General features: G+C 37.5%; 93 protein-coding genes (1 of these 93 only partly in view). 18 read left to right on the top strand and 75 right to left on the bottom strand.

Features of this window, described 5'->3' with window-relative positions; genetic code table 11:
• From ABFX33_RS01270 to ABFX33_RS01425, 32 genes are all read right to left on the bottom strand, one after another.
• Window positions 1-195: the start of a polysaccharide biosynthesis/export family protein gene (locus ABFX33_RS01270; protein ID WP_346083771.1), read on the bottom strand. 600 nt of this gene lie to the left of the window's left edge; only the first 195 of its 795 coding nucleotides appear in the window; it begins with the start codon at window positions 193-195; the stop codon falls past the left edge of the window.
• A 10-nt stretch (window positions 196-205) separates the two neighbouring features.
• A complete protein-coding gene (locus tag ABFX33_RS01275) occupies window positions 206-1,126 on the bottom strand; it encodes a hypothetical protein (RefSeq protein WP_346083772.1) in 921 nt (306 codons plus the stop codon).
• A 55-nt stretch (window positions 1,127-1,181) separates the two neighbouring features.
• Window positions 1,182-2,303 carry a nucleotidyltransferase family protein gene (locus ABFX33_RS01280; protein ID WP_346083773.1) on the bottom strand — a complete coding sequence of 374 codons (1,122 nt, stop codon included), beginning with the start codon at window positions 2,301-2,303 and terminating at the stop codon, window positions 1,182-1,184.
• A gap of 2 nt (window positions 2,304-2,305) precedes the next feature.
• Window positions 2,306-2,587, bottom strand: a complete 282-nt coding sequence (locus ABFX33_RS01285) for a PqqD family protein (protein WP_346083774.1) — start codon at window positions 2,585-2,587, stop codon at window positions 2,306-2,308.
• Window positions 2,584-3,744, bottom strand: a complete 1,161-nt coding sequence (locus ABFX33_RS01290; RefSeq protein WP_346083775.1) for a glycosyltransferase — start codon at window positions 3,742-3,744, stop codon at window positions 2,584-2,586. Before ABFX33_RS01290 ends, ABFX33_RS01285 begins: the two co-directional genes overlap by 4 nt.
• A 2-nt stretch (window positions 3,745-3,746) precedes the next feature.
• Window positions 3,747-4,883: a glycosyltransferase family 4 protein gene (locus ABFX33_RS01295; RefSeq protein ID WP_346083777.1), complete on the bottom strand. Its 1,137-nt coding sequence runs from the start codon at window positions 4,881-4,883 to the stop codon at window positions 3,747-3,749.
• Entirely contained in the window at window positions 4,880-6,004 is a 1,125-nt protein-coding gene (locus tag ABFX33_RS01300) for a glycosyltransferase family 4 protein (protein ID WP_346083778.1), read from the bottom strand. The genes ABFX33_RS01295 and ABFX33_RS01300 overlap by 4 nt, the downstream gene beginning before the upstream one ends.
• The gene (locus tag ABFX33_RS01305; protein ID WP_346083780.1) at window positions 5,988-7,319 is read right to left on the bottom strand and encodes a hypothetical protein; all 1,332 of its coding nucleotides are present in this window, start codon (window positions 7,317-7,319) and stop codon (window positions 5,988-5,990) included. Before ABFX33_RS01305 ends, ABFX33_RS01300 begins: the two co-directional genes overlap by 17 nt.
• Window positions 7,300-8,286, bottom strand: a complete 987-nt coding sequence (locus ABFX33_RS01310; protein WP_346083782.1) for a glycosyltransferase family 2 protein — start codon at window positions 8,284-8,286, stop codon at window positions 7,300-7,302. Before ABFX33_RS01310 ends, ABFX33_RS01305 begins: the two co-directional genes overlap by 20 nt.
• Complete coding sequence (locus ABFX33_RS01315) at window positions 8,287-9,216, bottom strand: glycosyltransferase family 8 protein (protein WP_346083784.1); 930 nt, start codon at window positions 9,214-9,216, stop codon at window positions 8,287-8,289.
• A complete protein-coding gene (locus tag ABFX33_RS01320) occupies window positions 9,209-10,090 on the bottom strand; it encodes a LicD family protein (protein WP_346083786.1) in 882 nt (293 codons plus the stop codon). The genes ABFX33_RS01315 and ABFX33_RS01320 overlap by 8 nt, the downstream gene beginning before the upstream one ends.
• 6 nt (window positions 10,091-10,096) lie before the next feature.
• Window positions 10,097-10,822, bottom strand: coding sequence for an SDR family NAD(P)-dependent oxidoreductase (locus ABFX33_RS01325; RefSeq protein WP_346083788.1), 726 nt, complete (start codon window positions 10,820-10,822; stop codon window positions 10,097-10,099).
• Complete coding sequence (locus tag ABFX33_RS01330) at window positions 10,819-12,168, bottom strand: Gfo/Idh/MocA family oxidoreductase (RefSeq protein ID WP_346083790.1); 1,350 nt, start codon at window positions 12,166-12,168, stop codon at window positions 10,819-10,821. Before ABFX33_RS01330 ends, ABFX33_RS01325 begins: the two co-directional genes overlap by 4 nt.
• A gap of 3 nt (window positions 12,169-12,171) precedes the next feature.
• Window positions 12,172-13,137: an NAD-dependent epimerase/dehydratase family protein gene (locus tag ABFX33_RS01335; RefSeq protein ID WP_346083792.1), complete on the bottom strand. Its 966-nt coding sequence runs from the start codon at window positions 13,135-13,137 to the stop codon at window positions 12,172-12,174.
• Window positions 13,134-14,270: an MraY family glycosyltransferase gene (locus ABFX33_RS01340; RefSeq protein WP_346083794.1), complete on the bottom strand. Its 1,137-nt coding sequence runs from the start codon at window positions 14,268-14,270 to the stop codon at window positions 13,134-13,136. Before ABFX33_RS01340 ends, ABFX33_RS01335 begins: the two co-directional genes overlap by 4 nt.
• Before the next feature lie 700 nt (window positions 14,271-14,970).
• A complete protein-coding gene (locus tag ABFX33_RS01345) occupies window positions 14,971-15,702 on the bottom strand; it encodes a helix-turn-helix transcriptional regulator (RefSeq protein ID WP_346083796.1) in 732 nt (243 codons plus the stop codon).
• Window positions 15,703-16,139: 437 nt separating this feature from the next.
• A complete protein-coding gene (locus ABFX33_RS01350; protein ID WP_346083797.1) occupies window positions 16,140-16,727 on the bottom strand; it encodes a helix-turn-helix domain-containing protein in 588 nt (195 codons plus the stop codon).
• 298 nt (window positions 16,728-17,025) lie between these two features.
• Window positions 17,026-18,525 carry a fibrobacter succinogenes major paralogous domain-containing protein gene (locus tag ABFX33_RS01355; RefSeq protein ID WP_346083799.1) on the bottom strand — a complete coding sequence of 500 codons (1,500 nt, stop codon included), beginning with the start codon at window positions 18,523-18,525 and terminating at the stop codon, window positions 17,026-17,028.
• Between the two features lie 91 nt (window positions 18,526-18,616).
• Window positions 18,617-18,817 (bottom strand): hypothetical protein, encoded by a 201-nt coding sequence (locus ABFX33_RS01360; RefSeq protein WP_346083801.1) that lies wholly within the window; start codon window positions 18,815-18,817, stop codon window positions 18,617-18,619.
• Between the two features lie 326 nt (window positions 18,818-19,143).
• Window positions 19,144-20,583, bottom strand: coding sequence for a tetratricopeptide repeat protein (locus tag ABFX33_RS01365; protein WP_346083803.1), 1,440 nt, complete (start codon window positions 20,581-20,583; stop codon window positions 19,144-19,146).
• 1,180 nt (window positions 20,584-21,763) lie between these two features.
• A complete protein-coding gene (locus ABFX33_RS01370) occupies window positions 21,764-22,210 on the bottom strand; it encodes a nuclear transport factor 2 family protein (protein ID WP_346083805.1) in 447 nt (148 codons plus the stop codon).
• 141 nt (window positions 22,211-22,351) lie between these two features.
• Window positions 22,352-22,999, bottom strand: coding sequence for a DUF4279 domain-containing protein (locus ABFX33_RS01375; protein WP_346083807.1), 648 nt, complete (start codon window positions 22,997-22,999; stop codon window positions 22,352-22,354).
• Window positions 23,000-23,015: 16 nt separating this feature from the next.
• Window positions 23,016-23,546, bottom strand: a complete 531-nt coding sequence (locus tag ABFX33_RS01380; RefSeq protein WP_346083809.1) for a hypothetical protein — start codon at window positions 23,544-23,546, stop codon at window positions 23,016-23,018.
• 282 nt (window positions 23,547-23,828) lie between these two features.
• Window positions 23,829-24,131: a hypothetical protein gene (locus tag ABFX33_RS01385; RefSeq protein WP_346083811.1), complete on the bottom strand. Its 303-nt coding sequence runs from the start codon at window positions 24,129-24,131 to the stop codon at window positions 23,829-23,831.
• Between the two features lie 59 nt (window positions 24,132-24,190).
• Entirely contained in the window at window positions 24,191-24,901 is a 711-nt protein-coding gene (locus ABFX33_RS01390) for a hypothetical protein (RefSeq protein WP_346083813.1), read from the bottom strand.
• A 184-nt stretch (window positions 24,902-25,085) separates the two neighbouring features.
• Window positions 25,086-25,772 (bottom strand): hypothetical protein, encoded by a 687-nt coding sequence (locus tag ABFX33_RS01395; protein WP_346083814.1) that lies wholly within the window; start codon window positions 25,770-25,772, stop codon window positions 25,086-25,088.
• 92 nt (window positions 25,773-25,864) lie between these two features.
• Window positions 25,865-32,620, bottom strand: coding sequence for an RHS repeat-associated core domain-containing protein (locus ABFX33_RS01400; RefSeq protein WP_346083816.1), 6,756 nt, complete (start codon window positions 32,618-32,620; stop codon window positions 25,865-25,867).
• A gap of 129 nt (window positions 32,621-32,749) precedes the next feature.
• Window positions 32,750-32,998, bottom strand: coding sequence for a hypothetical protein (locus ABFX33_RS01405; protein WP_346083818.1), 249 nt, complete (start codon window positions 32,996-32,998; stop codon window positions 32,750-32,752).
• Between the two features lie 26 nt (window positions 32,999-33,024).
• Entirely contained in the window at window positions 33,025-34,968 is a 1,944-nt protein-coding gene (locus ABFX33_RS01410; protein WP_346083819.1) for a PEGA domain-containing protein, read from the bottom strand.
• Window positions 34,969-35,602: 634 nt separating this feature from the next.
• Window positions 35,603-35,890 (bottom strand): DUF3892 domain-containing protein, encoded by a 288-nt coding sequence (locus ABFX33_RS01415; protein WP_346083821.1) that lies wholly within the window; start codon window positions 35,888-35,890, stop codon window positions 35,603-35,605.
• 32 nt (window positions 35,891-35,922) lie between these two features.
• Window positions 35,923-36,363 carry a hypothetical protein gene (locus ABFX33_RS01420; protein ID WP_346083823.1) on the bottom strand — a complete coding sequence of 147 codons (441 nt, stop codon included), beginning with the start codon at window positions 36,361-36,363 and terminating at the stop codon, window positions 35,923-35,925.
• Between the two features lie 11 nt (window positions 36,364-36,374).
• Window positions 36,375-37,424, bottom strand: a complete 1,050-nt coding sequence (locus ABFX33_RS01425; protein WP_346083824.1) for a type I restriction endonuclease — start codon at window positions 37,422-37,424, stop codon at window positions 36,375-36,377.
• Between the two features lie 374 nt (window positions 37,425-37,798).
• On the opposite strand from ABFX33_RS01425, the gene ABFX33_RS01430 reads away from it, so the two are divergent.
• Both ABFX33_RS01430 and ABFX33_RS01435 read left to right on the top strand, forming a co-directional pair.
• Window positions 37,799-38,368 (top strand): thermonuclease family protein, encoded by a 570-nt coding sequence (locus ABFX33_RS01430; RefSeq protein ID WP_346083825.1) that lies wholly within the window; start codon window positions 37,799-37,801, stop codon window positions 38,366-38,368.
• The gene (locus ABFX33_RS01435; protein ID WP_346083827.1) at window positions 38,365-38,682 is read left to right on the top strand and encodes a DUF6804 family protein; all 318 of its coding nucleotides are present in this window, start codon (window positions 38,365-38,367) and stop codon (window positions 38,680-38,682) included. The genes ABFX33_RS01430 and ABFX33_RS01435 overlap by 4 nt, the downstream gene beginning before the upstream one ends.
• Before the next feature lie 34 nt (window positions 38,683-38,716).
• On the opposite strand, the gene ABFX33_RS01440 is transcribed toward ABFX33_RS01435, so the two are convergent.
• From ABFX33_RS01440 to ABFX33_RS01470, 7 genes are all read right to left on the bottom strand, one after another.
• The gene (locus ABFX33_RS01440; protein WP_346083828.1) at window positions 38,717-39,406 is read right to left on the bottom strand and encodes a flagellar motor protein MotB; all 690 of its coding nucleotides are present in this window, start codon (window positions 39,404-39,406) and stop codon (window positions 38,717-38,719) included.
• A 3-nt stretch (window positions 39,407-39,409) separates the two neighbouring features.
• A complete protein-coding gene (locus ABFX33_RS01445) occupies window positions 39,410-41,038 on the bottom strand; it encodes a hypothetical protein (RefSeq protein ID WP_346083829.1) in 1,629 nt (542 codons plus the stop codon).
• Window positions 41,039-41,044: 6 nt separating this feature from the next.
• Entirely contained in the window at window positions 41,045-41,899 is an 855-nt protein-coding gene (locus ABFX33_RS01450; protein ID WP_346083831.1) for a hypothetical protein, read from the bottom strand.
• A complete protein-coding gene (locus tag ABFX33_RS01455) occupies window positions 41,889-45,290 on the bottom strand; it encodes a hypothetical protein (protein ID WP_346083832.1) in 3,402 nt (1,133 codons plus the stop codon). The genes ABFX33_RS01450 and ABFX33_RS01455 overlap by 11 nt, the downstream gene beginning before the upstream one ends.
• A gap of 5 nt (window positions 45,291-45,295) precedes the next feature.
• Window positions 45,296-46,747: a hypothetical protein gene (locus ABFX33_RS01460; protein WP_346083833.1), complete on the bottom strand. Its 1,452-nt coding sequence runs from the start codon at window positions 46,745-46,747 to the stop codon at window positions 45,296-45,298.
• Between the two features lie 65 nt (window positions 46,748-46,812).
• Complete coding sequence (locus ABFX33_RS01465) at window positions 46,813-47,205, bottom strand: hypothetical protein (protein ID WP_346083834.1); 393 nt, start codon at window positions 47,203-47,205, stop codon at window positions 46,813-46,815.
• 2 nt (window positions 47,206-47,207) lie between these two features.
• A complete protein-coding gene (locus ABFX33_RS01470; RefSeq protein ID WP_346083835.1) occupies window positions 47,208-48,674 on the bottom strand; it encodes a hypothetical protein in 1,467 nt (488 codons plus the stop codon).
• A gap of 213 nt (window positions 48,675-48,887) precedes the next feature.
• On the opposite strand from ABFX33_RS01470, the gene ABFX33_RS01475 reads away from it, so the two are divergent.
• Entirely contained in the window at window positions 48,888-49,385 is a 498-nt protein-coding gene (locus ABFX33_RS01475; protein WP_346083836.1) for a tetratricopeptide repeat protein, read from the top strand.
• A gap of 50 nt (window positions 49,386-49,435) precedes the next feature.
• Here ABFX33_RS01475 and ABFX33_RS01480 read toward each other — a convergent pair whose 3' ends face one another.
• From ABFX33_RS01480 to ABFX33_RS01495, 4 genes are all read right to left on the bottom strand, one after another.
• Entirely contained in the window at window positions 49,436-50,371 is a 936-nt protein-coding gene (locus tag ABFX33_RS01480) for a hypothetical protein (RefSeq protein ID WP_346083837.1), read from the bottom strand.
• Between the two features lie 307 nt (window positions 50,372-50,678).
• The gene (locus ABFX33_RS01485; protein ID WP_346083839.1) at window positions 50,679-51,344 is read right to left on the bottom strand and encodes a response regulator; all 666 of its coding nucleotides are present in this window, start codon (window positions 51,342-51,344) and stop codon (window positions 50,679-50,681) included.
• Window positions 51,345-51,361: 17 nt separating this feature from the next.
• On the bottom strand, window positions 51,362-52,972 hold the full coding sequence (locus tag ABFX33_RS01490; RefSeq protein ID WP_346083840.1) for a tetratricopeptide repeat-containing sensor histidine kinase: 1,611 nt from the start codon (window positions 52,970-52,972) through the stop codon (window positions 51,362-51,364).
• Between the two features lie 175 nt (window positions 52,973-53,147).
• Window positions 53,148-53,333 (bottom strand): hypothetical protein, encoded by a 186-nt coding sequence (locus ABFX33_RS01495; RefSeq protein WP_346083842.1) that lies wholly within the window; start codon window positions 53,331-53,333, stop codon window positions 53,148-53,150.
• 461 nt (window positions 53,334-53,794) lie between these two features.
• On the opposite strand from ABFX33_RS01495, the gene ABFX33_RS01500 reads away from it, so the two are divergent.
• Complete coding sequence (locus ABFX33_RS01500; protein WP_346083843.1) at window positions 53,795-54,757, top strand: hypothetical protein; 963 nt, start codon at window positions 53,795-53,797, stop codon at window positions 54,755-54,757.
• A gap of 110 nt (window positions 54,758-54,867) precedes the next feature.
• Here ABFX33_RS01500 and ABFX33_RS01505 read toward each other — a convergent pair whose 3' ends face one another.
• The 6 genes from ABFX33_RS01505 to ABFX33_RS01530 all read right to left on the bottom strand — a co-directional run bounded on the left by ABFX33_RS01505 (window position 54,868) and on the right by ABFX33_RS01530 (window position 60,881).
• Window positions 54,868-55,314, bottom strand: coding sequence for a nuclear transport factor 2 family protein (locus tag ABFX33_RS01505; protein WP_346083844.1), 447 nt, complete (start codon window positions 55,312-55,314; stop codon window positions 54,868-54,870).
• A 193-nt stretch (window positions 55,315-55,507) separates the two neighbouring features.
• The gene (locus ABFX33_RS01510) at window positions 55,508-57,862 is read right to left on the bottom strand and encodes a hypothetical protein (protein ID WP_346083845.1); all 2,355 of its coding nucleotides are present in this window, start codon (window positions 57,860-57,862) and stop codon (window positions 55,508-55,510) included.
• A 219-nt stretch (window positions 57,863-58,081) separates the two neighbouring features.
• Window positions 58,082-58,468, bottom strand: a complete 387-nt coding sequence (locus ABFX33_RS01515) for a nuclear transport factor 2 family protein (protein ID WP_346083847.1) — start codon at window positions 58,466-58,468, stop codon at window positions 58,082-58,084.
• 603 nt (window positions 58,469-59,071) lie between these two features.
• The gene (locus ABFX33_RS01520; RefSeq protein ID WP_346083849.1) at window positions 59,072-59,806 is read right to left on the bottom strand and encodes a hypothetical protein; all 735 of its coding nucleotides are present in this window, start codon (window positions 59,804-59,806) and stop codon (window positions 59,072-59,074) included.
• A gap of 10 nt (window positions 59,807-59,816) precedes the next feature.
• Entirely contained in the window at window positions 59,817-60,197 is a 381-nt protein-coding gene (locus ABFX33_RS01525; protein ID WP_346083850.1) for a hypothetical protein, read from the bottom strand.
• Between the two features lie 120 nt (window positions 60,198-60,317).
• The gene (locus tag ABFX33_RS01530; protein WP_346083851.1) at window positions 60,318-60,881 is read right to left on the bottom strand and encodes a suppressor of fused domain protein; all 564 of its coding nucleotides are present in this window, start codon (window positions 60,879-60,881) and stop codon (window positions 60,318-60,320) included.
• Between the two features lie 455 nt (window positions 60,882-61,336).
• Here ABFX33_RS01530 and ABFX33_RS01535 point away from each other — a divergent pair, with 455 nt between their 5' ends.
• Both ABFX33_RS01535 and ABFX33_RS01540 read left to right on the top strand, forming a co-directional pair.
• Window positions 61,337-62,332 (top strand): glycosyltransferase, encoded by a 996-nt coding sequence (locus tag ABFX33_RS01535; RefSeq protein WP_346083852.1) that lies wholly within the window; start codon window positions 61,337-61,339, stop codon window positions 62,330-62,332.
• 52 nt (window positions 62,333-62,384) lie between these two features.
• Window positions 62,385-63,020 (top strand): glycosyltransferase family 32 protein, encoded by a 636-nt coding sequence (locus tag ABFX33_RS01540; RefSeq protein WP_346083853.1) that lies wholly within the window; start codon window positions 62,385-62,387, stop codon window positions 63,018-63,020.
• A gap of 71 nt (window positions 63,021-63,091) precedes the next feature.
• On the opposite strand, the gene ABFX33_RS01545 is transcribed toward ABFX33_RS01540, so the two are convergent.
• The 15 genes from ABFX33_RS01545 to ABFX33_RS01615 form a co-directional block, all read right to left on the bottom strand.
• A complete protein-coding gene (locus ABFX33_RS01545) occupies window positions 63,092-63,724 on the bottom strand; it encodes a TetR/AcrR family transcriptional regulator (protein ID WP_346083855.1) in 633 nt (210 codons plus the stop codon).
• Between the two features lie 402 nt (window positions 63,725-64,126).
• The gene (locus ABFX33_RS01550) at window positions 64,127-64,861 is read right to left on the bottom strand and encodes a glycosyltransferase family 2 protein (protein WP_346083857.1); all 735 of its coding nucleotides are present in this window, start codon (window positions 64,859-64,861) and stop codon (window positions 64,127-64,129) included.
• Window positions 64,862-64,933: 72 nt separating this feature from the next.
• On the bottom strand, window positions 64,934-66,676 hold the full coding sequence (locus ABFX33_RS01555) for a lanthionine synthetase LanC family protein (protein WP_346083859.1): 1,743 nt from the start codon (window positions 66,674-66,676) through the stop codon (window positions 64,934-64,936).
• 58 nt (window positions 66,677-66,734) lie between these two features.
• The gene (locus ABFX33_RS01560; RefSeq protein WP_120259753.1) at window positions 66,735-67,490 is read right to left on the bottom strand and encodes a glycosyltransferase family A protein; all 756 of its coding nucleotides are present in this window, start codon (window positions 67,488-67,490) and stop codon (window positions 66,735-66,737) included.
• Between the two features lie 3 nt (window positions 67,491-67,493).
• Complete coding sequence (locus ABFX33_RS01565; protein ID WP_346083860.1) at window positions 67,494-69,680, bottom strand: peptidase domain-containing ABC transporter; 2,187 nt, start codon at window positions 69,678-69,680, stop codon at window positions 67,494-67,496.
• Window positions 69,681-69,683: 3 nt separating this feature from the next.
• Window positions 69,684-70,664, bottom strand: a complete 981-nt coding sequence (locus ABFX33_RS01570) for a hypothetical protein (protein WP_346083862.1) — start codon at window positions 70,662-70,664, stop codon at window positions 69,684-69,686.
• Window positions 70,665-70,711: 47 nt separating this feature from the next.
• Window positions 70,712-72,316 (bottom strand): hypothetical protein, encoded by a 1,605-nt coding sequence (locus ABFX33_RS01575; protein WP_346083864.1) that lies wholly within the window; start codon window positions 72,314-72,316, stop codon window positions 70,712-70,714.
• A complete protein-coding gene (locus ABFX33_RS01580) occupies window positions 72,313-73,233 on the bottom strand; it encodes an HlyD family secretion protein (RefSeq protein ID WP_346083865.1) in 921 nt (306 codons plus the stop codon). Before ABFX33_RS01580 ends, ABFX33_RS01575 begins: the two co-directional genes overlap by 4 nt.
• Window positions 73,224-74,078, bottom strand: coding sequence for a thiopeptide-type bacteriocin biosynthesis protein (locus tag ABFX33_RS01585; RefSeq protein WP_346083867.1), 855 nt, complete (start codon window positions 74,076-74,078; stop codon window positions 73,224-73,226). The genes ABFX33_RS01580 and ABFX33_RS01585 overlap by 10 nt, the downstream gene beginning before the upstream one ends.
• Window positions 74,079-74,086: 8 nt before the next feature.
• Complete coding sequence (locus ABFX33_RS01590; RefSeq protein WP_346083868.1) at window positions 74,087-76,693, bottom strand: lantibiotic dehydratase; 2,607 nt, start codon at window positions 76,691-76,693, stop codon at window positions 74,087-74,089.
• Window positions 76,694-76,696: 3 nt separating this feature from the next.
• Window positions 76,697-77,755, bottom strand: a complete 1,059-nt coding sequence (locus ABFX33_RS01595) for an alcohol dehydrogenase catalytic domain-containing protein (protein ID WP_346083870.1) — start codon at window positions 77,753-77,755, stop codon at window positions 76,697-76,699.
• A 63-nt stretch (window positions 77,756-77,818) separates the two neighbouring features.
• Window positions 77,819-78,064 carry a pinensin family lanthipeptide gene (locus ABFX33_RS01600; protein ID WP_120259745.1) on the bottom strand — a complete coding sequence of 82 codons (246 nt, stop codon included), beginning with the start codon at window positions 78,062-78,064 and terminating at the stop codon, window positions 77,819-77,821.
• 344 nt (window positions 78,065-78,408) lie between these two features.
• Window positions 78,409-81,180, bottom strand: a complete 2,772-nt coding sequence (locus tag ABFX33_RS01605; protein ID WP_346083872.1) for a hypothetical protein — start codon at window positions 81,178-81,180, stop codon at window positions 78,409-78,411.
• 41 nt (window positions 81,181-81,221) lie between these two features.
• The gene (locus ABFX33_RS01610; protein ID WP_346083874.1) at window positions 81,222-82,397 is read right to left on the bottom strand and encodes a 6-bladed beta-propeller; all 1,176 of its coding nucleotides are present in this window, start codon (window positions 82,395-82,397) and stop codon (window positions 81,222-81,224) included.
• Window positions 82,398-83,023: 626 nt separating this feature from the next.
• The gene (locus ABFX33_RS01615; RefSeq protein ID WP_346085462.1) at window positions 83,024-83,389 is read right to left on the bottom strand and encodes a nuclear transport factor 2 family protein; all 366 of its coding nucleotides are present in this window, start codon (window positions 83,387-83,389) and stop codon (window positions 83,024-83,026) included.
• Between the two features lie 117 nt (window positions 83,390-83,506).
• Here ABFX33_RS01615 and ABFX33_RS01620 point away from each other — a divergent pair, with 117 nt between their 5' ends.
• On the top strand, window positions 83,507-84,664 hold the full coding sequence (locus ABFX33_RS01620) for a hypothetical protein (protein WP_346083875.1): 1,158 nt from the start codon (window positions 83,507-83,509) through the stop codon (window positions 84,662-84,664).
• Between the two features lie 3 nt (window positions 84,665-84,667).
• Window positions 84,668-87,439 (top strand): TonB-dependent receptor, encoded by a 2,772-nt coding sequence (locus ABFX33_RS01625; protein ID WP_346083876.1) that lies wholly within the window; start codon window positions 84,668-84,670, stop codon window positions 87,437-87,439.
• An 816-nt stretch (window positions 87,440-88,255) separates the two neighbouring features.
• Here the strand turns inward: ABFX33_RS01625 and ABFX33_RS01630 are convergent.
• Window positions 88,256-88,702: a nuclear transport factor 2 family protein gene (locus ABFX33_RS01630; RefSeq protein ID WP_346083878.1), complete on the bottom strand. Its 447-nt coding sequence runs from the start codon at window positions 88,700-88,702 to the stop codon at window positions 88,256-88,258.
• A gap of 395 nt (window positions 88,703-89,097) precedes the next feature.
• Here ABFX33_RS01630 and ABFX33_RS01635 point away from each other — a divergent pair, with 395 nt between their 5' ends.
• Window positions 89,098-89,841 carry a Crp/Fnr family transcriptional regulator gene (locus ABFX33_RS01635; RefSeq protein WP_346083880.1) on the top strand — a complete coding sequence of 248 codons (744 nt, stop codon included), beginning with the start codon at window positions 89,098-89,100 and terminating at the stop codon, window positions 89,839-89,841.
• Between the two features lie 61 nt (window positions 89,842-89,902).
• Here the strand turns inward: ABFX33_RS01635 and ABFX33_RS01640 are convergent, their stop codons facing one another.
• From ABFX33_RS01640 to nirB, 4 genes are all read right to left on the bottom strand, one after another.
• A complete protein-coding gene (locus ABFX33_RS01640; protein ID WP_346083882.1) occupies window positions 89,903-90,334 on the bottom strand; it encodes a hypothetical protein in 432 nt (143 codons plus the stop codon).
• A 5-nt stretch (window positions 90,335-90,339) separates the two neighbouring features.
• Complete coding sequence (locus tag ABFX33_RS01645; protein ID WP_346083883.1) at window positions 90,340-91,152, bottom strand: formate/nitrite transporter family protein; 813 nt, start codon at window positions 91,150-91,152, stop codon at window positions 90,340-90,342.
• A gap of 46 nt (window positions 91,153-91,198) precedes the next feature.
• Window positions 91,199-91,558, bottom strand: a complete 360-nt coding sequence (gene nirD, locus ABFX33_RS01650; RefSeq protein ID WP_282253057.1) for a nitrite reductase small subunit NirD — start codon at window positions 91,556-91,558, stop codon at window positions 91,199-91,201.
• Between the two features lie 73 nt (window positions 91,559-91,631).
• Window positions 91,632-94,148, bottom strand: a complete 2,517-nt coding sequence (gene nirB, locus ABFX33_RS01655) for a nitrite reductase large subunit NirB (protein ID WP_346083884.1) — start codon at window positions 94,146-94,148, stop codon at window positions 91,632-91,634.
• A 199-nt stretch (window positions 94,149-94,347) separates the two neighbouring features.
• Between nirB and cobA the strand changes: the two genes are divergently transcribed.
• The 4 genes from cobA (at window position 94,348) to ABFX33_RS01675 (ending at window position 101,578) form a co-directional block, all read left to right on the top strand.
• Window positions 94,348-95,109 carry a uroporphyrinogen-III C-methyltransferase gene (cobA, locus tag ABFX33_RS01660; RefSeq protein ID WP_346083885.1) on the top strand — a complete coding sequence of 254 codons (762 nt, stop codon included), beginning with the start codon at window positions 94,348-94,350 and terminating at the stop codon, window positions 95,107-95,109.
• A gap of 165 nt (window positions 95,110-95,274) precedes the next feature.
• Window positions 95,275-96,585 (top strand): MFS transporter, encoded by a 1,311-nt coding sequence (locus tag ABFX33_RS01665; RefSeq protein WP_346083887.1) that lies wholly within the window; start codon window positions 95,275-95,277, stop codon window positions 96,583-96,585.
• A 12-nt stretch (window positions 96,586-96,597) separates the two neighbouring features.
• Window positions 96,598-100,119 carry a molybdopterin-dependent oxidoreductase gene (locus ABFX33_RS01670; protein ID WP_346083889.1) on the top strand — a complete coding sequence of 1,174 codons (3,522 nt, stop codon included), beginning with the start codon at window positions 96,598-96,600 and terminating at the stop codon, window positions 100,117-100,119.
• Window positions 100,109-101,578, top strand: coding sequence for a rubredoxin (locus ABFX33_RS01675; protein ID WP_346083890.1), 1,470 nt, complete (start codon window positions 100,109-100,111; stop codon window positions 101,576-101,578). The genes ABFX33_RS01670 and ABFX33_RS01675 overlap by 11 nt, the downstream gene beginning before the upstream one ends.
• 138 nt (window positions 101,579-101,716) lie before the next feature.
• Here the strand turns inward: ABFX33_RS01675 and ABFX33_RS01680 are convergent, their stop codons facing one another.
• Window positions 101,717-102,163 carry a nuclear transport factor 2 family protein gene (locus tag ABFX33_RS01680; protein WP_346083891.1) on the bottom strand — a complete coding sequence of 149 codons (447 nt, stop codon included), beginning with the start codon at window positions 102,161-102,163 and terminating at the stop codon, window positions 101,717-101,719.
• A gap of 423 nt (window positions 102,164-102,586) precedes the next feature.
• Between ABFX33_RS01680 and ABFX33_RS01685 the strand changes: the two genes are divergently transcribed.
• On the top strand, window positions 102,587-103,852 hold the full coding sequence (locus tag ABFX33_RS01685; protein WP_346083892.1) for a pyridoxal phosphate-dependent decarboxylase family protein: 1,266 nt from the start codon (window positions 102,587-102,589) through the stop codon (window positions 103,850-103,852).
• A gap of 485 nt (window positions 103,853-104,337) precedes the next feature.
• Here ABFX33_RS01685 and ABFX33_RS01690 read toward each other — a convergent pair whose 3' ends face one another.
• From ABFX33_RS01690 to ABFX33_RS01705, 4 genes are all read right to left on the bottom strand, one after another.
• Entirely contained in the window at window positions 104,338-104,628 is a 291-nt protein-coding gene (locus ABFX33_RS01690; protein WP_346083894.1) for a DUF1573 domain-containing protein, read from the bottom strand.
• Between the two features lie 61 nt (window positions 104,629-104,689).
• Complete coding sequence (locus tag ABFX33_RS01695; RefSeq protein WP_346083896.1) at window positions 104,690-105,031, bottom strand: TlpA family protein disulfide reductase; 342 nt, start codon at window positions 105,029-105,031, stop codon at window positions 104,690-104,692.
• A 479-nt stretch (window positions 105,032-105,510) separates the two neighbouring features.
• Window positions 105,511-106,239: a bacteriocin fulvocin C-related protein gene (locus ABFX33_RS01700; RefSeq protein ID WP_346083897.1), complete on the bottom strand. Its 729-nt coding sequence runs from the start codon at window positions 106,237-106,239 to the stop codon at window positions 105,511-105,513.
• Window positions 106,240-107,176: 937 nt separating this feature from the next.
• Window positions 107,177-107,623 carry a nuclear transport factor 2 family protein gene (locus ABFX33_RS01705; RefSeq protein ID WP_346083899.1) on the bottom strand — a complete coding sequence of 149 codons (447 nt, stop codon included), beginning with the start codon at window positions 107,621-107,623 and terminating at the stop codon, window positions 107,177-107,179.
• A gap of 194 nt (window positions 107,624-107,817) precedes the next feature.
• Between ABFX33_RS01705 and ABFX33_RS01710 the strand changes: the two genes are divergently transcribed.
• Genes ABFX33_RS01710 through ABFX33_RS01725 form a run of 4 tightly spaced genes read left to right on the top strand, consistent with a single transcriptional unit; the run spans window position 107,818 to window position 114,693 of the window.
• Window positions 107,818-109,530 carry a hypothetical protein gene (locus tag ABFX33_RS01710; protein ID WP_346083900.1) on the top strand — a complete coding sequence of 571 codons (1,713 nt, stop codon included), beginning with the start codon at window positions 107,818-107,820 and terminating at the stop codon, window positions 109,528-109,530.
• 17 nt (window positions 109,531-109,547) lie between these two features.
• The gene (locus ABFX33_RS01715) at window positions 109,548-111,284 is read left to right on the top strand and encodes a hypothetical protein (RefSeq protein WP_346083901.1); all 1,737 of its coding nucleotides are present in this window, start codon (window positions 109,548-109,550) and stop codon (window positions 111,282-111,284) included.
• 10 nt (window positions 111,285-111,294) lie between these two features.
• Entirely contained in the window at window positions 111,295-113,004 is a 1,710-nt protein-coding gene (locus ABFX33_RS01720; RefSeq protein WP_346083903.1) for an IPT/TIG domain-containing protein, read from the top strand.
• Window positions 113,005-113,013: 9 nt separating this feature from the next.
• Complete coding sequence (locus ABFX33_RS01725; RefSeq protein WP_346083904.1) at window positions 113,014-114,693, top strand: hypothetical protein; 1,680 nt, start codon at window positions 113,014-113,016, stop codon at window positions 114,691-114,693.
• Window positions 114,694-114,842: 149 nt separating this feature from the next.
• Here the strand turns inward: ABFX33_RS01725 and ABFX33_RS01730 are convergent, their stop codons facing one another.
• On the bottom strand, window positions 114,843-115,289 hold the full coding sequence (locus ABFX33_RS01730) for a nuclear transport factor 2 family protein (protein ID WP_346083906.1): 447 nt from the start codon (window positions 115,287-115,289) through the stop codon (window positions 114,843-114,845).
• Window positions 115,290-115,343: the final 54 nt, after the last annotated feature.

Consider the following 115,343-nt stretch of genomic DNA (forward strand, 5'->3'; position numbering starts at 1 on the left):
AGCAAGCTCCGCATTTCTAGCGCTAATGACGATCCGTAACCGATCTCCCGTCTGAGCCAGTAATGGCATGGCCTGTTTTGCCAAATAAATAGAATCGGGCACCATATTGCCAACATATACGCTCTTTTTGGATGAAATACAGGAACTTATTAAAAATAATCCCATAAGGGTAAATAGGTAGATAATACGTTTCATATCATTTATTTTATCTAGTTAATACTTCTTGATAACAGTAATTGGCAGATTCAGCATTGGCCATACAGGTAAATGCGCCAATAGATACAAATTGCACAACCTGTTCTAAGCTGTCTAACATCAGATTATACGCGTCCTTGTTCCAGCGGAACGACAGTACGCTTGGAACCAACGTCAAAAAAGCCTCTTTGCCGGTAATCCAGGTGAGCCGATTGCAATCTCCTTGCTCTAACCTCACAATTGCCTTTAGAGTCTTTTGTTCAGCTACATAGCAAGAGGTCTTACCGCTCCATGGAGTCCCATAAATAGAAACTTCGCCATCTTGATTGACGCGCATCAATGGATTATCATCGTTGAGTAAACGGCTGCCAGCGATCTGTTCCTTCCACTGTTGGCTATGGGTACTTTTGCCCACACCGCTTTTCCCCAGAAAAGCAATACCTATTTCACCCAAAGCAATGACCGAAGCATGTATCAGCATGCCCTTTTTAAAAATAATAGCTTGTCCAAATGCCAGCTTGAGTAACCAGGGGAAAATTGCACTATTATCTACTACTCGAGACATATAAATTGTTGAGCAACTAAAATCTTTAGTACTCGTCATCTGCCATTCTACAGATAAAGTCCGGGAATATACTGTTGTTAAATATGCGTCTGCGTATTCCTCGATTGTAAAACGTCGACCAAATTTGCCCTCCTGATCGACCAGCACTTTCTGATCAGTCAAAACATCCTGAAATTTCCCAATATGAAGAGATATACCAATAGCCTGATCTGCCGCATCCGAACAGTCTTCTATAAAATCAGTAAAAGAGGGTAGCCACACACTCACATCCATACCAAATGGCATAGTAATACGCATTAAATAACCACCTATTCGATAATAGGCAATTTTATGGCCTTGCTCAGGACATGCTTCAATCGTTTTCATTTTATTTTTTTGTTTAGTTAATTTCTTAATATTATCGCTTACGCGCTCCTCAATGTCACGAGTTATGGGGTGGTATTCTACGGTTTGTTAAGCTATTGTATAGATGAACCACAGGAAAACACATCGATTCCATTGGGGCTAGCGGAAAATAGTTTAGAACACGTCCAAACCAGCTTCTATACATACGTCGATTCCCCATATGTGTACCAGAACTATTGTTTTTATCCCGGGGAGCATGAAAACCAAAATTTCCAGATAACAGAATATCCTCCATTATCCAATCTACATCTGCATCTTCATTGATAGCGACCGGCAGGAAGACTTTTGGTAAGCCGATATACTGGACCAATAAAACATGGAGTGCAGTGGTCCACCTGCCAATTCCAAGATAATGATAGAGCCTATCCAATTGACGCCGGTCATATTGGTCATGATAATTTGCATAAAGCATCGCTGAATCACAAACCTGTCTTAACCCGATCCCAAAGGATAGCAGATGACGAAAAATATGGGTATTAACTATGAGCATCTGCTCCATAATAGAGGGCAAAAGAATAGTAGTATCATGCATTTTTATCTGCTGTCTCCTGCGCTTTTCGCTTTTCATGAATGCAAACAGAAAATCTTTGAGAAAGGGATTATAAAGATCAAACATCCGGTTATGAAGATCCATTTCACAGGTCTTCCATTTAAGCAACGCACTACCTGAACTGTCCTTTACAACAGTAAGTCCCTGCATTTTAACCTGATTGATTGCTTTTTCCAAATCCTTTTTATTCAAGAAAACCCAGTCGATATCTCCACAGATCCTACTCTTTGGATTTGTATAACATTTGGCAACTCCCTGGCCTTTAATTAATAAGGGAGACAGTCCTACAGCTTGAAACATTGCAGCTTGCTCTGCAATCTCAGTTTCCATAACCTGATTAAGTTGCTCGATCTTTTCCTTACGCACAAACCATTTAATAAAAAGCCTTCTAGGAGGGAATAATTCGTGCGGTAATTGCAATAAACCGTCAAAGACAATACCATCGACTGCCTGTTCGATAGAGAGTTTGTAGATCGCTCCCCATTCTTGTTCAGAAAGAGGAAAACAGTTTAACTGCGCAAGAGGACTTTTCCATAAACCTGCCCGAAGTAAGTCGAAGAATATCTTTGTCGATCTATGTCTTAACATGATTAGTCTTTTAAAAATTTATGTCCCTCAAGAAAACTCACCAACTTAGCTACGTCTTGCTTAATTATTGCCGAATCAGACTCATATTCCTGGCCCATAGCTTCCTCCAAACACGACACAGTGAACTTTCTACCTCGGAATGTTGTAAATAGAAATGCTGTACTTTCGCTTAGCGTGAAGACCTGTGAAATATCCAATGGTCCATCGCCAGGATCAACAACATAGTAGGTTCCGTTGATGCAACGCACTAAAAAATCTGTCCGGAATTCCATATATTCTTTCATAGTGAATTGATTTTTTGTGGCTGCACTGTTTTTCCTTTTTGCTGTACAAAAGTTCGCGCGTAGATATCCATACACTTCTGTACCATCTTATCCCGTGTGAAATGGTTCTCATATCGATTTCTGCTTCCCCATTTCAGCTGTTCAAACAGCGTTTTATCCGTATAAATTTCATGAAAGGCCTCAGCCAAGGATTGTGGATTTTTTTGGTCAACGACCAAACCTGAGAAACCATGCCGATTTACCCAGCTCACACCTGACCCAGGAATAAAGGAACACACGACCGGTTTTCCACAGGACATGGCTTCGATCTGAACAATGGCAAAGGCTTCGGTTTTCAAAATAGAGCTCAGGCAGAAAATATCGGCTGCCTGGAAATAGTCCCCTACCTCGGCATCAGAAACATATCCCAGCAGCGTCACCTTATCCTCCACTTTCAGTTCGACGATAAGATCTTTCAATTCCGCTTCAAGGGGCCCCTTTCCTCCAATGACAATATGATAATTGTCATCTAAGAAGAGGGCCGAACGAATGAGATATTCGTACCCTTTATATTCGACCAAACGCCCCAGAGAAAAAATCAGGCACTTGTTTGGGTATTTGTCCCGTATTTGTGCCACTTTTTCTTCAGCTGACTGTACGGGCAGTGTTCCGATGGGGATATAATCTATTTTGTGTTTGACATACTGTAAAAATGGAGAATCATCCACATATACCGGAGTGGTCCCGACTATAATATCCGCACGTCGGATAAGCCACGATTGTAAGGGGCTGTACAACTTAAGTAAAGCCTTTTGTTTGAGAATATCCGAGTGCCAATGCAACACAACTTTGCCTTTATAGCCAGAAAGGAACAAAGCTAAAGTAGCCATCGGATCCGGATGGTGGATATGGATAATATCATAACGATGTTTGATGCGACGAAGGGTACTCACCATATCAGGTGCAATCATCGTTGCTGCCATTTTAACCTTGGTATTCAGCACAATTACTTGTCCGTAGTTGTTTAAACGAATCGGCTCTGCCACATGGTCTTCTGTGGAAGCGCACAACATGTCACAATAAATCTCTTTTTCTGACAACCCTAAGGTTAAGTCATACATCACCTTCTCTACCCCGCCCCGAATAGGATAAAATTTCCCCAACTGTAATATCCTCATAATCATTTTATTTTATTCTTTATAGTTATCTTATCATCCAATAGCAACTCAAACATATCCGTCCAGCTCTGCGTAAAGGGATGATTTATCTCATGCTGCGCTATAGGCTTAAATACCGTCGTATTTTTCTGCATACATGCCAACATTAATCGCGCAAGTTGCCTTGCATCATCTGGATCAAAAAATGCAACCTGATTAGCTCCCTGAGCTGTTTCGTGAGCATAAGGGAGATCTGCCAAAATCATATATTTATTGTAGTTCGCAAATTCAGAAATAGGCAAGCCCCAGGACTCAGCCTTGGAAGCAAAAACGAGACAGTGACAACATTCATAGTACTTTGACAATACCGCTTTTGGCAAAAAACCAAGGAAATGGATGTTATCTGATTTTCCCCACTTCTGATAAAGCCACTTGGCGTATTTATTTTCATTCCCCCTGACAGTAATGTATACCTTAAAATTTAGAGGCTCTTTGTTTTGCTCGAGTATTGCAACCGCTTTACATAACACTTCAAAATTCTTATGACTGTTAGGCGAACCAGCATAGATAAATGAAAACGTAGATTCCTTTTTACTTACCGACTGTTTTAACAAGGCTGAATCAGCTGTTGCTGGTCTTGCTACAATCAACTTGTTCGATGGAATTCCAAAAAAGCTTTGCATGGCATCACGCAACCAATTTTGCTGCACCACCACGTAGTTATTACGAAGGATGTTTGTCCTGTATATATATTTGGTAAAAAGTGCAAACATGACAATCTTTGGCGCAAAGACGAGATCATGTAATTGCCAAGCGTAGAAAGGAAAAGCATTGTGACAGTATACAGCCCTCCTATCAGCAATGACACTTGGTGATGTATCGTGCAGGGAAAACCACAGGTATACCGGACCGATAGCTTTGGAAATCTTTTTCATCGACACGTATTCGTACCACAAACGGTTTATCCAGCGCTTTTTCGGCCAGGTAGTTTCTATGTATTCAATACATGGGAAATTCACTTTATCCTTAGTATGAACGATGGCTATCACATGGTATTCACCCTTAGAAGCCAAATCAGATAAATAGGCCAAGCAATCGTGTAATATTGCCAATGGTCCTGCTTCTACGAGGTTTACTGCCGAAATCACAATTTTTCTCATACCAAATTTTTAAAAAGGTTTAACCACAGCTGCATTACTTGATTCTCTGAAAATCGAGCCGACATCGTACGGGCGTTTTCCCCCATAACTTTCCTTAATACATCGTTTTCTATAAGTAAATTGATCTTAGAAGCAAAATCTTCCATTTCACCTTCTGCTATGAGAAAGCCATTTTTTTCTTCAATGATGATATCTCTCGGACCACATTTACAGGCATAGGATACCATCGGGAGGCCACAGCTTTGAGCCTCCAACAAGGCCATTGGTAACCCTTCATAACGGGACGCCATCAGATAAATCGAACTCGCCAAATAGGCTGTTTTGATATCAGGGGTAGCTGAATGAATCTGTACACACCCCGTTAACCCTAAGATCTTAATGAGATCTTCCAAGCGCCGCTTCAGTGGACCATTCCCATAAATGTGTAATGTCCATTCCGGATGCTGCAATTGAATTATCTTCCAGATCTTAATCAAGTTGTCAAAACCTTTTTGATAATCCAGCCGCCCAACAGCGATGGCATTCTTATTGACCAACAGTGCTTGATCTGTCACAGAAAAGCTATTTGCATTGGGAATAACGGCGATATTGGGCAGCTTTCCCCAGTACATCCGATCTTCTTCAGTCAGCACAACAAAACGATCATATTTTCTGGCAATGTTGAGATCCTCTCGATTGCGTAATATATCGACTAACTTCCAAACACCACGACGGCCATACTGGAGTCTTTTATATCTTGAAAAGTGAATTTCAAGAATCTTAAAGCTACCATCGTTCATTTTATGGACAAAAGAAGTGTCATGATCAAACATGGATATCACCACATCGCTTTTCAACTGAAGTAATAGTTGCTTCAGCTTACTTTTATGTTTAACCTGTCTCCATCTATAATTCCATAACTTGGCGAATACCCCCTTATTCTGATCATTGGTATAATTAATGCCCAAATCAATTTGATGAATACGGTCATCTAGGTCAAAATAAGGTTTTCGTCCCTGCTGATCTGTAGTGACTATGGTGATATCATAGCCCTGAGCGACCAAATAATTAGCCTTATTGGTCAAAACACGTTCCATTCCTCCAGAATTGAATGTGCCCAATATATTATAAACGATTTTCACCTTCACTCCTTTCTTGCCTATCAATCATGTACAATAGAGCATAAATCAGAAAAATATCTGTAGCTACCTTAAACCAGATAACAAAGCCGGTAATAAGCAATAAGAATATCGTGATCTGATGTTCGGGAAATTTGCGGACACTTGTCCATGCGTTATGCAAAAAGAACATTGAAAAAGTAACAAGTCCCAGCAAACCGTTATAAAAAATAAAACGACAATAACCGATATCCGTGCCCACGGCATGCCAATCATCAAATTCAGCTTTTCCGATTATCCATGTTTTTATATCATGAACCTCTGGCCAGATCCACATTACGGAATTTAACCGTTCGGTAGAACTTGTTGTCCAGGTTCCCTTCTCAACGAAATTGAAAAAACCCTCAAAACCAAATCGCAATTGTTCTCTAAAATCGTCATTGACTTGATATAAGAATATTGCTATGCTCACTAAAAATGCTGTAACCATGAGGATAATTCGCCAAAGACGTATAGTAGAATCGCTAACTTCAGCGCGTAGCAAATTTGAATAGCAAAGTAGATAACAAAAAGCCATCATCACGCCAACGGTAGTGGTCCGCGAAATCATATTGCCGACAATAGCGATCACCATAAAAGCAGACCAGTATAAAATCATTGTACCATTCGAAAAGTATGTGCGTCGAAGATTGAGAATGACACCGATCAAGCATATCAACACAATTGAAAAACGGGTGCCTGCTACATCCAGAGCGGCTCCGATGCCATAAAGACGTTTGACTTTCGTTAAAAATTCGACATTAGCGACTGTATCCTGAGCTATATATTGGTCGACAAACAACTTGATATTGACATTGCTATCAATTAAAAGAGCCAAAAAGCACTGCACAACGGATATAACGACCAAATAATTTGTCATAATTCTAAAAGTCACCTCCTGGTGTGCTATCTTGAGCCACCGATATACGGCATAACTAGCGCATAACCATGTACCGAATGAAATAAAATATGATGCATAGGAAGCATCATCGGAATTGTTAATCTCCATAGAGAGGAAGCCGAAAATGCTAAAGACCACAGCAAATAGGATGGCTGGCACTAGACCTTCATCGAGCGTAATGGCTCCCGCCCTGACCACATGCTCGCTTAAAAAAAGAATCCCTACTGCGGCCAACATAATCTTTGTGTTCAACCCTTTTGGTAAGAATGTAAGTTCGAAGGGAAAGAAATAACAACTGACCAAAAATGCTAATAGAACATAAGCAATAATCCAAACCCTAGGTTTTACTTCATTCCTGCTGTTGTCTAAAAGAACCTGACTATTTGTAGATAACACCATAAATAAATTTTACGATTAAGACATTATAAATTTTCACAATATTGTACCTCTTCTTCAATGCCGCTTTCTGGATAAATTTGATGCGGGCAGAAAATGCGGGATTAGCATCTATATAATCATTTGCCTCGCGAAACAAAGTCTGCCAGATATCATACATAGCACGATCGGTACTGATCAAAAAGGGGAGCTTCATATTGAGTTTAAAGAAATTCAGTTCCTGTCGTAACTGATCACCATAACATTGTTTCAGATAGGTAATTGTCCTGTTCACGTTGAAAACAATATCCTCAACATGTTTACTCGAAAATGTCTTGGTAAAAGCCCCTGTGTTGACCTGCATATAATGATAATAGGCCTTTGGTAGATGGGCAATAGACCGCGCGTGACAAAAGAGTTGAAACATGGTCATGTCCTCGCCCATAGCCCGCCCTTCAGGAAACCAGATTTTATTGCGTTCATACAATTCACGGCGCACCAACTTGTTCCAGACATTAAACTTCATACTGCCATTTAACATGGCAAGTATGCACTCTTCTCGCCGCTGATAACCTGGCTGCTTCATGTATCGCTCACGCGTCTCAAAGGATAAATAAAAATCACTGTACACAATATCTGCACCCTGGTGCTCGGCTGCGGCAACCATCTCCGAAAACATATTGACGTCAACCCAGTCATCGCTATCGCAATGGAAAATATAAGACCCATGGGCAAACTCAAGCCCAGTATTACGAGCTGCGGGAAGTCCGCGGTTCTGGGAATGGACGATGACACGTACCTGATCACGTCGATCAGGATATTGATCAACTATTTCCATAGCCCTGATTATGCTGCTATCGGGGGAAGCATCATCTACCAAAATATACTCGATATTTGGATAGCACTGCTCCATCAGCGACTGCAGACATCGCCCAATAAATCGCTCAACTTTATAAATCGGAACGATAACCGTGATTAAACTTTCCATCATCTACTTTTTATTGGGTTTGAAAAAACGGAGCAGAATTTTTACACGCTTCCAAAGCGGTAGGCTGTCATATTCATTACGTTTTCCATCGAAAAAATCGAAATAGTACTTCGCATCGTAGAATACCGATTGTCGATAATACATCCACCAGATATCAAAATTGGGACAATAGGCATTCCAAGGCTTAGTACCGTTGTAATGTACAATCCCATCTTTCTGCATGGCCTCTAATTCTGTTATGCTATAGAAAGATTGCTGCTTTCGATAAGCAGCAAAACGGAAGAGTTCAACTGTACCACAGAAGGAGGCAGGTAAAAATTTGATTTTGCCTTTACAGACAATATTCAGTACATCCATATCCTGATAGCGGTATGAATTAGCAGCGACTTGTGTCTTGAATCGGTCCACAAGTCCATCTTGCCGCATCAGATCCAGATTTAAAATAATATCTCCGGCCAGAATATATTGGCTAGAATCAAGCCCTAGGTTCTCACGATAAGTTTTCACCTCTTCGTCAAACCCTCCTGGAGATCGGACACCGGCTACATAACAATCGCGGAGATCTGTCTGATGGAATATCGCAGATAAGTCGGATCGAAAGATCAAGTCTACATCGTGGTACATTACTTTTCCGTATTCGATTACCAGCTCCGGAATCAAAAGCCGATAGTAGGTTGCAATGGTGATCCCCCGAGTTTCGTATGCCCCCGCAAACAGATTAGCTGTATTTTTGTAAGTGAGCTTATAATTGGCAAATTGAGATGAAAGCTGTTCCAAAAATCCAGATCTAGGGAAAGTACTCTTCTCATCATGCAGAATAAAAATATCATAATAAGTATCTGCGGAAGCGTGGCTCAATAACGAGCTGATACAGACTCCTGCGGGTAATAGCATTTTATCATCAAAACTAAATACAATCGGAATCTTATTCATGGTTCCCTCCATATTTAATAGCCTCTATATCCTTACGCTCTTCCAGATTCAGATAAGCTAAATTATGATGTGTAACACGCTCCTCGATTGGTGGCGGAATCATATAATCTCCATAGACAGCTCTCAAATAGGCATCATAGTTTTTTGGCAATCGTACTTTCATGCCTTCAAATTCCATTTCGCAGTAACCATCAAACCATTCCCGTCGGGAGATCTCACGTACACCCCACATACCACCATAGTTAGCAACATAAGGGGCATTTGCATAACTATATTTTCGCATTAAATCTGAGAGTTGTTTCAGTATTTTCGTTCGTGATCTTTTCTTTCCAATTGCATACATTGATTCATTCATTGCTGTCCGCAACTGCCCCTTGAGCAAGTGTTTAACACTAGCTTTCAAATTGCTTAAAGGGTGTTTCGGAATCACCAATAGCTTATTGGCAATGCGCCGAAACCGTTTCATCAACTCAACCTGTTTATTTGAATTGCTTGATATTCCATCCAGCGGAAAGATATCTATTGATACCCCTAGTACACAGGGTGTATCCTGATACTCCACCAGAGAAGTATTTGTATCAATTAATTTCGCAAAAGGCAAATAAAACGAGTGATCGCGCTCAGCAAACACAAGTTCGCAGCCCTGATATCCCTGCGCAGGAAATAATTTCAGAAACTGATCGTAATCAGGCCGTGGCATCAGTACGTCGATATCATCATCCCAAGGGATCATTCCAGCATGTCGAACTGCTCCGATCGCCGTGCCTCCACAACAGAAATAGTTCAGCTGGTGCTCCTCACAGAATTGAATAAACTTTCTGAATACATCGAGCATAATTTCCTTATAACGGGTTTTACTTTTTTCACTTATCATCCTATCTTATTTAAAGCAATATCCACCAGACATCTCGATCATTGCACCATTGACAAATTCATTGTCGATGCAGAACATGCAAGCATTTGTAATTTCGTTCACAGTAGCGAAACGTTTTATCGCTGTCTTTTCCACGATATTTTGCCGCATTTCAATACTTTTATCTTTTTGCCAATCAGTCTCAACAAAACCTGGTACGATCGTGTTGACTGTGGTCTCGGTATCGGAAAATTCTTTGACAAGGTTTTGGGCTAGCGCATGTAATGCCGCTTTACTCACCCCATAAGGTAAACTCTTAGCATGTGGATACAGCCCCATTAAAGATCCAACAAAAACGATCCGAGCATTAGAGGCAATAAGATCAATTAATTCACGAATAATGATGAAATGGGAAGTAAGGGTAACATCCATCACTGTATTCCAATCTGTTAATGAAAGTTCCCTTAAATCTTTTCGAACAGTTTGGCCTGCATTGCAAACAATACAATTTAAATAGGGTACATTCTCTTTAATATATGTTGTCAAACGTAATGTCTGCAGATTGTCGGAATGATCTAATTTTAATAGCAACAGCTGGTCTTCAAAACGCTTAAATTCGACCAGCATACTATCGCGTGCTGTTTCGTCTTTCCTATAGGTCGTTATAACATGATAACCACGTCGGAGCAATTTTTCTACAATACCCTTTCCGATTCCCTTAGTTCCCCCAGTTACAAGTGCATATTTCTTCATGATAAAATGGTTAAGTTTTCCTTTTTCCCGAAACGCTCGATGATATCAGCGATCCAAATAGATTCTTTCGGACTCAGCCTAAAAGATGTAGTTCTCTGCAGCGTTATCATCTCACAGAATTCTTGAATTTCATATCGTAACCCTTCTCCCAAAAAGGGATAGAAAAATTTTCTATTGAGATTTTGGTCTTCAAATCGTAGCTCAAAATATTCGGTTCGCCACCACGGAGCAGGTACATAGATATACCCCTGCGTCCCCGACACAATAAGGTTGCCTTCAGTCTTCATACCTAGTCCTAGAGTCATTGTTGCAATGGCTTTATCATAGAGGAAAACTCCTTTAGTAAAAACATCCAATCCACGGTCCATCATCGTAAAGAAATTGACCTTGCGAAGATGTGGACCAAGTATTTTTAGAATTGTCATTAGGGCAAAGGGGGCCAATTCATTCATTGACCCTCCAGCTTGCCCTGCGCCCGACTCCAGTAAAGATTTAGCCTTCAGAATAGAAAGCGATGCCTGTATATCGATAACTTCTCCAATAACTCCGCTTTTTACCATATTGACCAAATGGGCAAATGCAGGACAAAAGGCTGTTTTACTTGCTTCCAGTAGAACAAGATTCCGTTGCTGAGCCAGCCAAAACAACTCTTCAGCTTCGGCTGCTGCAAGTGTCAATGGAATTTCACATAGCACATGTTTTCCTTCTAGCAAACATTGCTTGACATAAGCATAATGGGTGGAATGTGGTGAAGCAATGTAGACAGCTTCGACTACGTCCATAAAATTATTTAGATCTTCATACGCCAGTGGTACCCCATATTGCTGAGTGAAAACCTCAGCCTCTTTGGCAATCGGGCTAAAGACAGCAACCAGATCTAGGCCTATCACAGCTTTTGCTTCAGCGATGAATTTTTTTGCAATATGTCCACATCCAACTATACCTAACTTTAACACCGTCTGAAGATCGGCCCGCAACATGGTAGAAGAAATACCTTCGGTCCGTTGGAGGTAAACAACCTGGCAATACTCACTGAGGTAGTCAAACTTTCCTTCCCAATCCGAACCGATCGCAAACACATCTACGTCCAGCCGTTGAATATCGCTGATCTTCTGACCGACATATTCTTCAACTATAATTTCATCAGCAAGTCCAGACTTTCGAATTGCTTCCACACGCTGTAAGAGATTTTGTTTGAGGTTTGTCTTCCCTCTATTAGCATCGAAGATATCCGAAGTAACGCCTACGATGAGGTAATCACCCAAAGCCTTAGCACGCTCTAGGACATTCAAATGGCCCTGATGAAGTAGATCAAATGTTCCATATGTAATTACGCGACGAGACATCTACTATGATTTAATTAAGAATTCCTTTTCTAGCATACGTTGTAACCCCTCTTCCATACGATAAGGTGGCTGAAAGCCGCTAGCTAGCATTTTGGATGAATCATATTGGGTAACAGCACAGAACTTCTTTACCCTGACCGAACTGATATTGAGCTTACGCCGACTAAAAAACGCCAGCATGTCAAAACCATATCCCGCCAATATGCCAAACCAGTAAGGGATGTGCATAGTAGGAACTGGGCGTCCGATAATGCGGCTTGTATGCTGGACAATATCATTAGTCGTCAGATCAGGCTTATCGACATAATTAAATACCTCATAACCTGGCTTACCTTCGGCGATCAAATAGGCTATAAAGGCGACAATGTTCTCCACATAAGACATAGACTTTGCATTGTTGCCCTTACCGATCATCATAAATCTTCCAGAAGCAATCTGATTCAATAAATTATACACGTTACCCCGATTGCCTTCACCAAAAATGACAGTAGGACGGATCACATAAATACTTCGGTCAGCATCTTGTTTAAACCATTGCTCAAGTTCTCGTTCGGCCAACAGTTTGCTTTTCCCATAATGATTAAAGGGAGCAACAGGAGCACTTTCATTGGGATTAGGTTTATTCAGGCCATATACAGCAACGGAGCTCGTAAAGATAATCTGCTTAACCTGGTTAGTCTCCATTGCTGCCAGTACATTCGACATGCCCTTAACATTCACCTCGTAATACAGAGAAGTAGGGCTCACATCATCACGATGTTCGGCGGCTAATAAAACAACCACATCCACTCCCTTAAAATGCTTTACTAAACTATCCTTGTCCAATACATCTGTAAGGATGGTTATATTTGGAAACGCGTTACTTTGTCTCTTATCCAAATTTAAAATAGACACTCCCGCTTGCTCCTTGAGCAAATGAATCAATTTGGTACCGACAAATCCGGATCCACCTACTATCGCAATTTTCATATATGTAGTTTGGTTGTTAAATATGATTTTGATTTTATTTTACCTCTTCTTTTCTCCTCCAGATTGAAGCTGAGATGCACCCCTAACCAAAGCAAAATATCACAGCCTACAACAATATTACTATCAACATATTTCACTAAAAAACAATTGATTACAGGAAAAAATAAAGTCAGAAATAGAATGGTAAGTAAGGTTGCTTTTCTGCTCAAACCCATTCGCAGCAACTTATGATGTAAATGGTTTCGATCTGGTTTGAACAACGGCTTTCCAATACGCCATCGTACATATACGACACGAGCAACATCAAAAACCGGAATAATCAGCGTTGAACAAGCTACGGTAATTGCACCTAAGGAAAATGGCTTGATAAAATGATTATTCATCGCAAAACTGATAGCCAAAAAAGACATCGAAAAGCCCAAGGTCATACTTCCGGTATCGCCCATGAAGATCTGTCGCTTCCGGCGGCTTGTTCCAAATACGTTGTAATAAAAGAAAGGAATTAGTACTCCGGTCGTGATAAAAGCAAAAAGCGCGTGCAGCCAGGCTCTTTCAAGAAGGAATAGTGTCCCTAAAAAAAGACAGCCGACACCAACGACACCTGAGCATAGACCATCCAAACCATCCATTAGGTTAATCGCATTAATAATAAGAACAACGATAAAGATGGTTATAGGAAAACCTATCCAGGGGGACAACGATCCAATAAAAAATAATCCATAACAGTCATTGATCCATAAACCTGACAAAGGGAATAAACTTGCCACACAGATCTGTATCAAAAACTTCCACTTATAGTCCACGCCAACCAAATCATCACCCAGACCAACAACATAAAGGATAAATAAACCACAAACCAAAACCATTAGACTAGGTAGGATGGCCCAAGACTCAACATGCAGATTAATACTAGTCAGCTTAAAAATAACGACAAGTGTGAGTACCAAAAGACAGCACTGAATCGGCGCAAAAGCGACTCCTCCAAGACGTGGAATGATACGCTGATGTAATTTGCGCTCATCAATTGGATCAAATAGACGTTTCCGGTAACTTACCAAAAGGATAAACGGAAACATAATCCTTCCGAGAATGATAGCAAAAGCAAATGGAATAAATACTACCAAAAAATTCATAACATATATTTTTCTAAGGGTCGTTCTGACTCAATAGATCAGAATGGCCATGAAGCCATTCAATCTCTACCAATTGCCATTAAATCCGATGTCATTATCTGATTTAGTGCACATTAAATCGACAGTTCAAAATTGGATATAATAAAGAATTCCGGGTAGCTGGCATGGGACAAGTAAACTATCCATTACTTGCATTTTCACTATCGACACATTTCGTCACACATAAATAAGAAGCTAAAAAACAAGTATTTAGCATAAAAAAAAAGCACCCAACGGAAATATAATTTTCACAATGCGAACAGCTTTTTATGCTAAAAAATCAGCCAAAATCTAAACGAAAAACATGGTGTAAAACAGACTGTAGACTAACAACTACAGATTAATAATATTTAGGAGAATCAGCGCTTGGATCCTCTATGCTTCATGGTGTTTCAATTTAATTTCTACAGCTCCTGATAGCAAATAGAGATACAATACATTTGTTTGACCACTGCTGATCTGAAACAACAAAATACCTGGAATCTAACAAGAAAATGATAAAGTGAATCAATACAGATGGCTAGGCTGATTACATTATCACTACGAAAAATAAATGGATAGGATTAAAATAGAAGCAAGACTAATAAATAGAGTGAAGAAATGAAACTCTGCAATGGAACAGAGAAGGGATATCACCTATTTTATTTGGAATTTGATGACACTAATCAGCCTGCGAACTGGCAATTTTGTCCACCCATGTATAAATATCGGCATACGCTGGAATACCGAACTTTTTCTTCATCCTGTTCTTTCGATTACGTACAGCAGAAGGCGTCACAAAAGTATACGCAGCAATGTCCTTGGTTGTAAAATTGAGCTTGAGATATGCACAAAAAGTGAGTTCGGAATTCAATATTCCAGGATATCGTTCGCAGAGATCTTTACAAAATGCTGGATAAACTTCTTTAAATCGACCTAAGAAAGCAGGATCATTATTTTTCGCCAGCTCTACAACCTCCTTAAAGACTTCATTACCACTGACTTTTAAGTGATCTGTCGTGTCATCGTTTGTTACCTTTCGCCGATTCCTCAATAGCAACAATAGCCGGACAAATGCTACTCCAAGTGTACCAATTCCGAGCATTAAGGTCCACCACATATACTGCTTTTGAACTAATATACTCTGATCACGCATAGAATTTATAGCTGTCATGGAAGTGTGTGTTGTACGTTGTTCATTTCTCAACAAACCAAGACTTGGGAGATCAGCCTGATCTTGCGATATAATCTGTTTAATAGGGTAATCGATATTAAAAAATAATCTTGATTTTAACGGGACATTCAAAATAACCTGATCATCTACCTTACTCTTCATTTCATAATTATCAGGAAATACTATTTTTCCAGGAGAATGAGAGACCATACAGGGTAAAAATAAAATTAAAAAGTTCATAAACTATTTCTTTGGTCCTATTGACTATAATAACCTAGACAATCCATAGTGAAGCGTCAATCAACATCTATGGATTGAAACCGTTAATTTTATCGATTTAGCATAATGTAAAACGTCTTCTCAAAATTGGGTAAAATAAAGATCTCTTAATCACAAGCAAATGAAACTAGTGCTGTACATTTCTCGCATTTTTTCTAAGCCTCTCCAAAAAAAATATTATAACAATGATAAACAGCAAATTATAGAAAATAAAAAAACAGATCATACACTATTTTTTCAAGATATATACAGTCTTTTTTGCTGAGTAAAAAGCGGGGTGGAAACTTGGGACAATTGCAGGCAAGGAATTTGTAGGTTTGTAGCTACAGTAGAAAATGAACCCGACTGCCATAAGTGATATGACATAAAGACATTCTTCTAATTTTTTAGGTTAGCATCTATTTTGTATGATTTCGCCTAAAGTATTCGGTCGGGGACATACCTGTTACGGATTTAAAAACAGCCGAAAATTTGCTGTGACTGGCAAAAGCAAACCGATCTGCAAGGATAGAGAACTTCTCAGTCAATAGTTCTGGTTCCTTATCTATACATGAAAGCATATAACTGATGCGAACAAACTGCAGATAAGAATTAAAATCTTGATTTCGATATTTTTTTAATATGTAAGATACATATCGTCTATTGGTATTTAGAGTCTCTGCAAGATCATTCAGATTGATGTTTTTCTGTAAATAAAAATGGTTTTCTTCAGCCTTTTCCAATTCCTTTAATAGACGTAGTTCAGTAGCACTATTTATAAATACAGAATAATTCTCGGCAGCACCGGCGACAACAGGCTTAAGTACGCAGTTATCAATTTGAATATCCTCATTTATTGAGTTGACTTCAATAACTTCCCTTTCCGAACCAGGGTCAGATTTGGATGACCATAAAAGCCTTGAAACAAGATACAGAAGTAATAAAAGATTGATCAAAGAAATAATACCGATCATTGAAATCCAAATAAAACTCTGTTGTAATTCCATAATATAATTTAATATTAACAAGATCATTTTCAAGTATTATCAAGTAAAAAGGTTGATTCTTACTTGCCTATATCCTTTGCGAAGGTGAATAATCTAGTCGTAGAAAAAAGCCCCTGCCCCAACAAGCCAGGACAGGGAACTTAAAAAAATAAAACATATGTAAACCCCGAATATGACATAGCTATCCAAACCGACAAATAGCCAATCTAATCCACAAATTACCATGGTAAATTTGATTTCATTTCGTATACTATTGAACTATAAATTCAATTACTCAATGTTATCATTTCACTTATTACTATTTATTTTTAATACATTTTACAGTCATTCCCGCATCCTTAAGATAATAAACTGTCTGATTACCGACCCCGGTTCCCCCTCTTTCATCAATTTCCAAGGTCCAAGCCCAATTTGTATTATAAGAATCTGAACTCCAATATATTCCATCATCCGTATTCCCCACTATACAGCTATTACTGGTTGTTACCCAACCCGCTTCATGAAAATACACTCTCTCTCCATTATCTGCATCAAAATATACAGCTCCATTGACAGGGTTATTTGCGTGGGCAATATTTAAATTTAGAAAATCAGTTTTTGTTGGAGTTCTCCACGTCCCCTTGGGCAATACCTCACCACAAGGATCCCCTGGATTTGGATTAGCATCCTTTGTTATACTTCTTGGGAGGAGTGAATTCCAATTCCAGTAATAATTACAGTCATGTGTCTGTCCGACCATAAACGGCTCAGAAATTTTATAAGGATTGGCAGGATCCGTGGGATCGTAATATAGGATACCTTGTGCCCACTCACCGTTCTGAATGACTCCTCCTTTATATTTCAAATAGATTACAGCTCTCTTAAGTTTATTCACCTCAGGACCAAAACCACCTACGGCAGCGGTCTTCGGGGCTGAAGAGTTAACCAATTCTACATTAGTACCAGATTTATTAATAGTAATCTCTGTAAACTTTACATCAATGTGGCTCAAAACAGTGGAGGTATACAAAACGTTAGTGGATTTTTGAATTGCCAATGAACCATCATTAGCAAATAGAACACTGCCATTGTAATCTGTGGAGGATAATATAGTAGGATTTAAAGTACCTCCCTTTAAAGAAAATGCGCTTGTGCTTAGCGGCAATTGAACAAAATTGGCAGCCAAGCTAACAAAGTTATTGGCATACACCTGCAGCGCATCCACTTTGACCTCTACCTTTGTAATTTGATGTTCAAACTCGATATCTACCCGATGTTCAGCTGCGGGGCTTGTCGTTACAGTGCCTTGATCAAATAAGAACGGAGCATCTATACGTGTCTCGATCTGCGGATCGCTTGTATTCGTCGGAAGAGGTATACTGCCCGTGTCGTCGTAAGAATAGGCATACCACTTATAGGTTATATTGGGAGCCAGCTTCATTAGATATCTGGAGCTTGAGGCGGTGATTTCTTCAGAGGCTCTGAAGATTTCATTCGCGCCATTCACCTCATAGAATAAAATTCGGTATTTTTTACCGGTTTGCATTGAAACTGCTTTCTTCGATGGCGAAGCCGTAGCTTTGGTAGCTGGACTTGCAATTTCATCCTCACCTGCAGTTAACGACCATGAAAAATTATCAAATTTTTCGATGTGTTCAGCCGTGTTACTAGCACTTGATTTAGCTGAAGCTTTAGTTGTCGGCTGAGAGGATGCTGTTTGAAATAAAGTATTATTAATTCCTGATACGCTAATTTCGACACCGACGGCTTCACCTGTCGATGGGCTATTATCTTCACGTTTACAAGCTATAAAAAACATATAACTCAATAAAAGCAAATAAGTAAAAAAATACTTTCTACAAAAAATTTTCATGTTATAAATATTATTTGATTTTGTAATACTCTTTTTATTAAAAGAATAGATCATTATTCTTTTCGTCTACTTCCTGGTCAACGATCTCCGGCTGACCGCAGCAGGGGCCTCCAACTGAGACAGTAGATCCAGCAGCTATACTTTCCTCCATTTCTATTAATTCAACACTAATCACAGGAGCCACATATCTTCGTTTTTTCACATGGCTACTATGTGCAAATACTTCTCTTTTTTTCATTTGTACATGTATTTAAAATTTAACTCAGCAAAGAAACAGATATCGAATGCTCTTTAAAAAAATAAAGCGAATCATAGATACCACACGAGTAAAAAATGAGCGAATCATAGATACCACATGCATAAAAAAGTGCCTTACAGCATCTTTTGCAGCATACTTAAAGATGAAACGCGAATAATAAGATGGAAATATTTGGCAATAGAAATATTATCAAATGCAAAACGTTGTTGCTAAAACCAATCTGTAAATAGGTTGACAGATTGAAAAAAGATCTATATATTTTGAACCACTGGTAGATCAGATCTCATTGTCTACTGAGAAAAGAACTAACCAGGTATTTTATCTATCCAAGCATAGATATCTGCATGGGCGGGTATACCAAATTTTTTTTTCATTCGGTTTTTTCGATTTCGTACCGCTGATGGTGTAACATAAGTATATGTAGCAATATCTTTAGTTGTAAAATTAAGTTTTAAATAAGCACAAAATAGCAATTCGGAACTAAGCATGTCAGGATAACGTGTAAGCATTTCTTGACAAAATTGGGGATATACCTTTTTGAATCTTGCGAGAAAAGCAGCATCATTAGCTTTAGCTAGATCGATAACTTCGCTAAATGCCTGATTATCGTTAATATGTGACATCCTGAGTTCAAATTTCTTGGCCTTTTTCCTACTTTTTATGTACAAATAGCTACCAATTGCAAAAAAAGGTGTGAGCAAACCAACTGTTAAATAAAGAAAAACCTTTTTATGTTTCTTTTGAATATCACTTTCAAGTTCATGTTTTACGAGTTCAACAGATGCCTGAATAGAGACCTTTCGGGCATTTTGTACACTATCAGCGTTCACTAGTGATTTTTTCTTGTATTCTTCCGCTTTATTGCTGTCCCCTAACTTCCCGTAAACTTCGGACATCAATAAATAAATGGCAGTGATCTCGTCACTCTTACTTTTCTCTTTCGCGTCCTTTAATGCTTTGACTAGGTGAGGTAACGCATTTTTATATTTACCTTGTTTAAAAAGAATCTTACCTATTAATTGATCCGTTTTGTAAGCCATTTCAAAGGCGCTCCCATTTCGTTCTAATCCTTTATTGATGTAGAAATAGGCAGAATCATAATTTTTTGTATGATCAATATAGTAATTGGCGATACTAAATAGAATTGTTGTCTTTCCTAAAGTTGTCGAAGATGGATATAATCTTTCAATTGCATCATCCCAATATTTGGCTTTCATTAGATAATAATACACACTATCACTGTTCTCATTTTTATAACAGGAATAGATTAGGCTATAGCCAGCACGTCTATAGTTGTAAGCCTCACCACTATCTTTTAAATGATAGGTCATAGCAATAAACTTACGTCCAACTGCAATGGCTTCTTTTTTTAAACCCATTGCCACATAATTATTCCCAATAAGGAATAACAACATCGCTTTTATTTTCGGGTCATGATCCACAGAATCTTTATATTGGTTCCAAACCATATTTGCGTGAACAAGACTCCGACCATAATCACCCACCATTCTAAACTCATAGGCCAATAAAGTATTCCCTCGTATAATTCCGCTTGTGTAATTTATCTCATTTGACCTCCTAACAATTTCTGCTCCTACTTTAAGCGCTTGATGAGATTTGTCAGCCAATGAGAGCTCCCGCCCCTTTTTCACTAATAGGTCTATTTCTTTTATTGATTGCTGCGCAAAACCAGAGTTACTGTATAGTGATAATAATCCTAATAAAAAAACAAATACGTTCCCCATAACGAATTTTATTTAGCTCAAATTAATCAGCTGTTTTACCCCAATAAACCAGCAACAATTATTTTTTTTAATGCAAAAGCTGACTGTCAAGAGTCTGTAACATTATATTAAAGATAACATATTAGTAAGTAAAACTTGACAGAATATTTTTGCGAGCAAAATAAAAAGATACTTAAAAAAAGAATCGTATTGATATAACGCAACCATACCCTATTAATAATATGGTGCTCGGTTATAAGAAACTATTCTTAACATAAACAAAACTAGACATTTCAATTGCTTACTACCACTCAAGAATGAGCCAAGGATGAGAACATATACGCCTTTAAAAAGTACACAAAATGGGGCATGCGCTAGAAAGCGCGGTGAAAAATTTAGCTTCAGATGCTTTTATTCAAAGTACAATCGACAATCTTTCAAAAAAAGGGACATGAGATTAATCAACTATTTTCCCATGTCTCTTTTTGTAGCACGATGAATATACCGCTTTCCATCTTTTGCGCCACTCCAGACCTCAGTAACCCTATGTATTTTAAGAAGAATCTCTTTTCCTAAACGGGCCAATTTCCGACAAACTTTCCTAAAAAGTCCTATTCCATCGTCTTTAATCTTGCTTCTCAGACTCTGTAGTAGTAATCCCGAATATTTTAGTTTTTCGAACCGATCTTGACATATGTTTAATATTTAGCACATATAATAGAGCTTTATGTGAAAAATACCAAAAAGTGAGAGGCTTACATAAAATAACTGGGGTATATGCATTCGTTTGGTCAATTAGTTCTCATTACCTTGGTTTAATAGCATCGGATGGATTAAATTCCACAACAAGCTTTCGCATGCGTCCCTTGTCGCTAAAATAACAGCTTAGATTGATTTATAAAAAAATCACTCAAATAAAACTATTTCAAACCGACTATTGTTCTTACTATACAAAACGACTACAAGCTACCTTTCAAATGGAAGGGGCAACATAAAAATTGGCGTCGTACAGTGAAAATCCAATTGTCTTTAAAAACATTGGATGACGAAACAAAAAAGAGCAAACGATAAGAAACATAAAAATTGCTGTACAAGTAAACGCTAAGAGAAAGGGTCTGATGAAGAATCAGACTCTTTTGGAGTAAAAAAGCCGCATCTCTTGACACGGCTCTACAACATTTATATTTATTTAAAATCGCTCTTATTTATACGAATTGATCGATTTGGATACTTTCCAGTTATTACCTTCACGCACCAAAGTCACAAGATCAGTCTTGGTAAAGTTTTCAAATTTCATTGTTACCTTAGCGACCATATAGTCTGCAGACTCTTCGATGATGTCATTAGTTACTGTACAGTTTAACTTCTCTCCTTTTTGTTTTTTCAAAGATTTGATCAACGCGCTTCGGCTATGGGTTTGTGCATTAGAAGCTTGAACTTTTTGGCTGAAATCTTCGGCAAACAGTTGTTCTACACCTGCTGACTCTCCTTCGGTAGTGACCGCAACATAGTGATCAAGTGCCAAGTCTGCTTTGGAAAGGTTAACGTTTGCTTTTGCTGATTTTGAACCTGGTCCTTCAGCGGCCATAGCGAAAGTGGATACTGCGATTAAAGCTGCTGCTGCGAATATTTTTACTAATGCTTTCATAATGTCTTTATTTTATTGTGTTAGTTTATCTGTTCTTATTTGTTGACTCAAAACTACGGCACAATACGCCCCTCGCCTATGGGCTTTAGACTAATGATCAGGAAAACTCGGTGAATAGTAGGAATGGGGAGGTGAAGTGTTTTATGATTTATAAGGATTCCCCGATACATAAAGATCGAAGTCAATTGACAAACCCAAATCGTTGAGATCTCTGATATTTTCTTCATTCAAGTTCGGTCCTCCGATCATTCCATTACCATTGTGGAAATCCATTGCTATCTGTATATATCCGTCTGCGATCTTTGATAAGTTTCGAATTCCAACTTTATCTTTTTTTAGTTCAGAAATTAACTCATTGAATTTAGTTTCAAAATTATTTGGTTTTTTATTGGGTTCAATAATAATACAGCTGAAATTATAAGTAGAGATACCATATGGCTTTTTATCTCCTTGATTCCAACTTTCTGTGATTTCTAGATTTGAATACCTCTTTAACTCAGCCACGCTTAATTCTGTCGAGGTAGCTTTAAAATAGATAGCAACATAAGGCTCTATGGAAATCCCTATAATCTCTTGTTCTTTAGAGTCTATGTATATTACCAAATAAAATCGCTCATTTTGTACCGGAATAAAAACACTTATTTTATCCCCATTGGTCACAATATTATCTATTTGTACCTTATCTCCACATAATATAGGGGAATGAATCTCCAAGAACTGTTCGGTTACCCCCCATTCTATAAATTTCAATTCGAATTCTACCAATTCAATAATTTCCTCTGTAGTCATTTTTACTATACTTAGGTTAGCCTGTTGTGTAAATTATAAAAATAGCCACCAATATTAAAAATGATATCACGACCGGGATCACAGTAGACCGGCTTCTATATTTAAGATCTTTTGGAAACATAAGCCCGCGAATAAGAGATAAGCCGACTGCGCCAACACCTGAAAGAAACAACCTGATATAAAAGCTACTGTCAGTAATATCCATATAGTTCCCACCAATATAATCGATAATAAAAATCTGCAATACCGTGAAGCCCATTGCAAATAACAAAGAGATGACAGCTCCCTTGATGTCTTTTATTTTTACAAAATTTAGCGCTTGCAATATAGCTCCGAAAATAACGCCAAAAAACAGACTAAAAAATAATATTGCGCTATTTTTATATAGCTCGATTGTATTTTCATCATTTGTAGCTCCTTCGTCCCAGGAATTCTCCTCTGCAAACTCAGCCTCTCTTTTCTTATTTATCAGATCTTCGACCTGTTCTGATTCATCTGGGGTAAAATTCCGTCCCCTTTCTTTTAAAATCTCATAAGCATATTGCACCGCATCAGCTACTGATCTACTATCCGGTTTTATATACTTTTCAAGCGCGTTGTCTGAAAGCTTTTTGATTACATTTCTATTTACCGTAAATACAATAAAAAATTCTAATATATCTAATACCCAGGTAGACTTACTACAATATTATCTATTTGTACCTTACCTCGACATAAAGCAGAGGAATAAATCTCCAAGAACTGTTCGGTTCCCCCATCCTTTGAATTTCAATTCGAATTCTACCAATTCAATAATTTCCTTTGCAGTCATTGTTTTTTTCATCCATACTTAACCTAAATCTATATAGCAATGCAATAATGCTACTATGAGCAAAATATTGACAACAATAAAACAATATACTATCCACTTTATTTTAAAAACGTAGAAAAATAGCCCAACTATCCATGGATTACCGAAAAGATAAATTCTAAAAGTTTGAAAGCCATCAGATTTATATCCTAAAATATCTGTCAATAATTGGCTAAAACACCCTTTAATTTCTTGATGCTCTATGGCGATAAAATTAAGCACAATTAGGCAAACATAGGTCACTATGTATGTACCTACAATAGCTTTTTTATTGATTTCCATTACTTAAATATTAACATCCATTACTATCAATAACAGGATAAACAAAGCATTAATATTTTTCATTTTATTTTTTTTTCTTTATACAACTTATATAAGCGTAATCCATTTTTCTTATCTATTAGCTTATACTCATCCATAAATTCATCACCATACTTATCTGTGAGGATCGTCTCATTTTGAACATCTTCTATTAGATACAAATATCTGGCGTGCCACCTATTGATATACAGGTTTTCCTTAGAGTAATCGAATTGATATCCGGTTTTATCTTTATCAAAATCATATTTCCAACAGCTCCAGATATTATTTGCCAATAAAACAGCAACACTTTTTACAAATCTTTTTCTATCATCTACAGTTATATTTTCGAATTCCCTACATGCCAGGATGTTTTTTTCAAAATCACCAAAATCTTTGCCGATTAATCTGTCATTAAGTGTTATAGAACCATCTCTATAACAGTATAGTTTCTTTGAAAGTGGAAATATTTGATCGATCTTAAAATTCTTATGAACTTCCTTTGAAATAGAATCTCTACTCAGAGCTCTACTATTAGTCTGTAATTCATAGTCGATTCCCCGCTGAATCTCAGTTTTTACAATTTCTACTGTATCAAAAGCTGATTTTTCCAACATCTGTTTGACAAACCTCATAGAACTCTCAACTTCTTCGATTTTATCGGCAGGGATTTTTATTTTATTAAAATTACCACAGCTTGAAAAAAAAGGCAATGACGTACAAAGCATTGCACTTAATAATAACGGTTTCATCTATTTAAATTCCCCCATTAAAAACTAGTTTTAATTAATTATTTTTCAAATTGAACGTGGAATATTTTCTTATCAAGAATACAGGTAAAGAGAAGATTTCTTCGAAATCTGGGTAATATTTTTCGTAAGAAACCGTCGTTACTATTGATAAAATTCAAAATTCCGATACCTAAGAAGTTTAATACTAGTTTTTGTTAAATAACTTATATAAAGATATCCCATTTTTTTTGTCTATTAGTCTAAATTCTCTTGTAGCTATGTAGTAATCTCCTGGGCTAACGCTATCTAAATACAACCATCTAGATTTCCAGTCATTTATATATATATTTTCTTCTGAATAATCAAAATAGTACTTCGTTTTACTGTCTGAGTATTTAACTCCCCAACAACTCCAGATATTATTTTTCATTAAAACAGCAACACTTTTTATAAATCTTTTTCTATCATCTAAGCTCATATTTTCAAATTCACGACATGTCATGATATTTTTTTCAAAATCACCGAAATCTTTGCCGATTAATCTCTCATTAAGTGTTATAGAGCCATCTCGATCACAGTATAGATTCTTTGTAAGAGGAACCAATTGATCCATGCTAAAATTCTTGTGAACTTCCTTTGAAATAGAATCTCTACTCAGAGCCCTACTATTAGTTTGTAATTCATAGTCAATCGCACGCTGAATTTCAGTTTTTGCAATTTCTACTGTATCAAAAATCGATTTTTCCAATGTCTGTTTGACAAATCTCATGGAACTTTCAACCTCTTCGATTTTATCGTCTGGAATTTCTATTTTATCAAAATTATTACTGCATGAAAAAAAGGTTAGTGATATACAAAACACCACATTTATCAATAATAGTTTTATTTTCATATATTCAAATTTGTTTTTAACTATGATAAGCTATCGGTTTATTCACACTTTTAGTTGTTGAATAAACCGATAGTCCTGTGTTTAAGTACTTTTTATTTAAAATGTCTATACCCTCTTCCTATCATCCAATAATCCCTGGGATCATCAAAATAGGTAAAAATCCCCTTTAACTCGGAAGTACCGCTATAGATCTGATATGCGCCTGCAGCTTTTCTAACAAAGTCTAAAGAGTAACCATAAGCTTTGGCAGCAACCCCAAAATTATAATTACCAAAATCCGCAACATCGAACATCTCTCCATTGTATATTGCTTGAACATCTTCTAACTTTTTCAAACTAAATGGAGATTTCTTGTTAATCTTCAGGTCATACTCCGCTCCCGTTTTGACCAAGTTAAAAAATTCCATCAGTTGTTCCCGAGCAAGGGCCATAAACTCCTGAGGTTCTGCATTTCTTTCAGCCAAGCTCAGCAATCTATTATCATAATCCCTTTTTCGCGAAGCAAAAAATTCTTTGGTCTTCTTGAGCGTTTTGTTGAATTCTTTGGTCAGATCCTTTTTTGGTTTTTCAGCAATTCTATGCATCACATGATTCAGCCCTGCAACAAATCCACCTGTGATGGCTCCCCTCCAAAAATTACCACCACTCAATTCAGCACCAATACCACCAGATAACGCTCCAAAACCAATTGTACCATAGACACTCTGAGAAAACTGTTCCAAACCAACAGCCTCCACGGCCTTGCCCCAGCCGTAAGCACCCAAGCTTCCCAACAAACCGGACACCGCCGAACTCAAGAAATTCTGTCCCTGCACCAAGCCCAAAACACCTTGTGATAAACCATGTGCCCCTGCCTGCATTAATGCATTCCCAAAGTTGGCAGTGGCATTACTAAAGATGGAACCTATACCAAAAGCGACTGCACCAGATACCGCTCCAAAGAAGGTTGCTTTCATTGCTCCTCCAAGATTCCACATGCCTATATTGCCCGTAACTGCAAGACTAACAGTATAGGCCGCAAGCCCTATTGCCGCACCGATAAATATTGCTTTTATCAACGCCGCCGCTCCCAGAAAAGCAAGAAAAAACTCTCCATTCGGATCATTGTACATCAATGGATTATTGAGCACATACCCATACTTATTATAATTCTGGGTATTGAACATATCCTGGATATGCGCATCTGCATTCAGGAATCTCCTCAAATTGGGATCATAAAGCCTGCCGTTCATATGGATAATGCCGACCATGTCAAAATGTTCGTGGGAGGTATACCCCCGGTCCATGAGTTCCATAACGCCATGAGTCAAATTGCCCCAGGCATCAAAGTGGCGCTCCTCAACCAAAGCCCCCGCAACATCACTGATGGCCAAGATGCTCCCCAGATAATCTTTGTGCAAAAACCGATAAGAACCACTACTCTCCGAATAGTCCTTTAAATATACAATATTGCTCTCATATGGTGAACCTCCGATAAAGAGGATATGCTTCTCTTGCCCAGTTGTATTATTGCGTAAGACCTCAAAACTGCCATCTGCGCTGTAAAACTTGGTAAAACCTGCCTCCTGAGCGGTAGCAGCCTGTTTTTCTTTTTTTGAAATTGTAGCCGTTTTACTATAGAAAACACGCTGACGCATAGGTCCCAGACCATAATCAAATGTGACATTACCCTGTTTCCCTTTGATCTGGAGCGGATCATTATTCTCGTTATAATCAATTTCCTGAATCAGATCATTACTGTATTGCTGCTTACCTGCTGTATTAAGGTTCACCTTTGACGGTCTATACTGTTGTCCGGTATTGTCAAAACGTACTGTTCCTACATTATCTATATCCACAATACGCCCCTGAATATCGTAACTATTAGCCGAAAGTGCCCCAGTTGCTGGATTGGTCCACTCGATAAGACGATTATTGTTATCGTAACTGAAGTTTTCGGTCAACGCGATATTCCCTGTCCGTACCCTATCTTTAAGTTCATTACGAATTGCATCAAAAGTATATTTTTGATGCAAAATCTGCCCGGCATTGGACTGGTGAGATATCTCAGTCAAAAGATTATGCTCATTATACGCATTACTGACCCTTGATGCTCCTAGTCGGCTCCGCAGCACCTGTCCGCTGGCATTACTTTCCTGTATCCGCCAAAGCTCCAGGCCTGTATCAGCGTTGATAATCTTGGATAAGATTCCGCTCCATGCATCGTAAATGTGCTGAATACGCGCCACCGTCTGGACAGCATTAGATTCCAGGCTCTTTGCATAGGATACAACGCGAGATTTATCATCATACTCGATATCCTGCTGCATGTAGATTCGGCCGTAGCTCTCTTCGCGATTTTCGAGCAGTCTACCATAGCTGTCGTATATGAATGTTGTTTTAAACTGCTCGCCACCCGATGTACCAGCCTGTTCAACGAGAAGCCCCTTGCCATCATACCGATAATTGATCGTTTTGTCCGTCAGTCCCTGCTGGATGGATTTTTCGATCTGCTCAACCAACTGCCCTTTGGCATTGTAGCGATATTCCTTATAGCCTTTGGGACTGATCTCTTTGGCGACCTGCCCCAGGCCGTTATATTCATATCGATATACACCATTGGAAGGGTCCTCAAATAGAGACCTCCTTCCCCACACATCGTAATCTGTCCGCACAATATTATCACCGTACTGAGCACTGATCTGATCACTGACAGCATTAAAAGAAAAACTGATGGTTCCGCCTTTGTCCTCTGAAATAATAATATTACCCAGTGGATCAGCGATTTTTTTGCTGCTGCGCAGATAACCGTTTCTTTCCTCAACGATTGTCATCCTGCCTTCTTGCCGCGTTGTGACCTGTTTGCCATTAAATGAAGCAGCGGTTACAATACCCGGAAAGACACTATCATCGTAACTGATCGTATTCCACTTGTCTGGATTTCCATCACGATGGGGTTCAGACTCCCGAATTTTTCTGCCTAAATCATCATAAACAGTCAGGACTGAAATACGGGTATTGGTATCTCCTTCTACTGTTATCTCGATATCATCAACTATGATAACAGATCCCTCCTTATTAAACCCTCTCTGTCTTGTCTTGACCTGTTGTCCCAATTTATTAGTAAACACTGAACTAGCCATTCCATCTGGCTCATACTTACTTACCTTGGTGCCTTTGTCGTCCATTTTTTCGTAGGTATATGTGGTACTACCTTCCAGATTTGTCTCTATAGAGAGCAATTTGCCCCAGCCGTCATATACACTGGTCAGCATATTACCCAATGGATCTATCTGTGTCAGAACCTGCCCCAGATCGTTGTAAGTGATCAGTGTCTCCAAGTCCAAGTTGTCCGTCTTTTTGATGACAAAGCGGCCTTTAGGATCATATTGTGTTCGTTCGGTCTGTGTCATGCTGTCGGAACTATTGGACAGTACCTTTTCGACAATATTGCCAAAAAGATCATAAGTATAGGACTCCTGTACCCAGCCCGAACCGTTCCTGTTGTACGTTTTCCGGAATGCCAATAGATGATTAGTGTAGGCATATTCCTCCTTTTGCTGTTTCGTATCAGCGTAGGCCTGTATGGTTTCTAACTTGCTAATTGGACGTCCGACAAAATAATCTTTGCCTGTACCATTCAGGTTGTGCATGTACGCTAATACTGTAGATGTCGTCGCATAACCATTATTGATCACGGTTGCTGTGCTAGCTGGCAGATAATAGTCTCCATACACGACTGTATGCTCTTCGACAATGTCTTTCAAAAAGTCTTTGGAGACAGTCTTTATAGGAACAATAGCCGTAACACCTAACGATGGGGTCGAACGATCGTAAACAATGGATTTAAATGACAGCAGTTGAGCATTGTCCAATGAAAGATCTTTTGGAAAAATGAGTTCATTATCATCGCTGGTACGGACACTCCATTCTTTGATCGGTAGTCCTTCATTAAGGGGATCCATCTCACTTCCGGTCCATATCTTCGTAGCTAACAACTGATCAGTGTACCATGAAGATCTGGCAGACTGTCTGAAGCCCAACATGCCCTTTCCGAGGACATGGGCAACGAAACCTCGATACCTGAAATCTTGCTTTTTATTGTCCTGCTTTAGTTGTGAAACGACAAAGGTGCGCGACAGACGATCCATTTCAACGTAAGGATATTTTTCCTTTTTGACACTTGCATAAAGTCCCGGATTCACCTTAGGATCCAGCTCGTCATATTGGATTTCAGTAACGATGCCACCCTGGGCTATCGAAGTAATGTAAGTTTCATCCGCAACAGTATAGTGCGAATATTTGATCAAACTGCCCTCACGGAATACCAAAATACTCTCATTAAAATTGTTGATCCTAAAATCACCGATAAGGGGTGAAAAATGCGCTAAGGTTGGTGGATCCTGTTTAATATAGTTTGAAGCATAGGGTTTCACATCGGTCCAGTAAACATCATATTCTGCGGGGTACCAGTCCATTTTATATTTACTCCGACCCCTGAGCTGGCTTCCATCGATATTCCGTTTTTCAAAAACAACATTACCAGTAGCATCCATACCTTTATTTTCATGGTATAGGATCATGAACTTGGTCTGACAGCCCTTATCGCTATAATCATACATGATATGGGAATAAAATGCAATCAGATCAGCTTTGCCATCCTTATTGAGATCCTGAGCAAAATATTGCCGTTTTATGTTCCTGAGATGTGTCTTCCCTCGAAAATCTAGATCTTCCTTATAAAGCTGAAATCCGTCTAGCACCTGTACTCTGAATCCTGAGCCGGTCGATATATAGAGTTTCCACTGTTCACTGTCAACGGCCTGTGGAACCATAATATCTGTTTTACCGTCTCCGGTAAAGTCGCCTACAATCGCCTTATCACGGAGTCCTTCGATCCGTATATTGGGATAATAGGTTGAAGCCGCATAAAATTTGCCTAGGTTATTTTTTTTTATGGCCAGCAAGGAACATTCTCCCAGATCGGTAAATGAAATAAAATCTACACAGCCATCACCATCAAAATCTCCCACAAGTGCTTTGCCGTCAAAAAAGTTATCGAAAGGATAATAAATATTGATGACCTGGGCAAGATTTGAAACTTCGGTTTCATTTGGCTGAACAATCAGATAACGGTACCTGATCTCCTTGGTCCGAATAGGCTCAGAAGAGGAGCCGGTCACCTCGATCCGACCTGATGTATCCCTCAGTATAAATATCAATTCGGAAATACCGTCACCATCAAGATCATGCTCCTTAACATCAAGGATGAAGGTGTCATTCCATTCCTGACTTACATTTGGATCGGAATCATCACGGAGAACAGTTTGGTCATAGAGTTCCGCGGGCACTATTTTTACAAATTCCTCTTTCAGCTGTTTACTGCCTGAAATGGAATCAGTTTCCATGGAGTAGCCTTTAATGATCAAATCCCTTCTGCCCGGTTCCGAGCTCGTAGTAGAAGGCACTGTTTCGTAAATAAAAAAGCCCTGCCTGTTCAGGATCTCACCCTCTGCATTCATTAGATTGAATACCTTGGCATTTTCCAGCTGGGCTTTAGTAATAGCCGAGCCAATGTAAACCTGTTTTGGCTGATTATTGTCCAATACGCTCGAAAAGTGGTAGATCCCCGCTGGATAATCGACCGGTTCAGTACAGTAGGATTCCCAATATCCTGTCTGGAAGTCATCACCGTCGGCTCCATTATCTTCGTGATAGATATTCTCATAATTCAGACAATCCCTAAACGCATCGGCATATTTGATGACATCAATCTTGCCGTCACCGTCAAAATCACCATATAACAGTTTGGCATTTTTGTCATTTGTAATGGAAGTCGTTCTCCATTCACCGGGCTTGGATTTGTTGTAATCAAATACCACTGGATTAGCGGCCTCTCCTAGCGCATTACGCTCAGTAATGGATTTTAAGAACTGATAGCGGTTGTTATGATCGTCTTTTTCATAGACCATTTCATAGGTTTTGAAGATATTGCCATTGGCCCTTACCTCTATATTCAGCAACAGATTATTCTGCTTGAAAAGAATTCCTCTGACATAAGAACTTTCTATCAGCTCGCGCTCCATGTAATTAAATGTAATACTGTTGAAATGGGGAGTACCAACATCCTCGTTACCGCCCCAGTCGATACGGTCTATAGTAGCTACATTGTCCCCCCGGATATAACTATAGGAAATATAGTTGCCATGTGCATCCTGCCAGCTGACAATATTATACTCAATAGCTGTTCGCGCATCTGCGCTGCTACCGTACAATGCCTGAGACCCATCCTCAAAAGTAACTTCGAAATAGGCTGGGCCGTTCTGCTCAGGGTTTGTGCCTATCGACCGTATTTTGGTATTTGAATATTTCTCTGTAACATATTCTGCACCATCTTTTCCATACACCCCTGATTTCAAGATCAGCCGCTGTCCACTGAACATGTAATAATCGGTATAATCAAATTGGATCGTCCGTGTTTCACCGTCTTTATCGATGCTGCGTCCCATTCGGGAAATACCGGTCACTCCGGAAATAGTCCATCCGTAGCCGGCGATCCCATTGCCGGATCCGCTGGTGTAAATCAGATTGACCTGTGGCGCGACACTTTTGATCGCCGGTGGCAATGCGACCGGCAGGTTAAATTGAAGTTGCCCATTGTTATTGACATTGATGGTGCCCTGGGTATCATGAAATGATGTATCGCCGAGGATTTCACTAGGTTCTATACTACTCGCATTGAGCTGGACAAGTGATGCTGTATTTCCAGTTGGCACAATTTCGTCAACGCTATTTTGATCTATTGCTGTCGGTGAAGGCATACCAATAGCCGGTACACCCGCTGATGCAGTTGTATTTAAAGTTTCCATATTTAAAATTTTTACTGTTTTTTACAATTTTTATTCTCGAGACTCCATTAGTTTTTTGTGTGAGAACCGAGCGACTGAAAACCAGGGGACGCTAAACCTGCGCCCCTTGGTTTCAACCTGAGAAGTCTCTTAGCTTATCTTTTTCAATTCTCGACGGATCTGGTTTCCGGCAAGATCATATTGAAATATCAGGTCTGAATCTGTTGGGGGATTCGGGTCTTCTCTTTCAAAGATATAAGCATATCCTATTCTCGTGGCACCGATCCTCATCACACCGTCTTCTGCGGACTGATCTGCAAGCAAACTTGTTTCTACGATGGTTTTAGTGACAGGAGTACTGGGACTCATCGTTGTCCATGTTGTTTGTTGATTGTTCATTTTCTAATTGATTAATGAGATACATATTAATACGGGATAGCATTATTAAAAATCAGACTTGGTAGAGCTGTCTTGTCGCTGATCCTGCTATCTTGATCCAACCGATAGAATACGCCATGACGACCATCATTTTTATCAGACTCAGTACCTCCAGTTTGTCCAAGCATTAATTTTGCATAGGCATCCATACTTCCGGCTTTCGCATTTGGAAATTTTGACAGAAAATCTGCACCACTCATACTTAGATCCAGTTTAGCTACTTGGCCATTCGGCGTATAGTCAATCTGATGCTGGAAGCCCATCGTACTACCTGTTGCCGCCACAGTGAACGCACCAGAAATACAGGTAACATTTGGATAGGAAACATCAGGAAACATCAATCGCAAATCAAAGGTCAGCCCTTTCCCAGCAACTGGAATAGCCGTATAATTTCCATTGTTTTCTGCGAACCGGTAAACTTCAGTCTCGCTGGCCGCAACAGGAACCATTGTTGCCCAACCTACAGGGTGCTGTGTTTGGTTGGTCTGGGTAAATATTCCCCCAAGATAAACCATATTCGGCGCATGCTTCAGAATATTAGGTTCACACAACAACCTGTTACATTTGCCGAAGGCATAGAACGCACTTTGAATGGTACCATTTACATTACCGGCAGTTTTCCCGTTCCAGAACAGTTCTCTTCGGATGACAAAATATGCCAGATAGCCGCTGCTGAGGTTGCCGAACCATCCCTCACCTATATAGTTGAATACGTGGCTGATGTCTTTTAATTTGGGGTTCTTCCAGAATAGTGATACAGGTACAAAATCATTGGATCCCTGTATAGCCATAGTTGGATACTGTCCTGCGTCAACACCACTGTAATATCCCTTTCCAAGTTTTGAATTTTTGAAACATTCAAAAACACTAACAAGTTCAGTCAGGCTATCTAAAAACCCAGGAAGGATCTTCTTAAGCCCCGCCCTGAAAAAAGTTCCCCTTAGAGTGGTCGGTAGACTGATCTGTGAGAGCATATCCGCTGGAAAACTGTCAAATTCCCTTCCAACTCCAAATCCATAAAATGTAGCATTCATGCTGGCCACTTGGGGTGTTTCCAATTTGAAGTTCGGGCCAACATTAGCCTTTGATAATCCGGCGAAAGTATAATCCAGATTGGTCAGTGAATCAGATCTGAATACTGAAATTTCCTGGATATAGTTGTTGATTGTCGGTGCCATATAGCCCGCTGGATCGCTGGTGAGACCTTCACAGAAACGGACATAATTTACATTTGCACCTGCATTAATCGTAATCTCATAATCCCCCGCAACTTCATAAGTATGATAAAATGTATTTCCATTATCTATGTAATGAACATTTCCTTCATTATCGGTCCAAGACTGTGATCCATTATATTGTGATACGGAAACTATAGTAGACTGCCCATCGCCATAAGTGATCTTAGCAAGAGTTTGTGTATCTGAAGTTCGGAGCATTGCAATGGGAACCTGTTGATTTGCTGCTGTTGTGTGTATTTTAAATTTGATCTCAGTATTTGAAAGATCTGGCTCCAAGGCTACATGTATGGTCATATCTTCGGTGACTTTGACCGATGCAGTTTTAGAAAAATACCCCGGTCGTTCAACGGTATAGCTCACATTGGCTCCTTCGTATACATTTAATGTATTGCCGATCACCCCGTTGATCGTCACAACGGCATCAGGTGGTGTTGTAGTAATGGTAAGACTGCGCTGTTGCTTACCATAGAATATGAAATCCAATACCTCTTGTACCGGCATCTGGTCAAATGATGTTCCGATCGGCACTCCTCCTACCTGATAGGAGGTCGGTTGTGTATTGGTGTACAGTGTGGATGTTGCATCAATGGTCTCTTCTTTGTGCCAATAACTGTCCATCCACGCCCAAAATTGTTCTTGTCCGGGTACATCCCCGTTTTCAAAAAATGTTTTTAATTCTGCTTTCGTTGTCATAATAAAAATTTAAGATCCGCTGTCTTTCCGTAATTTTCAGACAGCAATGTTTTTAAAATTAATCTACTGTTGTCTATCGCTCCATGGCGATAGTCTGGCTTTCTTTTCTGATGATGACACAGCTATTATCCCTATAACCGCATCATAGTTTTTTCTGTCAGTATTTCATTGATTTTATCCTCTAATATGTTCGTCCTTTACCGTTGCAGGCGTTACTATAATGCTAAATTATTTAGTATTAAAACAAAAAAAGGTATAATAAATGAGTTTGTAATCGGTAGATGTGATATACCGAAAACTTTGGCTAATAGGGGTTAATAGGTTCGCCAAAATTGAAGCAGGAAACAAGATTTTTTAAAATTATTTTACGACAGCTTTTCCATGACAAATGCCCCAAGTACACTGGAAATTATCATGGTATTGGCCTAATAAAATTCCCTTCGAACAAGGAAATGTAGGCATGTGAATATTTCAAAAATATACTTTAAACGAGTATACATCATTTTATTGGTTGTTAATAAGACATGTTCGGCTATAAAAAAGTTAAAAGGATATACGCCATAAAAAAGCCAAATTGCTCTTTCGACAATTTGGCTAAAACTTGACCTGTAATCTCAAGTATCTTAAAATAGACTTATAAACACTCTGGTAAACTTAGAAGATTATTAGGTTGTTCGCCATCATTTCTTGTTTTAATATACTTGTTACCCAAGGCACTTGTTGCTACGATTACGTCAATAGGAGATCCTCCCCTATTAACATAAAAACTCCATCGACCGTCTTCAATACCCGCAATAGCCTCTTCCTGTGCTATTTGCCATGATTGGCCATCAGGATTTTTTCCGCCGATTTTTTCAATTCTATCATGTGCGCTTTGACGGTTTGTCTTCTTGATACACTTAATTTCATGTCTTGTTGCCATATTTATAAATTTAAAAGTTAATAAAAATTCAATTATTTGTGTTGCCAGCACCTTCCTCCACCTGATACTTTTCGCTGGCATGATCCTCCTTTTTGGGTTGGAGCACCACAGATGCTCGAAACAGGTTTAGATGATCCCGAGCTTTTTACAGTATGTCTAACGGTAATACTGGAATTGCCTGACTGCGAGACCAGCCGCCTACCGTTTTTTGTAATATGAGCAGACACAGTATTCGAACTAGATTGTCGCGCAGTGACGGTTACTCTCATCTCCGTGAATACCGAGCGGGGAAAATCTTTCTTCCATGCACCTTTATGACCATTCACATAAAACGTAGTCCCTAGATCATCAACATAGTTAATATCACACTGATCACATTCAGTTTCATAACCATATGTATTGTCTTCCGATTCGGCCTTTTTACAGGCTATGGATAAAAATGGAATGAGAAATAACAATAGATACTTTTTCATAACATACCTGATTAGTAGTTGATAACCGTCTCAACGATCTGCTCTGAATATTTGTAGATATCATCTAAGGAGTCTAGATCATATTTAGCTTCTTTTTTGTCTTTGTCAAACAATCCGATACGCAAGCGATTGGGCGTAAAATAGAATCGACAGATCGGCTTGCGATTGTTATCATCTAGTAAGATACCACAGTAGGACTGATTATCGCGCATAAATATGCGGCCAACCTCAATCTCTTTGCGCAAGATGGATTTGACAATTAAATAACCATCGATCTCCTCCTCTGTCGTCACGATCACCGCATCGGGTTCAATCGGGGTAATTGTTGCATTTTTTTCCTCTGCTTCGGTTTCTTTTTTAAGTGCGCTTTTTAGTCGCTCAGCAATCTGATCATTGACAATCTGTGTAAAAACACGTTTGACCAATGGTGTAAACTGCTCCAAAACCTTTGCTGTAACAACACTTGGATAGGCTTGCTTCGCAAAAAAACGAACGAAATCGTCACTCGGATTCTGCATTTCTGCCATAGCTAAAATCGTCAGCTCATTAAAGTATTTTAATTCGCTCGCAACGCTGGAGATGCTCTCAAGATCAAATTCTGTCTTATGAAACTTGCGCAATTCGGATACTTCATTGTCTTTGATATCCATAATCTTGAACTCGAAAAATGGCTTTTCGTCCATCTTATTCGGCGTAACCAGGTCGGTGTAAAAGCGATATTCCACACCATTGGTCAGCAAACCAAACTTAGCTTCCGTCGTATGGAAATAACGGAACAGCTGTGAATTGTGCGGATCAAGCCCATCCGCGTAATGCTTGCATTCAATTAAGATAACAGGTTTGTCTTCACGTAATATAGCATAGTCAACCTTCTCGCCTTTTTTAATACCGATGTCGGCTATAAACTCTGGTTGTACCTCAAACGGGTCAAACACATCGTAACCTAATATCTTCAAAAATGGCATCACTAAGGATGTCTTTGTAGCTTCTTCTGTTTTGATCTGTGGTAAAAGTCGGTCAACGCGCTTGGCAAATTGACGAATCTCATCTTTAAAATCCATAGTTTTTAATTTTTAATAAATGGCTTATTTGATTTTGTTATACAGCGTTTATATTATTTATTTATGATAGTCCAAAAGTAGCCACTCATTATGAGGGCTCTTTACGGGAAACCATAAATCCAGGAAAATGTAAATCCTAATTTTGAGCCATATTATTCACCCTATTATTCACCCTTAAATAATTAAAACATGTATGATCCATGCGCATGGTGCAACAAAGAAATTAAGTCTGGAAAAGAAAAAAAGAGTTATAAAGGAAAAGGTTTCGCTATGAAGGTACTCACGTTTATGTTCGGTAAATCCTATTGCTCTGAACGATGCCGCAATTCGGCAGAAAAAAGAAAAGGTAGAAGAAGGTAAATAAAAAACGTCCTATGAAAAGTACTTATCGAAAATGGAGCTTCGTATTCGGCTCTCTTCTCCTGATATCATCACCACTGGTCGGCTGCCAGTCCAAATCAGAAGATTACAAACAGAAAATGTTAGGGTTCTCATCCAGTGAAATCACCGACAATAAAAGTCTCCCAAAGGGCATATACCGCGTTACAAAGGTATCTGATGGGGATACCTTTTGGTGTAAAGACGACAGAGAGCAACGAATCAAAATACGGCTCATCGGAATAGATGCGCCGGAGCCCCGCAATTATTTTCGCAAAAAAGAACAGGCATTTGGTAAGGAAGCTTCGAAATATGCTACAGATCTACTACTGCATAAAACCATCAAACTGGAATTTGATGTAGATTCATTGGATCAATACGGAAGAACCCTAGCTTATGTCTATCTAATAGATGGTACATTTATCAATGAAAAAATCGTCAAAGATGGCTATGCCATCTTGATGACGATTGCCCCCAATGTAAAATATGAACAGCGCTTTCAGGAGGCTCAGCAATATGCACGGGAAAAAGGTCTGGGACTCTGGTCTAAAAATATCACTGAATGAATCTAAAATCACTAAAAATTATCTTAATCTGCGGCCTCATATTGGCCCTTTTACCCTTACCATATGGCTACTTTATCATTCTTCGCGTATTTGGCTGCTTGGTTTTTATCTTACAGCTTATTAATATCCCGAAAACCAAGCGGCATTCCTGGAACAGTGAATTTGTAATCTGTATCGTACTGATTATTTTATTTCAACCTCTCCTTCGGTTACCATTGGGAAGATTGATTTGGAACATCGTTGATGTCGCAACAGCAATCTGGCTATTGCTCAACTTAAATCGACGAACAAGAAAGACTAAAAAAATAGCTTAAGTGTTTTACTTAAGCTATTTTTTTCTGACCGTTTTTAGAGGTTTCGATTGGATATTTTTGGTACGATCTGAATAATAAAGCGTTGGTTATTATCCTCATTAGCTTGATCTCGTCCCACTCCGCCCCAACCATTTCCGGACAACTGGAGATCAATCAATTCGCCGTAAGCTTTCTCCTCAAAATCTATTCCCTGAGCTTTCCAGAATTTAGACAATGCATAGGCCCGATTATAGCTCAGCTCATACTCTTTTTTTCGTCCCATCGGTGAGATATCCGCATTGTATAATTTGGAGGCATAACCGGAGATTATAACAAGATAAGATACCTTTTCTCCATCAACACGGTTCTGCTCCTTTGCGGATCTGACGACTGCATCAAGTACCTCCTTAAGCTTTTTGCCGGCATCAATGACTTTCGCGCGCGTGACTGCATAGTTTTCCAGATTGCCCTCCTGAATCTCAAAGGCAGAGGGTTTGAATTTAACTTCAAAATTGAGCAGGAATCGCTTGTACTTATCTTCATACCGAAAAGAGCTGTTATTTTTCAACGGCATCAATGAGTCCTCTACTTCTTTGTATACCTGTAACTGTTCATCCTGGGCAATAATTGTATTGCGGTTGTTTACATAGGTTACTACAAATAGAACCAGTACAATAAAAAATAGACTCGTCATCAGATCGGAAAAACTGACCCAGAAAATATTATTTCCTTCTTTTTTTGCCATGACCTATTTTTTTCCGAAAATGCGTTTAAAAATACTCTCGTTGCTTTTCTCAACTTCTTCTTTCAATTTACTGAGCACCGTAGATATAGTATTTAGCTTATTCATCTCATCCCTTCTATCGGAAGCGTCCGAAACCTTGACATTGACTTCCTTCAGTGTCTTTTCGATATTACTGATCTGCTCCTTATTGATCTTAACTTCGGCCCCCAACTGGCTCACGGTATTGATGTGGTTGATCTGTCCGGAAAGCATCTCATTCTGGTGCTGATCAAAACCATATTTGATCTCAGGTAGGACGGTCAGATTTTCAAGCAAGTCCAACTTATCGAACTTGGTCACGTTTTCAGTATAAGCCTTTTCCAGAAGATCATGCTGCTCGGTAATCAGATTGGTCAATCCCTCCCGTTTCATGATCACATGATTCTCAAAAACCTTGAGTGTCTCGTCCAAGTTATCGTCTACGCGCAGAATCATCTCCTTATATCTTGAAGACATATCGTCCAGGCTTGAAAACTGCTGTTTCAAAAATGAAATAATCGCATTGGTGTCGTCCACTCTAGCGTCGATCTTCTGCGCAATACTATCAAAATTGTTTGCGCGGTCAAGTAACTTCGCTATGCTATCGCTCAGTACACGCGTTTCTGACAGCCTGCTGTTGAGACTTTCCATAAAAACGTTAAACTTGTCAAAACTATTGGTTGCTTTTTCAAGGCGCAACAGTACATTAGCGTTCATCTTAACGAAATCATTAGCATTCAATTGTTCTAGACGACCTAAAACTGTATCCTGAACTTTTAAGGTATCGTAATTCTTCTGAAACAGATGGTTCAGGGTATTGATATTAGCTGTAAATTCCAAGTTGAACGCATTCATGGTATTGGTCAGTTTGGTAATGGATGAACCAAAGTCCTGGCTTACCACGGGTAGCAAGTCTGTCTGTACGAAATTGTAAAATTCATTCTTATTCTGCTCCACTGCCCGTTTTGCTTTTTTAAAGGAATTTAAACCGACAAATGAAGTAATCGCAAGACCAAGAAAACTGGAAACCATCGCAATACACACAGCTAGAAGAAAATCATTCAGGTCAAGCTGTTTGACCAAACCTGATGTCGCTGAATCATCCGTGTTCCAAAGCTTAATCAACATGGTAAATAGCCCAAAAATAATCCCGACGATGGTCGCCATCAGCCCCAAATAAAGGGGCTTGTTAATGGTTTCTTTAATCTCATCTTCCTCCACATTCACATTACGTTCGACGAGATCTTTGACAATATTAAAATCGGCTATACCGCCATTATTTTTTAATAAATAGATATTCAATGACTCGATAATGCGGTCAAAGTAGGTCCCTGATTTATCCTTTGGATTGATAAGCGTAACCTGTACCGAACCTTTTTGGGGTATCGAATCGGTATGTTCATCGTTTTTTATTGTTTCGAAAATTTCGACGACCCGACCTTCCTGTAAAAGAGTCTTGGAAACCGTAATGCTTTCGGTCTTAAAATAAGCCTTGGATGGAATAAAGCGTCCAAACCGAAGGATGGCTCCTCGAAGCTGCGCCCCTGTCTTCAGTTGCTGTGAAATAAAATAACCAACAACCGCTAATTCTAAAATAATATGTATCCAGTCCATGCGCCGTTAGATATATTTGATCTTGATTTTTTCAATTACTTTAAATCTGTTCTCTTGCTTTTGAAGTTTTCCCAACTCCGATAACTGCGTAAATGTTCTTGCCTCAGGAAAGTAATTATTCAGTGGTTCGCAGAAACCATCGATATAACTATCACGGTGTTGCAGAGAATTCATAATAGCATCATGATTACTTTCATCTAGACGAAAAAAATATTCATTTTCTTTATTCACGATAATATAAGGAGTACGACGGTCCTTTTTGCTGACAGGTTCCAAATCTTTAAATGCTCCTCCAGTTAAACAACTCGCTACAAACTCTTGTCTCGTCGGTACGGATAATGTGATCGGTTCTGAAGGCATGTCAACATGCTGATGTATTTGAGTGTTATTGACCTGATCGATAGATTTATTTTCCGTCTTATTTTCTTCAGCTACGCGAGCAGTACAATTTCCATTAAGTTCACTAACTGTTTTACTTAGCTCGCCCACGGTACTTTTCAGTATGTCAAGTTCACTTTTTAGGCTCTCATAATACGTTTCATCATGGCGAACTTGATTCGGAGAATTTTGCCTCGTATTCAATTGTTGTTGATTGGAATTAAGTTTAAATTCCAGACCTCGAACATTATTTTCCAAGGTAGCGATGGCTCTCCTTCGAGCAATTATTTGAACAATCATTAAGACAAAAAGGAATAAAACTGCAGTCCCCAATGCTATCACTATTCGTTGAAATAAAACATCTGACATTATCGTTGTTTGGTTTTCAATATGCTGTTGTTGGATGGTAGCAAAACCTGGTTTTAAACCAGATAAGAACAGTATCCCTAACATCAATTTTTTATATGTATTATTAATCTTCATCTTCCTGTAATATATTAAACATTTCACCTAGCATACCGCGAACAATGTAAAAAGACAAATTATCAGATACTTCATCTGTAGCGGTTATCTGCTTACTACGCTGAGCAATCCCTGCCTCCAAAAATTCAATTGCGATTTTTTTATCCAAGAGTATGTCTTCAAATTTTTTCTTGAGATCATAGTCTATACCAAAGTCATCCTTATAATTTACACCTGGCAATTGAAGAAATAAATTGACAAATTCTGTATAAGCTTGGTAGACACTTTCATTAAACTGTCCTCCTAATTTTTCATAAGATAAAGGATTATCTTTAGACACTATGGTACCCTCCAAATCACCTATATAACTTTTGAATTTGTCATTCATAAGACTATTGATAGATAGATCCGCAAGAACTTCTTCAGCTTCATCCAACAGATTAATGGCCCCTTTAGCGGTTAATTCCTTAGGATTATCTTGCAATAACACTCGTATTCGAGATGTCTCCGCTAAACCTTCATTGCTATATACAGCATTAATAATTGCACTCCCATATCGGATGATACTTTCCTTTGAGTTTGACTTATCAATAATTGACAAAAATTTAGAACCGGTACCAGAGAACGTCAAATAACTAGGTTTGGACATTCCCATTATCTTAACGGCTTTAACGCTATTAAAAATTACGGAAGCTAAATAAAAGAGGAAAACAACCCTTTCACTAGTATGCATAGCCAAGAAAATGTTGAAACTTTTATTGTTTACATGCTGTAATTCCTTTTTCTTGTCCAATGAAAAATAATAGGCAATAATATCTTCAATCTTACCAGATTGTTGAATTTTTGATTCAATTTCTTGTAGATTATGGAAGTTATCTAAATTGGAGAGACCAGAAAAAAACTTCTTACCTAGGTGATAGAAACCATTTGACTGCAATTCCGTTCTGTATCCAGCTTGATAGAGAAAATTTGCTCCAAAAAGTACAGATGAAATACTCACAACTCTTTGATTTTGATAAACAACACTGTCGATGGTTCCACCACCGATATCCAATGATAAAATTGTATCTGTTGTACCTAAAATCTCTCCTGTTTTTGCGATAGAATAGAATGGAGCAATGGATTCAGATAGTTTCCTGATCTCAATGCCTTGCCCAAAATGAAGAGCAATCAATTCTTCCATTATCTCTGCTACTGAATTAATTTTAAATTTCCCATAACTTATTGGGTAAGTCCATGTAAATCTTGTTTTTGAGAGATCGCCTCTTTCTACAAGCACTTTGGTTTTACACATTATAATCAGTTGCTCCAAAAACGAACGCATCCAAGCTAAGCCTTCCTCATCCTCATATCCAGTCACCCACTTGATATTTGTCCTAGGTGTTAGATTATTAAAATTTGGCATCTCATTCTTTTCGTAGGTAAAACCAATATTATAGTCTAAGATGGACTGATAATGAGATGCATTAAAGTTATTATAGTCGAAAAGTACCGTTCGAATAGGAAAGCCATAGTTAGATTCCTGAGAAATATTTTCGGCAACAAATTCAAGATCTTTGAGATTTTGGATTTCATTTAGACTACTTACGCTTGTGTCCAACTTATTAAAGGATGTCGCGAAACCATTTTTCATGAATGGTAAATCCAACGGCAACGGTTTGCTTTTATTGACAGAATACTCCACATGGGTATTTGAAGTGCCAAAATCAATAGCAAACGTAAATTTTCCACCCGTATTTCGTTCGGTCTGCCAAAGTGGAATTAGATAATTATTGCTAACACTATCCTCCTCTTGAAAGTGTATCGATTTGAAGTTCTCTCTATTTCTAAAATAGTAAGTGTTGTAAAAAGAACCATTTCGATTATCACGTCTTACTTTCATACTACGGTCCGAAGCCGCCTTACCATCACAGTTCAATTGAAAAACATGTTGGTAATCATTTAACCCTTCGTCTATAACTTGAATGTAATAATTTGGATTTACATCTGTTTTCTGAATTGGAAATAGCTGAAAATATTTAGCACAAGGTATAATCTTCCCTTTCTGAGGATTAATATCCGTCTTTTCATATTTCTTTTCCAATTCAATAACATGCTGCCCACCATTAATAGGAATTCGTAACTTGACATTTACCGAACCCTTTTTTTTGATTATCTCCATCATATTTCTCCCAGATCGCAACTTAACCAAATCTTCTTCAGTGAAATAAGTAAAAAAGGCTGCTTTCAATGGTAAGAGATAGCCTACATTTTTCTCATCGGATTCATTAGAAAAATTTCCATTAAAAAATGAATTTTTGTTAATTTCGTAGGGAGTTTCATAAATTTCAGCTTCCAAAAAGTCATCAACCGTCAAAAATGGGTATCTAACATCTTTTCCAGGGAGCACCCGAGAGTCCAAAAATTGATCATCTGGCCGATTTACCTTGGTATTTACATCCCATTTTACGCCTTGATACAAGTAATCTAACACACCTAAATTCCCATTGGTAGCAAGTACCATAGGTTTGAGTCCATCAATTGCTTTCGAAGCATGAATCAAAAACTGTGATTCGTTTCCTATACGTTCTTGAATATTTTTTGCGCTCTTAGTACGAAAAGGAATATCAAACACCTCAACGAAATAATCGTCACCTTCTATTGTCTTTTTGTAATCCAGGAATTGACTAAGGTTCTGTGTTTGGATATTACTAGAAAAAGACCTGTCCACATCTCCCCTTTCTTTGATACTTCTTCTCACATACTCATTAAATTCCGGCATTAGCTGAGTTAATAGGGGCTGTTCCTGAAAAAGAGCTCTTAAATACAGAATGAAGTCTTCATCTCTATTCTTAAGTGAGGCAGGCTCAGTAAATAATTTTCTATCATGCAAGGTGATTTGTGCAAATTCTAAATCATTAGCAGAGGTAAAAACCATCGTTTTTGGTGAAGTTGCGCCAATAATTTTGTAATTATAATAGAAAATATAAATGCGGTTTAATTTATCAAAACTAAACTCCTGTTGGTCTTGCCTAAGAAAAAGGTTCAATGTACGACCAAGCAATTGATGTTTAGAATAATTTGATTCAATCAGTTTAACTAAATCTCTTTGCTTATCCCACACCTTAATAGTTAACTCACCATTTATAGAATCCTTATTATAAAGTAACTCCAATAAATCTAGACAATCACTCACCAACTTATGATTATTGGTATAACCATCTAATTTATTGTCAATATCTTTAAAATAGGAAAATGCACCATTAAATAAATCTAGTCGGGCAAAGGGAGATGGTATGGATGTTGGAAGTACAGAACTCTGATCGCCGTCTGGGCTTTTTATTTTCTTTATTGTACCTTCACCATAATCTGTTCCACTCGATTGCCAATGTGTCATTGGTGTACCATCAAAAAGTCTAAAAACTTTTGCCATATTGATTAAAATAAATATTTGGTTATAACTTTTGCTGTTGCATCGTGAAATTGAGTCATCAACTTATTCTCGACGGTAGCATATTTTTCCTTTCGGCTCTCGTTTAATGTTGAGGTCATCAGATCATAGCTCTTTTCCTGAAATAACTTGAACATGCTACTCCTTTGATTTATTCCAGAGACCAGTTGCATCAGATCGTCATTTTGTGGTTTCAACCCAATAACTGAACCTTGATTATCAATAATTTCATGAATATTATAGGGAGAAAAGCTTATCTTATTACGTTTCATCTCTGCTAACCAAATTCGGTATTGATCTAAGAAACCTACTAACTTTCCATAGAATATTGAACTCAAGAAATTTTGGTCAATAACCGGCGAGGATTCTTTCGCAAACGGAGCTTTCAACTTTTCATTTATTTCGTTTTCTAAATACAAAGAGAAAAACAATAGTTGTGTTAGATTAAGTTGTATCTGATTCTGGGTTTCCTGAGCAAGATCCTTAAAGGTGATTACAGGATTTGATGCTGAAAGATCGTTGACACCAAATTCCTTGTATTTAGGATTCTGCGCGTACCCCCCATTTGTACTCAACGAGTCATCATTTGCAAAGTCAACAATTGCCAGGGCGGCAGCAAGCTCAACAAAATGGCTATCATTTTTTTGCCCAACACCACCAACAACATTTTTGTACACATTGTTATTGTCATCGGCGATATAGTATAAAGCATTAATATCTTTGCTGGAACTAATATTCTTGTGGTAATAATGTAAAGCAGCTTTTGTCTTAGAATAAAATGTAGAACTTTGAATATTATCGGTATTATCGCCATCCAACTTGAAATATGGCATTACCGTAATAGCCCCAACGACCGCATTGCGGAGGTGATCATAATTCTTACCATTGACCAGCCCCTGACGGATATTTTTTAAGATCAGTGGAAAACCTGCTGCTCCAGTCCCCCCAAATATCGAAGAGATAATAAAAATTCGGTCGTTACCATTGAAGCTATTCGCAAAATGATTAAACTCCTCAGATTCAGTAAACTTGTTCAATACAATAGATCCAATATTTGGATTCCCCTGAAAGCCAACTTCGAGATCCAAATTTAGATTGGATTCTGAGAACAGTACGTCGATCAAAGCTTGATTGCTTCCACCATCCTCCAATAAATTATAATCAATAAAATCTTTGAATTTCCCACCGTTAAGACCTCCAATCCCTAAACGGAATTCACTGCCCAAGGCATTCGCGCCAACTGCACCAATAACCTCGCCCAGCGATTCCATCTTATTCTTAAAGAACATTTTTTCACTACTGGGAGCTACTGATTTATTAATGTTTCGATATTCATTGAGCAATTGTTCGGTTTTAGCTACATCAGCGGCTGAGGAATCGGGATCCAAAATAATAGGTACAATTTCATATCCTGTGGATACCCCAGATGCCAATAACATTGTAAGTGATTTTAATACGCGAGACCCGGTCCCACCTATAGCGAATACGTATAATTTGGGCATAATTAAAATGGTGTCTTAGAAAGATTTTTGGACAGTTTTCTGAGAAATAAAGAGAGGATAAAGAATACGAACAAGGTAAGCACAAAACTTCCAATGGCCACACCAAAATAAGCTTCGCTTGGAAAAACAAGATTTTCTCGCTCCATGATTGACTTACAGTCATTATACAGATATCCCGCACTTACAAACGAGGCGACTGTAAGTAGAATAAACCAAAGTCCAATTTTAGCAAATCGTGGCCTATCCAATAAAAAATAAAAGACCAGTGAAAATGCCGCCGCGCTTATAATGGCTATAATAGCATACTTTTGATAGAGGAACCTATCAAACATTTCTAGAGAGAAGTCTGTCTCGTAATAAAACTTCTCATAAAATAGTGCAAATAAATCGTTCATGATTACTTAATTGCTAGGTTATACTTAATTTGAAATAATATGTCTTGATTGTTGTTATACGTTTTGTAAGCCTCAGTAACTCCGTGAATCAGATTACGCAATCCAAAAGTCTGTTGTGTGGTTTGGCTGATAGCGGAATCGTCCGTATTGGAAGAGCTCTCCACCCAGGAGGGCATGGTATTTTTATAAGCAATAGTCAGTTCATCAGGAAATTCCTTTTGATTGACTTTTACTGTGATCAGGTGGGTGAATTTATTGTCTTTAATACGCTGCCAATCGTTTTGATGGATTAAAGTAGGCCGGTTATTGGCCGGAATTTCTTGAACACTGACCAGTGTTGCCCCTGGGCTTAGGGCGTAATTGCGATTTTCAAGAACGGACTTTCTATCAGGGAAAGAACTCATATCTGCGGCAATACTATATTGAAATACACCATTCACAAATTGGATATCCTTGATATCGTTAGGCTCTTGAGAGCGATATACTGCTCGTCCAATTCTATTTGTACCTGATAGATACTGAGTGGAGGGCTCCGTCCCTTGAATCCCTGTTAGGAAATAACTATTTTGATAGCCTTTCATGTCAGTAAACCGAACTTTGCTGAGAAGATTCTGAACGCTATTATCAGCTCCTATTATCCAGATATAATAAGGTCGCTCGGCCTGCCGTAATTTGGTCTTTTGATTATTATAATCGTAATACGTGCCATTAAAACCAGAAGTAAACTGAAGGATGCACGTTGAAAGATCTGATTTCTTCAAACGTTGCATAAATGCACTTTTGGTCATATTTTCTTCTAAAATCAGTCCTTGCTGCGTAGAACGTCCTTTTCCCAAAGAGTAGATACAATCAGAAACGAAAATGGACACCCCGTTATCCTTCGTCTCCGACAAGACCTTTTCAAAGCATTGATTTAATTCGGAAACAAATTGATTACCAACTTTAAAAGGAGCTTTACCCGGCTCCAAGGAGCTAAAGAAACTATTGACATCTGTAATTTCTACAGGATAAATTTCCGAGTTAATAAAATTGAACTTAATGTTGCTCTTCTCATAATGATAATTTAGACCAATCACTACATCTGACAAGACGGATTCAAAGTTCGATACACCATTGACATAACCATCCATACTTGCTGAATTTTCTAAATAGATGGCGAAATTGGTTGCTGTTTTCACTTCTCCACATTGATCAATATTCAGTTTAGCTTTATTCGCATTTTTGTGCATATAGCTTTGGATCGCTATTTTATCTGCTTGACCATTCTTAATTAATTTTTTAAAAGATCGGTCTTCTTTGTTCTGCTGAACATACTGTGTAAAATGCTCCAAATCTTTGCAATCCAGTTTACCATCTATGCTCAATTCCTCCAATTTTTCAAACAATTTTGATTTTGAGCCACAGCTGTTGTGGAGGATACTGCATGAAATAGCCAGCGATGCCATTATTCCGTATTTGTTTATCTTCATGTTAGATTAATTTAAACGATTAGTCTACGTTGACAGCAAATCTAGCGGATGAATACGGGCTAATTCTACGGTTTCCCGTAAAGGCTCAATTAAGAATTGAGCAAATTGGTCTTTGTGCAAAACTTAATATAAAAACAACACGGAGAAGGAAGACTTTGCGAGGCTTTCAGTATATTTAGTATTACATGACAACCAAAATTAGATCTTCATAATATGAGTTCAAATGTTCCTATTGTTCGACAAATATCCTGGCCTGCATTTGCAATTGTATTTGCGATAACCTTGGCTTTTTTATTCGCTTTCGAATATATCTTTCAGACGGATGATGTTTTCATCGGCGTCATTATCTTTTCCATTTTAGCAATTGTATTACGAATGACCGTCCCTAAAAGCCATCGAAAAGGAATGAAAGCACTCAAACAAAACGACTTTGAAACGGCAATAGCCCATTTTAAAAAGAGTGTTGATTATTTTACAAGAAACAAATGGGTGGATAAGTACCGTGTAATTACGGTATTGAGTTCTTCAAAAATGTGCTATCGGGAAATGGGACTCTGTAATATCGCATTTTGTTATTCACAGACAATGCAGGCAGAAAAAGCGAAAGCACTCTACGAAGAAATTCTGGAAGAATACCCCGACAACCGAATCGCTTACTATGCGCTAAATTCAATCAATACGTTTTCAAATAAAAATAATGAACCAAGCTAAGTAAATGTCCCGTAACATACAGATAAAATATGGCTTATTTAACGATCTGCTTATTCTATTATCGTATGGGAGATCAACGGGACCTTTTGCTTCCAGACACCCTTGACATTAAAACGGTGCCCTGAATTTTTATTTTTTATGGTAAAGGTATAATTGCAGCTTCGCTCAAGGTAGGTAAACTCACCGCGAACAGAGAGGCTCCGATGTGGTTTGAGCGATAATGTTTGGCTATTTCCCGGTTTGATATAATTTTCAAATGTCTTCCCTTTGACATAGAGGACTTTCCCCTGCCAATGACTAACATCATCTATCAATACTTCATCCATAAAAATGCTTGCATCTTTTTTATTGATCCAGTCAAAAGCACCGTAACTATTACTCGAAAATTCAGAGCTGTATTTGACGTCTTTAAAGATTTCAAGCGTCTCTACATTTTTCTCCTGATCCGAATCATTTCTTACTGTCAGAGAACTGCACCCTTCACTGCTAACATATATTTTGCGACTACCTTCTATTTCTTTAATTTCCTTATTGATCAGTTCGTATTCATCACCCCTAGATTGGCTAAAACTTATTTCATCCTGTCTATCGGACGATTGGATGCCTATCACAAAATTCCGCGGCTGGTCACTGAAATTTTCTTGCAGTGTGAGCTTTAGCTCATTGCTGGCCGTTTTTCCCAAGGTTAACCATCCCTCTTCAATTTCAACGGTCCCCGCACTTTCCAATTTGAGCGCATTGCCCATCGAATCTTTCAAGATCTCACCTGTAAGTGCATCTTTGACATAAGAAACAGCCCATTTATCTGCTTTGATAGGAATGATATCATCTGTAAAACCCGTATTTAAGGTTAGACTCTTAAGGTCCTGCGCGATTAAACCTTCTTTGGGAGTAATGTCTTCTTTAGAACAGGAATTGAATATGAACAAGCCAAATGACAACGCAAGGAGAGAGAAGATGGATATTAGCTTTGAAGACTTTTTCATACGAATTGATTATTTAGATAAGCGAGCTGATCGAAAATTTATCTGTAAGATAAAAAAAATAATCCAATTTAGTTCCTTTTCTAAAAAACAGCTATAAGAACGAAATATGCCAATAATAAAGAAAGGCTATCCTCCGATAGCCTTTCTCTTTTCATAAAATTGGTTAACATATAGCGCTAAATATCCTGAATGCATTGGATATTTTTATGTAACGAAAAATATATTTCCTGCTATAAATCCGTCCATACAAACCTAATGCAATACAATAACGATCCTTTACGGGAAACCGTAAGGGGTAAAAATATTTTTATATAAAGCCCAGTTCCTTACAATGGGCCACCAACTGTTCATTTTTGGTAAAGCCGAGTACATCTTTCATCAGGTTGAGCCGTTTCTCGATGCTACTGAGACTTGATGGTCGAATATCACGCTGCTGAAGGTATTCGGGCATCTCCTTCTGGGATATTCCTTCATAGAGCAATTTGACGATATGAAGGTCAAATTGGGTAAACTCGTGCGAATTCTGTTCCTGTATAAACTTCTTGCTATCGGGCGACTGATACGTACGGTGCTGAAAAACAATCTGGAGTGCCTCGCGCAGATGCTGACCGTCCCGACGGGCTTTGCGCACTAGTCCGTCAATCTGATTGTCTCGAAACATCTCATTGATCAGTGCCGACCGGTCTTTGGCGGTCAACACAATAACCTTGATATCGGGTTGTACCCTCTTAACGGCTTTGATCAGCGAAAGACCATCTTTAATCTCCTGTGGGCTATCGTCGTCTTCAAATTCGATATCGGTGATCAACAGATCATAGGGTTCGCCATCGCGGATGGCATTTTTTATCCAGGTAAGGGCATGATCACAATAGTACACGTATTTGGTATTGTGAATACCCAGGTCGTGCAAGGTTTTCTGCACTGAAATGTTGGCTATCTCGTGGTCTTCGGCAATGAGTACTTTTTTAAACATACATTATTGTCTTTTTATTATAGTGGGATATTGGTCGTAATGCTGAGCCCTTTTCCCGGTTCACTGACAAAGATAATTTTGCCACCGAGGCTTTCAATACGGGAAACCGTATTTGCCAGACCTTTTCCCTGAGACTTTTCGGCGGGCATTCCCACACCATTATCTTTATAATATATAGTGAGCTGCTGATCTATTTTTTCAAAGCGTACCACAACCTGTTCGGCCTGGCTATGCTTTTTCATGTTGACCATAAGTTCTTGCAGCACATGCTTTACCTCTTCTTTAATACGTTTACTGACATCAATCCATTGCTCAGCATCGTTACCAGCGATCAGTACACGGCGATGGTCTGCAGCAAAGGATTTGAGCAGGGAGGCCAGCTGTTCGTTGTACGGTACCTCCGTGATGGTCTGCTGTTCGACATTATGCGAAATATCACGAGACTGATGGTACATATTTTCAAGTTTGTCGAGTACACCATCACGATCCACATCTTCGTTATGTTCAATCTCGGACATGACACGATAGATACCATTGGCAACGACATCATGGATCTTTTTGGACAAATGGAGTTGTGTTTCTTTGACCTTGTTCTCTGCCTCGAGTTCGAGCCGTTGCTTGCGACGCTTGTACCAAAGGGTACCACCCCCTACTGCCAACAAGAGTAAAAAGATGCTTGCCCCTGTAATGGCACGTTGACGGATAAGTCTATTTTGTTTTTCGGTATTTTCTTTTTCTAGTCTTAGATTTTCAGCTTTGTTTTTTTCAACTTCATAGCGTATCAGTGCAAATTGATTTTTGGCCGCGGCACGGGCCTGCTGGATACTGTCATTTAATACCAGATAACGGAGCAAATAACGTTGGGAATAGGTTCCATTCACCTGGATCAATCCTCTTAATGCATTCAATTGATCATCAGCACTATTTATTTCTAATGCTACCTGATATTGTTTATTTAAATAATGGATAGAAGAATCAGCATTGTTATTTTCATAATATTTAGCTAAACTAGCATAACTAGAATTTTTTCCCCATTGGTCCTTTTCTTTGATCCTTATATTTAATGCCTTTTGGTATAGCGGAACTGGGTTATAAGAAACGTTAGCGATCCATTTGGTCTTTGCAAGATTGTTTAAAAACTTAGCGTAATCGGCAGTCTCTGGTGGCGTTTTTGCTAAAATCTCTTCTGACAACTTAATAGATTCGATATAACGCTTCGCATTTCTCAGGCAAACAGCAAGATTGTTTTTATAGATCAATGTATAAACTGAATCAGTTGAATATTGTATCGCCAAATGGTAATAGGGAATAGCTTCATTATAATGCTTCAATTCATCTGTTGCGTTGGCAATTGTATTATACAGATGACATAGCAAAGATCTTTGTTTGTCAATTTTTGCGTCTAAATATTTAGTAGCTTCCAGAGAGGTTTCCTGGGCTCCAAAGAAATCGCCGGCGTCATATAAATTGACTCCCATATTGATCAAACACCGAGCTACATTAAAATTATCATTAGCTAATAAAAACTCATCTTTTGCTTTTTCGAAATAGATGAATGAACTATCTGCATTCCCTTTTTCCAGCAATGCAACTGCTTTTTCAAAATAAGCATTTTTAGGTTGCTGCATTATTTCTGTTTTAACCTCCGTGCAGGAGAATACAGCATTAATTATTAAAAATAGAGCAACAGTTAATTTATGCACGGTCAAAATTTTAATCGAATGTATTTATTTTTGACCAATAAAGCAAGATTTAAGTCCATTGCAAAAAAAGGAGCAGTTTTTGTCCTGCTCCTTTTTTATTTTATTTATTAGGTGGTCTCGTATTTCCTTTATCTCCACCATCGCCATCATCTGGTGTATCTGGATTGTTCGGATTATTTGGATTGTTCGTTCCGCTTGCAGATTGAACAGTAGGTGCTCCAGCGCTAGGTTGTGAATTAGACGGCTGACCGATTCCAAACAAAAAATATAATATTAAACTCCACATAACTCAAAAAATTAAAAGTCAAAAACTGAGTAGGTCCGCGTGCTCCGTGCACGGGTTTGCTACAAATGTTTTCAGAAGGCCTTCTGAATTTTTTGGGAAGTAAGAGTGTCAATCGCGGGAGACAGAAGCTGCTTCCCAAACCGGCTAATGTCTACCGCGATATCTTCTCATTGTGAAATCAGTTTAGTATCTTAGTTGTATATTTTAAAAGATCTATCATCTGACTTCGAGAACAAAATTATAGCTGTTAAAACCCTTTTTATCAAATGATTCCGACAATACGGGAAAGACTGATAGAATTCTAAAAATTCCGTAAATACCGGTATATTGATAAGACGTTGACTTACGGGATTCCGTAAATACCGATAGAAATAGAACCTAAATTTGTAGCCATGCCGACGTTTAACATATTTAAAGAAGGGGTTCTTTCCCTCTATGAGGAAAAGAAAAGAAAACAAGAAATGGATGAATTATTGGCCAGCCCCTCACCTGCAAACTTGAGAGATTACTGCTTAATTAGATTATCCGAAGAGTTACCAGAAACCGATATTCAGGTCTTACAGAAATTCTTTGATCCACTTAAAAAGGAAAAAAGTTTAGAAGATGCTATCTACAAGTATAAAACAGGATGGTTAAGAGCTTTACAGAAGTTTATTTTAGGTGAAACAGAAAACCCAGATGAGCTTCTTGTCAAATTATTAGCTGTACTTGTGGATTATCAACCGCGACCATTTCGCTTTAATTATGATGATACACCTGTACAATTTGAGAATGACCAACCTTTAGAAAAGAATGATCCGCCTGTTGAAGATGATGCTAAAAAGGCGCCCTCCACATCTATTAGCCTTAAAAGTAATCGCCAAGATGAATCTGTTATTTCGGAAGGAGATCATGAGAAAACCACTGTGGAAATAGACCATATTGACACTGGTCAGGTAATTAGTCCAGAAGGAACTGGTGAAAGCCAAAGAAATAAAGATGAATCAGGCCCTCAAAAAAAGCCATTTTTAAATAAACATACCTTAAGATTTACCGGAGCTGCATCTTTCATTGTTGCCATTTTTATTACAATACATTTTTTGACTCCCGAAGATTGCATGTGCTGGAATGGCGAAAAATATATTCAGGTCGATTGCCAAGATAAAACGCAAGCGTATCAGGTTATTGGATTAGATCAGGATAGACTGAAGCATTTCCGTAAAATCACAGAGCCTGACAGCCTAGGAGTGAAAGACATTGGGAATATCTGGTACTCGAAAATCGACAACGAAGTTGAGTTTTTTACGGGCCCAGGATATCACCCAGTCCAACTCAATAAATCATTAAAAGCTGTGACAAAACATATCTGGGATACATATGTCCGTATAACACCAGACAGTAATCAACATGTTCAATTTGGAATCATGCAGAAACAAAAGGACTAGGTTCGTTAGCTTCATAAAAAAGCCACATCTCACGACGTGGCCTTAAATAAACATATGATTCACTAGTGGCCTGCCTCCGAATGCTGTGGCAGACCACTAATTATTGGATACTATTTATATGAATTAATAGATTTGGATACTTTCCATTCGCTGCCCTCACGTACCAAAGTCACAAGATCGGTCTTGGTGAAATCTTCAAATTTCAATGTCACTTTAGCCACCATATAGTCTGCTGACTCCTCGATGATATCGGTGCTTACTGCGCAGTTCAAACGCTCACCTTTTTGTTTTTTCAGAGATTTAACCACTGCTTCACGGCTATGAGATTGTGCATTGGAAGATTGGATCTTTTGGTTGAAATCAGCAGCGAACAACTGCTCCACACCTGCTGATTCGCCTTCGGTAGTTACCGCAACATAATGATCAAGTGCCAAGTCGGCTGTGGAAAGGTTAACGTTTGCTTTTGCTGATTTGGTACCTGGTTCTTCTGCTGCCATAGCGAAAGTGGATACTGCGATTAAAGCTGCTGCTGCGAATGTTTTTACTAATGTTTTCATAATGTCTTTATTTTATTGTGTTAGTTGTTTTGTTCTTATTTGTTGATTCAAAACTACAACACAATACGCCCCTAGCCTATGGGCTTTAGACTAACGGACAGGAAAACTCGGTGAATGACGGGAATGAGGAGGTGAAAACAAAATGAAAACAAGGCCATATTGAATATAATGGCCTGTTAAGTCATTCCTGTTTTCAACTGGCCTGTTGTCCTGAGGCCCTATCTGATACTAGTTTGGCATTTAATTTAACTTTTAATTCATTATTCAGTTCTACAGCTTGGTTATACTTCGCTTTAATATCATTGACCAAAGCTATTGCTGTTGCTAAATCTGTTGCATCATCCAATATTGTTTTAGTAGAGTTTGACAAAGTCACATCTGTCACCACTGTCGTTTGTCTAACAAATCCCAACTGTGAAACAGATGCAATTTTCTTTTGCAACGTAGCCGGGGTGACGACTTTGCTGGGATTAATACCGTTAATAACTTCCTGTTCGCTGGCAAGAAGAACTAATCCGGACGTATTAGCTGTCGCATAGGAAACAATATCTTGCAAGATCTCAGTACCGTAATACCAACGTCCGCTTATATATTTAATATCCCAGATATTATTACCTATATGCTTAATCAAAATACTACTGCCCGCAATGGCGCTTGTCAAAGCACGTGATTCAAGATGTTGAAAGTTGAACAGTCTAAAATCAAAAGATGCTCGGACTCCGATTCGTAGGTCTTTTACAACCTCAATCCGTATCTCCCACCCAACGGGCATATTATTGAGTGTAAAGGTGGCTTCAGCGGTGAAATCCCGATTATCTAACTTCGTCATCGTATTAGATGTCAAAGAGATATTGTCACCAGAATTTGGTTTATTCCTAAGACCTTCGTAATGTATACTTCCTGCGCTTTTGATACGATACTTAGTATTTTCAGGGTGTATACCTTCGCCTTGCACCTCTCCTGTAATATCTAATTGGATACCAGAAGGGTCTAATATCCCTCGATTATGCTCATAGACGTCAATGATCTTAGTCATCTTTCCGTCTGAACTGGAGGAATAGATATTATTTATCTTATAATGGGTCGGTAAAGCTGAGGGATCAAACGTTATTTCAGATGCTGCGTAGATCCTGACCCCAGCACCATATGGGTAGATATTATTGGCCTGATTTGCATTCTGAATATAGATATCACCAATATGTACATCAACTCCATTTTTAATATTGTATATTTCTACCGCATAATTCCTTGCATTTGTAGACCTGATCGTACCAATTCGGGCCAACCCTTTTCGTTTCTCGGTATAATCGACACCACTGATCCTTAATGCACCATTTCTTTCAGCAATGATCTCTCCGATTTCAATATCGACCGGCGTACTGCTACCGGCTAATTTATGAAACACAAAGGCCACAGCGTAATCAGCAGAATTTTTGCATTCTACCACATTTATTTTAACTTTTCTAATAACCTCTGTTGCTGTGTTTGGTTCAAAATCGATACCGGATTGTGGCGGTGCACCAGCTATCGCATCTATTTTGATCCTATCCATAAATAGGCCATCTACAGTAACGATGCTAATACCCTGTCGTCGGCAATCGGAAATATCCGCAAAATTGATTGTTATATTTTCACTGGTAGTCAAATCTGATTTTTTACCAATATAGATACCATCACCCCAAAATTTAGTGACTTTAAGATTTTCAATCTCAACATTCTTGGAAGATAGAATAGAAAGCCCCATTCCCCATTCACCGACTCCTACACTGATAAGCTTAAAGATGACACCTCCTGGAATGGGGTCTCCATTTTGATCGAGATCCGTATCGACAAAAGTTTGACCAATGGTTTCAATTGATTTTACATCTGGTACAACTGTACCTGTTATCCCCGCTGCTACAACTTCAAATCCTTTCTGTTCAATGATAACGGCATCCCCAACATTGTAATTTGTATTACTTTGTCTAACTTTATATATTGCTCCTGAAGGAGCTTTATGTTCATCCTTATCACCTATTAAGTTGAGCCGATTTATGTAGACACCATCTGCTTCCACAATAGAAAAAGCGGTATAGGCACCTGAGGTTTGTGGGGTTACCTTAAAGATGGTATTTTCATCGGTTTCAATATCGCTTCCACTTTTAAGCATAATACCATTACCACCTGAATTATACCGTCCATTGATCATATATACTCCCGCTGAGAAATATACTTTTTTTGCCAATTTCGAACCCGCATCTATTGCCTTTTGAATAACGGCAGATTGATCATTCGGGTCGTTTGCCATGGCTCCATAGTAACGTGCATCGATCTTCGACGCGAAATAGTGTACAAGTTTGATTCCGCCCACCAGGATAACACTACCACCATCATCGGAATCTGTCGTCGCAGATAAATAATAATCAATCGGATCAGGAGTATCACCAGCTTGGTAATAGCCTAAAAGGTGTACTCCTGAATAGGTACCATTTGTTAATCCTGTAATTTCGGTTGCAGATAAAGCACGCAGATCTGCCATCGTGTTTTTAATAAGAAATTGATTTGCCATAATATTGTTGTTTTAAATTCTTATACAAACATAGGCCTCATCAAGAACCAAAATGAGGGAAACTAAGGCTATGTTATCGGTAGAGCGAAACAACCGAAAAGTCCAAAAATGGCATTGCTTAAAACAGAAAAAGCCACATCTCACGACGTGGCCTTAAATAAACATATGATTCACTAGTGGTTTGTCTTTTATGACTGGCAAACCACCAGTGATAAGGTACTATTTATACGAATTGATTGATTTGGATACTTTCCAGTTGTTGCCTTCGCGTACCAAAGTCACAAGGTCAGTCTTGGTGAAGTTTTCAAATTCCATGGTCACTTTAGCCACCATATAATCTGCTGAATCTTCGATGATGTCAGTACTAACTGTACAGTTTAGCTTCTCACCTTTTTGTTTTTTCAAAGATTTAACCACTGCTTCACGGCTATGAGATTGTGCATTGGAAGATTGGATCTTTTGGTTGAAATCAGCAGCGAACAATTGCTCTACACCTGCTGATTCACCTTCGGTCGTAACCGCAATATAATGCTCAAGGGCGAAGTCTGCTGTAGAAAGATTAATGGTTGCTTTCTCAGATTTTGAACCTGGTCCTTCAGCTGCCATAGCGAAAGTGGATACTGCGATTAAAACTGCTACTGCGAATGTTTTTACTAGAGTTTTTTATCGAAATTATTTGTTTTTTATTTGATGATAAAGCTATCATGAGTGCCTTTTGAATACACTCATGATGGTTCATAATGTCTTTATTTTATTGTGTTAGTTGTTTTGTTCTTATTTGTTGATTCAAAACTACAACACAATACGCCCCTAGCCTATGGGCTTTAGACCAACGGACAGGAAAACTCGGTGAATGGCGGGAATGGGGAGGTAGACAGTCCCACAGCGATAATTACTTTAAACAATCTTGGTATATTGACGGAAAACAGGGAAACTTATAAAAAAAGAAACCGTTTCCACAACCAAGCGTCATATCATTACTATTAAATAGATGGTGGTGGAAAAATCATTTTATAGGTAAGGCGTAAATATCCTACTAAATCGACAAGTTTCATAATTCTAATTTTTAAAGTAGGCATCTATACATTATACAAGCCAGATTTCATCAAACCAACCAATCAAAACACTTTTTTACGAACATAGACTAAACACAAAAAATCGTTTTCTATTCTCAATCATTCGTCCTGAGAACAACTGCTTCAAATCAGCTTAATCATCAGTTATTTTGTTTATTTTCTTTAGAGCTTTCTGAACTTCCTTGTTTACTACTTCACACTGATCTATCAATAACTGTTCAAAGACATTTTTAATCTTTGGAGACTTCATATTCGCCAAGGCTTTAACAAACATCTGCCTCGACTCGCCATTATCTCTTTCCCGAACAACAGCTATCACATCATCAATATAATCCGCAGTAATAATGACAGCCATGGTGTTACCCAAAAGCCAACGGTAATTAAAGTCATGTTTTGACGTTTTGTGATATTCTTCAAGAATGGCACTGCAAGCTATCCCTCTCGCCTGTTTCACTGCTAAAGCTCTAATTATTCCTTCTTTATTTTTTAAATGATATTGCATTGGTAAATGCGTCAACAAAACCGGGATAGCTGATTTATAACTTGATTTGGTGTTTACTAAATTCCACACAGATTTCACATTGACCCCAACTTGCCTCAAATCGTCAATTAATGGCTTCTCATCTTCAGCATAAGCATCTTCAAGAGCTATTCTTATCTCTTCTTTTTCCCCAAGCCATTTTTGATATTCTTCATCTTGAAGCAATTGATGCTTCAATTCAGCAGCAGTAATTTTTGTTTTTCCAATTTCGGTCTGATTTGATTTTTTAGGACCTTTTAACAACTCTGCCCATCTCTTTTCTAATTCTGTAATCTTCTCCGTAATCATGTCATGAGATAAATCTGAAAGTAAATCTATTTTACACATTGCTTATTCATTAGTTTAAGCCCTTTTGTGATGGCCTTAATTCATAAAAGTCTACAATTTCCGATTCTTCCTCTTGATTGAAAACAGCTTTATCATTGAAACTACCAAATTGATTTTCTGAAATTCTTATTGTAGCAGGATAATCTGCCAAATACATAGATAAAACAACATTACAAGTTGGACATAAAGTTGAACCCGCAATTTGTTTTACACTTAGATTTTCCGTTTCTGGATTTTCCCAGTCAATTACAAACAATTCCCCACAATTTGTACAAGTAACTAAGCTATTATTGCTCCAACCACTTTTTAATGGTAAGAAAACTTTATAGTTATAGATCCCTTGTGCGACATTTTCATACTTTATTAAACATCTAATTTCTTTCTTTTGCATGCGCATATCTAAGGTATTCTTGAGCCAACTACTATACTCTTGTACATTAATAAACTAGTAGTTTCCCGCCCCCCTCAAACAGATTCACACGAATAGGTGCACCCGAAATAACTCCTTTATTCAAACCAGGGAACTCCTAAAAGGATCTAAATAATTTAATCCATTTTCTTCAAATATTTCCTCGAGCTTGTCTGCTCCATATTCCTTTTTGAATACAAGTTCTTCTTTGGTAATTGGCACGAGCCAATAGAAAAAAACAGACTTTCCATCTTCAAGATCAAGGATTTCCAGTTTGGCCCCATCCAAATAAGGTTGAGAGAGCAACGCAAAAGAGCAGGAAGAATTCAGTCGCCATCCCCTTCCCCAATTGATGGTGTGCCAGTGTCCCAAACGTGTGCGGAATCTATGAAAATGAGCTATCACAATTAATGACTCAACTAGTGTTTGGTCTTGCTCATCCGAAAAGATGTGTAGTTCCAAACAGAGTTGATCCTCAAAATGAGACATACCACAGGTGGCATAAGTCCACATATTTCGTTCCGGCGTTGGTGGAAATTCCAAGACCCGAAATTGATCCCCCAAATCTTTATAAGGACCTTTTTCCCAGATAAGTGAACGATATTCATCGCCCCAATTGGAGATATAATGTGATAATAGTTTATGATGGTATAAGTTCTCCTCCATTGTATATAACTGATTCAAGTTATCAAAAATAATTTACTCCAATAAAACTATTTCAAACCGACTATTGTTCTTACTATACAAAACGGCTACAAACTACCTTTCAAAAGAAAGGAACTACATAAAAATTGGCGTCGTACAGTGAAAATCCAATTGTCTTTAAAAACATTGGATGACGAAACAAAAAAGAGGAAACGATAGGAAACATAAAAATTACTGTACAAGTAAACGCTAAGAGAAAGGGTCTGATGAGAATCAGGCCCTTTTGACGTGTAAGACTTAACCCCCAAATATTAAGAGAACGGTATGATGGTCTGAATTAAAAATTAAGTTGCTAATAAAACACTTTTCAGGATAATGGCATTTCGAAAATATTTTACTATTTTAAACATTATTTTTTACCGTATATTAATTACCGATTATATAACATAAAAAGACAAATATGTTAAAACCTATTTATGAAGTACCAATACAAATCCGATGATGATTTTACTGAAATTTCTATTTTTTATTTTCAATACAAGCCACATATGACAAATCGCCCCATATTATCTGTGGTAATGCCCATTTTCAATGGAGAAAAATATCTTGAAACAGCAATCAACAGTATATTGACTCAAACCTTTTATGAATTTGAATTTGTGATCATAAATGATGGATCATCGGACAAAACAGATGAAATTGTTCGGTCTTTTTATGACAATAGAATTGTCTATATAGCTAATAAAAACAATGAGGGAATAATACGGTCTCTAAATAAAGGAATTTATTTTTCAAAAGGTCAATTTTTAGGACGAATGGATTGTGATGATGTATCCCGTACTGACAGATTCGAACTTCAAATTGAATTTCTCAACCAAAATCCAGAGCTAAGTATTGTCGGCTCTGACTATGAAATACTACCCAGGTCCGACAATAATAACATTATTCCACAAAAACGAATAAATGTTCCGACATGCCACGAAGATCTTTCGTTGGTGTTTTTACATCATAACGCTATTTGTCACCCTACTGTTGTAATGAGAAAAGAAAATCTTAATTTCAATAAACTTTATTACGATCGTTTAGCCAACCATGCGGAAGATTATAAGTTATGGGTTGATGCAACTCTTTCCGGTTTAAAATTTGGGAGCATACCTAGCCCACTTTTGAAATATCGCCTTCATAGCGATCAAATAAGTACCAAAAAGAGAGAGGAACAGTTTAATTCCGCATGTAAAATCATGCTTGGTTACGCTACTACAATATTTAGTCAATCGGTTATTAATAATCCCAGAGACTATTTAGGGCTTATCTTGAATACAGAAAGTAGATTTTTGAAAGATCAGGATTTCATCAAATATACTCAACTCGCAAAGAAACTTATTACTGAGAATAACAGGCAAAACTATTTTAATAAAGAGAAATTTGATTTTTTTATGGAGAATAAACTGAATAATTTAAACCCCATATAAATAAGTAAAAGTTTTCATAACAACACAAGAATTAATTTGAGCTATAATTACAATGATACCAAAAATTATCCACCAAATATGTTTCAATACACCTTCTGAATTAGCAAAGCGATGCATAAATTCTTGGGTTTGTTTAAAAGAAAAAGAAAATTTTGATATTATATATTGGGATTTCGATAAGTTAGTTGATCTAATACAAAATGAATATCCTTGGGCATACAACTCTTTTGTCACAGCAAGAAATTATGCGGAAGCTGCTGATATAGGGCGCTATTTAATTGTCTACCACTTTGGAGGCTGTTACGTTGACTGGGATATACATTTGAATAATGTAGATCATTTTATTTCACTATACAATGAGGAAGTAAATGGTTTTGTATTGATAGATCCGGTTAACTACACCATTGCGTCAGAATTTTTTGCAAGTCCACCCAATGAACGTTATTTTTTGGAGATCGTGCAAGAAATAAACAATATATATTTAGAAGGTAATAGAGATAGCTTTTTTACTCCTCAATACTCCGGACCATTTCAAATGAGAAAAACCTTGTCGAAATTTCAAGAAATTGATTTTAGCTTAATTGAAGTCAAAGAAGTTTTTGAATATAACTATAGTGAGATAAAACAAGCAACATCGTTCACAAAGCATGGAATCCTTACGCACTTTTGGGAACATTCTTGGATATAATTATATTTTATTTTGTAATTCTCAACTTTCTATAAAATCTTATTTATATACGGCATAATCTTCAGGCTTTTCTATTTTATACTATAAAGTGAATTAATCAAAGTCGTGATAGCATTTGTTAACCTTTCTCTTCCTAATTCATCCTTTACGTTTATTTCACAAAATGTAACTCCCGTCGCATCTGCATGGAGTGTCAAATAATAAATTCCTCCCAAGATAAGAGCTAAACATGCTCTTAAATCTACCGATTTATCAATAAACCAAGGATCAGTAACTTTAAATAAATTACTCCTAAGTATTTCCCTTTCGACTGATAACTGCTCTATTGGCGAAGATTTTTCAGTAACTTCCAAGAGCGTAATTTTTTTTGATTCATCAATATGATCAAGATGATCAAATAGATCAATTAAAAGGTCATTAATAACCGATTTTCCAAAGTCATCGAAATTTGACTCCAAATTTTGCAATGCAATAGAACTTTGATTTGTCCAAAAATCCTTTTTTCTCAGATAACCATTAATCAATTCATCAAAATTCCCAAAATATCTATAGATAAGCTTTTTATCAACTTCTGCTATTTTCGATATTTTATTTACTCCAAGTTTTGAATATCCTTCGGTAGCAATAATTTTTCCGACAGCTTCAATTAGTTTATTCTTTGTCTTTTCTTTGTTTCGAATATCTCCATCAACTATTTTTCTCATAATAAATTTAGGTCTTATCGTGCTATGTAAAACAGAAAATGCATTTTTCAACAGCAAAGATCCTATATCTCGGATCTGGCATCTCTTTATAATACACAACGGCTTCTTAAGTTATTGGTTAATACTTCAAAAATTTATCTATGAAAAATATTTTAAATTTTCATTATGATTTAATCGTCTATAAACAAAAAATCACAAATAAAAACACATAGAGTTCTTTTTTATAAAAATGAAAAGAATTATTTAAATTTAAAAACAATAAAATCAATCAATCGATTGCGCAATTTTCATGCTTTAAAATAGAAAACGTAAAAGAATATAAAAGCAGCTATTCAAAGAGTTTCTACAAGCAGATTTTTAGTTTTAAAAAAACTCCATCACAATTTGTAGTTTTAAATGTTACTATAATATACCGATTTTATAGCTCGATAACATCGTGTAAACTGCTTCGATTTCAATTGGCGAAATAATTCTATCACCATGATCGAAAGAGTACTTCCTATAATTGTCAAAATTCTCTGGATTTTCACAATCAGCGCTGGTTTTAAAGCTAAATATATCGTCTCCCCAATTATATATGAGGGTGGGCTTACCGTTTGAGTCAATAAAAATATCATCGTCCCTAAGCAACGGATTTAGCCAATTCAAGTGCTGGTCCGTAGTTGTTTCCGAAAAACCAAAATTAGAAACATGTTTTCGATCAACAAAAATAGAAGGCTCCATATTATTCGCTTCCAAAGAAATATTATTATCGTATCTAAAGTATGAATATTCAGGTTTATAAGCCTTTTTACCGCCTCTGATGAAACCATCTACTCCTTTCTCTATATGATCTTTTGAAAAGAGATCATCGTCATCCCAAAAAATTACGATGTCTGTATCGTCACTTATATATCTAAATGCATCTCTATAGATAGCACCGAGTGTTTTATAAGGCGAATTTGTTAGACTATCAATGGATTGATTGATCAATCTAACTGCATTCCTATCCACATCTGGAGAAAGATCCTGCTTAATTGCGGAATTTTGAAAAATGATTAATTCACAATCGCTATAGGTTTGATTTAAGAATAACGAGAGACTTCTTTCACATAAAGAATGCCGCCCACATGTTGCCATTATTGCCGTTACTTTCATGTATTCACTATTAATATATAATATATTTACTTATGGTTGTACAAATCAAAAGATCTTTTCTGCTAATGAGTTTTAATGGGATTCAATTACATTCAGCAAATCATCCACACCGCCAAATACTTTATTCATAGTCAGACGATTAGCCTCACTTTTTACAGGAATTAATATTTGATTTTTTACAAACGATGCAATCAAGAGCTTATCATTAAGTTCTGTTTTCTTTATAAAATCGGTTATCGTGAGATCAGAATTGAACAATTTTATTATTGAGAATAATTGATTTGAAATAGCAAACTTATTAGAAGAGTAGATATTGACGACCTCTAAATGAATTGATTGAACGCCTTTATCAACAAACATTCTTTCATTGATTTTCAATTCAATTTTTACTATTATTTTACTCAAACCTTCTTTTTCAATGCATTCAGCAAAATGTTTACATAGAATTTCTTCAGCATAAATCTCACTGTTGTAATAAACACTTTTTCTCAAATGAAAATGCTTCTTTTTTCCTAAATACAAACCAAAATTAAAAGATTCGTTATGTTGAATTGTATGAAAGAATTCCCGAAATGAAATTTTTGAGTCTATCATTTGTTGGGATACCATTCGTGCATAAAGGTCAGGATATTTCAATTTGATCATTAAATCTTCATACAAAATTGTCTTATTTTCATACCGGTGGTTATGATGATCATAAAATAAAAAATTATTATCAGAGACCCCCTCCAAAAAATACAAATAAATATAAAGGATACCAGAAAGTCCATAAAACATGGAATAATCAGTACAACTATCGACCTTTTTTTGCAAAAACTTTGAAAGAAATATTTCTTCAAGAATTATTTTTGACCGGGAGTTATCTAGGATTAAAAAATCAACCAACAAAAAAAGCATCATAGAGCCTAAGCCGCAACAGACGGATAAATCCGTTTGTTTGTATATATATTTAGAGATATTATTGCGAACTAATTCGATATCTTCCAATAACTCCTTATCGCCAAAAAGTTTGTATAGGAAAATTCTGTTGATCCCTATTCCCGAAAAACCATTGCACCAACTGACATGACTGGAAATCCCATCTTTCCCCGTATCGAAATATCTAGAAATAGCTCCTTCTAAATCTACAATCGGAAATGCTCTAAAATCAGGCCATAACTCGTACGTTGTTAGATAATGATTTTCATACTTTAAGCATCTGCGAATAAACTTATAAAGATCTCCATTACATGAGTTTTTACTATAAACAGCCAAAACATATGCTACTCCACTAACTCCATGCGCGAAGCCACAATATTCCTTCAGCTGATTGGGGCGCCTATCAAAAATAACACCATTCGAAATATTATCAAACTTAGCGTTCCTGAAGATCTTTACTAATATTTCATTCAATTCAATCCCATGGCTATATATTTCATTAAGTTTTATAAGGCCCAAAAGAACCCCAGAATGTCCAACTAATACATCACTACTGCTCAATGGTTGATCAAAATCTAACTTGCTTAATATCGTTTCAACCCTTTTTTCATTACAAGTATCATCTGTTATTGTTGATAGTAAAGCAAACATATATGCAATACCCAAATGACCGGTATAAAAATCAACAGAAATATCAAATTTTGCATACGTGCTATCGATTCTCTCAGAAAGAATTACTAAACTATTGAGTACAGAATCACATTTATAGACTTGATAATATTTTATCAATAATAGTGTTATTCCACTTAATCCATTTGTAATATTGATATCATCCAAAGATGAAATTTCCTTTTCTAGTGAATAATTTATTATTTGCCCAATATAGTGCTTATACATATTTGTTATATCAATTAGCAGTGAGCAAATACCGATTTCTAATGCATTTCATGTATCTCTAATCCCTGAAATCTGAAAAACATATGTCTAAATATTCCTTAACCATCTCTTCACCCCAAGGAATTAACTTTTTACCATCACCAAAATCAATAGAACGCTGTTTAACTTCATTTCTAGTATTCAGGTCATCATTTGAAGACAAACCACTGATATGAGCAACATTCGCTTGCCCAGCTTCTATACAAAATGTTGGAAATAAATCCTCCGCAACAGCAAATTGTCCTCTACCTTCAGCTTCAAAATACCATTTATGATGATAGACAAGAGAAGTATTTAGAAAAAAGCCAATTTCATTTAAAAAATCTTTCCTTATTATACAAGCACCTTCGGTGTATGAATTGGCATCTAACAACTCGATATAATCATTGCCCGATTTATAAAAATAATATCTCTTACGCCAAGCCTCGTATTCTTTATTTATTTCGAGATAATTTACTCCAGAACTGAGGTGGTTCTCCAAGAAGATATCGTCATCGTCCCAAATACTTACATAATCAGCATCTGAAGGCACATAAGTCAACGCATCCCTAAAAACAGTACCAACATCTGTATATTCACTCTTTGAAATCAAATCTATATGATTATTAATTATAGTTACATTTTCGTTATAAACATCTAGCACCAATGGAGCGGGAGCATTGTTGTAAATTAGTAAATGTTTATTTTCATAATCTTGATTTAAAAATAATCCAATCGATCTGCGTACGTAGGAAAATCGTCCATAGGTACACATTAAAGCTACTATTTTTTTCATATTTTAAGTAAGTTGTGTTTTTACTAATTGATAATAATATCCTTTCATAGATATTAATTCGGCATGCGTTCCTCTTTCGACTATCTCGCCATATTTCATCACTAATATTTGGTCCGCATTTTTAATCGTACTAAGTCTGTGCGCAATTATTACTTTAGTTCGACCTTCAAATAGCGTATTTATATTATCTAAAATCAACCTTTCGTTTTCTGCATCTAACGAATTTGTAGCCTCATCTAGAAATATATATTTTGGGTTTTTATAAAGTAGACGTGCAATTAGTAACCGTTGTGTTTGCCCCTGACTAAATTTTCTGCCTTCCTTCCCGACTTTAGTATTATACTTTAACGGAAGTGTTTCAACATGCGAATGAATATTAGCAGCTTTACTAGCATTTATAAGTAACTCCTCGTTGACTTCGGCTGAGCTAATAGCAATATTATTGGCAATGGTATCACTAAAAATATAACCTTCTTGGGACACAACACCACATAGACCCCGCCAATCTTGATCATTAAGGTCATTGAGATTTATATCATTTATTTTAATCGATTCATTTTCTGACGGATAAATTTTAAGTAATACTTTAATTAAAGTAGATTTCCCAGACCCGCTCTCACCCACTATCGCAGTAACTTTGCCAGCCGGAATGGTACAAGAAATATTTTTTAAAATATCCTTACCTAAAGTGCTTTTGTCATACCTAAAGCTCAGGTTTTTTATTTCTATATCCTGGACTTCATTTGATAAAATGTGGTTTTCACCCATTTTATTTACATCATCAGGTTCAGAATTATGAACTTCTTGAATTCTTTCTAGACTAATCTTTGCATTTTGATATGAACTTGTCAATGAGGCTAATGAATTGATAGGACCCTGCAATTGTCCCATAATATATGAAATCGACATCATTACCCCCAATGTAATATTGCCGTTAATAACCAAAGCAGCAGTGATCAAACTAATGGATACCGCCTTAGCCTTGTCAATAAAAAATGAACCAAACTCTTGAATTTGTGCCAAGTCCATAGACCTGATTGCCAATTTAAACTGCTTAACCTGTTGTTCTTCCCACTTCCATCGTTGCCGCATTTCACAGTTTTGCAGTTTTATTTCATAAACACCGTTCAAAAGATCATATGTTATATTCTGACCGTTTGCGCTTTGTTGAAATCCTATGTAATTAAATTTTCTACGCTTCTTTAAAAAGAGGAAATTCCATCCAATAAGAATAAAGTTCCCAAGCATAAAAATTAATAATACGGAGGTGTTATATCTTGATAGCAGTATAGAGTAAACGATAAATTCGATTGAAGAGAATATTATAATCAAGGAGGAAGATGTTAAAAAATCCTGAATACTACTTTGATCCCCCATTCTGTTTGTTAAATCGCCTATAGATTTTGTTTCAAAATAGGTGAAAGGTTTTCTAAATAATACAATCAAAAAGTTAGACAACAAATTCATACTAATCCTATTACCAATATGCATAAAGAGCCTACCTTTAATAAAACCTACAAACATTTGGCTAAATCCTAATATCAGCTGGAAAATTAACATCAATATGATGAAATTGAAATTTGAATCGAGAATCCCATAGTCCATTACAGATTGAGATATAAAGGGAAGGCAAAAAGCAATCCCCATATTGAAAATAATTGTCAAGATGATCTGTGGGAGGTACTTTTTAAAGGGAGTGAAAAATCGAGTAAAATATAAGATATCTATCTTATTTGCCCCATCATCATGATCTTCTTCATAAAGTTCGGCCAAAGGTTCCAATAGTAGAATAAGACCCTGATCCTTATTGGACAATCTTGTACTGATTGTTTTTTCAAAGAACTGTTCTAACGATAGGGTTACAATCCCAAATGATGGGTCGCCTATAACCACCGATTTTTTACCAACTTTGTAAATGACGACAAAGTGATCTTGATTCCAATGAACTATTGCAGGAAGTGGTAACTTGTGGATAACATCTCGGTCAAAATAAGCCAACATAGTCCTGAAATTTAGTTTTTCAGCACCTTCAGCTATATCGTTGAGTGAAACACCATCAATATTTCTATTACATATTCTCCTTAACTTATTAATACTAATTTCCAGATTGTAGGATTTACAAATCATTTTTAGACATGTTGGCCCACAGTCCATCTGGTCCATCTGGATATAAAATGGATATGTCCTCATTTTCTAAACTCCCCCACACAATTTATACCATGACTTTAATGTCTCCTTTTCAGAAATACTTATAAATAGTAAACCCGCCAACGAGTAGTCGTTAACACTCAAGTCTTCATTCCCTGTTTCCAAATATTTTAGCAAGGCATCGATAACTTTACATTTAATATCAGTGCTATCTATATGCTCTGATAATCGATCCAACAGTATATATAGTTGAAGGGCATTAAAAAAATTTGTTTTATTAACCGTAGAGATAACCTTATCCGCATGTCGGACTAAATACATGAAAATTTGAGCAATGGATGGATCATGATGGGGATTAACATTTTGAGCAAGAATAAACATCATTTCCAATAGTAAATGAGCCGTAATAATATCCCTAAAATTGTTGTCAGTAATCATTTGAAATATAGCGTAGAAATCAAATGGAAACTTGTGTTCCTTGTCTATCTTTAGCCGTGAGCGTATCTTCTTTTCTACACTAAACAACTTACAAAGTTCGATCAGATGAAGAAAATAAATGCTAATATTTTCTGTACCAAATCTATTCAAAAACTTCTCTCCAGTTTTAATTTTATAATCAACATAAAATTTCTGATTACTAACCTCTATTAGATCAAGCCCATAAATAACTTGGTCGAAAATCTCATCAATATCCGAATTTGATTCAAGAAGACTATAAATACAGCCTCCACCGCCCAAAAAAAAGTTCGAGGATTTGGGCATTGAATTTTTAAACGCATTCCTTACGATGTGGATATACGCTTCAGCATTTTCAATTCCGCCTATATATTCCAATTCAGTCAACAAAAGAGGAAGACCAAAAGACCCTTCCCAAAAATTGATCTTAAAAAGATTTTCATTTAACATCAAATTGAAAATCTCATGAACCTTTTCCTCGCTCTTTTCAAGAATTTCATCATCTTCCAGAAAGATTGCGCATTTATAATAAAAATAGCTGGAAATTGCTGTTAATTCAGCAGGTTTCAATTTTAACAAATTATCAACGCTATTATAACATGTTAGTATTTGATTTCTCATAGATTTGCGATATAAGATTTCATATTTGACTGTTCTTCCGTTTTAGAAAATTCAACCTTTTGAGTAATAATGAGTGGCTCATTTATAATATTTCTACTATATCTTTTGTACAATTCGAATCGAACTTTAGAATTGGTATTTTTTCCAATTATATACAAACATTCTAATTCAATTGAGAAAACTTCTTTGTTAACAATAAAAAAATCATAATCAGCCTTCGTATTAAGTGTATAGTAAGGATGTCTCTCCTTGTAGATTTTATACGGGACTATTTCATCTGGAACGATAAAAAGTTCTCCATTATGTGGTATGGTGAACTGATACCTGTTTGAGCGATGCCTAAGGATGCTTGATAATATTTGATCTGCTAGAAAACGATGATGCGGTCGAATAAATATCAAATATTTTATTCCACACGCTTTAAATTCATCCTGAAATTCTATAAAAAGTTGATTATTTAAATAGCTAATATTTTCATTAACACTTTCTATACGCTTCAACACCACATTTTCACAATCGAACTGCAAAAGTTTGTTTTTTCCGTAGGAAAGAATAAAAATATAGGTATTAAACACCTTATTAATCAATCGAATAAGCTCCAATAAATCGGTTAGTTCAAGCTCATTGTCACTATTAATTGCAATACAGAAACAGGAGTCTTTTAATTCGTGGAAATTCTTAATTTTTTTAAAAAATTGAACGTATTTGTAACTATTTGTTTCTGGGTGAATATCCTTATCAAAATCAATATAAAAAGGAGATGAGTTGTGAAAATAATGTTTTACAAATACATTAAAACCTTGAGAATCTTTTTCTAATGTTGCTCCAGCATCGTGATATATAGATTTTGTGTTCCAGGTATCATCTTTTTCTAAAGGCCAACAAAAATCTAATTGAGAGGAAATTTTCGTTGGGAAATTAAAGTAATATGCATTCCATAGAATTGCCCACATATCTGCACACCAGGACTGTATTGGATTTTCTAACTGGGAGTTAGATGCAAATTTATTTAAAAAATCATATAAGGATTCGCTATCTCGTTCAACTTTATCCCAAAAGCCAGCATCAGTCCTTTTGATAATATATTGTGCTCCCCCAGTATTTTCGTTGTTATCATAAACAATTTGGGGATCAATGCCTATTATTTCTGCCATTTCACTCAATAGGTCATTACCTCCTTTACTTACAATATAATCTGCATTTAAATAACTACCTGCATCAGACATATACCAGATTTCATCTTTTAGGAATTGAGAAAAATCTATCTTTTGGGTAAATGCAATATCCGAATCATGGTAGAATATTGATTCATCTTTTAGATAATCAAATTGTTGAAAATGTTTTTTAATTATATGAGGTCTTAATGTAGATAAATAAATATTATTAGGTCTTTCATCTTTGTAAACATAAATTGACGCAATATCTCCATATTCTTCTATAAAATATAGTGTATCCTCAGATACTCCTTCGATAGGATCATATCCTAATAAAATATGAATTTGATCACGGGAAACATTTTGATTAGTGATCAGACTTTGTAAAAAAATCTTTAGTTGCCATATAAAATATTGTTCGTCAGGTTGGGCAGACAAATAAATCATAACATTTTGGTTTTATTAATTAATTTGGTTAAAAGCGTTTCGTTATTTTTAATGATTTCAATACTACAATTCATCTTTGGATAAAACTGTATCTTTTTAAATGAATTGCTCGATATGCCTTTATCCACACTTACTTCAACTCCATACTTTCCATCATTCGGTTTCCAACTAATAAAGGAAACAAACCCTGTGAAATTATTATATTTCGATACGGTGTTGTCTTTTAATTTTATAATGACTTTTTGATTAAGAGCTATTTTAGAAATATCCTCAATTGGAATTGTCAATTTTATCATTGGCCTAAAATCCGAAGGAATTATCTCTCCAACATTTTGAAATTTATTACCATAAAAAGATTCATGAATATTATTCAGGGTTACCAGGCCATCACAAGGAGCATATATGATATTATCGTGTTCAAACTCTTCTAATTTGGATAAAAACCTATTTTTTGCTAAACTCCATTTTATTAATGAATCAGATGAGTCAAAAAGATTATATGATAGTAGCAGAAAGTCGTCGTATGACTGCTGTAACTCTCCAAGATCTGTAAATTGCTGTAATTTAATAATCTTCCTATCTGATAATTTTTTCATAAATTGTTTTAATTCTAAAAATTCTACGTAGGAAAAACCAACTTTGGGATATGCAATTATTTCTTTGGCTTTAACTGAATCCCTTTCCTTGACAACCATTTTGTACCACCCTTCCCGAGGAAGGGTAATTAAAAACTCGGCAGGCCCAAATTTCACAAGCCCATCGAATCTGGTCTTTTCGACTACTGTAAAAAGGGATGCAAAAGAAAGAAAGGAGACAAACACAAAGATAAAAATGTAAATTCCCCATTTAGTTAACCAACTTGGTGGACGCTCTAAAAATTCTTTCGCTTTTTCATGTTTAATATTATTCAATTCCATTTGCATTTAAACATATTAAGAATCAAACTTGAAACATAAGATTCGTCTAAATTACTTATCCCAAAACGGTTATTATTCATATGAATCAAGGAATCTACAATTCCGTACAGAGGCTTAGAAAAAAAATCGAAACTAGTTACTAAGGTCAGACATCTTTCAAATTCCTTTCGGTGTGTAATACATTGGTTTTCTAATCTTTTGTGCAATGCGCTCTTTTTATTTGACATACAGTAATCATAAACAGTCAACATATTATCTTTAGCCGCTTGAAAACGTTTATCAAATACAGAACCTATGTCAGGAATACCACTTCCTTCATCCGTTACTATAAACCCCATCCACAGTCGCTTAGAAATTTCAAGAAAATCATTTATATAATCCTTATGTATAAAAGAATTGATTATTATAGTATTTGCAATGATCGCCTGTATCAACCGCTCATTATAGGAATTATCCTTTGAAGTTCTCAAACAACCTGCAACAAATTTAGAATTGTAAGAAAAAAAAGACTCAGCAATTTTTATTCCTTCTTTACCACCATAGCGCTCAATTTCGGGCAAATATTCTTCTACCCGATAACCCGAAATTTTATATCTTATTTCATTATCATAGGAAGAATCATATTTTATTAAATATCTTAACAACTCACTCGTCTTCACGGAACTTAACAGTCTTAATCTCAAATGATATCCATCTTGATCCTTATACCTAATGAAAAAATAATTGGAAATAGTAGCATTTTTCTGAAGAGAGTTTAGAAAACCATAAACTAAGGTTTTGATATAACTCTCTACGTCTTGGTTCACATAAATTTTAATAGTCTCCCTATATGTCAAGTTTTCCATTTTTCAACTTAATTTTTCCAGTCTAAAATATGTTCAGTAACAAAAGGATCTCCTGATTCGTTGAAAAACAAGGAGTCAGAACTCGGTTGCATTTCCATTAAATACAGGTCATGCTCTTTATTGCTCTTTAAAAAATCAAATAGAATGCGTACTGTAATGGGTATTTTTAGGTCAACATAAAACGGCTTTCGGTTTCTATGATATCGAATTTGAGCAAATACGACATCATCAATCCCATATTCCAGTGAAATTTCGACAAGTTTTATAAAAAATAGAGTAAAACTCTGATTGATTATTTGATCTAAAATATCTTGGGAAATCTTCCATGATTTCCTTCTTAATATTATATTATTGTCCAAAACTATCCTTGGCAATACACTTACGTTCTTCCCTGCGTTCGCTTCCTCTCTAAGTTTATATATCCGTTGGACAACAAATTGAACCCCTTCTGTTTTTAGTACAGAGAAATAGTGGATCAAAAATCTGAAGTACGTTGGCCGGGCCTCTTGTGCCTGTAAATCTACATCAATAAATTTCACCTCTCTGTTTAAAACCTTGTTACAGAGTACCAATCGCCTTGTTTTTTGATTATATCTAACAACCAAATCCTTAAGATACACATTTGTAATACTCGTTTTTTCTTCTTTATGTGTCAATTTACTTTCTAATAAGGCTGGATGGATATTTGCATTAAAATCCGAAGGATGAGATAATTGAACTAACATCTCAGCGTTATTCTTCGACAAATTAAAATTCCTCATTTCTTCCAATACAAGTTCCTCTTTCGCTGTCCTTCTATTAAAGAAGCGGCCCAATAGTCTTCCATATCCTTCGAAAATATCCGAATTCAATACCGCTTTGAGTTCAATACCTTCCAAAAAAAGCTGTGTAAAAACAGTATAGGATGACTCTAATAAATCATCTCTAATCTCAAAATCCTTAGACTTAATATGTAAAACATCGTTATCTAGACTCTCATTTACAAGTAAGTCTAAAATTTCGCAATTGTTCCCGGATAAATCTATCCCTCCATTTAATGATTCATCCCTTTTGTCCAATTGCCAATAATCATGGTACATTTGTACGAATGGCTTCTGATTCAAATCCGCATTATTCTTAATAAATGCCGTCCAAAGAGCTGTGGGGACATCTATGAAATTATTCGCATACGCTAAATTTACCCTATTCAATTTGTCAAGCGAATCTACAATAGAAGTAATTTGTCGATTATTAATGGAGACTGTGTATGGCGATTTAACATCCTCATAAATGAACTGTGATTTCTTTACATTTTTTAATAAATACCTAAAAGAAGTGGGTAAATCATCGCTTAGTGTAACTTCAATTGTTTTGTCGTACAGAAATCTATCCTTGAACAATTTATAGAATTGCTTAACTGCATCATCGTCATCTCTAATTAAACACGCAATTCCTGTACAATACGAATTAATAATTCGATCTAACAATTTACTCTTTTCAATAGGATCAATTATCTTTTCGTAATCTTCGATAAAACCTTGAATATCCGAAAGCTCCCTGCTAACAATATTCATATTTTCTTCGAAAGGGAATAGGCGTTTCAATTCTATAATTATCAATTCTAGCCAATTATCCTCTTCTTGAAAATGAAAATTTGTAACAACTAAAATATCTTTATCCACCAAATCCGAAAGATATTTTAACAGATCAGAATAATCCACTTCAACGTTTTCAATCAGGATTTCTGATAATAACTCAATACTCATTGAAGGTTTTTCGGAAAAAACATTAAAGATTTCACATATTATTGGCGAGTTATCAAAAATATGCGCCTCTTCAACATTATTCAGGTTAGTGATATATATAGATGAATGTTTATTAAAATCAGTAATTGTCTTGTTAAGATTAACATCAAGTTTTGGAAAAAAACGTTCATTTCTCTTTATTAGTTCAAATAATACGGTGCGGAGATATAAGTTAAGTGTAATTAAATTTCTTTTTTCACCAACAGCCGTCAAAATCTTACAAAATTTATCACATAAAATTCTATTAAAATTTGTGTGCGTAAATTCACTGTAAGGAGAAGTCTTCGTGACGTACCTTAAAAAATATTTGAAAAGAGATATCTCCGTTTTTCTTTCAACTTTTAAATTTAGAACATATTTATTTAAATCATTAAATAGAGGTAAACTCGACAGCAAAATAGCTGAACTAAATTCTTTCATCTCCAAAATGGTTTCCTGAAACGTTTCAGTAAACTTTTTAAAAGTTTGATCTAGCTCAATTTCCACCAATTCCGAACATAACCTATATTCATTGATAGCGTTGTTATAAAGTGAAATATCTCTCACCAGTTGCTCAAATTGGATAATATTCAGCTCATCTTTTCTCTTGATTACCAACATCTTACAAACTCTATTCCTAATATTACTGAGCGAATTTTTCTCATTGCTACTTATATTTTTTGAAAAAAGAGATTCTAATTCTGCTACAATTTTATTAGACAATACTTGTAGCTCTTTTCTTTTGATTAATACATTTAGTACTTTATTGTAGCATTCAGTAGCAACAAATTTATTTAAGTTGTTAATTGAGCTTCCACAAATTCGGAGCAAAGGGTATTCAAAAATTTCCATAGGTTAAAACAAAAAAACAGGACGACCGATGCCAGATTTATGATTCCAACTATCATCCAGAAACTCAGCTAAATTATCCGCTTTGTAAACTTGAGAACTAAACGCAGTGATTCTGTTATTTTTATATTCTTCAATTGCACAACTTAAATCGATCGACTCACCTAAACATTGTCCAAGTAAATTAATTTTATTCTTTATCATATGTGAGAACATATTAATAGACATTTTGCATTCTTCTTCTAGAAAAGGATTCAGCCCACAAAATACATAAGTACCTGAAAATCTTAATAAATACAGGAGCTGCGGCAAATTTTGATTTATAAATGGATCGAAAATAATATCAAAAGATTCGTGTTTTTCCAGTATGATACTATTTTCTTCGGAGTCTTTAAAAACAATTTTAAACTGTAATCCGGGCAATAATTCACTCCAATTATCTCCGCATGAGCATACCACAGTTACAGAATTCTCTCTACTCAGCAGCTGCAATAAATACAAGGAAACCTGAGAACGTCCAGAGGTAATCAAGATAAGTTTCCCTGATGGGAACCCTAGATTACGATATATATTAAAAGCGGTTTGAACATTAACTGACAATACAGCAGCATCTGTAGGCGAAAGACCTTTACAAATCTTGAATAGCTTAGACTTATGCAGTTTCTCTATTTCTTTTGAACAATTTGAACTTGGAATACCTTGGATAAATGCTTCATTAGGATTGTAAGAATTATCTCCAATGACTAAATCGCCAATCTTAAAATCCGCTACCGATTCACCAACTTCCAATACCTGTCCACAAAAATCAGATCCGAAAAAAAAGAAGCAATCATCTGAAAAACTCAGTCTATTAAACACCAGTGTTTTATCTCTATAATTAACTGAAAAAGATAGTCTTTTCACCAAGACAAAATCCTTATCTACGTCACGATTAAAAACTTCATTGTCAAAATGTTCGCTGTACATTGCATAAAATTCACCCTTAGTATTAAAAACACAAAGGTCCTTCATTGCATCAGGAAGTTTTTCAAATGCTCTCAAGCTCAATAAGGCTACACCTTTCATACCATTTTACTTTTTTAAAGCCAACACTATATATTGTTATATAATGTTTTTAATACTCCTATTTTACAAAATTACCGCCGGCGCTTTTGTTGTTGTTGTAGTTGTCGTGGTTGTCGTGGTTGTTGTATCGCACTTGAAAGGAAACAAAGATTTAGTCGCTGATTCCGCCAAATAGGTAACAATTATTGTAGTTATTTTACTAATTGTATCATCTCCATCACCACCTTTTGCAGTATTAGCAAGCTCCGGTGTCAGTTCCGTTAAGAAACTTTGAATTTTTAATTCGTCTAATTTGATTTTCTTTTTCATATTTTAAAAATTTATAATAGTGTTGGCTTTTTCTTTCACAAAACATTCACGATAACATCATATTCAATATATCACGTCTTACTAATTTCTAAATAAGAAATAATACCTTCATTAAATAGGCAAAACAAAACAATACAATACATTTCATAAAATCACGCACATAATTAAACCAAAAAAAGCATATGGTTAATCAATACGTTAAATAACAATATATTTTCAGGAAAATCGGTGACATATTTAAAATAAAAAATATTTTTTTTATTTACATAAACAAATCACAAAGAGTTAAGTCGTTTTTTTCAAAAAAGCTTTTGTTAACTAAAACACTATAGTAAATACAATTCTCAATCTTTTTTTCCGAATTTTCTTGGAAAGTAGGATAAGGTCAGCATATAATAACTTGTCAAAATATTACGTGAACCGTTAGTGAACTCTGTCAATCCATTGAGAAAATAAATTCCTTTATTTTGTTTCAGCAAGTCATTTGCTGATAGTTTTATTTCCAGATTATTACCTTTTAACGTACGGTACGAAACGTCAAAATTCCAGATTAGTGCATTATTTTTAAAATCTTTTGATTTGTTGAAAAGATCTGTTAGACTACTATTAAAGGCCCAACGAGTAGCTAGGACATAAGCCATACTATAGGTGGACCTCCATGTAAGTGAATTATAGTTATTGCTAGAGTTTTTATTTAATTTATCTACTCTTTCATACCGATATGCACCATTGGTCCAGCCAATCTGAAATACACTGTTAGCAGTATAATACAGATTCAGGTTGACAGACTGACTGTTAACTTTCATATATTGGAGCTCCTGATCTATATATTGATAACGGTCCGCCCTAGTCAGATTTCCATCCAATTTAACATTAATAGTCTGGTTTTTATTTATCAAAAAAGGTTTATTAATATTCAAATCCCCTGAAATAGCACCTACTTTATTATCAAGTTGACCAATATAGGCTTGCAATTGATCTTTGGCATAAACTAAACTATCAATCTGTGAATTTTCATAGCTACGATAGGTAATTCCAAAAGACGCATTGTAACCGTACTGTTTTTGTTCTTCATAAGTTCCATTAATGTTGAAAAGGTGAATACCTGTCTTTTTCAACAGTCTGCCAGCTCCGAAATACCGATAGGCGGGGTTGATATTATCGTAAATAGGGCGAAGGGTATTTACTAAAGGATAATCCTCATTATAATTGTATTGGAAATTTAAAGTCTTTGTATAAAAGCTAGTTTTGGTATAGCGGTAATTCAATTGTAAATCTGGTAAAAAGGAAGAATATTTTAGGGTCAAATTGCGATAATCTAAAGTCGAAGTATTCTTCTCCTGATAATTACGAAAACCAATTTTTGACTTAAGTAAAAAAGAAGAGCTGTTTCGACCATAAAGTCTTTTATTCCAAAGGTATTTTTGAAAGCCAATACGAGGCTCTAATTTAATTAATTTATTATCAGACAAATGTGACAGATCCTCATTTAAAACAGTAGTGCCTTTAGATTGATCATAAATAGTATTTCTATTATTTTGATCTGATACATACAAATTCACGCCAAATTCGACTCCAATAAGGTTTTCTTTCGCAGATAAATCAATAAATGCATTCTTTCTTTTACCCTTTTCTGTATATGTTCTATCAACTATCTTATTCTGTGCAGTATCTAAATGATTAATATGGTTATTCTCTTTTCGAGCATCCAATCTATTCTCCCCTACATTACCTTTAAAATCCAGTTGATAGAAAATACGGTCCCAAAAATCTTCTTTTTTCATTAAATCCCCCAGAGCATTTCGATTACTCTTATTTAAGAGTATCATGGATGCACTAATGCCCAAATCGTCCGAATCAAACAGACTATGATTTTTTATATTATTTTCAAGTTGATTAGTTGAATAATTATATTTAGAAAGAGAATTTTGCTCATTATCTTCCTTAGATTTACGAAGATTTAGATTGGTTTGCAAGTTAATTGGTCTTTTCATTAGATTTCCTACCATATTATTGTAACTCACATTGGCCTGATAATCTTTTAACTCATTTTTATTCTCAGAATTAGTCATCCTACTATTATCCATATTGTCACTATTCAACAATGTCGTATTCGACTCATTTTTTATTAGAGTAATATTATTCTTTGCCAGGACGTCCGAAACAATCAAGTTTTTTAAATTAATATTATTCTTCCCTGCAAAATCATATTGAAACCGTCCCCCCAGTACACTTTGTTTAAGTGTACCCTCCCGTAAAAAATCTGAATTAAAATCTGAATTAATCCCAACACCTTTGAATGTTGAGTTTTTAAGTAATTGATCAATATTTTGTAAATCTTTATTGACATTATTGCTAGAAAAAGCAATTGTCGCTTGCGACTTAGGCGTCATCTTATTGAAATTCAATTGTCCTTGATACCTGCTCTTTGTACCAGAACCAATACTTAAATTCCCAAAATAAAGATGATCTTGACCATCTTTAAGAACAAGATTCATTTCATATTTATGATTCTCAGGATCCTGATCTTTTATCTCTTTTGTACGACTGTCGTACACTTGGACTTTTTGAACAGCATTTTTTGAAATATTCTGCAATGCGATCCCCATATCTGCGCCAAAAAAAGGCTTTCCATTTACTAAGACTTGTGGAATTTCTTTTCCATTGTAAGTCACTGCCCCATCTCCCCATACCACCAAACCCGGAAGTTTCCGTAAAAGGTCTTGCACGACAGCGTTAGAATCCAGTTTGAAAGCATCTGCATTAAACTCTAGCGTGTCTCCTTTCATCCGAACTGGTGCTATAATCTCAACTTCCTCCAACTTATTTTCCAAAAAAGGCATATTGATTTGACCGAGATCACGGAATTCATCTTTTTTTAACTTTAAGGCTTTTCGTGTTAACCCATAACCAACAAATGAAAACTCCAAGATAAGCGGTTTATCTACGGGAGCAGCTTCTATAACAAATTTTCCATATTTATCTGTAATTGCTACTTTTTCCACCGTGCTCTTTCCTTCTTCAAAGAGCGCGACAGAAACCGCACGTAGGATATTATTATTGGCCGAATCAATAATTACGCCCTGTACTTTTGTTTGCGAAAAACAATTGTTCATACAAAAACATAGCAAAGCAAAGCATAGTATACTTCTAAAAATCATAAATTCAACTGAAATTTAACAAGTAGTGGGTTGTTTGATTTTTGTAAGTCCAAATAGCTTTTGTGCATAGTATGCTTTTCAGATTCAGATTTGTTTATAGCAGAGCGTATATCTTGTGGATATATAATTGAATATAGGAATTCACCATCCGTTGCCAAATAATTATTACTTAGGAAGCTCAAATAATCATTTGACTTATCTGGCACAATATTACTTAAATTGTAAATATTTTTACTGGCGACATCATAGGCTAACCAATTAGGTCCCGAACCGAGTATTACACTGAAGATTAAATAATTTTTAAATCGAACTACCCGTCCAATTTCTATTATTTTAGAGGAGTGGTCTGACAAGTAATTTATCAAATCATTCATATTCTTAAATTTCAATTTATCTTCCTCACGAAGAGTATTATTCATTGGAAACGAAAAATCATAAATTTGTTTTACACCAGTGTTATCCAATTCATAAATTTGATTTTTTTGTGCAATACTCAAATACGCTATTTCCTCATTTAACTTAAAAAACCCTTCCGACATACTATAATATGTCGTGTTTGTATCCTGAGAATTAAATTTAATTAGGGCTGAATCATTTAGCAAAAGAACATTATTGTCCTTACGTCCATTCCAATAAAAAGGTCCTTTATATTCAAAATGGCTTTTATCATTTAACCTGAGATATTTCGGAGGCAGTCCTGCAAGGTAATTAGTCTTAACAGTATCTAAAAAATCTCCATTCTTGCTGAAGAGATATTGAGAAACTAGATTTCCAGAGGTCAGTTTAAAATCTTCTCCTTCTTTATCAATTTTGTAGAATACTCCGCTGTTGTCTTTATGTATACCAGTATCATTCTTGTTTACTTTCTTCAGTAACTCGCCTTCTTTATCGTATACGTAGAACGAACCGCCACTCGAGACAGAACCAATCACACCGATCCTATCATTGGATACCTTAAAATCAGAAATGAAATCGACTAGATTGTTCTTGTTTCCCTTTAATAATATATACTTTAAGCCCCTTATATTTTCAGAAACTGTTCCTCCTTGAGCTTGTTCAATAACTACGCGAATCTTTTGTATTGGATAATCCGCAGAATTAATAAGTCGCTGTCCATGGACAGTAATATATGATATTAAAGCTATAAAAAGAATTAGGCTAATTTTCCTCATTATTTAAACAGATAGGGTTTGCAAGTTTATAATTTATAACCAATCAAATTAAATGTTATAAAATCAAAAAAATGGTGACATATTATTTCATTTAGATTATTTACCACTAATTGATCGCAAAGGATTTTATTTTTGTCACAAATTTTGTAAATATCTGTGACAAAATAGACCTAAAAGTACGACATCACGGTCATCGGTAGTAGCTTACAGAATATAAACTAAAAAAGTCTAAATCGTATCATAATGTTTTACTACAACGCACTAATTCAGGATGGAATAAGTGTTTTTGTTCTAAAAAACTCTATGGCTTTTCTTTTTTTATGCTTTATCCCCTATTTATGTTGTCAGCCTCGTCCCTTCCTGATACTTCTCGCTGGTATGGGTCACCTTTTTTTGTCGGAGCACCACAGATACCAGAAATAAAGCCATCATTGGTACCTGAATGTAATCTCCAGGAACAACAGGATTAGATAGTATAAAGCCATCCGTAGAAATAATTGTCCCAATAAAGGTAATGATAAATAAGGCCGCTAAATTTTAAAAAATAAGAATAAAAACCTATCTGATTTTTAATACATAAACATTATTTGTCTCTTTATGGCCGGCAAACCACCAGAGATGAGATGCTACTTATGCGAATTGATCGAATTGGATACTTTCCAACTGTTACCTTCCTGTACCAAAGTTACAAGATCAGTCTTGGTGAAGTTCTCAAATTTTAGGGTTACTTTGGCCACCATATAATCTGCTGACTCTTCGAGAATATAAGCACTTACTGTACAATTCAAGCGCTCTCCTTTTTGTTTTTTCAAGTATTTAACGACTTCATTACGGCCGTTAGTCTTTGCATTTGCCGATTGAACTTTTTGGCTGAAATCTTCGGCAAATAACTGCTCTACTCCTGCTGATTCACCTTCTGTCGTTACCGCAACATAATGCTCAAGCGCAAAGTCTGCTGTAGAAAGGGTAAGGTTTGTTTTTGAAATATCTATCGGCCTTTATAAAATAATTTGATTCTATATCTGCACTTTTGTATCTTACTCAATAAATTTTCTTATATAGTTATAAAAAATAAACCAAATTAAGTTAATCAAGTCTATTTTACCCTTATGAAAGTGCTCAGTTTTCTCGGTGTGCTATTTTGCGCCTCAACCGTACAAGGACAGCAATTGCTCTATTCTCCCAACATACCTATTCAAGAGATTCGGATTTCACCAAAACATGCTTCAGGAGGTCTGGTCCAGCACAATATTTCTGATCTGCAATATTTACCCATTTCCGCAGACAAGAAAGCTGACCTTATAAATTATATCAATGCGGTACAGATTTCCGATCGTACGATTGCTGTTTTGTCTAATGGTAATGCAAAAGTTTCCCTGATGGACAATGCTGGAAAAATAACCAATACGTTTAAGTCTGCTGATTTTAAGCTTCCTCAAATGGAACCTATGCAAACGCTTACTTCTTCCAGTGGTGGGTTTATCTTGGGATTAGTTCATTTCGCCGTAAAGCTTAGTAATCAAGGACAACATACGGTAATAGATCTCCCAGCGGTAACAAATACGGCAAATGATTCTCTAACACTTAACAATACCGTCTGGTCTTTTTGGCAGCCAAAAGAAAAGAGTTCGGATTTGACAGCGTTACAATATAATGGCCAAGCGGTAATCACTTACCATAAATCAAATCCGTATGCCATCTCTAGAAATATAGATAGAACCCTATCTCAGCCAAATATGCAACATCATAGCGCATTCGCCAATTTCCCCAATAATTACGAGTTGTTTGAACTCGGTGAACAAGGAATTCAAAAAGTCTATAAATTTATTTTTCCAAAAGATATTTCTGTCGACACGGCACTCCTTTATAATATTAAAGATCAAATTGGCTTTGACAAGTTCATGATGGAGAACAAAGAAAAACTCTTGGGCTTCAATCAGATTTTATCTTACAAAGATTATTTACTATTACAACTTATCACCTATGGCGGGGATCGTTCATGGATCGCTGTTAACACGAATAATCAAGAAGTGCTAGCTATTAAAAATATTATGCCGGATGCCAGTAATGATTATCTACCGATTATTGGATGGAATGATTATCTACTTAGCGATGGAGAATATCTATACAGTATTCTGTATCCAAATGAAACAGGCTCGGCCCACAACAAGTCGGATGAAGAGAATCATACGATGAAAAAAGGACATGCGAACTTGATCAAGTCTAAAAACCCTATTCTTGTTAAGTTTAAACTGAATTCATTTTAAGATATGGCCAAGTGGTTGGTAACATTTTTATTTGTAATTGCAGGTCTGGCGCTTTATGCGCAGTCTATAAAAGGCGTTGTGATCGATTCAGTCCATACCACCTATTTACAATCCACATCCATATCTGTTTTCGAAATGGGCCAGGACAAAGTAAGCAAGATAGCTCTATCTGATCGTTATGGTAAATTTGTTATCGAAGATTTGCCTCTTCATAAAAATCTTGTGATCGAATGGAGGCATCAAGGGTATTCAAAAATGAACAAAATCGTACGGTTATCCGCACGCTCAGTATTGGATTTGGGTAAAATCAACATGTCGGTAAGGGACAATCACTTGGATACTGTAGAAATTTTGCCTCCTGTCCGGATGAACGGAGATACACTGGAGTTTAATGCCGATGCTTTCAAATTGGACAGCAATGCTGTTGTCCAGGATTTACTACACAAACTTCCTGGGCTCATGCTTTGGGGTGATGATAAGATTACCTATAATGGTAAAGAGCTTCAGAATATTTGGGTCAATGGAAAGCCTTTTTTTGGAAGCGACAAATCTATTGCTCTCCAAAATATTGCAAAAGACGCTGTAAAGAAAATCCAGGTGTATGACAGCCGAGAAAAGACTCAGCAGCTCCAAAATCCCGACGATAAAAACTATGCTATGAATGTCGTACTCAAAGATGGTCGTGAAAAAATGTTTTTTGGTAATCTCACAGCTGGCTATGGTACTGATAAACGACACGACACTTACCTCACTGCCAATTATGGCGATAAACAGCGTCAAGCCACTTTGGCTTTTTCCAAAAATAATAGCAACAAGAATATTGTTGATCTTAACCAGCTTTTAGAAAATACCACATTCAAGGGAGTAGGTTTAAATAATGATTTTAGCTCTGACTTTCTAAGTCCAGGGATAACTAGACAGACAGTAGCTGGCGCACGTTATCAACATGATTTTTTACCAACAGGTCAAACAAACCGGAATAATATATTTACAGCCAATCTATTTTATAATAACAGCCAGCGCGAAATCAGAGACTCAGCAATTAACAAACTTATTGCTGAAGAAAACCCACTAAACAATAGCCGTACATCCACAAGCGCCTATAATGATGCATCGAAACGATTGAACGGGAGTCTCACGCATCAATTTTCAAACAACTTTCGTCAGCGGCCTATCTCCATGAATAGTACACTTGATTTTTTTCGAGAAGAAAACTCCTCTTCAGGGCAATCCGGTACCCAATATGATTATACCAATAACAAATCGTTTAACAAAGAATCTCGCCAATCAGCCAATAACAAAGACTATATTAATTTTCAGACTGGTATAAGTATACAAAATAAAATAGCATCACCGATAAAAGGTAAAACGGCCACGCACTTCTTTGACCCATTCTCTTTCTATATTGATTACCAAATAAATAGACAAACAGACCAAGGACACAGGGAGGTAGGAAGTCAATTTACCAATTATCTTGATTCAGCGCAAAGCCGAAATCTGGTGCGTGCTTACATGCCCCATGAGAAGGAAATAAATCAGATAATTAAGATCAATATCAATTATAAAAATTTTGGTTTTAAACAGCACCTCAGTCTTCAACATCTTGCAAGCGACAATTTAGTTCGGGACAACGACATGGTAATTGAAGATTCACTGACCCATCAATCGAAATTTAACCGATGGATATATCAGCCCTCCCTTACCTATAAACATTCCTTGTATTCACAAAATCTAGTGGGGCGAAAAAATAGTCACTTGAGTTTAAATATGCAATTGGGTACACGCTGGCAAGGAGAAAAGAACGAGTCTACCTTAGCATTTAGAAATATAAAGCAGCATTTCGTCACCATATTACCTGAAATAAGCGTAGAACATTTTTTTTCACGGGTCAATTTCTACCAGCAAAAAGCAAGTATTTCATATAAATACAACGAGGATTATCCTGAACTGGATCGGTTACGCCCGTTTTATGATAATATCAATCCATCCTTTCGTTATTTTGGAGCTAAGCAGCTAAAGAAGGTCAACAAGCATGTTCTTTCCGCATTGTTGAGTTTTTCACAATCCAAACAATATGGGCTAATCATGTCTTTATCGCCATCGTTTACGTGGGTCCACAATGGATTTGCTGACAGTATCACCAACAAGACCAATCAGATACAGTATTATGCGATCCAGAATACAGCCCCAACTTATGTATTTAATGTAGGGTATAATGTTGAAAAAGCAGTTGCGCTACGGAGGAAGCAGTCCATTAACTTCAGTCTTAGAGGAAATATAAGTAAAGGTAATAACTATCAGTACATGGATGGAATAAAACGCGAAGTAAATAATTGGAGTAGCAATCTCAACCTGAATACTTATTACACAAATATTGATCATATCGTACTTGGTTTTATTAATACATGGCAATTTAACAAACAAAGTGACAAAGAGAATGGATTCTTATATTATTCTTCCCATTTTCTTAGTACGGGACTTAGTGCAAGCCTTGCCCTGTCCAAAAAGTGGAGCATCAATAGCAATGTGAACAGTAGGTACAGCAGATCTACTTTTTCAAACGACCATGTGTTGATATGGAATGCCAATACCTCATACCGTGTATTAAAAGGCAATAATTTGGAATTTAAATTAGCCGCTTATGATCTTTTGAAACAAAATAAGGGCATTTATTTTCGACAAAGCAGCTCAGAGTTCACCACTGGCTATTTGAACAATTTAACCCAATATTTTATGGTATCATTATCTTATTACCCAAGGAAGTTTGGATTATAATTATAAAATTTAACAAAAACTATTTCAAATCGACTGTTGTTCTTACTATACAAAACGGCAACAAGCTTCCTTTCGAAAGAAAGGTTCAACATAAAAATTGGCGTCGTACAGTGAAATCCAATTGTCTTTAAAAACATTGGATGACGAAACAAAAAAGAGGAAACGATAAGAAACATAAAAATTACTGTACAAGTAAACGCTAAGAGAAAGGGTCTGATGAGAATCAGGCCCTTTTGACTTTAAAATGCGCAAGGACTGGATCGAAACGCCGGACGTAAATGTCTATCGCTGTTGATGCCCGCAGGACTTTAGCATATTTCCAGATTTTAGAAGTCGGTAAAGTAGACAATCAGCTCCACATTTACACGATTCGTAAGCGGTAAGTCAGCGGATGTCCAAAGATAGTATCACTGTTCTTGAATGAATTCCATTATGCTCAAGGAATAACGTAAAGGAAATGACCATGTCTAAGGAATAAGGGATACCGCATTTTTCATGATTGCCACAATTGCCTCATTAAAGTAATCTAGATAAGTATTAAAACCGATACATCCGGATACCATCTTATCCCTAATCACAATTTTCAATCAATATTTAGACAGTGATTAGTCATTGATTATTCAGTTTACATTGAGTAATCAATGAGCAAAGACTGAACGAACTCTGAACAAGCTCTGTTTAAATACCAAATTTGATCCCTCTTTGAATCGAATTTGCTGCAACTAAAAATTAAAAGAATGGGAAGGAGCTAAAACAGAAAAAGCCACATCTCTCGACGTGGCTCTACAACATTTATATATTTATTCGAGATGGCTCTTATTTATATGAATTGATCGATTTGGACACTTTCCATTCATTACCTTCACGTACCAAAGTCACAAGATCAGTTTTGGTGAAGTTCTCAAATTTTAGAGTCACCTTGGCTACCATATAATCGCCTGATTCTTCGATGATGTCAGTACTTACTGTACAGTTTAACTTCTCTCCTTTTTGTTTTTTCAAAGATTTGATCACTGCCTCACGACTATGAGACTGGGCATTGGAAGCCTGGATCTTTTGGTTGAAATCTTCGGCAAATAGCTGTTCTACGCCTGCTGACTCTCCTTCTGTCGTTACCGTAACATAATGATCAAGGGCCAAGTCTGCTGTTGAAAGATTAACGTTTGCTTTTGCTGATTTTGAACCTGGTCCTTCAGCGGCCATAGCGAAAGTAGATATTGCGATTAAAGCTGCTGCTGTGAATGTTTTTACTAGAGTTTTCATAATGTCTTTATTTTATATTGTTAGTTTATTGTTCTTATTTGTTGAATCAAAACTACGACACAATATGCCCCTAGCCTATGGGCTTTAGACTAACAGACTGGAAAACTCGGTGAATAGGGAGAATGGGAAGGTGAACGCATACAGCGATTGTAATCAGAAGGGATCTTTTGCCTTCTTTCGTTTGGGTTTTAAGTAAGAGCATGAATGCGGTAGAACCGTGGAGTACAGCATATCTGTCACGAGTTCAGCTCTATGCTGTAAAAAATCCACTAATCATAAGAACGATGAGTAGAAAGAGGGGTTGAAGAGTTTGCTAGAAAAATCAATAAACAAAATATTGCAACTTAACGAGGTGTCCATTGTATTGTTGCAATTCCAATGAATAGGTGATACCTTTGGTCATACAAGAAAGACTCCACCATACGAAACTGATTCCGATGAAAACGAAGAAAGCGAATACTTGTGACCACTCCTGCCTGATGTGTCGTTACGTCTTACAAGAGTGGCTTGGACAAATCGACCTCCACCGAAAAAATATCAAATTGAAAAAAGGCGAACAGTTTATCAGTGAAGGAGAGCCGGTGCGTGGTATTTACTTTGTCCAATCAGGATTCATCAAAGTTCACCGCAACCTTGGAGACCGGGAGACCATCGTGCGTTTTGCTAAAAAGGGAGAAATGGTAGGCCATCGCGGGATCTCATCCGAACAAAGTATTTACCCTATTTCGGCCACAGCACTTGCCGCTACGCAGCTATGTTTTGTCGAGTTACCTTTCTTCTTGTCCACCTTGCGCATCAATCCCGAATTAAGCTATCGTCTGATGCTATTTTTTGCCGATGAATTGCATCTTTCGGAGCAGAAGATGGCCAACCTGGTCCAGCTTTCCGTTAAAAACCGTTTAGCATGGAGCCTTTTATTGCTTCATCGCATTTTTGCTGAAGGAACAGAGGACGGGTACATCGGTCTTGAACTGAGCAAAAAAGATCTCGCATCCTATGTGGGCACCACCTATGAAACCGTTTACCGCATGCTTGCCGAACTTGCTGATTCGGATGGTATAACAGTCGACAAAAAGAAGATTTTCATCAAAAACAAGGAACTATTAAACAAGTTGGCAACAGAAAAATATGGGGAGTAAAGCAAACCAATCCTGGCACACTCCCTCCCCAACGTAAATATTTCCCTAAAAATACGTCATTTTAAAATTTATAGCCCAGCCCGACCCCAAGCTTCCACTTACCATCTAGGGTACTGGTCTTCGGGCTGTAGAAAGCAGGTAGCTGAAAGGCGATATGCCTGAACACCGCAGTCAGGCCAACCCCCAGCGTCGGAGTGATCCAAGCATTCTTGGGCTTTCCTTCCTCCACATGATCTTCCTTCAGTTTCAAGCTCGGTAGCAATCCCAACAGGATATTCCCCTTCGGGGCGAAGCTATATTTAATCGCTGGTCCAGTGCAGTTGATATAGACACCATGGTCGGCATAGCCCGCCACCACAACACCTTCGAACAAACTTGCTTTCACTGCCTTTTGCTGCGCATAAGTTTGGTGAAAAACAGCTAAAAAAAGCAGCTGGAGCAGCACTACCCCTGCCAGCTTATTCAGCATACATAGGCTTTTGATTTCGTGCATAACGTTTAGTTTTGGGAGGTAGACACCTGTTCTTTGCGGTGATAAGTATAATAAATAGCCATTCCCGTAAACAACAGCCCGCCAACAATATTACCCGCTGTCACGATCAACTGATTGTACAACCACCAGTCCAACATCGTCACCTTGGCACCAAACATCATCCCGGCAGGGATCACAAACATATTGACCACCGCATGTTCATAGCCCAAGGCAAAGAAGATAAAGATGGGAATTCCCGCCGCCAGGATCTTGCCTAGGGTAGACTTGGAGGTCATGGACATCACCACACCCATGCAGACCATCCAGTTGCAGAGAATGGCTTTGACAAAGGCCGAGAATAACCCGGCAGCACCATGATTGCCGTAGCCCAGGGTTTTCTTTTCACTAATGACAATCAGGCTTTGCTCGATATTCCCAAGCTGGCTAGCCTGTCCAGTTTCAGTACTTGCAGCCCAAAACAAAAGTGCGAAGAGAACACTGCCCAATAAGTTACCAAGGAAGACCCAAAGCAGGTTATTGGCCATCACCTTAAAATTGATCTTCCCTTCCAGCCAAGCCAGGGGCACCAAGGAGAAACTTCCTGTAACGAGCTCCAGGCCCAGGATGACAATGATCACAAATCCCACAGGAAAGACAAATGCGCCAACAAGCCCCAGCCCGGTCTGTGCTGTGGCCAATAGTGCGAGCGTAACGGAGATCGCCAGTAAGGCACCTGACAATGCGCCACGAATCAGCAGGTCTTTGATCGGGAGCGAAGATTTGTAGACAGCGGTATTCATCATCACACCGGCTACCTCTTTGGGGCTAATATAATCCATCGTTTATTTGCTTTAAAAAGTTTTATTTCAATTATTTAGCTCATACTTAAGCTGTCATTCCAATATACACCGTCCCATTCTCTACCTTGACCGGATACGTTTTGATTGCACATTCATCACCCGAAAGGCATTCGCCCGTATCCAATGCAAAGGTCTTTTTATGAAATGGACAAGCCACTTTTGGGGTATCTCCCAGGGAGCCAAGCATCCCTCGGCTTAAAATCATCTGCCGCTTATGTGGGCATTCATTCTGCGTGGCATACCACTCATTGCGACGGGCGAAATAAAATAGGGCGACCTGCTCATTATTCAACTTAAGACAGACACCTCCGTTTTCAATGGCATCCTCGATCTGGCAGGCCTTCAGCCATTGCAGGTCAATTTGTAAGTCAATTTGTGTGTTCATGTGATTTTTATTTTAAAGGTTTAGCGATTCTATGTAAATGATTTAATCAGTCAATGCTATTGCCCATGACCTTTTAATACGTCTTCAGGTTCCAGTCAGCGGCTTTCTTTTGACCGCGCAAGGCGTCAAAGCGTACCGACTCGTCCCGTTCCTCCGGAGCATTCACAAAATGGACAAAGCGTTTCCGGATCTCCGGATCCTCCACGGCAACTTTCCATTCACACCGATAGCTGTCGACAAGCAGTTGCATATCCTGCTCCCATGTTTCCCCCATACCGAGACTATCCTCGACCACAACATTCCGCAAATAGTCGATTCCACCCTCCATTTTATTGAGCCAAGTGGCGGTACGCGTCAAAGGGTCGGCTGTACGGATGTAGAACATCAGAAAACGGTCGATATAACGGACACAGGTCTCACTGTCGATATCGGCCGCCAGCAGCAGGGCATGCTGTGGCTTACTGCCGCCATTGCCGCAGACATAGAGGTTCCAGCCTTTTTCTGTAGCAATGATACCAAAGTCCTTACTCTGCGCCTCGGCACATTCACGGATACAACCGCTCACAGCTGATTTTATCTTGTGCGGCGCACGGAGTCCACGATAACGCTCCTCGATTTGTATGGCAAAGGACACACTATCGTGCAGGCCAAACCGGCACCAGGTACTGCCCACGCAGCTTTTGACCGTCCGCAAGGCTTTGCCATAGGCATGCCCACTTTCAAACCCTGCAACAATGAGTTCCTCCCAGATAAGCGGGAGATCATTGAGATGTGCACCAAACAAATCAATGCGCTGCCCGCCTGTAATTTTTGTATACAGCTTATATTTTTTGGCCACTTGACCAATAACAATCAATTTGTCCGGCGTAATCTCCCCACCAGGAATACGGGGAACGACCGAATAAGTTCCCCCCTTCTGTATATTGGCCAGGTAACGGTCATTACTATCCTGCGCCACATCATTCCCCTTGCCCAGGATCATCTCATTCCAGAGACTGGCCAACAGCGAAGACACCAGCGGCTTACAGATCTCACACCCATGCCCACGGCCCAGAGCATCCAGCACCTGATCATAACTCTTCAGTTCATGGATCTTGATCAGATCATAAAGTTCCTGCCGGCTCAGATCAAAATGCTCACAGATGGTAGTGCGAATATATTTCCCCTGCTGTTTCATCGTGTAGTTGACCAGGTCCTTCACCATTGGCACGCAGCCACCACAGCCTGATCCCGCTTTGGTACATTTCTTTACCGCATCTGCATTTTCACAATTCCCACTGATCACAGCATCACAGATCTGCGCTTTGGTCACCCCCTCACAGCTACAGATCAGAGCGTCTTCAGGCAAGGCTTCCAAACCCGTAGAAGCTGACCTGCTTTCCTGCTGTTCACTCATCAGGAGCAGTTCAGGATGATCCGCCAGTGGCATACTATTGTTGACCATTTGCAAGAGCATGTTGTAACTTGTGGCCTCTCCCACCAGTATACCTCCGAGCAGGCGCGTACCGTCAGTACTGACGTTCAACCTTTTATATATCCCTTTGTTACGATCCTCCAGTAAGATGGTCCGTGCATAAGGTTCACTGATAAAGGGATCCCCAAAACTAGCCACATCCACCCCCATCAGTTTCAATTTGGTACTCATATCAAATCCCTTAAAGGACTTTTCTTCCCCCAAGATATGCTCTGCCGCTATTTCAGCCATCTCATAGCCCGGCGCCACCAGGCCATAGATCATATCATTGACCAATGCACATTCGCCGATGGCATATACCGCAGGGTCTGAGGTCTGCATTTGTGGATTGACCACAATCCCGCCGCGCTCGCCGATGGCCAGCCCTATTTTCCTGGCCAGTTCATCACGCGGCCGTATGCCCGCCGATATCACCAACAGATCCGTTTCAATCGATGAACCATCCTGAAAAGCGATTCCCGTCAGGCGCCCTTCCCCCAGCAATTGACTTGTTGATTTTTGTAATAAACAACTCAGCCCCAATGCTGCTAGCTTGGTTTGTAGGATCAGACTGGCGCTGTCATCAATCTGACGCGGCATCAGGCGGGGTGCAAATTCAATTACTGCCGTTTCTTCCAAGCCAAGGTCTATCAGCGCTTTGGCCGCTTCCAAGCCCAGTAGTCCGCCTCCCATGACGGTACCCTTTTTGACTTTTGCCGCATAAGCTTTGATCAAATCCAGATCCTCAATCGTCCGGTAGAGAAATACCCCCTCCTTTTCAACGCCCGGAATAGGCGGTACAAAAGCAGCAGAACCAGTTGCAAAAACCAGATAGTCGTACGGGACAATAAGACCTTGTAATGACTGTACTTCTTTTTTTGAGCGATTTACATCAACAATCGGATCATTTAAATGGATTTTCACATTATTTTCCTCATACCACTCCTTTTTCGACAGGAAAAGCTCCTCTATAGATGAAACTTTGAAGTAATCGGTCAGATGCACCCGGTCATAGGCACGAATTGGCTCCTCTGCAAACACAATTATATCTAGATTATCAGATTTCTGCTTTAATTTTTGGCAAATCTTATCACCAACCATACCATTTCCGACAATAACAATCTTTTTTATTTCCATAATTACTGTTTTTTCTGATAAAAAATCAATTTTATATTTCAACAACACTAATTTATGGAATAAAAAATCAAAAAATCAAAATAAATATGATTTTTATAATATTTTTTCAAACAAACTCCCTATAAAATTCAATATTTTATGATTTATATCATATTTTTTAATAGATTTACATATAAAATGAACACAAAAACAAAATAACATGAAAAAAATAGGCAAAACATCGTTATTTATTGTAGGATCTGGACCTGGCGACCCAGAATTACTAACCATAAAAGCTTATAAAGCATTAAAAAATGCACAGATTATCCTTTACGACAACTTAATCAACAAAGAAATCCTTCAATTAGCAAACAAAAACTGTATAAAACACTACGTTGGCAAACATCCTTATGGAAAATACGTTCCTCAGGAAGAAATAAACGAACTTATCCTACACTATTGTACACGCTACGACCGGGTGGTCCGGTTAAAAGGTGGTGATCCCTATCTTTTTGGGCGTGGTTTTGAAGAATGGCTTACCGTACAGGATAAAAATATTGCAGTTTCATACATTCCGGGCATCAGCAGCATGCAAGGTGCGGGCATCAACAATATTCCCTTGACACACCGTGGCATCAGTGAAGGGGTATGGGCACTGACCGGGATGAAAAAAGACGGCAGTCTATCGGCTGATCTTCCTTTAGCTGTCCAGAGTCGATCCACTGTCGTGATCTACATGGGGATGCGCAAACTCGACGAGATAGCCCGCACCTATGTACTGTATGGCAAAGGAGAAACGCCGGCGGCTATTATACAGCATGCGAGTCTGCCCCAGCAAAAACAGGTATTATGCAAAGCCAAAGACCTCGTCAGGGCAAGTAAGGAGCATGGGCTTGGCCATCCAGCCATTATCGTCATCGGTGATGTCGTCGATTTGCAGCATGCACATAGCCTTGCAGTCGCACACAGGTCTATTGTATAAGCCGGTTGTATGACAGGCTGCTACGGTACTCTTACAGGATCACCTCCTCATCGGGCACGACAAACAAGATCACACAGTCCGTATCGCTCGAAACGGCACGCTTAAATCCTGGTGGTCTTGAACATTTGATAATTATTTCAATCATCAACCAAAAACTTATTACTCATGAATCCACAAGACCAACCTCTCAAAAAGCTTAGTATTTTATCTTTTAAGGGCGTACAGATGCGTACTTTTCATATTACATGGATCACTTTTTTCTTCTGTTTCTTTGGCTGGTTCGGCGTCGCCCCGCTTATGCCGCTGGTTAGAGAACAGCTCGGATTGACCAAAAGTGAAGTCGGAAATATCATTATAGCATCTGTTTCAGCAACAATTATTGCGCGATTATTTATCGGGAAGATGTGTGATACCCTAGGACCACGAATCTCCTACACGATCCTATTGGTCGCTGGTTCGATTCCTGTTTTACTTATTGGATTGAGTAATAGTTATGAGTCTTTTTTGTTATTTCGTTTTTTCATCGGTATCATCGGTGCCTCTTTTGTGATTACGCAGTTCCATACTTCAATGATGTTTGCCCCCAACATTATTGGTACGGCCAATGCCGTAACTGGTGGCTGGGGCAACCTTGGCGGAGGGGTTACTAATTTGGTCATGCCGCTCATTGCTGCGGCATTCGTTGGCATGGGTTTCGTTAGTCAATCGGATTCTTGGAGGGTCGCAATGGTTGTTCCCGGTATTATCCTACTCGTTATGGCGTACATCTATTATAGGTATACACAAGATACACCGCAAGGCAATTTCAAAAAACTGTCCGAGGGCGGGAAAATCAATAAAAAGAAGAATGGCTCATTTTTGCTCGCGTTAAAGGACTATCGCGTCTGGATCCTCACACTGGCCTATGCAGCTTGTTTCGGGATCGAGATCACGGTTGACAACGTCGCCGCTACCTTCTTTATGGATCGTTTTGATACAGGGATTATCCTGGCTGGAGCCCTTGCCAGTATCTTTGGCGGTATGAATCTATTCGCCCGTGCACTTGGCGGTATTGTAAGTGATAAAGTGGGGCAAAGTTACGGTATTAAAGGTAAAGGTATAATTCTCGGTATACTGTTGATTTTGGAAGGAATAGGCATAAGTCTGTTCGCTACTTCCAACACGTTGCTTCTAGCTATTATTACAATGTTGCTTTTTGCACTCTTCCTTAAGATGGCAAATGGTTGCACATATGGTATCGTCCCCTTCATTAATAAAGATAACATTGGCAGTGTGAGCGGAATCGTCGGTGCCGGAGGAAATATTGGAGCCATGTTAGTCGGATTTCTTTTTAAATCCGAAACGCTCAGTTATGCCGATGCCTTTCAATATATCGGTATTGGTGTTTTCCTTATAGGTTTCACTGTCCTCCTTGTGCGTTTTCATCCTCGATTTGAAACTGTCGTTCAAAATGTGTCATTAGAAGTGCATAATTAGTATCCTTTTGCTATGAATAAAGCGTCGAACAATGTATATAAAAGTACCTGCTGCTACTGTGGCGTGGGTTGCGGTGTGAAGATATCGGTCGAAAAAAATCAGCTGATTTCCGTTATCGGCGATAATGAACACCCCGTCAATCAAGGCAAATTATGTAGCAAGGGCATGAATTTACAATATACAGTCAATGATCGTTCTGACAGACTCCTCTATCCACAGATGAGGCACCACAGATCCAGTCCGTTGCAACGTGTTTCATGGGATGAAGCGCTGGATCGCGCAGCAGCGGTCTTGCGCACGTTAATTGCAAAATACGGTCCTGATTCTGTGGCATTTTATGCGTCTGGACAATGCCTTACAGAGGAGTATTACATTCTCAATAAACTAGTCAAGGGCTTTATTGGCACGAACAATATTGACACCAATTCACGTCTTTGTATGAGCAGTGCTGTGGCGGCATATAAAAAAGCGTTGGGCGAAGATAGTGTACCGATATGCTACGACGATATCGAGATTGCTGATTGCTTTTTAGTCGCAGGCGCGAATCCCGCCTGGTGCCATCCCATCCTTTGGCGACGTATAGAGGCGCACAAAGCTAAAAATCCAGCGACCAAAATTATTGTTGTCGACCCTCGTATTACTGATACCTGCGCATTGGCTGACCTCCATTTGCAGATTAACCCAGGGACAGACATTACGCTAAATTATGCGCTAGGAAGATTACTTATAGAACAAGGAGATATAGACCTTGATTTTATAAACAATCATACCGAAGGATATGAAATGTACAAAACACGGGTATTCGAACGTACTTTATTGGAGTCTGCTGCGATATGTGGTGTCCCGGTGGAAGACATTGAACGTGCAGCCAGCTATATTGGCGAATCCAAGAGCCTTCTGACTATGTGGACAATGGGGCTTAATCAGAGTGTGGTGGGCGTTAACAAAAACCTGAGCCTAATTGACCTCAGCCTGATTACAGGGAAAATCGGAAAACCAGGAAGTGGTCCTTTTTCACTAACTGGACAACCCAATGCTATGGGGGGAAGAGAAGTTGGAGGCCTTGCCAATCTCCTGCCCGCTCACCGTGATATGGATAACAAAACACATCGCGATGAAATTCAACAATTCTGGTCAGGGACTACTGTGAGCGGCAAACCGGGGCTCACAGCTACCGAAATGTTTGAAGCATTAGCCGACGGGCGATTGAAGGCAATTTGGATTCTTTGTACCAACCCATTAACGAGTCTCCCCAATACTCGACTGGTAGAGAAGGCATTGCAAAAAGCCAAATTTGTCGTAGTACAGGAGATATCCAATAAACCTCAGACTTTAGATTTTGCAGATATCATTCTCCCTGCAGCAGCATGGGCTGAAAAAGAAGGTACAATGACGAATTCAGAACGCAGGATCAGTCACCTGCATAAGGCTATTGACCCTCCAGGAGAAGCTCTTCCAGATGCAGAAATCTTTTCACGCTTTGCTAATAAAATCGGCTTTAAGGGGTTTTCCTATCATACACCCCAGGATATCTATAAGGAGCATGTGCAGTTAACGGCCGGGACAAGTATTGACATTGCTGGCCTGGATTACTCGCTTATTGACAGTCTAAATACCGTACAGTGGCCTTTTGATCTGTCAAAGAGAAAAGGTACTCCACGACTTTTTCAGGATCACAAATTCCTTACGCCAAGTGGGCGGGCGCAATTGCATAGCCCTCCTGATCAGCATCACAGTGAACTGCCTGATCAAAATTTTCCACTTATCCTGACAACAGGACGGATCCGTGACCAATGGCATACCATGTCGAAAACAGGCAAGGTAAGTAAGCTGAACCAACATATTCAGACTGCATTTTTGGAAATTCATCCAAGAGATGCAACAGCACTGAACTTGATTGACGGACAATTGGCAAATGTTTATTCGCTACGAGGTGAAGTTCGTGTCAGGACACGTGTCAGCGATACGATTAAACCTGGGGTCGTATTTCTACCGATGCATTGGGGTAAGATATTGGGATCTGATCTCCATAGAGCCAATAATCTGACCAACGATCTAGTAGATCCTGTTTCGAAGGAGCCTGACTTTAAATTTTGCGCAGTACGTGTCGAACCTCATGTAAAGAGTAAGGAACGTATTGTCATTGTTGGTGCCGGTGCCGGAGCGCATGGTTTTGTCCGCTCCTTTCGGGAACTCAACAAGACCGATGAAATTATCATTTTCAGTAATGAGGATCTGCCTTTTTATAATCGTGTCATGCTACCACATTATGTCAGTGGCGAGCTTCAATGGGAGCAATTGGTTAAAATGAAAGACGAAGAGGAGCCTTTACTCGATTTACAACATATTCGTGGTGTCCAAGTTACTGCTATCGACCGAATCAACAAATATGTCTGGGATTCTCGAGGTATTAAAACATCTTATGATATCTTAATTCTCGCGACAGGCAGCCGTCCCAGCCTGCCTAGACATGTGCCGAAGCTGCCTGGTATTTTTACGATGCGGCGTCGGACCGACGCGGACCTATTGAAGCGGTACCTTCCCGGGCAGGCGCATGTCGTTATTGTAGGCGGAGGACTATTAGGACTGGAAATGGCAGCTTCACTCCGTGAAAATGGGACAAAAATTACCATCGTTCAACGTGTTTCACGTTTTTTGAATCGCCAGCTGGATCCACTTGGGAGTCAATTGCTTCACGAAGAAATGATAGACCTCGGCTGCGATATATTCTATAATGATGAAGTTCAACTATACTGCGGCCGCAATAAGCTGACAAAGATCGAATTAAAGAGTGGACGACAGATCAAATGCGACGCCCTAATCCTAGCAATAGGTACTACGCCTAATATCGAATTAGCAAGGGATGCCGACCTACTTTGCCAACGGGGTGTAGTCGTGGATAGTCATATGAAAACTAGCGACCCTGCTATTTATGCCATAGGTGAGATTGCAGAATTTGAAGGGACACTTTACGGTATCACGGCAGCGGCCGAAGAACAGGCGGATATAGTTGCACATTATCATCAGGGGGATATCAGCAGCCATTATAAGGGGAGCCTGTTTATGAATATTATAAAAATACAGGGTTTTGACCTCTGTAGCATCGGTCTTACAGAAGCGCCAAATGAGGACTATGAAGAGATTATTTTTATCGACAAGGCTAAGCGCTATTACAAAAAATGTATTATCTATCAGGATAGACTTGTAGGTGCCATTTTGATTGGTGACAAAAACGAATTTCTTGAGTTTAAAAACTTGATCGCAAACAAGATCGAATTAAGTGAAAAACGACTACAGCTACTACGAAGTGGAACTGCCAAAGAAGCTGTCATCGGGCGACTGGTATGTTCATGCAGCCAAGTTGGAGAGGGAAATCTGCAACGATGTATTAGCGGTGGATGTACCGATCTTCAGGAGTTATGTACATCCACCGGAGCTGGGACAGGTTGTGGATCCTGTAAACCCGAAGTTAAGCGTATTCTGGAAAACTATGTCCTAGAAAAGGATAAGGAGATAAAATCCTATGCAAAGTAAAACGATGAAAAAAGGGCAGTTTATCAAGATTAACCTCTCAGGCGGTGCAATCTCCCCAGGGGAACTCGCCAACTTATTGATTCCTTTGGAAGAGGTGGGTATTACGGAAGTTAAATTTGGCAGTAGACAACAACTGTATTTTAGGGTGAACGACACGCAACTTGAAGAATTAGAATATATACTGATCAATCAGGAGTTTGCTTATGAAATTGGTCAGGATATATATCCAAATATTGTGAGTTCATATGTAGCCGATGGACTTTTTAATCAAGGAGTATGGATACGCGAAGGCGTTTATAAAGATGTTTTGGACAGCTTCGAGTTTAATCCTCAGTTGAAAGTGAATGTTGTGGACCACACGCAATCCTTAGTACCCTATTATACTGGAAATCTAAATTTCATTACTTCGGAATTTAGCAATTATTGGCACCTGCAGCTCCGATTGCCCAAAAGTAACTTATTTTACACCTGGTCCACTCTTGTAAACACCGACGATATTGCGAGATTAAGTCTGTTTTTGGAGCCATTGATCATCGGGTCGCTGGTTGCAACTTCAAGCGAAGGACAAAAGTTGGGACAAAAGTTAGAAGCGTCAGCTATTGCTTCGGGAAAATTTCTTTTCCAGCCCACAGAGCAGCCATTTATGGAACCCACGTTTAAACTTCCTTATTATGAGGGATTTAATACCTACCAAGATAGACTATGGCTGGGGGTGTACCGGCGTTCGGAAACCTTTTCGACCGCTTTTTTACGCGACATATGTAATCTCTGTCTGCGACACAGGATTGGCCAATTGTACACTACACCTTGGAAATCAATTGTTATTAAAGATATCCAAACGACGACAAGATCTGATTGGGATATTGTGCTAGATCGACATCGAATCAACCTGCGACATGCCTTAAACGAACTCAATTGGATGACCGAAGATTTTGATCCCATTGCATTAGCACTTAAGCAGGAATTGGTGCACCACATGAACTGGTTGGATATCCGCACGTACAAACTTTGTTTTGGTATTAAGATGCAACCAAAGAGTGGGATCTGGGGATCTATAATTTTGCGTTTCATCGACTCTAAGGGAGATAAATCTTGGTTTCAGGTGCAACATACGCCAGATTTTAACCCTAATTCAAGAGACTTTGTCACCTATCAAAAACGCGTGGAACGAGCAGAACTTATAAATGTGATTTTGGCACTGTGTGAAGAATTTTATCAACTTCGAGGTAGCAAAGTGGCCCAAGAACTATATAATATACCTACACAGACCACAATAGAAGAATCCGACATGATCCGGGGCACTTATCAATGTCCAGCTTGTCGGACAATATATGATCCCATCTGGGGAGATAGTACACAGGATATCGCCCCAGGAACACCATTTGAAAATCTGCCCGCGACATATTGTTGTAGCATTTGTGAAAATGAAAAGTCAACTTTTAAGAAACTGATCAAATAAAGAAGGATGTTTTTTAATCCATTTTCTTCTAGATACTGACAAAAGATGGCCGCCTCTCTGTAGAGGTGGCCTTAATAAACATATGATTCACTAGTAGTCAGTCTTGAGTTGACTGGACTCACCACTAGTTATTGGAGACTATTTATAGGAGTTGACCGAACTGGATACTTTCCAGCTATTCCCCTCACGCACCAACGTCACAAGATCAGTCTTGGTAAAGTTCTCGAATTTTAGAGTTACTTTGGCTACCATATAATCTGCTGACTCTTCGATAACGTCTGTACTTACTGCACAATTAAGCTTCTCTCCTTTTTGTTTTTTCAAGTATTTAACGACTTGATCGCGGTTGTTGGTCTTTGCATTTGCCGACTGAACCTTTTGGCTAAAATCGGTAGCAAATATCTGCTCTACGCCAGCTGACTCTCCTTCAGTCGTTACCGCAACATAATGTTCAAGAGCAAAGTCTGCCGTTGAAAGGTTAATAGTTGCTTTTGCTGATTTTGAACCTGGTCCTTCAGCGGCCATGGCGAAAGTTGATACTGCGATTAAAGCTGCTACTGTGAATGTTTTTACTAGAGTTTTCATAATGTCTTTATTTTATAGTGTTAGTTATATTGTTCTTATTTGTTGACTCAAAACTACAACACAATATGCCCCTAGCCTATGGGCTTTAGACCAACGATCGGGAAAACTCGGTAAATGGTGGGAATGGGGAGGTGAAAAGACTAGACATCCAACTGCTGTAATCTATTCACATGATAAAACTATAGGATATGCAAAACTGGAAGCAGGAGATTTCAGCATGATTTACGCACGCTATCCAGCAAGAGCATCGTATTAGAGGTAAGTCAATTTTCCGCTTTTTTCCAAATATTTAACAGTAAAAAATCCACTAAATCATTTTTTTTCTTGTTTTAAAAATAACAGTTTGAAAATTTCATCTAATTAATGACTTTTACAATCGGCTTTATATTTTGACTAAATGAAGTTAATAATTTAAAACACCAAATGAAAGAATATAAATACTGGAAAAAAATTGGGGTTGAGATTCAAAAAGAACTAATATCCAAAGCACTTGCTAAGAATATCAATTATAGCCAAAGTCCCGTATTAGGGCTTCCCGGAACAAAATTGGATGGAAGAGTTTTTTATGAACAGGCTGAATTTTTAAAGGAAGCTCCTTTCCTGCAGACAATTGTGCAGAATCCTAACCATATTGGTTGTCATACTGTCGGAGAATCGGAACCTTTTTTTCAAGGCACCCAAGATATTGAAAAAGATGTCATTCAAATCTTAAGTAAAGATATATTACAATCTCAAGAAGATTGCGATGGATATGTTACCTCTGGAGGTACAGAAGCCAATATACAAGCATGTTGGATGTACAGAAATTTCTTCATCAATACATTTAATGCCAATTGTAATGAAATTTTCCTAATTGCATCGCAAGACACACATTATTCGGTCAATAAAGCTGCAAATTTATTGAATATTGATCTTGTGATTGTTCCGGTCGATTTTGATACCAGAGAAATTCTGTCGGATCAACTGGATAAGCATGTCTATGAAGCTGTGAAAAATGGCAAAAAGTATGCTATCGTTATTTCAAATGCAGGCACCACCATGTTTGGAAGTGTTGATAATCCAGATGATTATGCCTCAGTTTTCATAAAATATGATCTTAATTTTAAACTTCATATAGATGCGGCATTTGGGGGATTTATCTATCCAATTGTCAATCAAAACCATAATGTCGGTTTCAACAATAAACACGTCTCATCGGTGACCATGGATGCCCATAAAATGCTCCAAGCCCCTTATGGAACCGGTATATTTATCACGAGAAAAGGATTGATAGACAATGTTTTTACCAAAGAAGCGAAATATGTCAATGGAATGGACACCACTTTGAGTGGAAGTCGCTCTGGAGCAAACGCAGTGGCAATTTGGATGATTTTGCAGACCTATGGCCCACATCAATGGTTAGAGAAAATGAAGATTCTGAACTACCGGACAGAAGTATGTTGTCAGGAACTCGAAAAATTGGGAATTGGCTTTTATAGGGATTCACATATGAATATCATTACCATAAAATCAGCTGATTTGCCCAAAAAGCTAGCAGTTAAATTTGGTTTGATTCCGGATTCGCACGACGAAGATAACAATTGGTATAAAATTGTGGTAATGGACCATGTACAGCAAGAATCACTAAATGATTTTATTAGTGAATTGAAAGAGTTCCGCAGTAAAGAGCGTAAAGTTTTGGAAAATTAAAATAGCCGTAAAATCATTTTTTTTGCATAATGATATCCTGCCAATTTTACCTAAATGTTTAGTTAAATTCATGATTGATAATGCTCAGCTTACAGAAATACAGAACAAGATTTAATGGAAGAGATAAATCAGCTATTGTTCTTATCATACAAACCGGCAGCAAGCGATCCTTCATCAGAAGGTACCATCATAAAAATTGGCGTCGTACATTGAAAATCCAATTGTCATAAAAAGGATTGGATGACGAAACAAAAAAGAGGAAACGATAGGAAACATAAAAATTACCGTACAAGTAAACGCTAAGAGAAAGGGTCTGATTAACATCAGGCCCTTTTGACGTAAAAAGCCACATCACTTGACATGGCCATAAATAAACATATAATTAGCTAGCAATTTGTATCTGAAATTTGAAGATGTCTACTCAAGAGTTGCATTAGGGAAGTTTCCCATCAAAAATCACAGCTACGGTTAAGAATATTAGAATTTTATTCAATCACTTTGACTATTGAATCGCGGCTAAAATAAAAAGCTACTTTTTTTGAATCTAAAATATTTTGGGTATTACTTTTAATCAATACTAATGTATAGATTGTATCGGATATTTTGTAGCCTGATTTATCCAATATGCCCGTGATGACCGCTTGTTTATTCGGAGGAATTATTTTGGTGCTAATTTTTAAATCTGTACAGTTACATCCTGTAGAAACTGAATCAATAATTAAGTTAGAATCACCCTCATTCTTCAAATGAAATGAATACATGATCTTTGAATCCATAGAATTGAATTTTACAGACGAATATTCAATTCTTGGACCAGTCTGGGTTTTATTTGAGCAGCTACTGCCTATTATCAGTAATATGGCTGATAAGATCTTGCCTATATTTGATATATTGTTGTTTCGTGTTTGGAATAAAGCCATTGTCTGAGAAAAGTATAGTATTATTATAAATGAGATATTCAGTAGGAAAACTTTTAACACCCATTTTTTCCGATAATTCTCCACCTCTATCATAGAGATAACTGAAATCATTTTTATCCTTAAAAAATGCATAGAATTGATCTTTACTATTAATCTTGCCATTGATAATAATGTAAATCTTCAGGTTTTTGAAATTTGCATCTTTCATATAAGCAATCTTCTGCCAGCAGGGCTTACATTCAAGAAACATAAAGTCCATGAGTATTAATTTGTCCGTAATTCTTACTGATTTACCCTGCGTATTTAGAAATTCATAATCCGTATACAAAAACGGTTTGTCGATTGAAGTAATAAATTTCCCCGCAATGTATGTGGGATATAATGTTAGATTTATCAATACCAATAAAAAAAATATTAAGCCTATTAGTAATTTTGAATTACACATTAGGCTAAATAGTGATATCGCAAATACAAAGGTGATCATGGGAAATATCTGCGGAAATAGGTCCTGAAAATTAATATACAATCCAATGCCAGATAAAAGGCATATAGGTATACTATAAAGAACAAGGTGTTTTCTGATCCCATACTTCTTATTCATCCCGAATAAAGCAGCATAATATCCTATATATAGGATAGGGTACATATAGAGATGGCTAACAACTCCACTCCTTGAAATAAGTGTGGAAAAAAAAAATATAAAGCCCGTATAACCTAGAAAAAAAAGTATTTTTATGATCAATTGTTGCATAATCCGTCACATGTACTTAGAGTAAGCCAACCACAACCGATTATTGGACTTTTACAGCTCCTTGTAAGGCATGAGATACCGCTTCCACACCAATTATCACTCTGTGTACAATTGCATTCGCCAATGGTTTTTATATCGACACATTTTCCTTCCGTATTTCTGACATAACCTGGCTTACATTCACATCCAGCTTTACAGGGCAATGTCCCCTGCATACATTCGGTGTAATACTCATTTTCACCGCACTTGATCTCAGCAAGTGACGAGACAACTAATTTTTGAACTTCTGCTGGATGATCAAATGATGCAAAGATTGATTTCATCTCATCCAACGTAAAAAGGGATGCTATCTTTGATTTGTATGGAGAAAATGTGCTATTGAGAAAGATTTTGTTCGCATTGGAATTAGGTATATAAAATTCAGGTTTCAAAAGGCCTATGACTTCTCTTATAACTATTTTCTGCTCATCACTTAACTTCGCGGTGGACTCAATGATGGCTAACCTTTTAATAACAAACTCATACCGCTGATTGTAATCGAGCTGCGTACCGAAACTCAGGCTGATGACATCATGATCTTTCTCGGATATTAATCTGGAGACAATATCACTTTCTAATTTATTGACTGATGGATTGTTATTGTTTTCTTTCTGACAAGAAGTCATAACAATTACTGTTACCAATAAAATAACTAAGGTTTGTACAATAATTTTCATAATACTGACAATAATTTTTATTTAACTTATAAAAAACATTAAATCTTCACATAGATCCATAGATTACAAATCTCCATTACTTTTTAAAAAATCTCCAGATAAGTAAAGAGATAATTAAAACAAACACCATGGAGGTGATAATCTCAAATAGAGACATGTTTAATAACAACAGATGTTTAGAGGTCATACTTTAAAAAATTTGGTTTGTTGAATGATAATTGTTAATCACTATAATTGCTTTGTATATTGGTAAACGGGAGTGAAACGCAATTGTCCCAAAAAATAAAAAATAAAATTAGATAGATAAAAACGAGATAGGTCGTAAGCGCTATATGCGACATTATGCACTGATGAGCTCTATCCCCTTTTACGTAGAAGCCACATCACTCAACATGCTGATTATTCAGACAAAGATATATATCATCACTATGATCGCTCACTGCCGGAATTAAAAATTTGCTGTATAACCAGGGTTGCATCGGTATCTAATCCTGCTTTTGCACCAAAATAAAGTGGGTTAACTGCTGCTAGAAACCTATGTTCTAATTTGATTCTCCTGTTGCAATAATGCTCCCGCCATTGTCTGAACCGTTTGTTGTCGAAAGAAAGTATTCGATTGCAGCAGGTGTGTCTCCTGCCTGATAATTGCCTAAAAGCTGTACGCCTGAACAAGTTCCATTTGTTAATGCTGTGAATTCTGCAACAAATAATCACGCATATCTGCTATGGTGTTTTTGATAAGAAATTGATTTGGCATAATGTTGTTGTTTTAAATTCTTACACAAACTTAGGCTTCAGTGGGCGCCTAAATGAGGGAAACTAAGGCAATGTTATCGGTAAAGCGAAACAATCGAAAAATCGGAGTATGACATGGCTCAAAAAAAAAGCCACATATTGGATGTGGCTTAACAACTTATATATTTGTAAGGGATGGCTCTTATTTATACGAATTGATTGATTTGGATACTTTCCAGATATTTCCTTCATGTACCAATGTCACAAGGTCAGTCTTGGTAAAGTTCTCAAACTTCATTGTCACCTTGGCTACCATATAATCTGCTGACTCTTCAATAATATCGGTACTTACTACGCAATTCAAGCGCTCACCTTTTTGTTTTTTTAAGGATTTAACCACTGCTTCACGGCTATGAGACTGTGCATTTGCCGATTGGATCTTTTGATTGAAATCCTCCGAAAACAATTGCTCCACTCCTGCTGATTGACCTTCTGTCGTTACCGCAACATAGTGCTCTAAAGCAAAGTCTGCTGTTGAGAGGTTAACGGTTGCTTTCGCTGATTTTGAACCTGGACCTTCTGCGGCCATAGCGAATGTAGAGATTGCGATTAAAGCTGCTGCTGCGAATGTTTTTACTAGCGTTGTCATAATGTCTTTATTTTATTGTGTTAGTTTATCTGTTCTTATTTGTTGACTCAAAACTACGACACAATATGCCCCTAGCCTATGGGCTTTAGACCAACGATCAGGAAAACTCGGTGAATAGCTGAAATGGGCAGGTAAGATACTGTAGGTAAAAAAAATAATTATATCTTTGGCTACTTATTTAGCCAAATAAAAAAATGAAAAGTACTCCTCCTAGCAAGGTGAATAAATCCCAAGGGAAAACACTTGGTCTCTATTTTTTAATTTTAATGATTTGCTTTAGTTGCAAAAAGAGCGAACAACCCACTCCAGTAGAAAATCAGCCCCTAAAATTAGAAACTATAGGCGTTGATGCTGCCAACAGGAAGAGTATCGTGTTTGCGGGCCGTGTATTGTATCTCAACGGTGAAAAAATAAAGGATCATGGGTTCGTATTGAAATCTGGTTTTGGAACCTCGAATGCAGAAAAAAAATATTCATTGGGAACTACCATTCAGATTGGTAAGGTACTGAAGAAAATTGAACCGCCAGCGGAAGTCCTCGAAACTGGTCGGGGAGAATATAGATTTTATATCGAAACGGACAAAAGTACTTATTATGGTGAAACCGTCAGATTTCAGCTATCAAATGTTTTTATAGACTATCAAACCGGCTTATTGGCTACCGCTGGGGAGACAATCACAGTAAGCGGTGACTTCAAAGATGTAAAAAAGGAAAACTATAAGCTTCGTTGCGATTACAACAGCCCTATAGAAATAGATTATAACATCGACGCCACAAAGAAGAAAATAACATTTGCGGTACCAGGTGGGTATCGTCATGGCGTAAATCTCAGTTTCTATCTAAGTCCAATCCAAGGCGTAACAAATTTAAATAGCGATATCGGTCTAGCATCGGTTAGCATATTAGGAACACTCACCCCACCCACGCAATATAATTATAATTACAATGATTACCTGCGCCTGTCGGGAGTTGGACTCCCCCCAGACCGGGCTTCGTCATTTTATGTCATCATTGGTGATAAGCTGTTCCCTTATTATCAAGAGTTATTACTGAGTGACATGATCTATGATCAGCCCAAAATGGCCTACAGAATCGGGTATTATAATGGACGGGATACCGTTATTTTCGACAAAAAGATTACCCTAAATACCCCAAAAGCTACAGATTTGGCTATCCGTCGATCCTTTGTCCACCCAGGGCGGTCGATTCCCGTCACAGGTATTATTCCATATAATTATAGTTTTATGCCAACGATGAGTGTAGGCGGCAAAAGCGCCAGTTACTATGCAACATGGAACGGTGATGATAAAATAACAATCAGTGATCTTCCGGATGGAAACTATCCATTTATTATGGAAGGACCTTTCGCCAGATTTGAAAGTAAAGAAAAAATTGTCGTAAAGTCCTTAAAAATAACCGGAGCAAGCTCATCAAAAGGATATTATGGTGCACAGATAAAAATTCCGGGTAATTTCATTGCGGGAGATCACTACTATGCCAGACTCGGGGACCAGGGAGATGAGAGCTTGCAGGTTTCCAATGGTAGTGCTACGCTCGATATCCCCAATATTAAACCGGGAAAAGTAAAAATTACGGTGATGTACAATGATGATCATGGCAAACAGCATGTATTCCCCACCGAACATCAAGTGGAAGTCCTCGCTCCTATCTTTGATGATTTATATCCAAAATCGGGCAAGCCTGGCGACGTTATCACATTAAAAGGAAAAGGGCTGGCCTACTGTGCGATTTTTATGGGTGGCGTCCGGTTGATCTCAGTGGGTGGAACAATAGACGAACCGCAAGTATTTATACCCAGGGATGCCATCTTCAAAGGAAAGGTGCGCATCAGTGCACAATACAAAACGGATTGGATTGAATGCAAAGAGGCATTTGAATTATTATAACCAAAAAATTTATGAAAATGTACGCTAAAGCGGGGACAACAAAATTTGTGAAGTTAATAGCAATATTATGCTGCATCTTGACGGCCTGCAAGAAAGAAAATAAGACAGAGCCTCCCACGAACACCCAAATAAGTGCAGTCACCGGAAGCTTTGAAAAAATGACGGAATCTTCGATCGTGCTCCATGGAACGGTGGCTGAAATGGCTATGCTTCCCAATATTCTAGAATACGGCTTTATATTGAGCATAAAAGATAATAACGGATATGCCGGGCCTGAGCTGGAAATTCCGATAGGTAAGAAAATGACCGATAAAGATGTTGTTTTCATCTATAAACCCGAAGAAAATTTTGACATGAATACAGTCTATTCCTACGCTTTTTATGTCAAGACTAAAAATGGCTTCTTCAAAGGCTCATTGAATTCATTTCAGATGGATGGTATGCAGGTAGAATCACCCTCGGAGATCTTGGGAATGCCGGGTGAAGAAGTGCGTCTCAAAGGTCGCTTTTCTATGCTGGATGGTAACTATAAATTATATGGTAGATTAGATAAAACCCAACAAATTGATTATCAAATTGCACCAGACGGTAAGAGCCTAACCTTTAAGATCCCGGATGTTGAAGGTTCTCAACATGGTAAAAAGCTGAGAATAGACTTACAGAAAAATTCAGCAAATGGTTCTTTCAACAGACAATTGGTTCAAATCAGTTTACTAGGTAAACTCGTTCCACCGGCAATACTGACCTATGGTTTTACAGACCTGATACGATTCTATGGTTCCTGTTTACCATACTCTGGAGATAACGACAAGTCTTTTCAGATAATCATTGGAAACATTACTATTCCCTATACACGGGAAATTGCTATCAAAGACCTGAAAGGGTTAGTGGGAAAAAGCTTTAAAATTGGCTATAAAAATGGCAGAGACTCGGTATTATTCTCGGCTGACTATATCATTCGGTCCCCCAATCCCGCAGACATCTATTTTGTCAATGCAGTAGTGCACCCCAATACGCACGCTATTGTCAATGGTTTTTCATTCTATTCATTCTTTGATATGTACCAGACAAAATATTATTTCGGGAAATATCAGGTTAATGAGATGGAAGTAAATGGCGATTATCCAACGGAAACCATTTCGATACCGATTAAGAATATTCCGGAGGGGCATTATAAATTACGCCTGGACAATGGATTTTTTAATATCGAAAGTACAAAGACGATACAGATCAAAAAGTTTGACTGGACATCTATTGATAAAAGCGAGGCCTATGTGGGCGACTACCTAACGCTCACTGGAAATTTCATCAAAGGTTTTGAGTACACGATTTACGGGGATGATTTCTTTAAAATGCCGGTGGTATGTAGCGAGGACGGTAAATTAACATTTCAGGTCCAGACATTCTTTCAAGAAAGTGAGTCACTCCATATTGTGTACAACGAATTTACGGAAACCGGATGGCGACTGTATATGCATCCGAAAACATTGTCATTTAAAAGCTTGGGTATGACTTTCGACAGTTTATCGCCAAAAACCGGGCTGCCAGGAACTGTTGTACAGCTCAAAGGAAAGGGAATCGGCTTGGCCCATATGATCCGGGTTGGCGATACGCAAGTATACCCGCTCATAAAAAGTGTAGACGAGGTCACGATTACCATTCCTGCTTTTCAGACAAAAGGAAAAGTGCGGATTTCAGCCTCCGCCTATGGAAATACAATTCTGCTATCACCAGACTATTTCGAAGTTCAATAGAAAAGTTATTATGAAAAGAATCATTCGACGCATACAAATTGGCGTTTCCATCATTGCAGCGCTATCGGCCTGTAAGAAAACGGAGGAAGTCGTCGTTATTAATACGCCAATGACGGTAGTTGCTATGGCACCTTCGGACGTGACAGATTCCCAAGTCACCATGCATGGTGAAATAACAACCTCAAATAAGGAAGAAATTTTGGATGTAGGCTTTATTTTATCCGAGACTAAACAATCCGGAAGTACCATCCTACAGGAGATCTCCGCGGGCAAACAAAAATTGATCAACGGCAAAACAGTAGACTTTACTTTGACCGTAAAAGAACCTTTTGATCTGGATTTAATCTATCAATATGAATTCTATGTCAAGACTGCTAAAGGTTTTTACAAAAGTCAGCCTGTCCGTTTCAATGTCGACAATATTAATGTCACGGACAACAAACTTGTATTGGCTTATCTTGGTGAGACCGTATTATTCAAAGGAAATTTTAAGCAATTTAAGGAAAATTACTATTTAATTGCTGGCGGAAATACCGAACAACGGTTAGCTTTTACGCTAAAAGATAACAAAACAACTTTAGCTGTAACCCTGCCAAAAAGTGGATATTATCATGGAAACAAATTGGCGATTACCCTTCAAAAACCGGTTAACGGACGCGAATATGTAAGTTCAAAACAGCTGATCGAAACAAAAATAGTTGCTAAAATCACCGAACCGAGTAAAAATAGTTTCGCTTTTAATGAGGGTATTCAGATCAATGGTATCGGTTTACCCCAATATGGTTATGCGGATGACTTATTTCTATTGATCGATGACCAACGCATCCCTTTTACAAATTATATATTTTTCCGCCAAATAGCGAAGCTCAAGGGCGAATCTTTTCGACTGGGATATGCCAATGGCCGCGATAGCATCTATTTCGATAAAGAAATCCTACTCGAACAACCTTCAGCAGACAATATCACGTTAGAAACGACACTAACCCATCCTGGCTGCATGATAGAGGCTAAAGGAATTGATTTTTATAAATATTTTGGTGATGAAATCTCCAAAATACTTGTAGGTAATTTGGCTGCAACAGGATCTATCGGGAATAACGGCAACAGCACCTATTTGACTATCCCGAATAATCTCCAAGACGGAAAATATCCGGTTACCCTGACAAGTGGATTATCCACTGTCACCAGCAAAAAGAAAGTTGAAGTGAAGAAATTACATTGGGACGCTATCAATCAAAACATATTTTTTTCCGGAGATACGGTCCAGCTAACAGGAAACTTTTACAATACAGTAGGTTACAACCTAGAATTTTCGGGCGAAAATGCTGTATATAACAGTGAATTGAAAAATAATCTCGTTAGTTTTAAAATACCGCAGCTCAGACCTGGCCAGTATAAAATCAAGACCTATTACCATGGATACTATGATAGCAAAAAGTATTATGCCCCCGAAGAGAAAACCATCGAAATAAAAATGCCTATTATTTCGGATTTCAGTCCACACAAGATCACCAGTGAATACGCTATCATTTTAGAAGGTAAAGGCTTGTCCAATGAGTTTAAATTTTACATTGGGGGGCAAGAGGTATATGCATATACGTTAAATGAAAATGAACGAATAATCAACATTCCTCAAGGAATAAAACCGGGCAAATATAAGGTATGGATGGATACTAACTATGGAAAAGTTGAAGCAAAAACATTGTTAGAAATCCAATAATCAAAGACCATGAAGCAGCACATTATCAAACTCACTTACATCATTCTTTTATTTTTCGTTCTTGGTTCATGTAAGAAGGATGAACAGGTAATCGATAAAACACCAATTACAGTAGGTACGCTAGAGGCCGGGGATCTCAGAAACAATCACGCCATTTTATACGGCGAAATCCATTATCTAAATGATGAACAGATTCTTGACTATGGCTTTAAGATTGCATTAAGGGAAGAAACAACCTTCAGAACGATCTCTTTAGGAAAACAAGCAAAAGTGGGTATAATAAGTTATGACCTCCAATCGACTTTCAAAATCGGTGAATTTTATCAATATATTTTTTATGTAAAGACTGATAAAAATACATACGAAGGAAGACCTGTATATTTTACGGTCAACGACATCTGGGTAGACAATTCCAAAATACAATATGCCAGTCCCGGTGATATCATCACGATCAAGGGCCAATTTAAACAGGTAGATGATTTGTTTAAACTCTCTATCGGGGATGCCTACAACGGTCAGAACAATGAAATCCCTTTTACGCTGGACAAGGACAAAGAATCGCTAACTTTTACGATGCCCAGTAAAAATCTATACCATGGGGCCGAAGCTCGCATGGTGTTATCAAAAAAAATAAATTATCAGGAAGTGCGGCAATATTTATTAAGTTTTAAAATTGCTGCGCGGTTATTGCCGCCGAGTCCGGGGACACACTATTATACAGATCCAATCAAGCTGAAGGCTATTGGGTTATCAGATTACTTATATCATGATTTTAAAATTATTTTAGGTGACAAAGTACTGCGCTATGAAGACAATTATTATGCTCCTTACCTCCCGCTTAATGGACATTCCTATAAATTAGGCTACATCTGGGGGCAGGATACAATTTACCTCAAAGAAACATGGAATCTTGAGGTTCCTGATATGAAAACAGCAGCGCTAAAGTATAAAATAGTGCACCCTTTTGGACATACAGAACTTGAAGGACTCGATTTTTTCAAATATCTTGTCAATAGCAAGTATAAATTAGCAATAGGGAAGTATGAGGGAGATCTTGCTATGATTAATTTTGAAAAGGATATTCCGGTACATATTGGGGACATTCCGGAAGGAAAATATCCTATAGCCATCAATAGCAACGTATACGGCGATCTTAAAATCAATGACCAATTGATCGTTCAAAACCTTCGTATTACTGCTGTAGACGCTGGGACTGGTTATTATGAAGACCCGATACGTATAAAAGGGAATTTCCTTCCTAATCAAGAATATGTTATCAAATCGGGTGACTTCGAGGTATATTTTGGCTTTCCCAAGAATGGTGAACTTGTATTCCCATGTCCTTTTACCCTTTTAAAAGGGGATAATAATGTAAAAATAGGCTATGCAAAGTATGGTGGCAATTTTTTTGAGGTTGATAGTAAAGTCATAAAAGTAAACGGATTGAGTATAGATAGCTTCTATCCTACCAAAGGAGCTCCTGGAGATATTGTCAAATTAAAAGTACGGGGTGCAAAGACAAATTATTACCGAATCGGGATCGGCGGTATTGAGGTTAGCCCTATATCCGTCAAACTTGGAGAAATGGAATTTATGGTTCCTACGGTCAACAAAAAAGGAAAGACAAAAATAAAAATATTGATTGACAACCAAGTTTTCGAATCAAACGAATATTTTGAAATTATATAAATCCGCATAAAAATTACGATGCAGTGAAACGTTAGAAGAAAAGAGCATGATGTAAAAAAGCCACATCTCAAGACGTGGCCTTAAATAAACATATGATTCACTAGTTGTCAGCTTCCGGTATGACGGAGCTGACAACTAGTTATTGGGAACTATTTATAGGAGTTAACTGAACTAGTTACTTTCCAATTATTACCTTCACGCACCAAAGTCACAAGATCAGTCTTGGTAAAGTTCTCAAATTTTAGAGTTACTTTGGCTACCCTATAATCTGCTGATTCTTCGATGATGTCAGTACTAACTGTACAGTTTAGCTTCTCGCCTTTTTGTTTTTTCAAGTATTTAACGACTTCATTCCGGCTGTTGGTCTTTGCATTTGCCGACTGAACTTTTTGGCTGAAATCTTCAGCAAATAATTGCTCTACGCCTGCCGCATCGCCTTCGGTCGTTACCGCAACATAATGCTCAAGGGCAAAATCTGCTGTTGAAAGGTTAACGTTTGCTTTTGCTGATTTGGAGCCTGGTCCTTCAGCTGCCATTGTGAAAGTGGATACTGCGATTAGGGCTGCTGCTGTGAATGTTTTTATTAATGCTTTCATAATGTCTTTATTTTATTGTGTTAGTTATATTGTTCTTATTTGTTGACTCAAAAC

Source organism: Sphingobacterium ginsenosidimutans (assembly GCF_039536865.1).
Lineage (GTDB): Bacteria > Bacteroidota > Bacteroidia > Sphingobacteriales > Sphingobacteriaceae > Sphingobacterium > Sphingobacterium detergens.

Bases quoted from the DNA above. Each gene is read 5' to 3' on its own strand.
- ABFX33_RS01275 (WP_346083772.1), bottom strand. From the start codon at position 1,126: ATGAAAACGATTGAAGCATGTCCTGAGCAAGGCCATAAAATTGCCTAT.
- ABFX33_RS01280 (WP_346083773.1), bottom strand. From the start codon at position 2,303: ATGTTAAGACATAGATCGACAAAGATATTCTTCGACTTACTTCGGGCA.
- ABFX33_RS01285 (WP_346083774.1), bottom strand. From the start codon at position 2,587: ATGAAAGAATATATGGAATTCCGGACAGATTTTTTAGTGCGTTGCATC.
- ABFX33_RS01290 (WP_346083775.1), bottom strand. From the start codon at position 3,744: ATGAGGATATTACAGTTGGGGAAATTTTATCCTATTCGGGGCGGGGTA.
- ABFX33_RS01295 (WP_346083777.1), bottom strand. From the start codon at position 4,883: ATGAGAAAAATTGTGATTTCGGCAGTAAACCTCGTAGAAGCAGGACCA.
- ABFX33_RS01305 (WP_346083780.1), bottom strand. From the start codon at position 7,319: ATGGTGTTATCTACAAATAGTCAGGTTCTTTTAGACAACAGCAGGAAT.
- ABFX33_RS01310 (WP_346083782.1), bottom strand. From the start codon at position 8,286: ATGATGGAAAGTTTAATCACGGTTATCGTTCCGATTTATAAAGTTGAG.
- ABFX33_RS01315 (WP_346083784.1), bottom strand. From the start codon at position 9,216: ATGAATAAGATTCCGATTGTATTTAGTTTTGATGATAAAATGCTATTA.
- ABFX33_RS01320 (WP_346083786.1), bottom strand. From the start codon at position 10,090: ATGATAAGTGAAAAAAGTAAAACCCGTTATAAGGAAATTATGCTCGAT.
- ABFX33_RS01325 (WP_346083788.1), bottom strand. From the start codon at position 10,822: ATGAAGAAATATGCACTTGTAACTGGGGGAACTAAGGGAATCGGAAAG.
- ABFX33_RS01330 (WP_346083790.1), bottom strand. From the start codon at position 12,168: ATGTCTCGTCGCGTAATTACATATGGAACATTTGATCTACTTCATCAG.
- ABFX33_RS01335 (WP_346083792.1), bottom strand. From the start codon at position 13,137: ATGAAAATTGCGATAGTAGGTGGATCCGGATTTGTCGGTACCAAATTG.
- ABFX33_RS01340 (WP_346083794.1), bottom strand. From the start codon at position 14,270: ATGAATTTTTTGGTAGTATTTATTCCATTTGCTTTTGCTATCATTCTC.
- ABFX33_RS01345 (WP_346083796.1), bottom strand. From the start codon at position 15,702: ATGAACTTTTTAATTTTATTTTTACCCTGTATGGTCTCTCATTCTCCT.
- ABFX33_RS01350 (WP_346083797.1), bottom strand. From the start codon at position 16,727: ATGGAATTACAACAGAGTTTTATTTGGATTTCAATGATCGGTATTATT.
- ABFX33_RS01355 (WP_346083799.1), bottom strand. From the start codon at position 18,525: ATGTTTTTTATAGCTTGTAAACGTGAAGATAATAGCCCATCGACAGGT.
- ABFX33_RS01360 (WP_346083801.1), bottom strand. From the start codon at position 18,817: ATGAAAAAAAGAGAAGTATTTGCACATAGTAGCCATGTGAAAAAACGA.
- ABFX33_RS01365 (WP_346083803.1), bottom strand. From the start codon at position 20,583: ATGGGGAACGTATTTGTTTTTTTATTAGGATTATTATCACTATACAGT.
- ABFX33_RS01370 (WP_346083805.1), bottom strand. From the start codon at position 22,210: ATGAAAGCATTAGTAAAAATATTCGCAGCAGCAGCTTTAATCGCAGTA.
- ABFX33_RS01375 (WP_346083807.1), bottom strand. From the start codon at position 22,999: ATGACTACAGAGGAAATTATTGAATTGGTAGAATTCGAATTGAAATTT.
- ABFX33_RS01385 (WP_346083811.1), bottom strand. From the start codon at position 24,131: ATGGAAATCAATAAAAAAGCTATTGTAGGTACATACATAGTGACCTAT.
- ABFX33_RS01390 (WP_346083813.1), bottom strand. From the start codon at position 24,901: ATGAAACCGTTATTATTAAGTGCAATGCTTTGTACGTCATTGCCTTTT.
- ABFX33_RS01395 (WP_346083814.1), bottom strand. From the start codon at position 25,772: ATGAAAATAAAACTATTATTGATAAATGTGGTGTTTTGTATATCACTA.
- ABFX33_RS01400 (WP_346083816.1), bottom strand. From the start codon at position 32,620: ATGGAAACTTTAAATACAACTGCATCAGCGGGTGTACCGGCTATTGGT.
- ABFX33_RS01405 (WP_346083818.1), bottom strand. From the start codon at position 32,998: ATGAACAATCAACAAACAACATGGACAACGATGAGTCCCAGTACTCCT.
- ABFX33_RS01410 (WP_346083819.1), bottom strand. From the start codon at position 34,968: ATGACAACGAAAGCAGAATTAAAAACATTTTTTGAAAACGGGGATGTA.
- ABFX33_RS01415 (WP_346083821.1), bottom strand. From the start codon at position 35,890: ATGGCAACAAGACATGAAATTAAGTGTATCAAGAAGACAAACCGTCAA.
- ABFX33_RS01420 (WP_346083823.1), bottom strand. From the start codon at position 36,363: ATGAAAAAGTATCTATTGTTATTTCTCATTCCATTTTTATCCATAGCC.
- ABFX33_RS01425 (WP_346083824.1), bottom strand. From the start codon at position 37,424: ATGGATTTTAAAGATGAGATTCGTCAATTTGCCAAGCGCGTTGACCGA.
- ABFX33_RS01430 (WP_346083825.1), top strand. From the start codon at position 37,799: ATGAAAAGTACTTATCGAAAATGGAGCTTCGTATTCGGCTCTCTTCTC.
- ABFX33_RS01435 (WP_346083827.1), top strand. From the start codon at position 38,365: ATGAATCTAAAATCACTAAAAATTATCTTAATCTGCGGCCTCATATTG.
- ABFX33_RS01440 (WP_346083828.1), bottom strand. From the start codon at position 39,406: ATGGCAAAAAAAGAAGGAAATAATATTTTCTGGGTCAGTTTTTCCGAT.
- ABFX33_RS01445 (WP_346083829.1), bottom strand. From the start codon at position 41,038: ATGGACTGGATACATATTATTTTAGAATTAGCGGTTGTTGGTTATTTT.
- ABFX33_RS01450 (WP_346083831.1), bottom strand. From the start codon at position 41,899: ATGAAGATTAATAATACATATAAAAAATTGATGTTAGGGATACTGTTC.
- ABFX33_RS01455 (WP_346083832.1), bottom strand. From the start codon at position 45,290: ATGGCAAAAGTTTTTAGACTTTTTGATGGTACACCAATGACACATTGG.
- ABFX33_RS01460 (WP_346083833.1), bottom strand. From the start codon at position 46,747: ATGTTATTGGCATCTGGGGTATCCACAGGATATGAAATTGTACCTATT.
- ABFX33_RS01465 (WP_346083834.1), bottom strand. From the start codon at position 47,205: ATGAACGATTTATTTGCACTATTTTATGAGAAGTTTTATTACGAGACA.
- ABFX33_RS01470 (WP_346083835.1), bottom strand. From the start codon at position 48,674: ATGAAGATAAACAAATACGGAATAATGGCATCGCTGGCTATTTCATGC.
- ABFX33_RS01475 (WP_346083836.1), top strand. From the start codon at position 48,888: ATGAGTTCAAATGTTCCTATTGTTCGACAAATATCCTGGCCTGCATTT.
- ABFX33_RS01480 (WP_346083837.1), bottom strand. From the start codon at position 50,371: ATGAAAAAGTCTTCAAAGCTAATATCCATCTTCTCTCTCCTTGCGTTG.
- ABFX33_RS01485 (WP_346083839.1), bottom strand. From the start codon at position 51,344: ATGTTTAAAAAAGTACTCATTGCCGAAGACCACGAGATAGCCAACATT.
- ABFX33_RS01490 (WP_346083840.1), bottom strand. From the start codon at position 52,972: ATGCAGCAACCTAAAAATGCTTATTTTGAAAAAGCAGTTGCATTGCTG.
- ABFX33_RS01495 (WP_346083842.1), bottom strand. From the start codon at position 53,333: ATGTGGAGTTTAATATTATATTTTTTGTTTGGAATCGGTCAGCCGTCT.
- ABFX33_RS01500 (WP_346083843.1), top strand. From the start codon at position 53,795: ATGGATGAATTATTGGCCAGCCCCTCACCTGCAAACTTGAGAGATTAC.
- ABFX33_RS01505 (WP_346083844.1), bottom strand. From the start codon at position 55,314: ATGAAAACATTAGTAAAAACATTCGCAGCAGCAGCTTTAATCGCAGTA.
- ABFX33_RS01510 (WP_346083845.1), bottom strand. From the start codon at position 57,862: ATGGCAAATCAATTTCTTATTAAAAACACGATGGCAGATCTGCGTGCT.
- ABFX33_RS01515 (WP_346083847.1), bottom strand. From the start codon at position 58,468: ATGGCAGCTGAAGGACCAGGTTCAAAATCTGAGAAAGCAACCATTAAT.
- ABFX33_RS01520 (WP_346083849.1), bottom strand. From the start codon at position 59,806: ATGTGTAAAATAGATTTACTTTCAGATTTATCTCATGACATGATTACG.
- ABFX33_RS01525 (WP_346083850.1), bottom strand. From the start codon at position 60,197: ATGCAAAAGAAAGAAATTAGATGTTTAATAAAGTATGAAAATGTCGCA.
- ABFX33_RS01530 (WP_346083851.1), bottom strand. From the start codon at position 60,881: ATGGAGGAGAACTTATACCATCATAAACTATTATCACATTATATCTCC.
- ABFX33_RS01535 (WP_346083852.1), top strand. From the start codon at position 61,337: ATGAAGTACCAATACAAATCCGATGATGATTTTACTGAAATTTCTATT.
- ABFX33_RS01540 (WP_346083853.1), top strand. From the start codon at position 62,385: ATGATACCAAAAATTATCCACCAAATATGTTTCAATACACCTTCTGAA.
- ABFX33_RS01545 (WP_346083855.1), bottom strand. From the start codon at position 63,724: ATGAGAAAAATAGTTGATGGAGATATTCGAAACAAAGAAAAGACAAAG.
- ABFX33_RS01550 (WP_346083857.1), bottom strand. From the start codon at position 64,861: ATGAAAGTAACGGCAATAATGGCAACATGTGGGCGGCATTCTTTATGT.
- ABFX33_RS01555 (WP_346083859.1), bottom strand. From the start codon at position 66,676: ATGTATAAGCACTATATTGGGCAAATAATAAATTATTCACTAGAAAAG.
- ABFX33_RS01560 (WP_120259753.1), bottom strand. From the start codon at position 67,490: ATGAAAAAAATAGTAGCTTTAATGTGTACCTATGGACGATTTTCCTAC.
- ABFX33_RS01565 (WP_346083860.1), bottom strand. From the start codon at position 69,680: ATGAGGACATATCCATTTTATATCCAGATGGACCAGATGGACTGTGGG.
- ABFX33_RS01575 (WP_346083864.1), bottom strand. From the start codon at position 72,316: ATGATTTATTTGTCTGCCCAACCTGACGAACAATATTTTATATGGCAA.
- ABFX33_RS01580 (WP_346083865.1), bottom strand. From the start codon at position 73,233: ATGGAATTGAATAATATTAAACATGAAAAAGCGAAAGAATTTTTAGAG.
- ABFX33_RS01585 (WP_346083867.1), bottom strand. From the start codon at position 74,078: ATGGAAAACTTGACATATAGGGAGACTATTAAAATTTATGTGAACCAA.
- ABFX33_RS01590 (WP_346083868.1), bottom strand. From the start codon at position 76,693: ATGGAAATTTTTGAATACCCTTTGCTCCGAATTTGTGGAAGCTCAATT.
- ABFX33_RS01595 (WP_346083870.1), bottom strand. From the start codon at position 77,755: ATGAAAGGTGTAGCCTTATTGAGCTTGAGAGCATTTGAAAAACTTCCT.
- ABFX33_RS01600 (WP_120259745.1), bottom strand. From the start codon at position 78,064: ATGAAAAAGAAAATCAAATTAGACGAATTAAAAATTCAAAGTTTCTTA.
- ABFX33_RS01605 (WP_346083872.1), bottom strand. From the start codon at position 81,180: ATGAACAATTGTTTTTCGCAAACAAAAGTACAGGGCGTAATTATTGAT.
- ABFX33_RS01610 (WP_346083874.1), bottom strand. From the start codon at position 82,397: ATGAGGAAAATTAGCCTAATTCTTTTTATAGCTTTAATATCATATATT.
- ABFX33_RS01620 (WP_346083875.1), top strand. From the start codon at position 83,507: ATGAAAGTGCTCAGTTTTCTCGGTGTGCTATTTTGCGCCTCAACCGTA.
- ABFX33_RS01625 (WP_346083876.1), top strand. From the start codon at position 84,668: ATGGCCAAGTGGTTGGTAACATTTTTATTTGTAATTGCAGGTCTGGCG.
- ABFX33_RS01630 (WP_346083878.1), bottom strand. From the start codon at position 88,702: ATGAAAACTCTAGTAAAAACATTCACAGCAGCAGCTTTAATCGCAATA.
- ABFX33_RS01640 (WP_346083882.1), bottom strand. From the start codon at position 90,334: ATGCACGAAATCAAAAGCCTATGTATGCTGAATAAGCTGGCAGGGGTA.
- ABFX33_RS01645 (WP_346083883.1), bottom strand. From the start codon at position 91,152: ATGGATTATATTAGCCCCAAAGAGGTAGCCGGTGTGATGATGAATACC.
- nirD (WP_282253057.1), bottom strand. From the start codon at position 91,558: ATGAACACACAAATTGACTTACAAATTGACCTGCAATGGCTGAAGGCC.
- nirB (WP_346083884.1), bottom strand. From the start codon at position 94,148: ATGGAAATAAAAAAGATTGTTATTGTCGGAAATGGTATGGTTGGTGAT.
- cobA (WP_346083885.1), top strand. From the start codon at position 94,348: ATGAAAAAAATAGGCAAAACATCGTTATTTATTGTAGGATCTGGACCT.
- ABFX33_RS01665 (WP_346083887.1), top strand. From the start codon at position 95,275: ATGAATCCACAAGACCAACCTCTCAAAAAGCTTAGTATTTTATCTTTT.
- ABFX33_RS01670 (WP_346083889.1), top strand. From the start codon at position 96,598: ATGAATAAAGCGTCGAACAATGTATATAAAAGTACCTGCTGCTACTGT.
- ABFX33_RS01675 (WP_346083890.1), top strand. From the start codon at position 100,109: ATGCAAAGTAAAACGATGAAAAAAGGGCAGTTTATCAAGATTAACCTC.
- ABFX33_RS01680 (WP_346083891.1), bottom strand. From the start codon at position 102,163: ATGAAAACTCTAGTAAAAACATTCACAGTAGCAGCTTTAATCGCAGTA.
- ABFX33_RS01685 (WP_346083892.1), top strand. From the start codon at position 102,587: ATGAAAGAATATAAATACTGGAAAAAAATTGGGGTTGAGATTCAAAAA.
- ABFX33_RS01690 (WP_346083894.1), bottom strand. From the start codon at position 104,628: ATGGATTCAAAGATCATGTATTCATTTCATTTGAAGAATGAGGGTGAT.
- ABFX33_RS01695 (WP_346083896.1), bottom strand. From the start codon at position 105,031: ATGGACTTTATGTTTCTTGAATGTAAGCCCTGCTGGCAGAAGATTGCT.
- ABFX33_RS01700 (WP_346083897.1), bottom strand. From the start codon at position 106,239: ATGAAAATTATTGTACAAACCTTAGTTATTTTATTGGTAACAGTAATT.
- ABFX33_RS01705 (WP_346083899.1), bottom strand. From the start codon at position 107,623: ATGACAACGCTAGTAAAAACATTCGCAGCAGCAGCTTTAATCGCAATC.
- ABFX33_RS01710 (WP_346083900.1), top strand. From the start codon at position 107,818: ATGAAAAGTACTCCTCCTAGCAAGGTGAATAAATCCCAAGGGAAAACA.
- ABFX33_RS01715 (WP_346083901.1), top strand. From the start codon at position 109,548: ATGTACGCTAAAGCGGGGACAACAAAATTTGTGAAGTTAATAGCAATA.
- ABFX33_RS01720 (WP_346083903.1), top strand. From the start codon at position 111,295: ATGAAAAGAATCATTCGACGCATACAAATTGGCGTTTCCATCATTGCA.
- ABFX33_RS01725 (WP_346083904.1), top strand. From the start codon at position 113,014: ATGAAGCAGCACATTATCAAACTCACTTACATCATTCTTTTATTTTTC.
- ABFX33_RS01730 (WP_346083906.1), bottom strand. From the start codon at position 115,289: ATGAAAGCATTAATAAAAACATTCACAGCAGCAGCCCTAATCGCAGTA.